Source organism: Janthinobacterium sp. GW821-FHT03C10, from assembly GCF_059420865.1.
In genome coordinates, this window is the sequence record NZ_JBWKUN010000001.1 from 965087 (window position 1) to 1079467 (window position 114381).

At 63.5% G+C, this 114381-nt stretch carries 100 protein-coding genes and 1 tRNA gene (2 of these 101 only partly in view); 50 read left to right on the forward strand and 51 right to left on the reverse strand.

The window, feature by feature from the left end; translation table 11 throughout:
* Window positions 1-797: the 3' portion of an amino acid permease gene (locus AC07VH_RS04130; RefSeq protein WP_475414907.1), read on the forward strand. Its footprint begins 568 nt before the window's first position; 797 of the gene's 1365 nt are visible here — the last part of the coding sequence; its start codon lies off the left edge, out of view; it ends in the stop codon at window positions 795-797.
* An 81-nt stretch (window positions 798-878) separates the two neighbouring features.
* Here AC07VH_RS04130 and AC07VH_RS04135 read toward each other — a convergent pair whose 3' ends face one another.
* Window positions 879-2501, reverse strand: a complete 1623-nt coding sequence (locus tag AC07VH_RS04135; RefSeq protein WP_494786880.1) for a hypothetical protein — start codon at window positions 2499-2501, stop codon at window positions 879-881.
* Window positions 2502-2756: 255 nt separating this feature from the next.
* Here AC07VH_RS04135 and AC07VH_RS04140 point away from each other — a divergent pair, with 255 nt between their 5' ends.
* The 3 genes from AC07VH_RS04140 (at window position 2757) to AC07VH_RS04150 (ending at window position 5045) form a co-directional block, all read left to right on the forward strand.
* A complete protein-coding gene (locus tag AC07VH_RS04140) occupies window positions 2757-4100 on the forward strand; it encodes a sensor domain-containing protein (RefSeq protein WP_494786881.1) in 1344 nt (447 codons plus the stop codon).
* A 49-nt stretch (window positions 4101-4149) separates the two neighbouring features.
* Window positions 4150-4533, forward strand: a complete 384-nt coding sequence (locus AC07VH_RS04145) for a hypothetical protein (RefSeq protein ID WP_494786882.1) — start codon at window positions 4150-4152, stop codon at window positions 4531-4533.
* A 68-nt stretch (window positions 4534-4601) separates the two neighbouring features.
* Window positions 4602-5045: a DUF411 domain-containing protein gene (locus tag AC07VH_RS04150; protein WP_494786883.1), complete on the forward strand. Its 444-nt coding sequence runs from the start codon at window positions 4602-4604 to the stop codon at window positions 5043-5045.
* A gap of 106 nt (window positions 5046-5151) precedes the next feature.
* Here the strand turns inward: AC07VH_RS04150 and AC07VH_RS04155 are convergent, their stop codons facing one another.
* A complete protein-coding gene (locus tag AC07VH_RS04155; RefSeq protein ID WP_494786884.1) occupies window positions 5152-7383 on the reverse strand; it encodes an NADP-dependent isocitrate dehydrogenase in 2232 nt (743 codons plus the stop codon).
* A gap of 308 nt (window positions 7384-7691) precedes the next feature.
* The gene (locus tag AC07VH_RS04160; RefSeq protein ID WP_494786885.1) at window positions 7692-7856 is read right to left on the reverse strand and encodes a hypothetical protein; all 165 of its coding nucleotides are present in this window, start codon (window positions 7854-7856) and stop codon (window positions 7692-7694) included.
* 421 nt (window positions 7857-8277) lie between these two features.
* Between AC07VH_RS04160 and vioA the strand changes: the two genes are divergently transcribed.
* The 6 genes from vioA (at window position 8278) to AC07VH_RS04190 (ending at window position 16866) form a co-directional block, all read left to right on the forward strand.
* Window positions 8278-9579: a flavin-dependent violacein biosynthesis tryptophan-2 monooxygenase VioA gene (vioA, locus tag AC07VH_RS04165; RefSeq protein ID WP_494786886.1), complete on the forward strand. Its 1302-nt coding sequence runs from the start codon at window positions 8278-8280 to the stop codon at window positions 9577-9579.
* Entirely contained in the window at window positions 9576-12590 is a 3015-nt protein-coding gene (gene vioB / locus AC07VH_RS04170; protein WP_494786887.1) for an iminophenyl-pyruvate dimer synthase VioB, read from the forward strand. The genes vioA and vioB overlap by 4 nt, the downstream gene beginning before the upstream one ends.
* 1 nt (window position 12591) lies before the next feature.
* Window positions 12592-13881, forward strand: coding sequence for an NADP-dependent violacein biosynthesis oxygenase VioC (gene vioC / locus AC07VH_RS04175; protein WP_475417853.1), 1290 nt, complete (start codon window positions 12592-12594; stop codon window positions 13879-13881).
* The gene (vioD, locus tag AC07VH_RS04180) at window positions 13881-14999 is read left to right on the forward strand and encodes a flavin-dependent violacein biosynthesis monooxygenase VioD (RefSeq protein ID WP_494786888.1); all 1119 of its coding nucleotides are present in this window, start codon (window positions 13881-13883) and stop codon (window positions 14997-14999) included. Before vioC ends, vioD begins: the two co-directional genes overlap by 1 nt.
* 9 nt (window positions 15000-15008) lie before the next feature.
* Complete coding sequence (vioE, locus tag AC07VH_RS04185; protein WP_475417855.1) at window positions 15009-15590, forward strand: violacein biosynthesis enzyme VioE; 582 nt, start codon at window positions 15009-15011, stop codon at window positions 15588-15590.
* A gap of 91 nt (window positions 15591-15681) precedes the next feature.
* Entirely contained in the window at window positions 15682-16866 is a 1185-nt protein-coding gene (locus AC07VH_RS04190) for an MFS transporter (RefSeq protein ID WP_494786889.1), read from the forward strand.
* A 71-nt stretch (window positions 16867-16937) separates the two neighbouring features.
* On the opposite strand, the gene AC07VH_RS04195 is transcribed toward AC07VH_RS04190, so the two are convergent.
* From AC07VH_RS04195 to AC07VH_RS04205, 3 genes are all read right to left on the reverse strand, one after another.
* Window positions 16938-18353 (reverse strand): bifunctional enoyl-CoA hydratase/phosphate acetyltransferase, encoded by a 1416-nt coding sequence (locus AC07VH_RS04195; RefSeq protein ID WP_494786890.1) that lies wholly within the window; start codon window positions 18351-18353, stop codon window positions 16938-16940.
* 75 nt (window positions 18354-18428) lie between these two features.
* Window positions 18429-19211, reverse strand: a complete 783-nt coding sequence (gene fabI / locus AC07VH_RS04200) for an enoyl-ACP reductase FabI (RefSeq protein ID WP_475418001.1) — start codon at window positions 19209-19211, stop codon at window positions 18429-18431.
* Window positions 19212-19706: 495 nt separating this feature from the next.
* Window positions 19707-22247 (reverse strand): cation-translocating P-type ATPase, encoded by a 2541-nt coding sequence (locus AC07VH_RS04205; protein ID WP_494786891.1) that lies wholly within the window; start codon window positions 22245-22247, stop codon window positions 19707-19709.
* Window positions 22248-22297: 50 nt separating this feature from the next.
* Here AC07VH_RS04205 and AC07VH_RS04210 point away from each other — a divergent pair, with 50 nt between their 5' ends.
* A complete protein-coding gene (locus AC07VH_RS04210; RefSeq protein ID WP_494786892.1) occupies window positions 22298-22651 on the forward strand; it encodes a hypothetical protein in 354 nt (117 codons plus the stop codon).
* Window positions 22652-23064: 413 nt separating this feature from the next.
* On the opposite strand, the gene AC07VH_RS04215 is transcribed toward AC07VH_RS04210, so the two are convergent.
* The 3 genes from AC07VH_RS04215 to AC07VH_RS04225 all read right to left on the reverse strand — a co-directional run bounded on the left by AC07VH_RS04215 (window position 23065) and on the right by AC07VH_RS04225 (window position 25064).
* Window positions 23065-23349, reverse strand: a complete 285-nt coding sequence (locus AC07VH_RS04215) for a hypothetical protein (protein ID WP_489627056.1) — start codon at window positions 23347-23349, stop codon at window positions 23065-23067.
* Window positions 23350-23512: 163 nt separating this feature from the next.
* On the reverse strand, window positions 23513-23698 hold the full coding sequence (locus AC07VH_RS04220; protein ID WP_489627055.1) for a hypothetical protein: 186 nt from the start codon (window positions 23696-23698) through the stop codon (window positions 23513-23515).
* A gap of 478 nt (window positions 23699-24176) precedes the next feature.
* Window positions 24177-25064, reverse strand: coding sequence for an AraC family transcriptional regulator (locus AC07VH_RS04225; protein WP_494786893.1), 888 nt, complete (start codon window positions 25062-25064; stop codon window positions 24177-24179).
* A 133-nt stretch (window positions 25065-25197) separates the two neighbouring features.
* Here AC07VH_RS04225 and AC07VH_RS04230 point away from each other — a divergent pair, with 133 nt between their 5' ends.
* The 5 genes from AC07VH_RS04230 to AC07VH_RS04250 are packed head-to-tail and all read left to right on the forward strand — an operon-like array spanning window position 25198 to window position 28150.
* Window positions 25198-25941, forward strand: coding sequence for an SDR family NAD(P)-dependent oxidoreductase (locus AC07VH_RS04230; protein WP_494786894.1), 744 nt, complete (start codon window positions 25198-25200; stop codon window positions 25939-25941).
* 17 nt (window positions 25942-25958) lie between these two features.
* Window positions 25959-26354: a VOC family protein gene (locus AC07VH_RS04235; RefSeq protein WP_489627052.1), complete on the forward strand. Its 396-nt coding sequence runs from the start codon at window positions 25959-25961 to the stop codon at window positions 26352-26354.
* A 1-nt stretch (window position 26355) separates the two neighbouring features.
* Window positions 26356-27339: a saccharopine dehydrogenase family protein gene (locus AC07VH_RS04240; RefSeq protein WP_489627051.1), complete on the forward strand. Its 984-nt coding sequence runs from the start codon at window positions 26356-26358 to the stop codon at window positions 27337-27339.
* A 10-nt stretch (window positions 27340-27349) separates the two neighbouring features.
* Window positions 27350-27676: a nuclear transport factor 2 family protein gene (locus AC07VH_RS04245; RefSeq protein WP_489627050.1), complete on the forward strand. Its 327-nt coding sequence runs from the start codon at window positions 27350-27352 to the stop codon at window positions 27674-27676.
* A gap of 15 nt (window positions 27677-27691) precedes the next feature.
* A complete protein-coding gene (locus AC07VH_RS04250; protein WP_494803969.1) occupies window positions 27692-28150 on the forward strand; it encodes a nuclear transport factor 2 family protein in 459 nt (152 codons plus the stop codon).
* Between the two features lie 399 nt (window positions 28151-28549).
* Here AC07VH_RS04250 and AC07VH_RS04255 read toward each other — a convergent pair whose 3' ends face one another.
* The 3 genes from AC07VH_RS04255 to AC07VH_RS04265 form a co-directional block, all read right to left on the reverse strand.
* Window positions 28550-30922: a membrane-bound PQQ-dependent dehydrogenase, glucose/quinate/shikimate family gene (locus AC07VH_RS04255; RefSeq protein ID WP_494786896.1), complete on the reverse strand. Its 2373-nt coding sequence runs from the start codon at window positions 30920-30922 to the stop codon at window positions 28550-28552.
* Window positions 30923-30988: 66 nt separating this feature from the next.
* The gene (locus AC07VH_RS04260; RefSeq protein ID WP_494786897.1) at window positions 30989-32227 is read right to left on the reverse strand and encodes a multidrug effflux MFS transporter; all 1239 of its coding nucleotides are present in this window, start codon (window positions 32225-32227) and stop codon (window positions 30989-30991) included.
* A gap of 126 nt (window positions 32228-32353) precedes the next feature.
* Window positions 32354-33259 (reverse strand): LysR family transcriptional regulator, encoded by a 906-nt coding sequence (locus AC07VH_RS04265; protein ID WP_494786899.1) that lies wholly within the window; start codon window positions 33257-33259, stop codon window positions 32354-32356.
* A 118-nt stretch (window positions 33260-33377) separates the two neighbouring features.
* On the opposite strand from AC07VH_RS04265, the gene AC07VH_RS04270 reads away from it, so the two are divergent.
* The 4 genes from AC07VH_RS04270 to AC07VH_RS04285 are packed head-to-tail and all read left to right on the forward strand — an operon-like array spanning window position 33378 to window position 36324.
* Window positions 33378-33806 carry a (R)-mandelonitrile lyase gene (locus tag AC07VH_RS04270; protein ID WP_489627045.1) on the forward strand — a complete coding sequence of 143 codons (429 nt, stop codon included), beginning with the start codon at window positions 33378-33380 and terminating at the stop codon, window positions 33804-33806.
* Window positions 33807-33810: 4 nt separating this feature from the next.
* A complete protein-coding gene (locus tag AC07VH_RS04275) occupies window positions 33811-34602 on the forward strand; it encodes a carboxymuconolactone decarboxylase family protein (protein ID WP_494786900.1) in 792 nt (263 codons plus the stop codon).
* 15 nt (window positions 34603-34617) lie between these two features.
* Window positions 34618-35124, forward strand: coding sequence for a (R)-mandelonitrile lyase (locus AC07VH_RS04280; protein WP_494786901.1), 507 nt, complete (start codon window positions 34618-34620; stop codon window positions 35122-35124).
* A 21-nt stretch (window positions 35125-35145) separates the two neighbouring features.
* Complete coding sequence (locus AC07VH_RS04285; RefSeq protein ID WP_494786902.1) at window positions 35146-36324, forward strand: MFS transporter; 1179 nt, start codon at window positions 35146-35148, stop codon at window positions 36322-36324.
* 216 nt (window positions 36325-36540) lie between these two features.
* Here the strand turns inward: AC07VH_RS04285 and AC07VH_RS04290 are convergent, their stop codons facing one another.
* Window positions 36541-36816: a hypothetical protein gene (locus AC07VH_RS04290; RefSeq protein ID WP_494786903.1), complete on the reverse strand. Its 276-nt coding sequence runs from the start codon at window positions 36814-36816 to the stop codon at window positions 36541-36543.
* A gap of 83 nt (window positions 36817-36899) precedes the next feature.
* On the opposite strand from AC07VH_RS04290, the gene AC07VH_RS04295 reads away from it, so the two are divergent.
* A complete protein-coding gene (locus AC07VH_RS04295; RefSeq protein WP_494786904.1) occupies window positions 36900-37787 on the forward strand; it encodes a site-specific integrase in 888 nt (295 codons plus the stop codon).
* Between the two features lie 53 nt (window positions 37788-37840).
* Here the strand turns inward: AC07VH_RS04295 and AC07VH_RS04300 are convergent, their stop codons facing one another.
* Window positions 37841-38293, reverse strand: coding sequence for a hypothetical protein (locus AC07VH_RS04300; protein WP_494786905.1), 453 nt, complete (start codon window positions 38291-38293; stop codon window positions 37841-37843).
* Window positions 38294-38537: 244 nt separating this feature from the next.
* Entirely contained in the window at window positions 38538-39257 is a 720-nt protein-coding gene (locus tag AC07VH_RS04305; protein WP_475417938.1) for a helix-turn-helix transcriptional regulator, read from the reverse strand.
* A 175-nt stretch (window positions 39258-39432) separates the two neighbouring features.
* Between AC07VH_RS04305 and AC07VH_RS04310 the strand changes: the two genes are divergently transcribed.
* Window positions 39433-40377 (forward strand): alpha/beta fold hydrolase, encoded by a 945-nt coding sequence (locus AC07VH_RS04310; protein ID WP_494786906.1) that lies wholly within the window; start codon window positions 39433-39435, stop codon window positions 40375-40377.
* A 312-nt stretch (window positions 40378-40689) separates the two neighbouring features.
* Here AC07VH_RS04310 and AC07VH_RS04315 read toward each other — a convergent pair whose 3' ends face one another.
* From AC07VH_RS04315 to AC07VH_RS04340, 6 genes are all read right to left on the reverse strand, one after another.
* Complete coding sequence (locus AC07VH_RS04315) at window positions 40690-41100, reverse strand: hypothetical protein (protein WP_494786907.1); 411 nt, start codon at window positions 41098-41100, stop codon at window positions 40690-40692.
* Between the two features lie 64 nt (window positions 41101-41164).
* Entirely contained in the window at window positions 41165-41680 is a 516-nt protein-coding gene (locus AC07VH_RS04320; protein WP_494786908.1) for a hypothetical protein, read from the reverse strand.
* Window positions 41681-42114: 434 nt separating this feature from the next.
* Window positions 42115-42189, reverse strand: a tRNA-Val gene (locus AC07VH_RS04325).
* Window positions 42190-42270: 81 nt separating this feature from the next.
* Window positions 42271-42987, reverse strand: a complete 717-nt coding sequence (dnaQ, locus tag AC07VH_RS04330) for a DNA polymerase III subunit epsilon (protein WP_494786909.1) — start codon at window positions 42985-42987, stop codon at window positions 42271-42273.
* A gap of 202 nt (window positions 42988-43189) precedes the next feature.
* Complete coding sequence (gene rnhA / locus AC07VH_RS04335) at window positions 43190-43639, reverse strand: ribonuclease HI (protein ID WP_494786910.1); 450 nt, start codon at window positions 43637-43639, stop codon at window positions 43190-43192.
* Window positions 43632-44408, reverse strand: a complete 777-nt coding sequence (locus AC07VH_RS04340; RefSeq protein WP_494786911.1) for a class I SAM-dependent methyltransferase — start codon at window positions 44406-44408, stop codon at window positions 43632-43634. The genes rnhA and AC07VH_RS04340 overlap by 8 nt, the downstream gene beginning before the upstream one ends.
* A 19-nt stretch (window positions 44409-44427) precedes the next feature.
* On the opposite strand from AC07VH_RS04340, the gene gloB reads away from it, so the two are divergent.
* Window positions 44428-45237, forward strand: coding sequence for a hydroxyacylglutathione hydrolase (gene gloB, locus AC07VH_RS04345; RefSeq protein ID WP_475416474.1), 810 nt, complete (start codon window positions 44428-44430; stop codon window positions 45235-45237).
* 79 nt (window positions 45238-45316) lie between these two features.
* On the opposite strand, the gene aceB is transcribed toward gloB, so the two are convergent.
* The gene (gene aceB / locus AC07VH_RS04350) at window positions 45317-46915 is read right to left on the reverse strand and encodes a malate synthase A (RefSeq protein ID WP_494786912.1); all 1599 of its coding nucleotides are present in this window, start codon (window positions 46913-46915) and stop codon (window positions 45317-45319) included.
* Window positions 46916-47131: 216 nt separating this feature from the next.
* On the opposite strand from aceB, the gene AC07VH_RS04355 reads away from it, so the two are divergent.
* Window positions 47132-48043, forward strand: a complete 912-nt coding sequence (locus AC07VH_RS04355) for a LysR family transcriptional regulator (RefSeq protein WP_475416472.1) — start codon at window positions 47132-47134, stop codon at window positions 48041-48043.
* 230 nt (window positions 48044-48273) lie between these two features.
* On the opposite strand, the gene AC07VH_RS04360 is transcribed toward AC07VH_RS04355, so the two are convergent.
* The 4 genes from AC07VH_RS04360 to AC07VH_RS04375 form a co-directional block, all read right to left on the reverse strand.
* Window positions 48274-48477 carry a cold-shock protein gene (locus AC07VH_RS04360; RefSeq protein ID WP_010398811.1) on the reverse strand — a complete coding sequence of 68 codons (204 nt, stop codon included), beginning with the start codon at window positions 48475-48477 and terminating at the stop codon, window positions 48274-48276.
* Between the two features lie 298 nt (window positions 48478-48775).
* Window positions 48776-49138 (reverse strand): Hpt domain-containing protein, encoded by a 363-nt coding sequence (locus AC07VH_RS04365; RefSeq protein ID WP_494786913.1) that lies wholly within the window; start codon window positions 49136-49138, stop codon window positions 48776-48778.
* A 22-nt stretch (window positions 49139-49160) separates the two neighbouring features.
* Entirely contained in the window at window positions 49161-49811 is a 651-nt protein-coding gene (gene upp, locus AC07VH_RS04370) for a uracil phosphoribosyltransferase (RefSeq protein WP_326458529.1), read from the reverse strand.
* Between the two features lie 146 nt (window positions 49812-49957).
* Window positions 49958-51637, reverse strand: a complete 1680-nt coding sequence (locus AC07VH_RS04375) for an isovaleryl-CoA dehydrogenase (RefSeq protein WP_494786914.1) — start codon at window positions 51635-51637, stop codon at window positions 49958-49960.
* Window positions 51638-52033: 396 nt separating this feature from the next.
* On the opposite strand from AC07VH_RS04375, the gene AC07VH_RS04380 reads away from it, so the two are divergent.
* Together AC07VH_RS04380 and AC07VH_RS04385 are read left to right on the forward strand one after the other, a co-directional pair.
* Window positions 52034-53773, forward strand: a complete 1740-nt coding sequence (locus AC07VH_RS04380) for a putative bifunctional diguanylate cyclase/phosphodiesterase (RefSeq protein ID WP_475416469.1) — start codon at window positions 52034-52036, stop codon at window positions 53771-53773.
* Window positions 53770-55266, forward strand: a complete 1497-nt coding sequence (locus AC07VH_RS04385) for an HDOD domain-containing protein (protein ID WP_494786915.1) — start codon at window positions 53770-53772, stop codon at window positions 55264-55266. Before AC07VH_RS04380 ends, AC07VH_RS04385 begins: the two co-directional genes overlap by 4 nt.
* 111 nt (window positions 55267-55377) lie before the next feature.
* On the opposite strand, the gene aroC is transcribed toward AC07VH_RS04385, so the two are convergent.
* Window positions 55378-56472 (reverse strand): chorismate synthase, encoded by a 1095-nt coding sequence (gene aroC, locus AC07VH_RS04390; protein ID WP_494786916.1) that lies wholly within the window; start codon window positions 56470-56472, stop codon window positions 55378-55380.
* Between the two features lie 410 nt (window positions 56473-56882).
* On the opposite strand from aroC, the gene AC07VH_RS04395 reads away from it, so the two are divergent.
* A complete protein-coding gene (locus AC07VH_RS04395; protein ID WP_494786917.1) occupies window positions 56883-59144 on the forward strand; it encodes a putative bifunctional diguanylate cyclase/phosphodiesterase in 2262 nt (753 codons plus the stop codon).
* 69 nt (window positions 59145-59213) lie between these two features.
* Here AC07VH_RS04395 and AC07VH_RS04400 read toward each other — a convergent pair whose 3' ends face one another.
* On the reverse strand, window positions 59214-59660 hold the full coding sequence (locus tag AC07VH_RS04400; RefSeq protein ID WP_010398828.1) for a CBS domain-containing protein: 447 nt from the start codon (window positions 59658-59660) through the stop codon (window positions 59214-59216).
* A 129-nt stretch (window positions 59661-59789) separates the two neighbouring features.
* Window positions 59790-60413 (reverse strand): 2OG-Fe(II) oxygenase, encoded by a 624-nt coding sequence (locus AC07VH_RS04405; protein ID WP_475416465.1) that lies wholly within the window; start codon window positions 60411-60413, stop codon window positions 59790-59792.
* A 294-nt stretch (window positions 60414-60707) separates the two neighbouring features.
* On the opposite strand from AC07VH_RS04405, the gene AC07VH_RS04410 reads away from it, so the two are divergent.
* From AC07VH_RS04410 to AC07VH_RS04425, 4 genes are read left to right on the forward strand one after another with little or no spacing between them, the layout of a single operon-like run.
* The gene (locus AC07VH_RS04410) at window positions 60708-62018 is read left to right on the forward strand and encodes an O-acetylhomoserine aminocarboxypropyltransferase (RefSeq protein ID WP_494786918.1); all 1311 of its coding nucleotides are present in this window, start codon (window positions 60708-60710) and stop codon (window positions 62016-62018) included.
* 1 nt (window position 62019) lies between these two features.
* Window positions 62020-62832 (forward strand): alpha/beta fold hydrolase, encoded by an 813-nt coding sequence (locus AC07VH_RS04415; RefSeq protein ID WP_494786919.1) that lies wholly within the window; start codon window positions 62020-62022, stop codon window positions 62830-62832.
* A gap of 24 nt (window positions 62833-62856) precedes the next feature.
* Window positions 62857-64248 carry a PoNe immunity protein domain-containing protein gene (locus AC07VH_RS04420; protein WP_494786920.1) on the forward strand — a complete coding sequence of 464 codons (1392 nt, stop codon included), beginning with the start codon at window positions 62857-62859 and terminating at the stop codon, window positions 64246-64248.
* Between the two features lie 31 nt (window positions 64249-64279).
* Window positions 64280-66292, forward strand: coding sequence for a DUF6630 family protein (locus tag AC07VH_RS04425; RefSeq protein WP_494786921.1), 2013 nt, complete (start codon window positions 64280-64282; stop codon window positions 66290-66292).
* Window positions 66293-66366: 74 nt separating this feature from the next.
* Here the strand turns inward: AC07VH_RS04425 and AC07VH_RS04430 are convergent, their stop codons facing one another.
* Window positions 66367-67764 carry an esterase-like activity of phytase family protein gene (locus AC07VH_RS04430; protein WP_494786922.1) on the reverse strand — a complete coding sequence of 466 codons (1398 nt, stop codon included), beginning with the start codon at window positions 67762-67764 and terminating at the stop codon, window positions 66367-66369.
* Window positions 67765-67884: 120 nt separating this feature from the next.
* Window positions 67885-69261 carry a YihY family inner membrane protein gene (locus AC07VH_RS04435; protein WP_494786923.1) on the reverse strand — a complete coding sequence of 459 codons (1377 nt, stop codon included), beginning with the start codon at window positions 69259-69261 and terminating at the stop codon, window positions 67885-67887.
* A 67-nt stretch (window positions 69262-69328) separates the two neighbouring features.
* Between AC07VH_RS04435 and wrbA the strand changes: the two genes are divergently transcribed.
* From wrbA to AC07VH_RS04480, 9 genes are read left to right on the forward strand one after another with little or no spacing between them, the layout of a single operon-like run.
* Window positions 69329-69937: an NAD(P)H:quinone oxidoreductase gene (wrbA, locus tag AC07VH_RS04440; RefSeq protein WP_475416482.1), complete on the forward strand. Its 609-nt coding sequence runs from the start codon at window positions 69329-69331 to the stop codon at window positions 69935-69937.
* A complete protein-coding gene (locus AC07VH_RS04445; RefSeq protein ID WP_494786924.1) occupies window positions 69934-70347 on the forward strand; it encodes a DUF2069 domain-containing protein in 414 nt (137 codons plus the stop codon). Before wrbA ends, AC07VH_RS04445 begins: the two co-directional genes overlap by 4 nt.
* Window positions 70344-71774, forward strand: a complete 1431-nt coding sequence (locus AC07VH_RS04450) for an FAD-binding oxidoreductase (protein ID WP_494786925.1) — start codon at window positions 70344-70346, stop codon at window positions 71772-71774. The genes AC07VH_RS04445 and AC07VH_RS04450 overlap by 4 nt, the downstream gene beginning before the upstream one ends.
* Window positions 71771-72193 carry a DUF4124 domain-containing protein gene (locus AC07VH_RS04455; RefSeq protein ID WP_475416456.1) on the forward strand — a complete coding sequence of 141 codons (423 nt, stop codon included), beginning with the start codon at window positions 71771-71773 and terminating at the stop codon, window positions 72191-72193. Before AC07VH_RS04450 ends, AC07VH_RS04455 begins: the two co-directional genes overlap by 4 nt.
* Window positions 72181-74769: an FtsX-like permease family protein gene (locus AC07VH_RS04460; protein ID WP_494786926.1), complete on the forward strand. Its 2589-nt coding sequence runs from the start codon at window positions 72181-72183 to the stop codon at window positions 74767-74769. The genes AC07VH_RS04455 and AC07VH_RS04460 overlap by 13 nt, the downstream gene beginning before the upstream one ends.
* Window positions 74769-75845, forward strand: a complete 1077-nt coding sequence (locus AC07VH_RS04465; RefSeq protein ID WP_494786927.1) for a lipocalin-like domain-containing protein — start codon at window positions 74769-74771, stop codon at window positions 75843-75845. The genes AC07VH_RS04460 and AC07VH_RS04465 overlap by 1 nt, the downstream gene beginning before the upstream one ends.
* A 46-nt stretch (window positions 75846-75891) precedes the next feature.
* Complete coding sequence (locus AC07VH_RS04470) at window positions 75892-77772, forward strand: ABC transporter transmembrane domain-containing protein (RefSeq protein WP_494786928.1); 1881 nt, start codon at window positions 75892-75894, stop codon at window positions 77770-77772.
* 2 nt (window positions 77773-77774) lie between these two features.
* A complete protein-coding gene (gene leuE, locus AC07VH_RS04475) occupies window positions 77775-78449 on the forward strand; it encodes a leucine efflux protein LeuE (protein ID WP_489627024.1) in 675 nt (224 codons plus the stop codon).
* A gap of 10 nt (window positions 78450-78459) precedes the next feature.
* The gene (locus tag AC07VH_RS04480) at window positions 78460-79545 is read left to right on the forward strand and encodes a threonine aldolase family protein (protein WP_494786929.1); all 1086 of its coding nucleotides are present in this window, start codon (window positions 78460-78462) and stop codon (window positions 79543-79545) included.
* Between the two features lie 25 nt (window positions 79546-79570).
* On the opposite strand, the gene AC07VH_RS04485 is transcribed toward AC07VH_RS04480, so the two are convergent.
* The 4 genes from AC07VH_RS04485 to AC07VH_RS04500 all read right to left on the reverse strand — a co-directional run bounded on the left by AC07VH_RS04485 (window position 79571) and on the right by AC07VH_RS04500 (window position 85242).
* Entirely contained in the window at window positions 79571-80188 is a 618-nt protein-coding gene (locus AC07VH_RS04485) for a glycoside hydrolase family 25 protein (RefSeq protein ID WP_494786930.1), read from the reverse strand.
* Window positions 80189-80237: 49 nt separating this feature from the next.
* Window positions 80238-80573 (reverse strand): phage tail protein, encoded by a 336-nt coding sequence (locus AC07VH_RS04490; protein WP_475416450.1) that lies wholly within the window; start codon window positions 80571-80573, stop codon window positions 80238-80240.
* Between the two features lie 274 nt (window positions 80574-80847).
* On the reverse strand, window positions 80848-82290 hold the full coding sequence (locus AC07VH_RS04495; protein WP_494786931.1) for an OmpP1/FadL family transporter: 1443 nt from the start codon (window positions 82288-82290) through the stop codon (window positions 80848-80850).
* Window positions 82291-82488: 198 nt separating this feature from the next.
* The gene (locus AC07VH_RS04500) at window positions 82489-85242 is read right to left on the reverse strand and encodes a bifunctional diguanylate cyclase/phosphodiesterase (RefSeq protein ID WP_494786932.1); all 2754 of its coding nucleotides are present in this window, start codon (window positions 85240-85242) and stop codon (window positions 82489-82491) included.
* A 157-nt stretch (window positions 85243-85399) separates the two neighbouring features.
* Here AC07VH_RS04500 and AC07VH_RS04505 point away from each other — a divergent pair, with 157 nt between their 5' ends.
* On the forward strand, window positions 85400-86374 hold the full coding sequence (locus AC07VH_RS04505) for a thymidylate synthase (protein ID WP_489627019.1): 975 nt from the start codon (window positions 85400-85402) through the stop codon (window positions 86372-86374).
* A complete protein-coding gene (locus AC07VH_RS04510) occupies window positions 86374-87414 on the forward strand; it encodes an SMI1/KNR4 family protein (RefSeq protein WP_494786933.1) in 1041 nt (346 codons plus the stop codon). The genes AC07VH_RS04505 and AC07VH_RS04510 overlap by 1 nt, the downstream gene beginning before the upstream one ends.
* Here the strand turns inward: AC07VH_RS04510 and AC07VH_RS04515 are convergent.
* The 4 genes from AC07VH_RS04515 to AC07VH_RS04530 all read right to left on the reverse strand — a co-directional run bounded on the left by AC07VH_RS04515 (window position 87411) and on the right by AC07VH_RS04530 (window position 93134).
* Window positions 87411-89681 carry a TonB-dependent receptor domain-containing protein gene (locus tag AC07VH_RS04515; RefSeq protein ID WP_494786934.1) on the reverse strand — a complete coding sequence of 757 codons (2271 nt, stop codon included), beginning with the start codon at window positions 89679-89681 and terminating at the stop codon, window positions 87411-87413. The two genes, AC07VH_RS04510 and AC07VH_RS04515, sit on opposite strands and share 4 nt — an antisense overlap.
* Window positions 89682-89878: 197 nt before the next feature.
* Window positions 89879-91216 (reverse strand): VWA domain-containing protein, encoded by a 1338-nt coding sequence (locus tag AC07VH_RS04520; protein ID WP_494786935.1) that lies wholly within the window; start codon window positions 91214-91216, stop codon window positions 89879-89881.
* Between the two features lie 9 nt (window positions 91217-91225).
* The gene (locus AC07VH_RS04525) at window positions 91226-92479 is read right to left on the reverse strand and encodes a TerD family protein (protein WP_494786936.1); all 1254 of its coding nucleotides are present in this window, start codon (window positions 92477-92479) and stop codon (window positions 91226-91228) included.
* A 79-nt stretch (window positions 92480-92558) separates the two neighbouring features.
* The gene (locus AC07VH_RS04530) at window positions 92559-93134 is read right to left on the reverse strand and encodes a TerD family protein (RefSeq protein WP_034784423.1); all 576 of its coding nucleotides are present in this window, start codon (window positions 93132-93134) and stop codon (window positions 92559-92561) included.
* 225 nt (window positions 93135-93359) lie between these two features.
* On the opposite strand from AC07VH_RS04530, the gene AC07VH_RS04535 reads away from it, so the two are divergent.
* The 4 genes from AC07VH_RS04535 to AC07VH_RS04550 all read left to right on the forward strand — a co-directional run bounded on the left by AC07VH_RS04535 (window position 93360) and on the right by AC07VH_RS04550 (window position 98763).
* Complete coding sequence (locus AC07VH_RS04535) at window positions 93360-94118, forward strand: alpha/beta fold hydrolase (protein WP_494786937.1); 759 nt, start codon at window positions 93360-93362, stop codon at window positions 94116-94118.
* Window positions 94119-94126: 8 nt separating this feature from the next.
* On the forward strand, window positions 94127-94612 hold the full coding sequence (locus AC07VH_RS04540) for a dihydrofolate reductase (RefSeq protein ID WP_494786938.1): 486 nt from the start codon (window positions 94127-94129) through the stop codon (window positions 94610-94612).
* 237 nt (window positions 94613-94849) lie between these two features.
* The gene (locus AC07VH_RS04545; RefSeq protein ID WP_494786939.1) at window positions 94850-97102 is read left to right on the forward strand and encodes an Orn/Lys/Arg family decarboxylase; all 2253 of its coding nucleotides are present in this window, start codon (window positions 94850-94852) and stop codon (window positions 97100-97102) included.
* A 272-nt stretch (window positions 97103-97374) separates the two neighbouring features.
* Window positions 97375-98763, forward strand: a complete 1389-nt coding sequence (locus tag AC07VH_RS04550) for a sigma-54-dependent transcriptional regulator (RefSeq protein WP_475416439.1) — start codon at window positions 97375-97377, stop codon at window positions 98761-98763.
* Between the two features lie 6 nt (window positions 98764-98769).
* On the opposite strand, the gene AC07VH_RS04555 is transcribed toward AC07VH_RS04550, so the two are convergent.
* The 9 genes from AC07VH_RS04555 to AC07VH_RS04595 form a co-directional block, all read right to left on the reverse strand.
* Window positions 98770-99498, reverse strand: coding sequence for an amidohydrolase family protein (locus AC07VH_RS04555; RefSeq protein ID WP_475416438.1), 729 nt, complete (start codon window positions 99496-99498; stop codon window positions 98770-98772).
* A 9-nt stretch (window positions 99499-99507) separates the two neighbouring features.
* Window positions 99508-100158 (reverse strand): hypothetical protein, encoded by a 651-nt coding sequence (locus tag AC07VH_RS04560; RefSeq protein WP_475416437.1) that lies wholly within the window; start codon window positions 100156-100158, stop codon window positions 99508-99510.
* Window positions 100159-100204: 46 nt separating this feature from the next.
* On the reverse strand, window positions 100205-101059 hold the full coding sequence (locus AC07VH_RS04565) for a hypothetical protein (protein ID WP_494786940.1): 855 nt from the start codon (window positions 101057-101059) through the stop codon (window positions 100205-100207).
* Complete coding sequence (locus AC07VH_RS04570; RefSeq protein WP_494786941.1) at window positions 101043-102089, reverse strand: PLP-dependent aminotransferase family protein; 1047 nt, start codon at window positions 102087-102089, stop codon at window positions 101043-101045. The genes AC07VH_RS04565 and AC07VH_RS04570 overlap by 17 nt, the downstream gene beginning before the upstream one ends.
* Window positions 102090-102109: 20 nt before the next feature.
* The gene (locus tag AC07VH_RS04575; protein WP_494786942.1) at window positions 102110-104260 is read right to left on the reverse strand and encodes a hypothetical protein; all 2151 of its coding nucleotides are present in this window, start codon (window positions 104258-104260) and stop codon (window positions 102110-102112) included.
* A gap of 10 nt (window positions 104261-104270) precedes the next feature.
* A complete protein-coding gene (locus AC07VH_RS04580; RefSeq protein ID WP_494786943.1) occupies window positions 104271-105626 on the reverse strand; it encodes a hypothetical protein in 1356 nt (451 codons plus the stop codon).
* A gap of 4 nt (window positions 105627-105630) precedes the next feature.
* Entirely contained in the window at window positions 105631-106362 is a 732-nt protein-coding gene (locus AC07VH_RS04585; RefSeq protein WP_475416432.1) for a hypothetical protein, read from the reverse strand.
* 63 nt (window positions 106363-106425) lie between these two features.
* Window positions 106426-106992 carry a hypothetical protein gene (locus AC07VH_RS04590; protein ID WP_475416431.1) on the reverse strand — a complete coding sequence of 189 codons (567 nt, stop codon included), beginning with the start codon at window positions 106990-106992 and terminating at the stop codon, window positions 106426-106428.
* A 266-nt stretch (window positions 106993-107258) separates the two neighbouring features.
* Window positions 107259-107303 carry a type I addiction module toxin, Fst family gene (locus AC07VH_RS04595; RefSeq protein WP_494787116.1) on the reverse strand — a complete coding sequence of 15 codons (45 nt, stop codon included), beginning with the start codon at window positions 107301-107303 and terminating at the stop codon, window positions 107259-107261.
* 102 nt (window positions 107304-107405) lie between these two features.
* On the opposite strand from AC07VH_RS04595, the gene AC07VH_RS04600 reads away from it, so the two are divergent.
* A complete protein-coding gene (locus AC07VH_RS04600; protein ID WP_494786944.1) occupies window positions 107406-109211 on the forward strand; it encodes a DUF1800 domain-containing protein in 1806 nt (601 codons plus the stop codon).
* Between the two features lie 10 nt (window positions 109212-109221).
* A complete protein-coding gene (locus AC07VH_RS04605) occupies window positions 109222-110661 on the forward strand; it encodes a DUF1501 domain-containing protein (RefSeq protein WP_494786945.1) in 1440 nt (479 codons plus the stop codon).
* On the opposite strand, the gene AC07VH_RS04610 is transcribed toward AC07VH_RS04605, so the two are convergent.
* From AC07VH_RS04610 to AC07VH_RS04620, 3 genes are read right to left on the reverse strand one after another with little or no spacing between them, the layout of a single operon-like run.
* A complete protein-coding gene (locus tag AC07VH_RS04610) occupies window positions 110658-111497 on the reverse strand; it encodes a dioxygenase family protein (protein ID WP_494786946.1) in 840 nt (279 codons plus the stop codon). The genes AC07VH_RS04605 and AC07VH_RS04610 overlap by 4 nt on opposite strands.
* On the reverse strand, window positions 111455-111625 hold the full coding sequence (locus AC07VH_RS04615; protein ID WP_191909705.1) for a hypothetical protein: 171 nt from the start codon (window positions 111623-111625) through the stop codon (window positions 111455-111457). The genes AC07VH_RS04610 and AC07VH_RS04615 overlap by 43 nt, the downstream gene beginning before the upstream one ends.
* Before the next feature lie 30 nt (window positions 111626-111655).
* A complete protein-coding gene (locus AC07VH_RS04620) occupies window positions 111656-112111 on the reverse strand; it encodes a Spy/CpxP family protein refolding chaperone (protein ID WP_494786947.1) in 456 nt (151 codons plus the stop codon).
* Window positions 112112-112303: 192 nt separating this feature from the next.
* On the opposite strand from AC07VH_RS04620, the gene AC07VH_RS04625 reads away from it, so the two are divergent.
* Both AC07VH_RS04625 and AC07VH_RS04630 read left to right on the forward strand, forming a co-directional pair.
* Window positions 112304-112993 carry a response regulator transcription factor gene (locus AC07VH_RS04625; protein ID WP_475416426.1) on the forward strand — a complete coding sequence of 230 codons (690 nt, stop codon included), beginning with the start codon at window positions 112304-112306 and terminating at the stop codon, window positions 112991-112993.
* Window positions 112994-112995: 2 nt separating this feature from the next.
* A protein-coding gene (locus AC07VH_RS04630; RefSeq protein ID WP_494786948.1) for a sensor histidine kinase crosses the window boundary here: on the forward strand, window positions 112996-114381 show its 5' portion. Its footprint extends 105 nt past the window's final position; only the first 1386 of its 1491 coding nucleotides appear in the window; it begins with the start codon at window positions 112996-112998; the stop codon falls past the right edge of the window.

The window sequence follows — 114381 nt, forward strand, 5'->3', positions numbered from 1 at the left end:
TGTGGCAGCACGGCGGCTTCTTCCCGAATGGCTGGCAGGGGCTGGTGATGGCCATGGCCGTCATCATGTTCTCGTTCGGCGGCCTGGAACTGGTGGGCATCACGGCGGCCGAGGCGGATGATCCGAGCACGACGATACCGCGCGCCACCAACCAGGCCATCTACCGCATCCTGATCTTTTACATCGGCGCGCTCGGCATCCTGCTGTCGCTGTACCCGTGGCAAAACGTCGTCACCGGCGGCAGCCCGTTCGTGCTGATCTTCCATGCGCTCGACAGCAACCTGGTGGCCACGGCCCTGAACGTGGTGGTGCTGACGGCCGCCCTGTCCGTCTACAACAGCGGCGTGTACTGCAACACGCGCATGCTGTTCGGCCTGGCCAAGCAGGGCAATGCGCCGCGCGCGCTGCTGCACCTGAACCGCCGCGGCGTGCCGCTGGTGGCGCTGGGCGTGTCCGCGCTGGCCACGGGCGCCTGCGTGGTGGTCAATTACTTCATGCCGGGCGAGGCGTTCGAAGTGCTGATGGGCCTGGTGGTCTCGGCGCTGATCATCAACTGGGCCATGATCAGCTGGATCCACCTGCGCTTCCGCGCGCAGAAGAAAGCCGAGGGCAAGACGACCTCGTTCCAGAGCCTGGGCTACCCGTTCACCAACTACCTGTGCCTGGTGTTCCTGGCAGGCATCCTGGTGATCATGTACCTGACGCCGGGCCTGCGCATCTCCGTCTACCTGATTCCCGTGTGGCTGGCCGCGCTGGGCGTCGGCTACTGGATCAAGCAAAACAAGGCCAAGGCATAGGCTGTTTGCGCCAGATCAAGCGACAAGCAAACAAAAAGCCCGTCTTCGCAGACGGGCTTTTTGCATTCGGCGCGGCCGTGTCTACGCGGTGGCGGCCCCGCCCTCTTCCGGCAGCACGTCGGCTTGCCACAGGCTGATGGTCTGGCCCGCATACGATTGCAGCAGCACGTCGTCGCTCAAGGCCTGCATCGCCTGCTGGCGCTGCTCCGCCTTTTTCTCGGGCGTCATGCCCAGCTCGTCGGTACGGTACGGTCCCAGCGCGGGCAGCAAGTCGCGCAGCACGGAAAAATTGCCCGGCGTGGTCTTGTCCGACTCCAACTTGCCCAGGAAATACTTCATGACATGCTCGGACTGATTGCCCTCCTGCCGCAAGCTCGCCTTCACCATCTTGCCATCCTTGTAAGCCACCTGCGCATCGCTGCTGGCCGTATCCTCGATCTGGTGATAAGTATAGTTCTGCGATTCCGTATTGTCCGTCAGGCGCAGCGGCACGCCGGCGACCAGCGACTGATGGAAGCTGGCGCTGAGCTTCGATTGCTGCCGCTGCCTGATTGAACGCTCGTCCTGGCTGGGGCCGGCCTGCTCCGTCTTTTGCGACACTTCGTAATGGAAGCCATCCTTTTCCGAACTGCGCATGGGATTGCTGAATTTCACGGCCTGCGACACGGAGGCGCTGAAATCGGCCAACCCCGTCAGGATGGACTTGTCCTCGGCCGCCAGGCGCCACTTGCCCGCCGCGGGCGTGTCCGTGGCCGCTTGCGGCGCGGCGGCATTGCTGTGCAAGGCCGTAAAGCTATCCTTGAGCATGGCCACCAGGCCCGCGTCGCCATGACCGCGCGACGCCGCCTGGTCGAACTGTTTCATGTAGCTGTCCAGCGCCTTGGCTTGCCGCTCCTTGCTGCCCAGGGTATTGAGTTGGCTGGCGTCGACCTTCAGGTCCAGGCTGCCGGCCTCGCCGCTGAAGCTGACCTGGCGCTGCGCGCCATCGGCCTGGAAATCCAGGGTCTGCACGCTTTCCATCTCGCCGCGCACCTTGACTTCCGCATGCAGCTTCACCGACGCCAGCACCTGCTGGTCGAACTGCATCAAGCCTTCCAGCTTGATTTTCGGCGTGCTCTGTCCCAGGCCGTCGATGGCCGCCTGAAAACCTTTCGCCAGGTCGCCCAGGGCGCTGGCTTCAGCGTCGCTGAGGTCGCCGCTGGCCGTCATGTTCACGGCCAGGCCGTCGCCCTGGCTGTCGAGCGACAGCTTGACTTCCACGCCGCTCCTGGTGGTGATGCTGAGGGCAACCCTGTCTTCGCCATTGCCATGCAGGCTGCCCGGAGCGATGCCGGCCGCCTCATAGACATTCGGCGTCGTGCTCGGCGGCGGCTGCCGCATCGCCTGCGAGAAATTGTAATTGCCCAGCTTGGCTTGTCCCAGCATGGCCGCGCCCAGCCCGCTGAAGCGGCCGCCAAACGCATACGACGAGAAACTCTTCGTCATCGCCTCGCTCACCTTGTCGCGCGTCGCGCTTTCCCACACCAGCGGCGATTTCACGAGCGCGCCCGCCGCACCGCTTCCGTTTACGCTCTCCGGGCTGAGAGCGACGATGGTGGACGGCGCGGATGCGGACGACGGCGCCGCATCCGCGCGGTTCGAGGTGGCGGCGGAGGCCCGCGGCGGGGCGCTATTCCAGCTTGAAAGTGGAGAAATGGAGGTCATGGCGCTGTAACCTTGCAAGTGGCGGGAATAGGCATCATAAAATATCGATATGGTTAGTTTTTTGCAATCACCTGGCGCCAGGCAAACCTTGCGTCACGTTATCTGGCGTGGTGGCAAGTACTGCATGGCAATACTGCATTAACGGCAAGAAACAGAAAAGCATGAGCGTCGGGTAAATGAAACATTTTCATGCCGCCCGCCTTGCCTGACTCAACAAGTTGAATCGCTGCCGGGAATGTCCATTAGAATGCCTTCATGGAACACAAGATTCTGCACGCCCCGCTGGCCAGCTTTACCGACTTGTTGCTCGACGCCGTGTGCATGGTCGATGTGGAGGGACGCTTCGTCTTCGTCAGCGCCGCCTGCGAACGCATCTTCGGCTACACGCAGCAGGAAATGATCGGCAAGCTCATGCTCGACATGGTCGCCCCCGCCGACCGCGCCCGTACCCTGGCCGCCGCGCGCGCCATCATGGACGGCCATGCGCAGACGCACTTTGAAAACCGCTACCTGCGCAAGGATGGCAGCCTGGCCCACATCATGTGGTCGGCCCGCTGGTCCGCCGCCGACCAGCTGCGCGTGGCGGTGGCGCGCGACGTCACCTTGCTGAAACAGGCGCAGGCAAAGCAGGCCGCGCTGTACGCCATTTCCGAAGCCATGCAGGCGACGCAGGACTTGCCCGCCTTGCTGCACCGTATCCAGGACATCATCGGCGAACACTTGCCGGCGCGTAGCCTGGCCCTGCTGCTGCAGGACGAACATGGCGCCCAGGCGCCCATCACCTGCCATGCCGACGACGGCGCGCCCCAGCCGACGTCGCCGCTGGCCAGCCTGCTGTGCGACGAAGTCCTGCGCAGCGGCCGCCCCCTGCTGCTGCAGGCGGGACAGCTGGCCGGTCTGCCGGCGGCGCTGCAGATGGCTGCCGGCGCCCTGTCGTCGTGCTGGCTGGCCGTCCCCTTGTACTCCTCCATGGGCAGTATCGGCGCGCTGGCCTTGCAAGGCGAGCAGGATGCCGTCATCGGCACGGCGCAAGACCAGGATTTGCTGCAATTTATTGCCAAACAACTCGCCACCGCCGTCGAGCGCCGGCAATTGCAGACGCAAATGCAGTTCATGGCCATGCATGATGAACTGACCCGTTTGCCGAACCGCCGCCTGTTCCACGACCGCCTGCACACGGCGTTCGCCCGCGCACACCGCCAGGAAGGCCGGCTATCGCTGCTGTTCCTGGACTTGAACAACTTCAAGCGCGTCAACGATGACCACGGCCATGCCTGCGGCGACCTGCTGCTGCAAACGGTGGCGAACCGCCTGCGCGATTGCATGCGCGAAACAGACACCTTGGCCAGGATGGGCGGCGATGAATTCGTCGTGCTCCTGGAAAGCAATGCCACGCCGGCGGACGTCAGCCAGATCGAGCAAAAGATCCACGCGGCCCTGGCCGCGCCGCTGCACCTGGGCAACGGGCAGCAATTGCGGATCACCGTCAGCATCGGCGTGGCCCGCTATCCGGAAGACGGCGATACCATGCAACTGCTGCTGCGCCATGCGGACCGGGCCATGTACGCGTCGAAAGTGCTTGCCGCCGCCTCACACTAAAGTGGCGCCGGCTCCTGGCGACACTCCCCCCATGCTATACTTTCCGGCGATGCTAAGACTCTTCAAAACATGGCTGATCCTGCTGCTGATCGCGGCGCTGCCGCTGCAGGCCGCCGCCGCGGGCGCCATGCGGGCGTGCACGCCGTTCGCCCCGCCTGCCGCCGCGATGGCGACGGCTTGCCAGCATCACGCCGCGCAGTCATCCGCCATCACGGGCAGCGCCGGCACGCAGGAAGAAAGCCAGGCTCCTGCCAAGCACCCCGCATGCGGCGCCTGTGCCAGCTTTTGCCTGGGCGCGCTGATGCCGCCCTGCCTCGCCCAGCCTGCCGCCGCCTGCGCCGGCGCGCAACGCGTCACCACCGCGACAGCCGCCTTGCTGACGGGATTCATTCCCGACGGCCCGCGCCGGCCCCCGCGGCCGCTTTCCGCATAAATTTCAAGCTCGTCCGAAGCAGGCCACCGAGGTGGCCACGATTGACTTTATTCGTCTGAAAGCAACACATGATCAAACATTACATGCTGCGCGGCGCCTTCGCCGCCATGCTGGGCTTGCCCACGTTCGCCATGGCGGCCCTGCCCGTCATTGAAGTCTACAAGAGCGCCTCGTGCGGCTGCTGTTCCGCATGGATCAAGCACCTGGAAGCGAACGGTTTCACGGTGCGCGCGAAAAACGTCGAGATGCCGGCGCAATACCGCAAGCTGGCCGGCATTCCCGACGCGCTCGGCTCCTGCCACACGGGCCTCGTCAACGGCTACGCCATCGAAGGCCATGTGCCGGCCAGCGATATCAAGCAGCTGCTGCGCGAAAAACCCAAGGCGAAGGGCCTGGCCGTGCCGGCAATGCCGATGGGCTCGCCAGGCATGGAAGGACCGCGCAAGGATGCGTATGACGTCTTGCTGGTCAAGAACAATGGCAGCACCAGTGTTTACAAGCACTACCAGTAAGATGCAGGGCCAGTAAGATGCAGGGAAAATGAAAAACGCCGCCGGAATCGCTTCCGGCGGCGTTTTTTTTCAGGCAGTAAAGAACCTACTGCCTGTCAGGACTGCATCAGATGGTGTCGAGCACGGCATTCAGGCTGGCGCTAGGACGCATGACCGCTTCCGTCTTCGCCGGATCGGGCAGGTAGTAGCCGCCGATATCCGTTTCCTTGCCTTGGACTGCTTTCAGCTCGGCAACGATCTTTTCTTCGTTGTCGGCCAGGGCTTTTGCCACTGGCGCGAAGTGCGCCGCCAGTTCCGCATCGTCCTTCTGCGCTGCCAGGGCTTGCGCCCAGTACATGGCCAGGTAGAAATGGCTGCCGCGGTTGTCCAGTTCGCCGGTGCGTGGCGATGGCGACTTGTTGTTGTCCAGCAGTTTGCCCGTGGCTTCGTCGAGGGTTTTCGCGAGAATCTTGGCCTTCGCGTTGCCCGTCTTGATGCCCATGTCTTCCAGCGACACGGCCAGGGCCAGGAACTCGCCCAGCGAATCCCAGCGCAGATGGTTTTCTTCCACCAGCTGCTTGACGTGTTTCGGTGCCGAACCGCCGGCGCCCGTTTCGTACATGCCGCCACCGGCCATCAGCGGCACGATCGACAGCATCTTGGCGGAGGTGCCCAGTTCCAGGATCGGGAACAGATCGGTCAGGTAGTCGCGCAGGATGTTGCCGGTCACGGAGATGGTGTCCAGGCCGCGGAAGGCGCGTTCCAGGGTGTAGCGCATGGCGCGGGTCTGCGACATGATCTGGATGTCCAGGCCCTTGGTGTCGTGCTCCTTCAGATACACCTGGACCTTCTTGATGACTTCGTTCTCGTGCGGACGATAGCTGTCCAGCCAGAACACGGCAGGCATGCCCGAGTTGCGCGCGCGCGTGACGGCCAGCTTGACCCAGTCGCGGATCGGCGCGTCCTTGACCTGGCACATGCGCCAGATGTCGCCCTCTTCCACCGTTTGCGTCAGCAGCACTTCGCCCGTTTCCAGGTCGGTGATGTTGGCGATGCCGCCTTCCGGCACTTCAAACGTCTTGTCGTGCGAACCGTATTCTTCCGCTTGCTGCGCCATCAGGCCCACGTTCGGCACGGTGCCCATGGTCTTCGGATCGAAGTTGCCATGCCATTTGCAGAAGCCGATCATTTCCTGGTAGATGCGCGCGAAAGTCGATTCCGGCATGACTGCCTTGACGTCTTTCGGACGGCCGTCGGCGCCCCACATCTTGCCGCCGATACGGATCATGGCGGGCATCGACGCGTCGACGATGATGTCGTTCGGCGAATGGAAGTTGGTGATGCCCTTGGCCGAATCGACCATGGCCAGTTCCGGACGATTCGCGTGGCAGGCGTGCAAGTCTTTCAGCACTTCATCTTTTTGCGACGCCGGCAGGGTTTCGATCTTGTCGTACAGGTTGCTCATGCCATTGTTGACATTCACGCCCAGCTTGTCGAACAGTTCCGCATGCTTGGCGAACGCGTCCTTGTAGAAAATGCGCACGCAGTGGCCGAAGACGATCGGGTGCGAGACCTTCATCATGGTGGCCTTGACGTGCAGCGAGAACATCACGCCCGTCTTGAAGGCGTCGTCGATTTCCTTCTCGTAGAACTCCAGCAGCGCTTTCTTGCTCATGAACATGCTGTCGATGATTTCGCCCGCTTGCAGCGAAACCTTCGGTTTCAGCACGATGGTCTTGCCCGAGGCCGTGACCAGTTCCATCTTGACGTCGCGCGCTTTTTCGAGGGTCAGCGATTTTTCGCCGTGGTAGAAGTCGCCATGGTGCATGTGCGAGACGTGGGTTTGCGACGACTGGCTCCACTCGCCCATCGAATGCGGGTGCTTGCGTGCGTACTCTTTGACGGCCTTCGGTGCGCGGCGGTCGGAATTGCCTTCACGCAGGACCGGATTGACCGAGCTGCCGATGCACTTGCCGTAGCGGGCCTTCAAGGCTTTTTCTTCTTCCGTCTTCGCATCTTCCGGATAATCCGGCAACTTGTAGCCACGGCCTTGCAGTTCGCGCACGCAGGCGATGAGCTGGCCTTGCGAGGCGCTGATGTTCGGCAGCTTGATGATGTTGGTGTCTGGACTCTGGGTCAATTTGCCCAGTTCAGCCAGGGTATTCGGGACTTTTTGCGCGTCCGTCAGGAATTCGGGAAATTCAGCCAGTACACGTGCCGCCACCGAAATATCGCTGGAGACGACGTCCACGCCGGCCGGCGCGGTGAATTTTTTGATAATCGGCAGCAGGGAATACGTCGCGAGCAGCGGCGCCTCGTCAGTCAGCGTGTAGATGATTTTGGATTTTTGTGTTGCCATGTTCATTCCCTTGTATGCGGTGATGCCTGGTGGTTAACTTTCTTCATTCCAAACACAGGACGGTTAGCCTTGCTTTGGACGGCTAGTGTGCCGGCGGTGACGCCGTGCTTGCCCACCACGTATTTTAGACTGTCCAGCCGCTGTTTGTGTATCCGATGGCGACGAATCTTATATAAGACAGCAAATATCTGGAACTGCCAGGCCCGGATGGCCATTTTCCGCCGTGAAATGGACGCAAGGCGGCGGCACGGCATGTATGCCGCCCTGCAGAAACGTTCAATATTGACAATATTCAAGTGGAAGCGACGTCACAGCCGCTCGTTCTTGACGATGCCGCGCACGTTCGTCAGGGCCAGGCAAAGGTTCAGCACGATCAAGGCCCAGGCCCCGTCATGCCAGCCCCGGCAGACCCGCAGCGCGTTGCTGAACAGGAAAACCCAGAAGCCCGCAAAGCGGCGCGCGCCTGGCGGCATGATATGCGGCAAATGCCATGGCAATGCTGCGCATTGAGAGCCTGGCGCGCGCAATTTGTCTTTTTGCAACATTAATTCCGCGTCATCACTGCCGCCCCGCTGGCGCAGCCCGTGCGCGGGCGTCGCCACGCCCCAAAACGGCGCCGCACAAACGACAACTACATTGATATTTATCAAACTGACAGCCCGATACCCGGGCTATTGTCGGTGCCATCTTTGATCTGAGACAGAAACTCTGCTGCCAAGAATCGACCATTCCAGACACAACGCCAGTTCTCGCCAGGCTCTTCATTCCCCAGCCGATAACGCTTGCCAAGTGCGGTAACACGCAGCGCCCCCTCCCTTGCCTACACGTGCTGGGGACACTTTTGCTAACGATTTTGCAGCTTTTCGATTAATGAACGTTAAAAAGGAATTTCGTATGAGCACGTATTCTGACATTTGCATCGTAGGCGCCGGCATAGGAGGCTTGACTTGCGCCAACCGCCTGATCGACGCCGCCGCCAAAAGGAAGCTGCGCATCCGGGTATTCGACCTGAACGCCACGGTGGGCGGCCGCATCCAGTCACGGAAAATAGACGGCGAGGAAATCGCCGAGCTCGGCGCCGCCCGCTACTCGCCGCAGCTGCATCCGCATTTCCAGCAACTCATGCAGGGCAGCGGATTGCCGCATGCGCTCTACCCGTTCACCGAAGTCATCTCCCACGATAGCGTGCTGGACGAGCTGAAGGCAACGCTCGATGGCCTGAGCCCGATGCTGAAAGAGCATCCGGACGACTCCTTCCTCGAGTTCGTCAGCCACTATCTGGGCACCGCCAAGGCCACCCACATCATCAAGGCGACCGGCTATGACGCCTTGCTGCTGCCGATGGTGTCGGCGGCCATGGCCTACGACATCATCAAGAAGCACCCGGAAACGCAGCACTTTACGGAAAACGCCGCCAACCAGTGGCGCTATGCCACCGACGGCTACCACGCGCTGCTGTGCCAGTTGCAGCACCAGGCCCAGGCCGCCGGGGTGGAATTCCGGCTCGAACACCGTTTGCTGTCCGTAGAAAAATCCGGCGCCGACCACGTGCTCGCCTTCAGCCACCAGGGCGACACGCAGATGCACCGCACGCGCCATCTGGTGATGGCCATCCCGCCGTCCGCCATGCCGCGCCTGAACCTGGATTTCCCGCACGCCTGGAGTCCGTTCCAGTACGACTCGCTGCCCCTGTTCAAGGGTTTCTTCACGTTCGACACGGCCTGGTGGGACGCGCTCGGGCTGACCGACAAGGTGCTGATGGCGGCAAATCCCCTGCGCAAGATCTACTTCAAGAGCGACAAGTATGTGCTGTTCTATACCGACAGCAAAAGCGCCACCTACTGGCGGGACAGCCTGGAGCTCGGTGAAGACGTGTACCTGGAGCGTGTCCGCAGCCATCTGGAAGAAGTTCTGCCGCTCGATGGCCAGCCGCTGCCGCAGATCAAGGCGCACTTCCACAAGTTCTGGCCGCATGGCGTCGAGTTTTGCGTGGAGCCGGAAGCCGAGCACCCGGCCGTCCTGCTGCACCGGGACGGCATCATTTCCTGCTCGGATGCCTATACCGCGCATTGCGGCTGGATGGAAGGCAGCCTGATCAGCGCCAAGCAAGCCAGCGGCCTGTTGCTGCAACGGCTGGAGCAACTGGAGGACGCCGCCAACGATACATTCATCACTTCCTCGACCGAGCGCGCATGAGCCTACTTGACTTCCCCCGCCTGCATTTTCGGGGTTTTGCCCGCGCCAATGTGCCGACGGGGAATCGCAATACGCACGGCAACATCGATATCGCCACGAATACGGTATCGATGGCGGGCGACGCTGTCGATCTGAGCCGGCCGCCGGCCGAATTCCATACGCACCTGAAACAGCTTGCCCCCCGCTTCAATGCTGCGGGCAAGCCCGATCCGGACGGCATCTTCAGCCAGGCGGCAGGCTACAATTTTTGCGGCAACAATCATTTTTCGTGGGAAAACGCGCGGATCACGGGCGTCCAGCTGCGCGATGGCGAGGTCGATACGCAAGATGCGCTGGTGGGCGCCAAGCTGGCCCTGTGGGGCCACTACAACGAGTACCTGCGCACCACGTTCAACCGCGCCAGGTGGGTCGACAACAACCCGGCCCAGCCGGACACGACGCTGATCTACGCCGGCCAGTTCACCTTGAGCGACAAGCTGGCCACGCCCAACACGCCCACCTTGTTCACTGCCGACATCGCGCAGGCGCACTCGGTGCGCTGGCTCGGCAGCGGCCATATCACGGAACGCAGCGGGCATTTCCTGGACGCGGAATTCGGCCGCTCCAGGCTGTTCCAGTTTTCCGTGTCCAAGCAAGACCCGCATTTCCTGTTCAACGCGGACCTCGCGCTGCCTGCCAGCATGCATGCCTTGCAGCAAGCATTGGCCGACGACGAGGTGCTGGGCCTGACGGTCCAGTATTGCCTGTTCAATATGTCGACGCCGCAAAAACCCGACTCGCCCGTGTTCTACGATCTGGCCGGCAGCATCGGCCTGTGGCGGCGCGACGAGCTGGCCACCTATCCGGCCGGCCGCCTGCTGCAGCCGCGCCAAGGCAGCCTGGGGCCGGTGCTGGTGAAAGTGCAGGCGGACCGCGTCGCGTTCAACATGCCGAGCGCCATTCCGTTCACCACGCGCGGCACGGATGCTGTTTCCGAACAGCATCCGACGCATGCCCTGGGCGGCAAGCAGGCGCTGGGCGACCTGCTGCTGCATGACGGCGCCGGCACCTTGCTGGCCCGGATTCCCGAGCAGCTGTACCGCGACCACTGGCGCCATCACGGCGTCTTCGACGTGCCGCTGCAACAGCCCCCCGCCTCCGGTTCGCTCAGCCTGGGCAGCGCGCAGGCGCAGTGGGAAGAAGCCGACTGGGTACTGCAATCGGACAGCAACCAGCTGTACCTGGAAGCGCCGAACGGGAAAAAGCATGAAACATTTCCGCATGGCATCACCGTGCAAAGCCGCTTCCGCGGCGAGCTGGCGGCGCCTGCGTCCCTGCCGGCGCGGGCCGAGGACGGCGCGCTGCTGGATGTGGAACGGCAGCCCTCGCCGCTTGGGACCGGCTACACGGCGCTGACCCTGACGGGCCGCCAGCCGGGCGCGACCAGGATCGTGCTGGGCACCGGCAAGGAGGCACAGTACCTCGGCGTGCGTGTGCTGCCCGACGACTGGGACCTCGACGAGGTACCCGCCGAACAGGTCGACTACGCCTTCCTCTACCGGCATGTGATGAGCTACTACGAGCTCGTGTATCCCTTCATGTCGGACAAGGTCTTCAGCCTGGCGGACCAGTGCAAGTGCGAAACGTATTCGCGCCTGATGTGGCAGATGTGCGATCCGCGGAACCGCGACAAGAGCTACTACATGCCCAGCACCCGCGAACTGTCGCTGCCAAAGTCGCGCCTGTTCCTGAAATACCTGACGCAGGTCGAGGCAAAGGCCAGGGCCGCGGTGCCGGAACCGGCGGCGCCGCCTGTCATCGGCTGCAAGGCGGAGCTGATCGAGGAACTGAAGAAGGCCATCGACCTGGAATTGTCGCTCATGCTGCAATACCTGTACGCCGCGTATTCGATTCCCAATTATGCGCAGGGGGCGGCGCTGGTGCGGGCCGGCCGCTGGCTGCCGGCCGAGCTGGAACTGGCCTGCGGCGGCGAGGACCGGCGCCGCAACAGCGGTACGCGCGGCATGTTGCTGGAGATCGCCCATGAAGAAATGATTCACTACTTATTAGTCAACAATGTGCTGATGGCGCTGGGCGAACCGTTTTATGGCGGCACCCCGGTGCTGGGCCAGCAGGCGCGCCAGCGCTTCGGTCTGGACACGGAATTCGCATTCGAGCCTTTTTCCGAACACGTGCTGGCCCGCTTCGTGCGTTTCGAATGGCCCGACTATATTCCCACGCCGGGCAAATCGATTGCCACCTTCTATATCGCGATCCGCCAGGCCCTGGCCGACCTGCCCGGCCTGTTCGAGAGCAGCGGCGGCAAGCGCGGCGGCGAACACCACCTGTTCCTCAAAGAACTGACCAACCGCGCCTATCCCGGCTACCAGCTGGAAGTGTCCGACCGCGACAGCGCGCTGTTCGCCATCGACTTCGTCACCGAGCAGGGGGAAGGCGTGGCCGTCGATTCGCCGCATTTCGCTTCCTCGCACTTCCAGCGCCTGCGTGCCGTCGCCGGCAGGTTTTCAGCCTGCGACAAGCCGTTCGAGCCGGCCCTGCCGGCGCTGAAGAATCCCGTGCTCGAAGCGCGCGCGGACTGCAGCGTGGTGACCGACCAGCAGGCGCGCGGACTGATGCGCCTGTATCAGGGCTGCTACGAACTGACCTTCCTGCTGATGGCGCACCATTTCGCGCAGCAGCCGCTGGGCAGCCTGCGCCGTTCGCGCCTGATGAACGCCTCGATCGACATCATGACCGGCCTGTTGCGCCCCCTGTCGGCCGCCCTGATGAACATGCCGTCCGGCGTGCCCGGCCGCCATGCGGGACCGCCCGTGCCCGAGCCCGTCGGCAGCCGGGTCAGCAGCGACTACAGCCAGGGCTGCGACATGCTGGCGCAGAAATGCCTGGCGCTGGCGCAGTACGCGCGCGGCCTTGAGAGCGATGTCATCGGCATGGCGCCGATCGAAATGTTGGAGTTTTTTAATCAGCAACTTACCGATTTATCTCGGGGAAAGATGTCAAGAGAGGCCTGAAATGCATAAAATCATTATCGTCGGCGGAGGCTTGGCAGGTAGCCTCAGCGCCATTTATCTGGCGCAACGGGGACACGATGTCCACGTCATCGAAAAACGCGGCGATCCGCTGCTGGAGAATGCAGCAAACGCCGACCCGGTCAACTCGCGCGCCATCGGCGTGAGCATGACGGTGCGCGGCATCAAGGCCGTCCTCGGTGCCGGCATCAGCAAACAGGAGCTCGACCAGTGCGGCGAACCCATCGTCGGCATGGCATTCAGCGTGGGCGGCCGGCACCGGATACGCGAACTGACCCCGCTCGAAGGGCTGTTTCCCCTGTCGCTGGACCGCACGGCCTTCCAGCGCCTGCTGAACCGGCATGCCGTCAAGCACGAGGTGAAGTATTACTTTGAGCATAAATGCCTGGATGTCGACCTGGAAAGAAAGATCGTGCAGATCCAGGGCCCGGACGGCGCCGTGCAGCAGTTGTATGGCGACCTGATCATTGGCGCCGACGGCGCCCACTCGGCCGTGCGGCGCGCCATGCAAAGCGGCGTGCGCCGCTTCGAGTTCAGGCAGAGTTACTTCCGCCATGGCTACAAGACGCTGGTGTTGCCGAACGCGGCGGACCTGGGTTTCAGGAAGGATCTGCTGTACTTCTTCGGCATGGATTCCAAGGGACTGTTTGCCGGCCGCGCGGCCACCATTCCGGACGGCAGCATCAGCTTCGCCCTGTGCCTGCCCTACACCGGCACGCCCAGCCTGGGCACGCTGAACCGCGAAGCCATGGCCGATTTCTTCAGCCGCTACTTCGGCACCCTGCCGCCGGACCGCCGCCAGGAGATGCTGGACCAGTTCATGGCGCTGCCCAGCAACGACCTCATCAATGTCCGCTCCAGCACCTTCCATTACAAGGCGAATATCCTGCTGATCGGCGATGCGGCGCATGCCACCGCCCCCTTCCTCGGACAAGGCATGAACATGGCGCTGGAAGACGTCCACGTCTTCGTTTCCCTGCTGGAAAAGCACGGCAATGCCCTGGGCCCCGCCCTGTCCGAATTCACGCAGCAGCGCAAGGTGCAGGCGGACGCCATGCAGGACATGGCGATCGCCAACTATGAAGCGCTGAGCAATCCGAATCTGATTTTCTTCCTGCAGACGCGCTACACGCGCTACATGCACAAGAAATTCCCCCGTGTTTATCCGCCCGACATGGCGGAGAAACTGTACTTCACATCGGTTCCCTACGATGAACTGCAGCAAATCCAGAAGAAACAAAACGTTTGGTACAAACTTGGAAGGGTAAACTAATGAACATTCTCGTCATCGGCGCAGGACCCGCAGGACTGATCTTTGCCAGTCAGATGAAACAGGCTCAACCCGGCTGGAAGATCAGCGTTACGGAAAAAAATACCCCGGAAGAAGTGCTGGGCTGGGGCGTGGTGCTGCCGGGACGGCCGCCGCGCCACCCCGCCAACCCGCTCTCCTATCTGGATCAGCCGGAACGGCTCAATCCGCAGTTCCTGGAAGAATTCAAGCTCGTGCATCACGACCAGCCCAACCTGATGAGCACCGGCGTCACCCTGTGCGGCGTCGGACGCCAGGCCCTGGTGCAGGCCCTGCGCGCCAAGTGCGTGGCGGCCGGCATCGCCATCCGCTATGAAACGCCGCCGGCGGACAAGGCGCAGCTGGAAGCCGAGTACGACCTGGTAGTGGTGTCGAATGGCGTCAATTACAAGGCGCTGGACTTGCCGCCCGCGCTCGCGCCGCACATCGACTTCGGGCGCAACAAATACATCTGGTACGGCACCACCCAGCTGTTCGACCAGATGAACCTGGTGTTCCGCAGCAATGACCAAGGGATTTTCATCGGCCATGCCTATAAATACTCCGACACGATGAGCACCTTCATCGTCGAATGCAGCGAGGAGACGTACGCCAAGGCGGGGCTGGAGGCGCTTTCCGAGCGCGACGCCGCCGCGTATATCGCCAGGACGTTCAAAGCCGAACTCGGTGAGCACGGCCTCCTCAGCCAACCGGGCCAGGGCTGGCGCAACTTCATGACCCTCAGCCACGACAGGGCCTGCGACGGCAAGTTCGTCCTGCTCGGCGATGCGCTGCAATCGGGGCATTTTTCCATCGGCCATGGCACCACCATGGCGGTGGTGGCAGCTCTGCTGCTGGTCAAGATCCTCAATACCGAAGCCGGCGCGGCCGCCGCCCTGGACAGCTTCAATGCCCGCGCCGTGCCCCTGATGCAATTGTTCAAGGATCACGCCAACAGCAGCCGCCTGTGGTTTGAAAGCGTGGGCGAGCGTATCGAACTGAGCAATGAAGAGCTGACCGCCAGCTTCGACGCGCGCCGCAAGGACTTGCCGTCGCTGCAGGAAGCGCTGATGGCCAGCCTTGGCTACGCGCTGGGCCGCTAGGGAGCCGCCATGCCAGCACACGTCGCCCCGCCGCTGCTGCCGATGCAATGGAGCAGCGCCTATATTTCCTACTGGACACCAATGCAGGAGGACGACCAGGTCACGTCCGGCTATTGCTGGTTCGACTATGCGCGCAACATCTGCCGCATCGATGGCCTGTTCAATCCCTGGCCGGAAAAGGAACATGGACACCTGCTGTGGATGTCGGAAATCGGCGATGCCAGGCGCGAACAAAGCCGCAAGCAGAAAGTGGCCTACGCGAGGCAGGCGCAGGCCACTGGCGAACAGCTGCAGGGCACGGCGCTGGCCGACGAGGTGACGCCGTTCCACGCCCTGTTCCTGCCGCAAGCGGTGCTGCTGGACGGCGGCGCGCGTCACGACGGCCGCCACTCCGTGCTGGGCCAGGAGGCGGACGCCTGGGTAGTCGAGCGGGCGGGCAAGCCGCCCTCGGTCTTTTACCTGGAGGCCGGCGGCAACCGCCTGTTGCGCATGGTCACCGGCAACGACGCGCAGCACCTTTCTGTACGCGACTTTCCCAACCTGTTTGTCGGCGACATTCCGGACAGCGTCTTTATGTCTTGCAACACCTGACCAGGATGTGGCGCGCGCCAGGGCCGCATGCGGCTCTGGCGCGCGCCACGCTTGGCCCGTGTTTTCGTTATTAATCTCGAAGGATATTGCTATGCCGCTGGTTGTTTACATTCTGGGGTTGACGATCTTTTCGTTAACCACATCCGAATTCATGGTGGCGGGCATGATGCCGTCGCTGGCCCAGGCCATGGACGAGCCGGTCACGCGGATCGGCTACCTGATCTCGCTCTACGCCATGGGCATGGTCATCGGCGGGCCGCTGAGCACCATCGCCCTGCTCAAGCTGCGCGTACCGAACAAGCAGGGACTGCTGTGGCTGCTGGGCTTTTATATCGTTGCCCAATCCGTCGCCGCGTCGGCCACCAGCTATGACATCCTGGCCATCGCGCGGGTGGTCACGGGCGTGGCGGCCGCCACCTGCTTTGGCCTGTCCCTGGCGATCTGCGCAGAAATCGTCGCTCCCGACGCGCGCGGACGGGCCGCCGCCGTCGTGATCGGCGGCCTCATGCTCGCTTCGGTGATCGGCGTGCCGGTCGCCACGCTCATCGACCAGCACCTGGGATGGCGCGCCAGCTTCTGGCTGGTGGTGCTGCTGGCGCTCTTGTGCCTGCTGCTGATCACCATGCTGGTGCCGCGCGCCAAGCCGTCCGAAGTCGTCAGCCTCGGCGAGGAACTGGGGGAATTCCGCAACCGCCACCTGTGGGCAGCGTATGCCAGCAGCGGCCTCATCATCGGTGCGATTTTCGCGGCGTTCAGCTATTTCGCGGCCATCCTGACCGAGGTGACGGGCTTTCCAACGTCCTCGATACCCTGGCTGCTGGGCGTCTACGGCGTCGCCAACGTGGTGGGCAATGGCGTGGTCGGCCGTTATGCGGACCGCTACACCACCCCCATCATGGCCTGGGGCATGGTCATCCTGAGCATCAGCCTGGCGCTGTTCGCCGTCTTTGCGCACGACAAAACCATCAGCGTCGCCTTGCTGGTCGTCACAGGCCTGGTGGGCATGTCGATGAATCCCGCCATCATCGCCCGCGTGATGAAAACCGCCCACCCCGGGCCGCTGGTCAACACCGTCCATACCTCCGTCATCAACATCGGCCTGGGTGCCGGCTCGTGGCTCGGCGGCCTCGGCATTGCTGCCGGCTACGGCCTGCGCTCCCCGCTGTGGGTCGGCGTCGCGCTGGCAGTGCTTGGATTCATCAGCTTGCTGCCATACATCGGGCACAGGTCGCGCGACCCGCTGCTGTCTTCAGCCTGCAAGGAAGCCGACACATGACATGACCGGGGACCGTGCGGCGCTGGAAGAGAAGGAAGGCGAATATTTTCGCCTTGAGGAAATCCAGGCGTCTAGGCCCGCACCTGCCGGCCGTGGTGTGCCATCAGCAGCGCCAGCGCGCACGAGGCCATACGGCTGGCAGCATCATCTGCCCGACTGCCCATGGCAATGGGCACCGTGGCGCCCAGGACCACGCCGCAGCTTGCGGCGCTGGCCAGGTACTCAAGTTGTCTGGCAAGCATGTTGCCTGCTTCAAGGTCCGGCACGATCAGGATATCCGCATGGCCAGCCACCGGCGAGACGATGCCCTGGATGCGCGCGGCAAGTGGAGAAATGGCAATATCGAAAGCAAGGGGGCCGTCCAGCACCGCGCCAGTGATCTGCCCGCGGGCAGCCATCTTGCACAACGCGGCCGCATCGACCGTGGCAGGCATCCTGGCGCTGACCGTTTCAACGGCCGCCAGGATAGCCACCTTCGGCTGCCCGATACCGAGGGCATGCGCCACGCCGATCGCGTTCTGCACGATATCGGCCTTGTCTGGCAACGATGGCGCGATATTCAGCGCAGCATCGGAAATCAGCAGCACTTTTTCATACAGCGGCACTTCCATCCGGTAGACGTGCGACAGGCGCCGCCCGGTGCGCAGCGCCGGCTGCGCCAGTATGGCCGCCATCATTTCATCCGCGTGCAGGCTGCCCATCATCAACATATCGACGCTGCCGGCACTCGCCATGGCGGCGCCGATGGCGGCGGCGTCGTGGCTGTGCGCGGCCTCGCGCAGCTCGGCTTGCCCAAGGTCAAGATCGAGGCTGGCAGCGAGGGCCCGCAACTTCGCCGTCGGCGCAATCAGCACCGGCAGCATCAATCCATGCGCGGCGGCATGCAGCGCGCCACGCAACGATTCCGCATCACACGGATGCACCACGGCGCAGCGCAGCGGCGCCAGCGGCGCCACGTGCGCCAGCAGGCTGGCGAAGCGGGCGCCGGGATCGACCAGCAGCAGCACCGGCCGCGGCGCACGCGGCCGGCGCACCTTCTCGCTGGGCGCGATCACGGTCGCCACGCCCGACAACACCAGAACCCCGTTCTGGTTCTTGATTTCGCAGTCCAGCGTCACGCGTTTTGTCGCCGCCTCCTTGCTTGACACCGTCGCCGTGATGCGCAAGGTGTCGCCGATGCGCACGGGTTTCAGAAAGTACAGTGTCTGCCCGATATAAATTGTGCCAGCGCCTGGCAGACACGTGCCTAGCAGCGTCGAAATGAGCGCCGCGCTCCACATGCCATGGGCGATCACGCCGTGGAACAACGTGTGTTCGGCGTAAGCCGGGTCGAGATGCGCCGGATTGACGTCGCCCGAGACGGCGGCGAAAGCGGCAATGTCGCCGGCACTCAGCGTACGGCTCTGGCGCGCGCTCTGCCCGATTTCCAACTCGTCGTAGGTGTAGTTTTCTATCTCGGGCAAGCTGTTGTCGATCGGCTTATCCATGACATTCCCCTGCGTGAGAGCCGGCGCCTGGCATTGGCCCGGGGCGCCGGCCCAGGTGCGCGGACCGATGGTGGTTCAGTTGACGACGTGGTAACCGCCATCGACATATAGAGTCTGCCCCGTCATGCCGCTGGCCGCATCGCTCGCAAGAAACGCGGCCAGTTGGCCGATTTCCTCCGGCGTGACCAGGCGCCGCAACGGGGCGCTCGCGCATGCGCGTGCCATCAGTGCATCGAACTCGGGCAGCCCGGAGGCCGCACGGGTTGGAACCGGCCCCGGCGAGACGGCATGCACGCGCACGCCCTGCGGACCAAGTTCGGCGGCAAGGTAGCGGACCAGGGATTCCAGCGCCGCCTTGACCGGCCCCATGATGCCGTAGTGTGCCACGGCTTCATCAGCCCCCAGGTAGCTCATCGTTATCAGGCTGCCATGCGGTCCCATATGCGGTACACAGAGCCGGGCGAGGCGCGCAAATGAATGGCAGGAAATATCCATCGCACGCAGAAAGCCGGCGCTGGTACTGTCCAGCACACGCCCTTGCAAATCAGTCAGAGGCGCCCAGGCAATGGAGTGAACGGCGAAATCGAGGCCGCCATGCGCGGCCGCCGCTGCCTGCACCAGGTGTTCAAGCGCACCGGGCTGTTCCACATCGCACATCAGCATAGGCACGCACAGCGCCTCGGCCACCGGTGCCGCGTAGGGCAAGGCCCTGTCGTCGAGGCAGCTGAGCACCAGACGCGCGCCCGACACCGCCATGACACGCGCACAGCCGGCGGCGATACTGCGCTCATTGGCGACCCCGACGATCAGGCCGCGCTTGCCGGCAAGAGAAAAAGGCAGGGAAATAGGTGTGGGCATGGGCATGGGAATAGGCTCGTCATGCAGGACGCCGGGTGATGCTGCCGGAACATGCCGCCGGTCACATGCCCGATGGCGTCGTGCCGCAACGGATGCGATCAAGTCTATACACTTCTGCACCGAGTGAGCTTGATACGCATCAAGTGCAGCTGGCACATGGACGGCAAGCGGGATCGGCATGCTGGGCAATCTGGTGGCGGCACCCGCAATCAGCGGACCAGCCCCCGCTGCCGCGCGGCGGCTGCCAGACCGCGCCGGGCCTGCTGCATCTGGACGAGGTGTTCCGGCTCGCCACGCTGGCGTTCCAGGTGCTGCTGTGCCGGCCCATACCTTCCTGTTCGCCGACGACATGCTGCTGGGCGATGCGGCCGGCAACCGGATTCCCGTCGCGCTGGAGCCGATTCCCGTGCCGATACCGCAAGTGGACGAGCCCGCAACGATAGCGCGCATCGCGCCTGGACTTGGCGGCGCTGGCCTGGCAGCGGCGCCGCGTCATCATGCGGCCGCACCGGAGGAAGGCGGCATATGGCGTTTGAGCAGCTGGCACCATGCCAGCGCCAGCAGGGGCACCAGGCAACAGAGCGCCAGCGCCGCCATGCCCGGCACGGCAAAGGCGAACAGCTGCCGCAGTGGCGGCACGCCCAGCACCAGCAGCAACAGCAGCACGCAGGCGCCGCTGATCCAGGCAAAATAAGGATTCGCGGCTGCGCCTGGCGCCCGGCACAGGGGCGCGGCGCCACGGTTGACGTGGATCAGCGCCAGATTCGACAGCGCCAGGGCAAGGAAGACGGCGGCGCGCCCCGCATCGTCGGACTGGCCCGATACCCGCATGTATGCGCCCAGGCACAGCAGCATGGCCAGCAGGCCGGCGCCCTGCAGCACACCGCGCAGCAGGATGTCGCGGCAAAACAGCGGCTGGCCCGGTTGCCGTGGCGGCCGGCGCATGGCGTCGTCGTCGATGGGTTCGGCCTCGAAGACGACGGAACAGGCAGGGTCGATGATCAATTGCAGAAATAGTATATGCACGGGCAACAGCAGCAACGGCCAGCCCAGCAGCACGGGCAGTATCGACAGCCCCGCGATGGGTACGTGGATGGCGACGATAAAGACGATGGCCTTGCGCAAATTTGCAAACAGGCGCCGGCCATGGCGCACGGCCGTCAGCAACGATGAAAAATCGTCCTGCAGCAAGACCAGCGCGGCGGCCTCGCGCGCCACGTCGGTGCCGCGCGCGCCCATCGCCACCCCGATATGCGCGGCCTTGAGCGCGGGCGCATCGTTGACCCCGTCGCCCGTCATGGCGACGATGTCGCCGCGCGCGCGCAAGGCTTGCACCAGGCGCAGCTTCTGCTGCGGCGCGATGCGGCAGCATACCCGCACCTGCGCCAGGCGCAACGCCAGCGCGGTGTCATCCAGGGCGTCGAGTTCAACACCCGTCAGCGCTTCCCCGTCCGTGGCAATGCCGGCCTGGCGCGCCACCGACAAGGCGGTGGCGGGATGGTCGCCCGTGATCATCACCACGCGCATGCCGGCGTCGCGGCATTGCGCCACCGCCGCCGGCACTTCGGGACGCACGGGATCTTCCAGCGCCAGCAGGCCAAGGAAAGCGAAATCAAAGTCGTGCTGGTCCGATGGCAGCGGCGGCGCGGCGAAGGCGGCACCCGCCACGCCGATCACGCGCAAGCCTTGACCGGCCATGACGGCTACCTGCGCCGCGATGACCGCACACTGCGCAGTGTCCAGGTGGCACAGGTCCATGATGGCTTCCGGGGCGCCCTTCGCGGCAATCACGTAATCTGGCCGCCCCGGCGAGCGCCACACGCGCGACATGGCCAGCATGCGCCGCGACAGGGGATAGTCGTCGACCAGGGTCCAGTCGCCATGCAGGTGTTCGGTGCCGGCCAGCAAGCGCGCGCCAGCCGCGCCGATGGCCGCTTCCATGGGATCGAAAGCTTGCCGGTGGCTGGCCAGCAGCGCATATTCGAGCAGCCGGTGCAACTCTTCGGGCAAGGCTGGTTCAGGCGCCGGGCCGCACGCATGGCGCGCCTGCGCCGACCACAGCTGGCACAGCTGCATGCGGTTGCAGGTCAGGGTTCCTGTCTTGTCGACGCACAACACCGTCGTGGCGCCCAGCAGTTCGATGGCCGGGATGCTGCGCGCCAGCACGTGCGCGCGCGCCAGCCGCCAGGCCCCCAGCCCTAGGAACAGGGTCAGGATCACCGGCAGTTCCTCCGGCAGCAGCGCCATGGCCAGGGTCAATCCGGCCAGCAGGCCGCGCAGGGCGTCGCCGCGCAGCCACCAGTAGGCCACGCCCAGCGCCGCCGCCAGGCCCAGCGCGCCGATGGCCACCGAACGCACGACGCGACGCGTTTCCTGCTGCACTGGCGTCAGTTCTCCCCCCAGCGTGGCCAGCGAGGCGCCGATGCGCCCCAGCGCGCTGTGCGTGCCGGTGGCGCTCACGGTGCCGCTGGCCGTGCCCTGCGTGATCAGCGTGCCCGCGTACACGCAGCCGTCGGGCCCCGGACCGGGGTGGTTGCGTGGCGCCGGCTGCTTCATGACCGGCGCCGCTTCGCCCGTCAGCATCGATTCGTCGACCATCAGGTTGGAAGCTGTGAGCAAGGTCACGTCGGCCGGCACCCTGTCGCCTTCGGCCAGCAGGACCAGATCGCCGCGCACCAGTTCGCGGCCGGCGATGCGCGCCTGGCGGCCGTCGCGGATGACCAGCGCGCGCGGACTGGACAAGTCCCGCAAGGCCGCCAGCGAGCGCTCCGTGCGCGCGCGCTGGACATAGCTGATGCCGATGACGAGCAGCACGAAGGCCAGCAGCATGAGCGCCTCCTGGCGGTCGCCCAGCAGCAGATACACCATGCCGCACGCGACCAGCAAGAGCAGCATCGGCTCGCCGACGATCTCGGCCAGCAAACGCCAGCGGCCCAGCGGCCGCACAGCGGGCAATTCGTTCGGGCCATCGGCGGCGAGGCGCGACGCCGCCTCGGCGCTGGTCCAACCGGTCGCTTCCTCTTGACGCAGTGGCATGGCACATCTCCGGCAGCCAACAGACTATGGCCGCAGGGTACAAGGCTACCATGGAACGCGCCCGGCGAACGGCACGCTGGCGCGGTACCGACGGCACGCACGGCCGCCCTTCCTTGACGCGCACCCCGGCGATGACGCCCGCCTGGCCCGGCATGATGCGGATCACGCCGCTGGTCGGCAACAGCACGCCTTGCGATTGCGCCTTGCGCGTGGTGCTGAAGAAGATGAAGAGGGCGACGATGGCCAGCGCGATACCCAGGAACAGCCAGGTCAGGAACCGGCGGCTGACGGGCCGCACCAGCAATACCGTACCGTACTGCTTGTTACCTAGATGCTCAATGGATTGCTGGCGGAACAGCGCGTGCATGGGCGGGCTGCGGCTTGATGCAGTAGCGTTGGATTGATCACGCAAAATAGTTTTTTCGGATAGTAAGCCCAGACACGGATTGACCTCGCTAGGGAAGCACTGATTAATCCAACTTCTCGGAATTTACCTCTTTAAAAATCAAATACTTACGCGTGGTTTCAGGAAGGAATCCGAATTAATCTGCGCTTACTTAACACTGGAAACTTCGCCTGATAAATGCCGTTCATTTTTAGGTGAACGGCATTCGTGTACGGGCTGTACTTTCACTAAACCTATTTCAAATTGGCATTTTTTCGTCGTGTTGAATTAAAAGAAGTTGCGAATGCAATAATATTAAAAAATATTAAAGTTGACAAAAAATTTAAGCCATTAAAGTTTGGCGGAGAGGTCATTGCCCATGCAACCATGCCGCCAGCAGTACCAAAGGAAAGTGACTTTAAGTAATTCATATTATTTTTGCATAACGGGTGGGCGAGGAGTTGCTATCGCACCGGCAATTGCACCGCCAATTGCACCAAATACTATGCCAAATGCTCCGCCGCGCGAACCTGCGATCCCGCCACCGATCATTCCGCCCATGATCGCGTCATGTCGCGGATCCGTTACAACTTTCGAACGGTCTGGAGCCCTGCCGCCCATGCCGCCGGATACAGCGTCAATTTCAAAATCACCAAGTTGAATCATAATTTCCTCAATAAGAAATTTAATAAAATCTACTGAATAGAAATATTTCATCCACGATCTAATCGTATGGCGGGACTCTCATCCGGCAAATAGGATTACTCCTAAACTAGGTGACTGTTCAGCAGTAGTGAGGATACTGGATAGGAGTGTTGGTGAGCGTCTGACTACTACACAAATCCCCTGTCAACGGTGATCCTCCTGTAATTCATCAGGTCTACGCTTTGGAAGCCGTTTCCACCGTCTTCCCTGCTTCTTCGCTGTTCTCCCGAATGATCTCGCGCACTTCCTTGATGTGCTCCCACGCCAGATTCGCCGCCCGCTTGGCGCCGTGCTTGCTCTTGTAAAGATGCTCCAGCGTCTTGAGCGTGCCGGTGGCCCCGGCTTGCTCCTGTCCCGCCATTTTCTTCTTCGCCGCCCCGTCCCCCCGACTAGATCGGGTCTGGCCTGTCTATTTCCCCTGCCCTGCAGAGACTTCAACCGCGCGCTAGCAAAAGCTGGCCTTCCCTAGCCATAACTGCCGGCGCAGGATGGTTTATCCGAACGAGGCAGCAGCAGAGCGCTTGCTTTTGCGCGCTATAGCAGCACGGTTGGCTACGATAAACTAGCCCGTCATCTGCTTCGTGCGCGCGGCCAGAGGGGGACTTTGGGCATTCGCGGTGGAGTTGCGCTCATGGCCGGCGCGACATGGCACCAGACGGTGTCACGCCAAAACAGAAGCTTGCCATGGCCGCTTAAGCAAAAGCGTAAGCCCAGCAGCGTATTGATCCGACCTTCAAATGGCTGGTGACCGACTAACCGCTTGGTGAGAGCAATTTTAAATCACCAGCTGATAGACCAAGACCAAACCTGCCAGACATCCAGGGTTGTCGGCGCGATGACTATTCCCCCCGCAGTTCTCGGGTGGCTTTCACAAGATCTCTAGAAGGTGGCAGGCCGAACAAGCGAGCATATTCCCGGCTGAACTGATTAGGGCTCTCGTAGCCAACACTGAACGCAATCGAAGTTGCGCTGCCTTGGCCGGAGATGAGTTGTGAGCGCGCATGTAACAAACGTAGACGTTTTTGATATTGTAATGGGCTCAATGCCGTCACCGCTTTAAAATGGCGATGGAATGCAGAAACGCTGAACGCCGCCATCTCAGCGAGTGCCTCCACCTTTATCTGTTCGGTAAAGTTACGACGTATCCAGTTGATTGCCACACTAATACGTGAAAGTGCCGTGTCAGGCGATGCAATGTCTCGTAGCATCCAACCAAGAGGCCCCTGAAGCACACGAAACAATATCTCACGCTCATAAGCAGGAGCGAGCACTGCTATCTCGTCCGGCCGTTCCATTAGTCGCAGCATACGGATCCACGCGTCGAGCAGCTCACCATTGACCGGCGCAACCGAGAATCCTGAACCAAACAGCGTACTACATACCCGCACCGGCAAGTCACGGATAAGCGCAGCGACGATAGCGGGATCAAGCGTCAAGCTAACAGCCAGATACGGTTCGCCTGTCGCGGCAGGATGTACAGCACCCAATGCAGGGAGATCCACTGACATCACAAAGTAGGTGGCCGGATCATAATGAAAAGTGCGGTCGCCAATCGTCATCGTTTTCGATCCCGTCAGTATCAAGTTGACCATTGGATCGTAGACGGCAGCAAGCAGATGCTCCGGAATCTCGCCCTGCACCATGGCGACACGTGGGATGCCGGTTTCGGTGCGGCGATTCTCGGCCCCTGCGGCCAGCGCTCTCAATTCTTGCATTTGCTGTTCCATGTTGAAACCCTAACAGGGGCCATCCCCGGATGCAATGGGAAAGCAGAAATAGGCAAGTATTGAGGAGGATCGGGTGAGTCCGTTGCTGGCGGCAGTCTTACCATGGATCTCACTAATCTACTGGAGGAATCGAATGAAGATTGTCATCGTGACAGGCAGCAGCCGTGGTATCGGCGCCAGCACTGCACTGGAATGCGCCAAGCGCGGCATGGGCGTGGTCGTCACTTACAACAGCAATCCGGAAAAAGCGGAAGCGGTCGTGCAAGCCATCACCGGGATGGGCGGAAAGGCGGTTGCGCTGAAGCTGGACGTTGGCAACAGCCAATCGTTCGCCGATTTCCGCCAGGCGTTGTCTGGCCAGCTGGCCGCCGTCTGGGGCCGAAACAGCTTCGACTTCCTTGTCAACAACGCCGGCCACGGGCTGTATGCGCCGATCACTGAGGTCTCCGAGGCGCAGTTCGACGGTCTGTTCAACATCCACCTCAAGGGGCCGTTTTTCCTGACTCAGGCGCTGCTGCCGCTCATCGAGGACGGCGGCCACCTGGTCAACATCACCAGCGCAACGAGCCGGGTAGCTACGGCTGGCGTGGCGCCGTATGCCGCTTTCAAGGGTGGTCTGGAGGTACTTACGCGCTACATGGCCAAGGAATTTGGCGCGCGCCGCATTCGGGCCAACTCGATCGCGCCGGGTGCGATCCGTACTGAGCTGGGCGGTGGACTGACACCGGAATTCGAGGCTATGCTGGCGGACCAAACGGCGCTCGGCCGGGTCGGTGAGCCGGAAGAAGTCGGCGGTGTTATCGCCAGCTTGCTGTCCCATGAGAACCTCTGGATCAATGCTCAGAACATCGAAGTCGCGGGTGGCTACATCATCTGAATCAAGGAGAACGCATCATGCTCGATCACGTTTTTATCTGCGTCAGCGATATCGCTTGCTCGATTGCCTTTTACGAAAAAGCACTGGCGCCGCTGGGCATTGCCCATGCACTTGACTACAACGGCCGCCAAGGCCCGGCAGGTCACCCGGACCTGAAGGGTTTCGGCGCCAACGGCCGCGTGTTCTTCTGGCTGCGCGAAGGTACGGTGGACGGCCGCGCCGCCCATGTGGGCTTCGTCGCCGATAGCCAGCGCATGGTCGACGCGGCCTTTTCCGCGGCGATGGCCGCCGGCGCCACCGAAATCCATCCGCCCGGACCGCAGTTGCACTATGACCCACGCTATTACGCCGCGCAGGTGCGCGACCCGGATGGCTATAGCCTGGAATTCGTCTACAAGGAATGGCAGCACTGATATGAAGAAATTAATGATTTATGGCGCGACCGGCTACACCGGCCGCATGGCGGCGCAGTACGCCGTAGCGGCAGAAACGCCGCTTATCCTTGCTGGACGTAATGAGGCGACGCTCGTTTCAATGTCCGCGATGCTCGGCCTGGAGTACCGCGTTTTCGCACTCGAAGACACCGCACTGGTTGAATCATCACTCGGCGATGTCGGTGTCCTCCTCAATTGCGCAGGTCCGTTCGCAAGGACTGCCAATGTTCTGATGCAAGCCTGTATTCGCCAAGGTGTGCACTATCTTGACGTCGCCGCAGAACTCGACAGCTATCGTCTGGCCGAAGTGCTCGACGGCGAGGCTAAAGCCGCAGGTGTGATGCTACTGCCGGGCAGTGGCGGCAGCGTGGCAATGCTGGGCTGCCTTGCCGGACACGCCGTCGCAAAGGCAAATAATCCATCGAGCATTCAAGTGGCCATGCATGTATCAGGTGGTTTGTCGCGAGGATCGGCCGTCAGCGCCATGGGCAGCGTCACCTCAGAGACGCTTGCGCGCCACGGCGGAGGACTGGTTGTGCGGCCGCACGGAGCGGTCCGAAAACTCGACTTTGGCAAGGGGGCAGTGGATTGCTTTCAGGTCACCCTTCCCGATCTGATTACGATCTGGAAGTCAACTGGCATTCCTGACATTGAAACGTTCGTCCTCGTTACCGGTGACGGATTCCCTCAAGGTGATCTCTCGGCACTGCCGGATGGGCCGAGTGAGCAGGAACGGTTGGCCCATCGTTATCAGGCCGTCGCCGAGGTCACCAGTTCAGATGGCAGTGTTGTCCGCTCGGTGCTCGACACAGTCAACGGCTACACGTTCACCGCTACTGCCGCCGCCGAGACAGGACGGCGCGTTCTCGGCGGCGAGTACCGTTCTGGTTTTCAGACCCCTGCAATGCTTTTCGGCAATGGTTTTGCCGAGACCATCGCCGACACCACGATCGTCGATGCTTGAGGAGCATTCCATGGAAAAGCTAATTAATCAATTTATACGACTCGCCAATGCCTTTGACGTCGAAGGAACGTTGGCTCTCTTCACGTCCGATGCGGTCATCGAAGACGTTTCGGTTGGCAATGTTTTCGCCGGCATCGAAGGTATTCGTCGCTACCTCGAACAATTCTTCGTCGGTTATAACACTGCGAGCAAGTTGTTGTCGCTAGAGCAACCACACAACCTGGTGGCGCTTGTTCGCGTTGACTTCACCGGCACCTTTGGCCACGAGATTGGGTCTCTCCGAATCCAGGCCAACGCCGCCGGTCTGATCGAACACATCGACGCCGATCTCGAGTAACCATTAGAGAAAACAATGATAGGTGCCTTCAAGGGTGCCGATGCCGGGACTGGCTGCATTTCGCAAGCCGCCGGTTCAGCAAAGGAATTACTTATGACCATGTCACCATCACTTGCCAACGAGGTCGCAGACCGGCTTGCGGTAGTCGATACTCTGTACCGCTTCGCCGCTGGCATCGACCTTCGAGACAAGAACCTTCTATCGTCCGCACTGGCAGAAAATGCCATGTCGGACTTTCGCCCAGCTGCCGCCAAGGCCGGGTTTGAATATCCGGTGATCGAGGGTAGAGACTATATCGTTGCTGCCCTCACCGCCTCTCTCGCGACGTTGGATACGACTCACTCCGTGACCAACCCACGTGTCACCATCGACGGCGACACAGCGCGACTGGATGGGCTCGTAGAGGCCCACTATGACGGCACAGTTGGTTACGATAAACCACTACAGGGAGTGGCACGCAAGCACACACATTGATTCCAGCAGGGGGGACAGATGCGCTCGTATCTGTTTCTAACGACGCCATCAATTCGGCACTTGAATGGCTTGGTGTTTGGCCTCTCGATGGCAAAGACCGGTTTGATACAGTTGGGCTTGGCAAGCATCGAGAAACCGATTCATGGGTGGTCGGCACCACCCCCTAACGTCCGCTTCGGGGCGGAAGCAGACAGTACCATTGAATCGCTGCCAGTAGCTTAGACTCTTCTGATCCGTGGTTCTCGGTATAGTGGTCAGCACATCATCTGCTCGAGCACTGGCTGATATCTGGGATGTATGACGCTGGCGGTGAACTGGAACTGGCGATCACGGGCGGCCCGACGTGGAACTTGGCAGCACTTGCCGCACTATCATGTCGATGCCAGGCGCCAAACGGAGCTAGCGTGGTAGCGCATAGGCGACGATATAGTCGCCCTTCTGCGTAGTCGCGGAGTTTCCACCTGCACTGATGGCGACGAACTGGCGACCGCTACGCGGTGACAGGTAGGTCATCGGCGTCGCCTCCGCGCCTACCGGTAATTGCACGCTCCAGCGCTCCGCCCCTGTGCGCACGTCGAAAGCACGCAGCCGGAAATCCTGGCTTGCACCGATGAATACCAGACCTGAGGAAGTCGTCAATGGTCCGCCGCGCGTGGGCATGCCGATCGGGATCGGCATGCGGGTGGCGATGCCCAAGGGGCCGGTTTCCTGCGTGGTGCCTAACGGGACCGACCAGACGATCTGGCGCGTTGTCAGGTCGATCGCTGTGAGCGTGCCGTATGGCGGCTGCTGACAGGGAATGCCCAGCGGCGACAGGAACCGTCGCTGCTCGACGCCCCACGGCGTACCCGCCTGGGGCGCACTGCCCTCGTGCCCGCCATCGGCCTGCACCTTGCGGTCATAGTCTTCACGCCGTACCAGCTTGTTGGTCACGGCAACGCGGGTATCGTTGACGATCAGGTAGCCCAGGTTTTCGGCAATGCTGACGGAACCCCAGTTCATGCCGCCCAGCCAGCTTGGATACTGGATGGTCTGGCGTTCGCCAGGCGGCGTGAAGATGCCTTCGTAGCGCGACTGGAGAAACGCCACGCGGCACGCCAGTTGGTCGACCAAGGTCAGTCCCCACATGCGCGCTTCGCTGAGCGGCTCGGTGCCGATGGACGGCATGCCCACCGAAAACGGCTGGGTGGGCGCAAGCCGGTCGTCGGCCATGCCGCCCTGCGGTACGGGGCGCTCCTCGACAGTTGCGACTGGCTTGCCGTTGCGGCGGTCGAGCATGAAAATTTCGCCGCGCTTGGTGGTCTGGATCAGGGCCGGGATGACGCCGCCGTGGCCGTCGGCGACATCGTACAGCGCCGGCTGTGATGGCACGTCATAGTCCCACAAGTCATGGTGTACGGTCTGAAATCTCCAGCGCTCCCGGCCCGTCGCAATGTCCAGCGCGACGACCGAGGACGAATAGCGGTCGCTGGCCGCGCTGCGATGACCGCCCCAGAAATCGGGCGTCGAATTGCCGGTCGGCAGATAGATCAGACCCAGCTTCTCGTCAAACGAGGGGATCGACCAGACATTCGGCGTGCCCGGTGTGTACGAGCCGCCTTCCGGCGGCAGTCGGGTGATGGCCGGATTGCCCAGGTCCCAGGCCCAGGCCAGGGCGCCGCTGCGTACGTCGAACGCGCGCACCACGCCAGACGGTTCGCCCACCTTCTGGTTGTCCCACACCAGCCCGCCAACGACGATCAGATCACGCACCACGGTTGGCGCGGCAGTGGGAAAATACAGCTCGGGATTCGGATTTTGCATGCCCGGGCGCAGGCTGACCACGCCATGCTCGCCGAAATCCTCGCAAGGTTTGCCGCTCGCGGCGTCGACCGCGACCATGCGCGCATCGACCGTGGTGGCAATGATGCGGCGCGTGCATGCCGGCGCCGACGCGGCCGCAGGTGCCCTGCCATCGGCGCCGGCATCGTGATACGCCACGCCGCGGCAGCGCGGATAGACCTTATTCGGCGCGGCATGGGAATCGAAGCGCCAGCGCTCTTTGCCCGTCTCGGCATCCAGGGCGAAGATTTTGCTCGACTGGGTGCAGCCATACAGGGTGCCGTCGATGTGCAGGGGCGTCACCACGTGCGCCGCGCTGCCGCTGGGAATCTCGCCCGTGCGGTAGGTCCAGGCGACTGTCAGGCTGGCAACGTTGGCGGGCGTGATCTGCTCAAGCGGCGCGTGCCGGGTGCCGGATGCGGTACGTCCGAAGTACGGCCAGCTTGCCGCCGTGACCGTGCCGACAGCCATGCCCGCCACCGGTGCCGGTGTCAACTGTACCGTGGCAAGAGGACGCGGCTGCAAGCTGGCATAAAAAGTCAGGCCCAGCGCAATTGCCAGGGCTGCGGCCAACAGCTGGGCCGGGCGGCGCCGGAACGCGTCACCGCCCCGATGGAAGGCCGGCATGAGCAGCAATAGCAGCAGAGCCAGCACCGCCATGGCGAACAGGCGCGAAAACAGGGGCCAGAAAGCGAACCCTGCTTCCCACAGCGACCAAGCGACCGTGATGGCGAACACGGCAAGGTACAGCGCAGCTCCCAGCGGGCTCCGCCGAACAATGAGCCAGCCGGCCAACGCCAGTGCCAGCCCCGCCGGGGCGAAGAACCAGGAACCGCCGAGCGCTATGAGATACACCCCGCCGGCCAGCATGGCGAACCCGTACAGCAGGATCAGCAGGCCCAGCAAAATCAACGCTGGCACGGCTGCTTTCATGGTTTTTTCAGTCGACATGTATATTCTCCGCTTCATTCATGGGATTGTTTTCCGGCCGCCCGCATGGGCCGCGCCACCTCACCGCTACTGCACTGGCGATGTAATCGCGTGCCGCTTCCCTGCCCGGCCAGACAGAAACAGCCACGCGCACAGCATGCTGGCGACGCACATCCAGGCGATGACGTTCAAGGTCGAGCGGGCGCCTGCGAACGTGCCCACCAGTACGGAGCCAACCATGCCGGTGCCGTACTGCACGCTGCCAAGCAGCGCCGAGACGGCACCAGCGCCCTCGTCGAAATGGTTCAAGGCGCCGGCAATGGCATTGGCGCTAATGAAACCGTTCGCCGCCACCACAAAAACCAGGGGAATGGCGACGCCGCCCAAGTCGCCCCAGCCTTCGAATGCGTCGAGCGCGGCAACGGCGCCTGCCAGGGCCGCCATGCCGGTCCCGAAACGTATCAGCGCGTCGGCGGAAAAGCGTTTCAGGAGCTGCACGTTGATCTGGTTGGCCAGCATGATCCCCGACACGCCTGCAGTGAAGAGCATGCCGTACCATTGTGGCGATACATGAAAATAGGCAATGTAGAGGAACGGCGAACCTGCCACGTAGGCGAAGCAGGCGCCGAAATAGCATCCGGCAACGCCGGCATAGCCAAGCAAGGCGCGATGGCGCAGTAATTGGCCATAGGCGCCCAACGCTGCCGATAGCGGTGCGCAAGTGCGCCGCGCCGGGGGCAACGTTTCCGGCAACCATGACAGTGCCGCCAGAGTGGCGCCGCCGAGCGCCGCCAGCGTCCAGAAAATCGCCCGCCACGACGCCACGTGCAGGATCAGGCCGCCTACGCTGGGGCCGAGCAGCGGCGCCACCGCCATCACCGTCATCAGGGTCGACATCAACCGCGCCGCGCGCGGGCCCCGGTACAAGTCGCGCACCATGGCCCGGGCGATGACCACGCTGGCGCTGGCACCGGCGGCCTGCACTGCGCGCCAGCAGACCAGCGCGCCCACCGAACCCGACATGGCACAACCCGCGCAGCCAAGGATAAACACCAGCAGGCCGCCAGCGACCGGCAGGCGCCGGCCATGGCGGTCGGACAGCGGCCCCCATGCCAGCTGACCCAGGGTGAAGCCGGCCAGGTAGGCGGCAATGCTCCACTCCATGTGCCCGGCATCGGTACCCAGCGCCTCGGCCATGGACGGCATCGCCGGCAGATACAGGTCCGTCGAGATCGACGCAAACGCCATCAGGACGCCGAGTATCGCCACCGTGCGCAGCGACTGCGGACCGCTCGCTACCCTCCAGTGTTGCGTTGCCCCCGCCATGTCATTTCCCCCTGACTGTCATCAGCGGACGATGTTAGTCAGGTCCTGAACATTGATCAATTCGGGTAAAGCGCATGCACTTATGAAAATGACTCATGAAACGAGCTGCCAGGCGGATCCAGGCCCTTACGTTTGCTCAGGACGGTAGCGCAAGGCCTCGACCACCAGTTGCATTGCCCGCGACGATTGCCGGCGGCTGGCGTAATACACGTGCAGGCCCGGCACGCGCGGATACCAGTCCTCCATGACGCGGCGCAGGCGGCCGGTCGCCACGTACGGCTCGGCGAGGTCCGTCGGCACGTAGGCAAGGCCCATGCCGGCCAGGGCCGCATCGAGGATCTCATAGGCGCCATTGAATGCGTACTGCCCCTCGACCCTGACCTGGATGGCGCGCTCGTCTTTTTCCAGTTCCCAGACATAAAACGCATCATGCGTCGGCAGGCGCAGATTGATGCAGTTGTGCATCATCAGGTCCTGTGGCGTCATCGGCGCTTGCCGTCCGTCCAGATAAGTGGGCGCGCCGACGATCGCCATCTGCAGGTCAGGACCGATGCGTGCTGCGATCATGTCCTTGGCCACCTGGTCGCCATGGCGCACGCCGATGTCATAGCGTTCGGCAACAATGTCAGCCAGGCCGTAGTCGTTAATGATCTCTACCCGGATTTGTGGATAGTCACGCAGGACGGGTGCCAGGCGCGGCAGCAGGATGGTGCGGGTGGCGTAATCGGTCGAGGTGATGCGGATGCTGCCGGCCGCCTTGTCGCGAAACTCGGCCACCGCAGCCAGTTCTGCCTCGATGTCGTCGAAGTGCGACGGCACGCTTTGCAGCAAGCGCTCGCCTGCCTCGGTGGCCGAAACGCTGCGCGTGGTTCGTGTCAGCAGGCGTACGCCGAGCCGCGCCTCAAGGGCACGCACGCTGTGGCTCAGGGCAGACTGCGAGACGCCCAGCTGCGCCGCAGCGCGCGTAAAGCTGTGCTCGCGCGCCACCGCAATAAAGAAAAGCAGATCGTTGAAATTGTTTGTGCGCGCCATTTATGATTCATTTTCATAAGTATTTGCCGATTATAGCCACTAGTCGCATCAGCGCCTTGTCCCTATAGTAAATAAGACATAGCGGCGGTTTCGCCGACTCATTTATAGAGGACACTCCATGGAACTGAAACGTGCAGCAACGCTTCTCACGGTCGCGGGTCCCGAGGCCTGTTTTACTGGCCAGGTACGTGTACAAATGCTGAGTAACCCGGCGGCGCCCGCCCGTACCTCGTGCGGCAATGTGACCTTCGAGCCTGGCGCCCGCTCTGCGTGGCATACCCATCCGCTGGGCCAGACGCTGATCGTTACGGCCGGTTGCGGCTGGACCCAGTGCGAAGGCGGGCCGATCGTGCAGATCCAGGCTGGCGACGTGGTCTGGTGTCCGCCTGGCCACAAGCACTGGCATGGCGCCACGCCGACCACGCCCATGACGCATATCGCGGTGCAGGAAGCACTCGACGGCGTAGCGGTGGTCTGGCTGGAGAAAGTCACGGACGCGGAATATGCCGTCGGCCTGCCTGTCGAGTGCGCCGACCATGCCCGCTAATCGCATGATGATATCCTACGCAACACCTGCCATCGCGGCCTGTCTGAGCCTGGGTGCCTGCGCCCCCATGCCGCAGCACACAACGGCGTTTGGCGCCCGGCACGCGACCACGCTGGAGGACATGCAGGCAGTGTCGCCGGGCCTGGCCCGCTACACCACGGACACCGTGCATGGTGGGCTATGGGCGCGCCCGCAGTTGTCGCCACGGGACCGCAGCGTCGTCACGCTGGCCGTGCTGATTGCCCGCAACCAGTCCATCGACTTGCCCTATCAGCTGGACCTGGCGCTCGACAATGGTGTCACGCCAGGCGAAGTCTCCGAAATCATCACCCATCTGGCCTTTTACTGCGGCTGGGGCAATGCCACAGCCGCCGTGACGGCGGCCAGCCAAGTGTTCGCACAGCGCGGCGTCGGGCCGGCGCAACTGCCGCCGGCTCGGCCTGAACTACTGCCGCTCGACCTGGAAAGCGAGGCGCAGCGCGAGGCCGCCGTGCTGCAGAGCGTCGGTGCCACGGCGCCGGGCGTGGTGGAATACACCACCGACGTGTTATTCCACGACCTGTGGCGGCGTCCAGGCCTGGCGCCGCGCGACCGCAGCCTGGTGACGGTCAGCGCGCTGGTCGCCAACGGTCAGGTGGCGCAATTGAGCTACCACCTGAACCGCGCGTTGGATAACGGCTTGACGCAAGAGCAGGCGTCAGAGGCGATGACCCAGATGGCGTTCTACGCTGGCTGGCCCAGCGTCTTTTCGGCACTGCCCGCCGTCAAGCAAGTGTTCGCGCAGTATCCCCATTAACAGAAAGGAAAGCGCATGCCATTTCACCTCCCCGCCAGTGTCGCCCTGCTTGTCTCCGCCTTGCTGTACGCGCCACTCGCCGCCAGCGCGCAAGCGCTGCAGCAGGAGATTTCACCAGCAGCAACGCGTCCGACCATCGACGCGCCGGCACGCTTTTTTACGGGCCGGGTGCGCATCACGCCCCTGTTTGAGCCGACCCGAGAGGCACCGCTCACCGGCGGTTTCGTCACATTCGAGCCGGGCGCGCGGTCGGCCTGGCATACCCACCCCACCGGCCAGCGCCTGGTGATCGTGGCCGGCACCGCCCGGACCCAAGCGTGGGGCGGACCGGTGATCGAGCTGCGGCCCGGTGACGTGCTGTGGTGCGCTCCCGGCGTCAAGCACTGGCACGGCGCCACGCCATCGGCGCCCATGACCCATCTGGCGCTGACCGGCACTGTCGATGGCAACAACGTCGTCTGGATGGAGCAGGTCAGCGACGCACAGTACGGTGCCAGCATGCCGCAGGTAGGCCGATATTAATTCTTACATGATATGTGAACTATGGAAAATCAAAACAAGGCGCTGGTCTGGAAACTCAGCTTTGGTATTTTTGGCATCCTTACCACGGAACTGGGCGTAGTCGGCATCCTGCCGCTGATCGCGGACACCTTTCACGTCAGCGTGACGCAGGCGGGATGGCTGGTGAGTATCTTCGCGCTGGGCGTGGCGCTGGCGGGACCGGTCATGCCGCTGCTGTTCTCCGGCGTCAACCGGAAAACAGCCATGTTAGGGGTGCAAGGTATTTTCGTACTCAGCAACCTGGTCTGCATGGTGACAGACAATTTCACCGTGCTGCTTCTGGCGCGCCTGATTCCCGCGCTATGCCACCCCGTCTATTGCACTCTGGCCTTCACCATCGCTGCAGAAACCGCAGGCCCGCGTGACGCTTCCAAGGCTGTGGCCAGGATCATGATGGGTGTCTCGGCTGGCATGGTATTCGGGGTGCCGATAAGCAGCTTGATCGCAGGCGCGACCTCGTTTTCCGCCGTCATGCTATTCTTCGCCGCCGTCAATGCGGTCGCTTTCATGCTCACCCTGCTGGCCATGCCGTCGATGCCGGTGGGCTCCAGGGTTGCCTACGGCACGCAGCTGAGCCTGCTGCGTAGCGGCCTGACGTGGATTTCCCTGGCTACCGTGGCCTTGATCGCTGCCTCGATGGCCAGCGTGTACAGCTACGTGGCCGACTATCTGAAAAACGTCGCGCAGCTGGCGCCACACACGCTGAGCCTCACCCTGCTGCTGTTCGGCCTGGCCAGCATCTGCGGCAATCCTGTGGCGGGCCGGCTACTGAGCACGAACCCGCTGCGGGCCGTGTTTCTCTTCCCGTTCGTGCTGGGCGTCATCTATATCTCCCTGTATTTCGTCGGAGCCTCCACCTTGACGATGCTCGTGTTGGCCTGCCTCTGGGGGCTGGTCTACGGCGCCGGGAACAATTTCCAGCAATACTGGATCGCCTCGGCTCTACCCGACAGCCCCGAACTGGCGACGGGCCTGTTTCTGTCCTTCGGCAATATCGGGATCACTCTGGGTACCACGATCGGCGGCATGTTCATTGCTGGCATGGGTATCCGGTCGATCATCTTGGGTGGCCTGGTCTTCCTGGCGCTGACCTTCGCGTCCATCCTTATCCGCAACTTGATGCTGAGGCAGATCCCAGCGCCGGTGCTTGCCGCGAAATAAGCCACAACGTGCTGGTCACCAAAGGCCGCGTGCCGAATAGCCCCGATTCAATGACTGCGACTGCGGCCTGCCGCGCTACCACTTGCAGCGAGCGCTCGACGCCTCGCGCTCTGCCGGCTAGGCCTCAGTTCGAGCTGTGCTGTATTTGGCGGCGCTGGTAGCGATGATCTTGCCGCGGCATAACCGGTACAGCCTATCGGCAATAATGTCTTTGCCTTAGTGTTGACCACCCGCTGCCACATTTTTAGCACGGGCCAAGTCAACAGAGCGTCCCAGGCAGACTCCACCAAACAGGCAATAGGTGAACGCCTCGGAATTTTCCCGTGCTTCCTTAGCACTGTCGAAGAAACGATTACCTAATTCTTTCCAAGCATCACTTTCAGTGGGAGCTGAAAGTGCATTCAGGGCATTAACAACTTCTTCGAGCACTCTTTGGGTGCGGGTATCGACGTGCCCGAATGGCGAACGCAGTACCCGCAAATACGCTTCCAAAGCTCCGCGCATTCCTCTTGAATCAACAGAATGGTGAGTACACCATGTTATGTAGCCCAGTGGGCATTTTCGAGGACATCACCATGAACTACCCAGCTCCCACCCATTTGATCGTCACGCGTGATTACGGCGAAACCAACAGGAAGTTGCTGGCCAAGGAGGCCGCCGCCGATCTGACACGCGTCGAATCAGCGAGCCGCAAGGTCAATATCACGCTCGCAAGTCCAGAAGGCAAGCGTTTGTACTTGCGCTGCTTCTACGTATCCCAAGCGAATTTCCATTTTATTTCCGTCTTTGCCAGGATGAAATTACCAGCCGAGGATGTCGATCAAGTGGAGCAGGAATTGCGCACCATGCTTGACGCGCGCATTGTCCTTGCCAACCAGCGGATCGTCGCCTTCGAGAAACTGTGCCATCAACATGGCATTGCCTTCTGCACCGGCATGCGCCCATCCGAATACATCGCGCTGCAATGGGCGGCCGTGGACGAGCCGCACCACCAGGTCAGCGTGGCCGGCGCATTCGTCGACGGAGAAATGAAGGATCGTGCCAAGACGCTAAGCGGCTTGCGCACGATCGACATGCGCTGCGGCGCACTTGACGCGCTGCAGGCACAGCGTGCCCTAACGGGCGCTGGCGCCGGGACGGTATTCCTGCACCCGCGCAGCAGAAAGCCGTGGCAGGGAGACAAGCCCATCTACAATTGCTGGAAACGCATCATAAAGGCCAGCGGTGTACGCTTCCGCAATCCCTACCAGACGCGCCACACTTTCGCCTCCAACCTGCTCATGCTCGGCGCGCTGCCGCTGTACGTCGCTACGCAAATGGGCCATGCAGACACGACCATGATCGTGCGTACCTATGGCAAATGGATAGCCGCGGGGCTAGACCATGGACGCAGGGAACGGCTGCTGAGCCTGTATGCACAGACGAATCCGCTGCGGGCAGATGAATTCCCGAAATACAATTAAAAATACCCAACAGCCCCTCCCTCCGTATGGCCGCTATCGCCCCGAAGCGGACGTTAGGGGGTGGTGCCGACCACCCATGAATCGGTTTCTCGATGCTTGCCAAGCCCAACTGTATCAAACCGGTCTTTGCCATCGAGAGGCCAAACACCAAGCCATTCAAGTGCCGAATTGATGGCGTCGTTAGAAACAGATACGAGCGCATCTGTCCCCCCTGCTGGAATCAATGTGTGTGCTTGCGTGCCACTCCCGCCGAAAATCTCTGCCTCCACATAAGCAACTGGTCCGTGAACACTAAGCGCTGAACATAGGCCACGTAGGGCTGGCGGTAGCTCCTCGATGCCTTCATCTGTCAGCGGTAAAAAAGGGAGACCCAGGAGCTTTCTTGCCGTACTCCCAAGGGCAATCATTTCTATGCCCCCATCGAGCTGGAGCACTTCCATTCCATTGGCCAGCTCCGCGGCAAAAGTCCCTTGTGCAGCAAGGATGGCTTGAATCGAATAACTCATACGTGTGGCGATTAGGTTTTAGATTGTTGACATTGATACGTCTGCTTTTGGCCGAACCCGGCCGTTCTGTCCAGCATAGCAGGTTGTCAGATGGAAAATATAGCGCCCCCTCAAGACAGGATGGATTCGCCGCCGAAAGCCGCTTGTCTGCGTGGCCAATGGCAGCGTGCAAATGGTCAATCGGAAGCTGGCAGGTGACGATGGTCGAGCGGCTACCGTGGCTCTAGCGGCTGTCAGAACTACGTCAACGAGGTAAATCACGGATCGGGGAGACGCTATCCCCGAATAGCACACGCCGCCGGCGAAACGGTGCGCCCTGGATGCATTCCGGTCTGCTGATCCGGTCCATTCGAAAATGACGGAAGTCCTCGCGCGCAGGATCCCAGGCCACTAAATACCAGAGCGGTGGCAAGATGAGCATGGCTTGCGGTTCAACAACTCGATTGGTTACGCCCCCTTTTGCGTCACTATATTGGAAACCCAGGTGCAGCCGCTGGAGAAAAGCTTGCTCGAATGCGGGCAGCAAGGTCGGCTCCATCGCTTTCATATCTGATATATCCACCAGTGGTGAAAGCTGCCCGACATACAGGCAGTCCAGAAACCGGCGCAGGTCGTGCACCTTGTCGGGCGGCAGGGCCTGCTCAATCTTGGCCAGCCCGGCATCTGCAAGACCTGAAAACGGTATATTCATGGCTGCCCGCATTGATGCAACGCTGACAAGCAGCGCAAAGACCTCGGCGACCGAGAGACGCGGCGTGGTCTGAACCGATTGCAAATTAAGTTGCAGGCCACCGCCGCGACCCGGTTCGGAATAAATGACAAAGCCCTCATCGCGCAGCGCGCTGATGTCACGCAACACCGTCCGCCTGGATACGCCAATCTCCTCCGCCAGTGCTCCGACTGTCGAAGTGCTGTTGCGGCGAAGGCTGCGTACGATGGCGTCATGTCGAAGGCGAAGATTCATGTCTCATCCTACCCTTAAATGGTGCCAGTATTTGGCACCATTGGATTTTAATATATCAGTGTTGCCGTCGAAACTGCCGTGCACACCCATTAAACCCGAGGACAGGAAAGAGCGGGCACTCCACAACGGAATGAGTCGCTTGATCACCCGGGACGACCAAATAAAGGAAATACTAATGTCAACCACAACCCATTTTCCCAAGCCTACGTTTGTTCCAATCAACGGCGTGGTACTGGAAGTCTTTGAAGCAGGCCGACAAAATGGCGGAAATCCAATCGTACTCTGTCACGGCTGGCCTGAGCACGCCTTTACCTGGCGCAATCAGATTCCCGCCCTTGTCGCGGCGGGCTACCATGTCATCATCCCCAACCAGCGGGGCTACGGCAATTCGTCCCATCCGGCCGAAGTGACGGACTATGACATTCGAAATCTGTCGGGCGATCTTGTCGCTCTTCTCGATCACTACGGATACCAGGATGCGACCTTCGTCGGTCATGACTGGGGTGCAATGGTCGTTTGGGGGCTGACCCTGCTCTATCCGGACCGCGTAAACAAAGTGATAAATCTAAGCCTGCCTTACCAGGAGCGTGGCGCAAGCCCCTGGATCGAAGTCCTTGAGCAAATCTTGGGCAGCGACTATTACTTTGTCCATTTCAATCGAAAGCCGGGTGTCGCGGACGCCATATTGGACGACAATACCTTCCGGTTCCTGCGCAACCTGTACCGGAAAAACGTGCCACTCAAGGAACCCGAGCCGGGCATGGCAATGATCAATCTGGCCAGAGCAGAAACTCCACTCGGCGAGCCTTTGATGAGCGACAGCGAATTAGCCGTTTTCGTCTCGGCCTTCGAAAAAACTGGGTTCACGGGCAGTATTAACTGGTACAGGAATCTCGACCGCAACTGGCACCTATTGGCGGATGTGGACCCTGTCATCCATCAACCTACGCTCATGATTTATGGGGACCGTGATGTGGTTCTCAAATCAGAAAGACTGGCAAAGTTCGTGCCCAATGTGGACGTGATCAGTTTGGATTGCGGTCACTGGATCCAGCAGGAAAAGCCGGAAGAAACCAACCAGGCGATATTGAATTGGCTGGCACGGCAGAGCTCAATCTGATCGTAGGGCCGGTTCAAGGGCATGTACGCTCTCCGGCCCGGCCGGAGGGCAGGATGGCACGCCGAAAGCTATCAGTGAGTGGTACGCCTTCAAGCGCATGAATTCTATTTCTGAGGAAATCTACGAACACAGCACGAGTCAAACTACCTGCGGCGTAAGCCTCTAGCGAGTTCTCCAGCCGCTCAAGAATCGAAAGATTCGACACGAAATGTCCTTCAATCGCCTGCTGGCGTAAATTACGTTTGACCGTCCGCTTCTGGCCGGTTGCTGTCGTTGGCAGGTTAGGCCCCGAAGCAGCCCTTCCCCGATAAATTATTCATCGACCCAGCAAACACCCGGAAATCGTTCGCCAGTCGCAAGCCAATGATTCAACGCTTCGATAGCCGAAGCGCGCGGAATCGTAGAGTTTTCGTCCACGTCGAACGTATCGCCGTCTTCAATAAACTGAACTGTTGTACCGGATACTGTCGCTTGTAGCCTAGCCGCGTGGAATCCTCGATGCTCACGTATACGTACGTATGCCAGCCCAATCGCATTCAGGAAAATGATGAAATTTCCGTAGTCCGCGTTATGCTTTAGATGGCTCACGATGAGTACGGAATTGGGCACAAGCGACTTCGCAACGAAGGTCCGAACCTCCGCAACTGATGGCACTACGATTTCAGTCTGACCTGAGGCGCCGCTATCAACGGTCAGTTCAACTCTATAGGTAAATGACTGCATCTTTTTGTGAGAAGAAGGTGCTATTGCGTTCAAAGTCGTAATGTCTGCTTCTGGCCGGCTGGAGTCACTCAGCTGATGTCATTGGGGCTTCGCGGAGTATGAACCTGCTCGCCATCTGGTTCCAGCTAGCAGCCCGCCCTTGAAGAAATAACAGCTGTCCATACTCATCCATATTTGAATCTCGGTGAGTTAAGCGTAGCCATTTCTCATAAAATACGTCAAAGTCTTCCTGAGTCATTTGAGGTAAAAACTTATCGGAATAATCAAAGAGGGCAAGGAACTCAGTGTTAGGCCGCAACGATATTGAGCGCAATGGTTCAATGCCGAGCAAACCCATCAGCAACTCCAATTCTTCGTCACCGGCGAGCGTAACCGAGAAAAGCTCGGCACAGGCCGCCGCCATTAAGGCTTCAATCGACAAAGACGCTATGGCACTTGGTTCGTTTGACGATGCGAATAGATAGCTTTGAATTCTCGCCTCCACTAAAGTTGAGATGATATTGACGTCCAGTAGTCCGTCTGCTTCTGGCCGGTTGCCGCCGTTGCCAGGTTCCGCTTGAGGAAATTCACCCCGCTGCAAGCACTATAAATCTTAGAGGCCCATAACAGCCTCGAAGAGATGACGAACCCAATTTCTAAACGCGAGGCGTTTGGACTCTCGTTGCCTCAGCCGATGCATCAACAACGACGTTGCATACAAGGCGATCATAACGGCGCACGCTGCACTGATGATGGCTGTTAAGATCTGTATAGCTGGAAGCATAACCATCTGTCCTCATTCTCACTACGTCCGCTTGTGACCGATAGCGGACGACCTGCATGGCTTAGTGTACGAACTTGTTGGGGGAGGTTGGATAGGCGCTTGAAACCAGCTAGATGCGAAAACGGCCGCAGGAAGCGGCCGTATCATTTTGGGCTGGACAATGGACGAAAATCCCATTGCCCCAGGTTTGCCCCAAGTTCCTATTCAGACAAGATATGAAATCCTAAGTCATTGAATACAAACGAAAAATTTGGTGGGAAGTGCAAGTTTCGAACTTGCGACCCCTGCAGTGTGAATGCAGTGCTCTACCCCTGAGCTAACCTCCCGAAGCGAGGCGAATTATCGCATAGGTGTTGCGGCATCTGCAAGGGCTGGCAAGAGGAAATTTGTCATGGCCCACTTTTTTCTCAGGCGGCCGCTGGTGGGGCCGTGACGGCGGTCCAGATGCACTGGCCCTTGGCGGCCTTGTCGAGGCCGGCGATGGTGGCGGCGTGGGCGGCGAGCTCGTCGGCTGTGGCGCTCTGGAGGATGACTTCAGCCAGGGGCACGATTTCCAGCACGGCGCCGTCGGCGGCCACTTCCACTTCCTCTTCCATGCTCAGGCTGTTTTGCCCGCGCGTCATGGCCAGATAGACGTCGGCCAGCAATTCGGAGTCAAGCAATGCGCCGTGCAGCTTGCGGTGGGCGTTCGAGACGCCGTAGCGGTCGCACAGGGCGTCGAGCGAGTTGCGCTTGCCGGGATGCATCTCCTTCGCCTGCACCAGGGTGTCGATCACGCCAACCACTTGTTCGTGCACGGGCGGCAGGTTCAGGCGCTTGAATTCCGCGTTGAGGAAGCCGATATCGAAGGGGGCATTGTGGATGATCAGTTCGGCGCCGGCGATGTAGGCGCGGAATTCGTCGGCGATTTCCGCGAATTTCGGCTTGTCGCTGAGGAATTCCGTCGTCAATCCGTGGACGGCCAGCGCGCCCTCTTCCGAGTCGCGTTCGGGATTGATGTAATGGTGGAAATTATTCCCCGTCAACATGCGGTTGTTCAGCTCGACCGCCCCGATCTCCAGGATGCGGTCGCCCGTGCGCGGATTCAGGCCGGTGGTTTCAGTATCGAGAACAATTTGACGCATGGCGGATTCATTCGTAAAAGCAAAAAGCGAAGGGCACAGTATAGCAAACCTGTGTGCTGCAATCGCACCCAGACATGTTCGAACGCCCAACAAAACCGTAGCGAGCGGCAGTGATTTGTGGCCGAGAAGCGCAACCGTACTCTAGTACGGTGAGCATCACAGGCCGCAAAGCGCGACGCGCAGTAGGTTTGGTTGGGCGTTCTTAGGCGCGCACGGTTTCCACGCCCAGGTTGGCCAGCTGATCGGCCCGCTCATTGCCCGGATGGCCGTTGTGGCCGCGCACCCAGCGCCACTCCACTTCGTGCACGGCCTGGGCAGCGTCGAGCGCCTGCCACAGGTCGACGTTTTTCACGGGCGCCTTGGCCGCCGTTTTCCAGCCGCGCGCCTTCCAGCCGTGGATCCATTCGCTGATGCCCTTCTGGACGTACTGGCTATCGGTATACAGCACCACCTGGCAGGGACGTTTGAGCGCCGTCAAGGCTTCGATCACGGCCTTCAATTCCATGCGGTTATTCGTCGTATTCAGTTCCCCGCCGTAAATTTCTTTCTTGGCGCCATCGGCCACCATCAGCGCGCCCCAGCCGCCTGTGCCGGGATTGCCCTTGCATGCGCCATCGGCGTAAATCTCAACCTTCGTTTCTACCTTATCCATCTTGCTGTTCCCGCCTTTTATTCGTGACCGGTGCGCCTGCGGGCGCCGTCGCCGGTTTCTTGGTCCACGCCGGACCGATCAAACGCATCCCTTTGACGCGCTTGATCGCCTGCACTATATACACTGCGCCCAGATATGGCCACCAGCGCGCGCCCGCCTTGTCCATGAAGGCGTTGCGGCGCAGCCATTTTTCTGTCCGGCAGGCAGGTGCGTAGCAGCCGAAGTGGCTTTGGCTGACACCCATGTTCAGCAATTTTAACCAGTCTTTCATGCGCGGCATAGAGATCAGCTCGCCCGCCTGCGGCAGATAGCGGCGTCCCGTGATGCGCCCCAGCCCCTGGCGCACGCCCCACAGGCTGGCCGGATTGAAGCCGCAGACGATCACGCGCCCTTCCGGGATCAGCACGCGTTCGACTTCGCGCAAGACCTGGTGCGGCTCGGCAGCAAATTCGAGCACGTGCGGCAAGATCACCAGGTCCAGGCTTTGCGAGTCGAACGGCAGCTCGTCGAAGGCCGACACGAGGGTCAGTCGGCTGCCCTGCGGCGATTGCGACGGCAGGCGCGCATCGAGCAGCCATTTGTTCGGCATGCGGTTGGCGGCCAGCGCATCGAGCTGCGGCAAGCCGATCTGCACGGCGTTAAAGCCGAAGATATCCACGGTCAGGCTGTCGAGGCATTGCTGTTCCCAGGCGCGCACGTAGAGACCGGCCGGCGTCTGCAACCAGCCGTCAAGCGCTATAATGGATTTTTCGGATGCCGCACTGTCCATTCAGTTTTCTCTTTTGCTCATGACACACTCCCCTGAACACGCTTTATCGGTACTTGCCGTGCCCGCCTTTGCCGACAATTACCTGTGGCTGATCCATGACGGCCGCCACGCCGCCGTGGTCGACCCCGGCGATGCGATGGCCATCCTCGATGCGCTGCAAGCCCATCAGTTGACCTTGTCCGCCATTTTACTCACGCATCACCACGCCGACCACACGGGTGGCGTACCTGAATTGTTGCAGCATTTCGCCGTGCCCGTCTTCGGCCCGCGCAATGAGGCTATCACAGCCATCACGGAACCGCTTGGCGAAGGCGATGTCGCCTACGTGGCCGAGCTGGGCTTGCAGCTGACGGTCATCGACGTGCCCGGCCATACCAAGGGGCATATCGCCTATGTGCGCCAGCGCGACGAGCGCAGCGGCGCGCCGTGGCTGTTTTCCGGCGACACCCTGTTTGCCGGCGGCTGCGGCCGCCTGTTCGAAGGCACGCCGGGCCAGATGGCCGATTCGCTGGGCAAGCTGGCCGCCCTGCCCGACGATACCGAGGTATTTTGCGCGCATGAGTACACCTTGTCCAATCTGCGCTTCGCCAACGCCGTCGAGCCGGGCAACGTGGCCTTGCAGGAACGCATCGCCATCGACACGGAAAAGCGCCAGCAAGGTCTATCGACCGTACCGTCGACCATTGCTCTTGAAAAAGCGACGAACCCCTTCCTGCGCTACCGCGAACCGGCGATCTTGACCAGCCTGAAGGTGGAAGGCAAGCTGGCCAGCGACGCTTCGCCCGTGGAAGCATTTGCGGCCTTGCGGATGTGGAAGAATAATTTTTAAGCTTATCCTTCCGCAATAAAAATCCCGGCAGATGCTGATGGCATCGCCGGGATTTTTTTATGCGGTTATTTGATCAGGATCAGATTTCTTCGTACAGCGGCAAGGTCAGGAATTCGGCGAACGATTCCGACGTCGACATTTCCTCGAAGATTTGGCCGGCGCGCACATAGGTCGGGCCGTTGCCGCCTGGCGCATCGCGCTGCACCTTGGCCAGCTCTTCCGGAATCATGGCGCGCACCATGTCTGCCGTCACCTTGCGGCCATCTTCCAGCACGCCCTTGCTGGAACGGATCCACTGCCACACTTGCGAGCGGCTGATCTCGGCCGTGGCCGCGTCTTCCATCAGGTTGTGGATGGGCACGCAACCATTGCCGGCCAGCCAGCTGCCCAGGTAGTGGATGCCCACGTTGATGTTGTAACGCAAGCCCGCTTCCGTGATCGGCGCTTCCGGCTGGAAGTTCAGCAGATCCGACGCCTTCACATCGATGTCGGGACGCTGCTTGTCGATCTGGTTCGGCTTGTCGCCCAACACTTTGGTGAACTCGCCCATGGCCAGTTCGACCAGGCCCGGGTGGGCGACCCAGCCGCCGTCGTAGCCGTCGGTGGCGTCGCGCGCCTTGTCGTTGCGCACGCCGCCCATGGCGATGTCATTCTTTTCCGGATCGTTCTTGATCGGGATCAAAGCTGCCATGCCGCCGATCGCTGGCGCACCGCGTTTGTGGCAGGTTTTCAGCAACAGCAAGGCGTAGGCGCGCATGAATGGCGCCGTCATCGTAACCTTGGCGCGATCGGCCAGGCAGAAATCCTTGTCCAGCTTGAATTTCTTGATGCACGAAAAGATGTAATCCCAGCGGCCCGCGTTCAGGCCCGAGCTGTGTTCCTTCAGTTCGTACAGGATTTCATCCATCTCGAAGGCGGCGAGGATGGTTTCGATCAGCACGGTCGCCTTGATCGTGCCTTGCGGTAAGCCCAGTTCGTTTTGCGTCATGACGAAGATGTCGTTCCACAGGCGCGCTTCCAGGTGCGATTCCATCTTCGGCAGGTAGAAATACGGGCCGGCGCCGCGCGCCAGCTGTTCCTTGGCGTTATGAAACATGAACAGGGCGAAATCGAAAATGCCGCCGGAAATGCGCTTGCCGTCGACCAGCACGTGCTTTTCATCGAGGTGCCAGCCGCGCGGACGCACGACCAGGGTGGCGATCTTGTCGTTCAGCTTGTACGACTTGCCATTTTGCTCGAGCGAAATTGTCTTGCGCACGGCGTCGAACATATTGATCTGGCCCGTGATCTGGTTATCCCAGTTCGGCGTGTTCGAATCCTCGAAGTCCGTCATGTAGCTGTCCGCGCCGGAATTGAAGGCGTTGATGACCATCTTGCGCTCGACGGGACCGGTGATTTCCACGCGGCGGCATTCCAGCGCCTTCGGGATCGGCGCGATCTTCCAGTCGCCGTCGCGGATGTGCGCGGTGTCTGGCAGGAAATCAGGACGCTCGCCCGCGTCCAGGCGCTTGGCCCGCTCCACGCGCACGGCCAGCAATTGCTGGCGGCGCGGTTCGAATGCACGCGTCAGCTTGGCCACCAGCGCCAGCGCTGCCGGCGTCAAAATCTGTTCGTAGCCGGGCTGGATATCACCCGTGATTTGCATGCCTTCTGGAAGTGCGATCGTGTTCTGCGTCATGAAGTTCTCCGGTTTTTAATAAATATAAGCAAAAGTAATCTGGTGATCCAAGTATAAGCGCAAGGACTGCATGGGCAAGCTGGACAGAGGTGCAAAAACACTCTGCCAGGCGGCGCGTTTGTTCTATAGTATTGCACTATAAGGCATGGAAACGAGATTAAAAATCACTTCATCTATGCGTTTTTATCACAAGTGACGAGATAGCGAGCACAGCATATGGGCCAGTTCAGACAAATATCGACCTTCGTGGAAGTGGTGGCCAAGGGCAGCCTGTCGGCCGCCGCACGCGCGGAAGGCATCGCCCCGGCCATGATAGGCCGGCGCCTCGATGCGCTGGAGCAGCGCCTCGGCGTGAAATTGCTGCAGCGGACGACGCGCAAGCTGGCCTTGACGAATGAAGGCGCCGCCTTCCTGGAGGATTGCCAGCGCATTCTGGGGGAACTGGAAGAGGCGGAAGCGGCCGTGGCCGAGCGCAGCGTGAAGGCCAGCGGCCATCTGCTCATTTCCGCGCCGGCCGGCTTCGGGCGCCAGCACGTGGCGCCCTTGATCCCCTCTTTCGTGGCCGAGCACCGCGACGTGACGGTGTCGCTGAACCTGAACGACCGCCTGGTCGACCTGATCGGCGAAGGCATCGACGTGGCCATCCGTATCGCCAGCCTGTCCGATTCCTCGCTGGTGAGCACCAAGCTGGCGGACAACCAGCGCGTGCTGGTCGGCTCGCCCGCCTACCTGAAACGGGCGGGCACCCCGCGCATCCCGGCCGACCTGGCCAAGCACAATTGCCTGGCGATCAGCAGTGAGGGCAGCCAACGGGGCTGGACCTTCCGTGAAAACGGTAAGAACGTGATTTTAAAAGTGGCGGGAAACATGGTGTGCAACGATGGCGAAGTGCTGCACGACTGGGCCCTGGCCGGCAAGGGCCTGGCGTGGCGCTCGATGTGGGAAGTCGGTGCGGAGATCGAATCGGGCCAATTGTTGACGGTGCTGGACCAGTTCGCCGCGCCGGGCAATGACATCTATGCCGTGTTCGCCCAGCGCCGCCATCTGCCGCTGCGCATACGGGCGTTTGTGGATTTTTTACGGCATAGCTATGCGCAACCAGATTACTGGCGCGAAAGAACAATCTAATCACTGCCGGACGGAATCGTAGAGCATCGCTTGCGCGTAAGCCGACCCTGGTGGTGTTGGCAAAATGTATGGGCTGGTGTCGGCTTACGCTGCGCCAAGCCGACCGACACGGCGACGCAAGCACGCCAAACAGAGCACGCAGCCCACGCAAAACACCTGCCTCACGGAAATTCAGGCGAAAAAAAATCCTCGGAGACCGAGGATTTCTTTATTTCGTTTGATCCAGCGTATTAGATTGGCTGAATGTTCGAAGCTTGCTTGCCTTTAGGGCCAGCGGTCACTTCAAAAGAAACGCGTTGGTTCTCTTGCAGGGACTTGAAGCCGTTCGACTGGATAGCCGAGAAGTGAGCGAACAGATCTTCGCCGCCTTCGTCAGGGGTAATAAAGCCGAAACCCTTCGAATCATTGAACCATTTTACGATGCCAGTTGCCATTACAATTTCCTATTTCAGTTAAGTTGGGCTTGCGCCCGTTATATCGTTTGAAGCAAGAAAGAAATGACAGACAAACTGCACTACTACCTCGAATCCAACGATGCCCAATTATACCAACAAAACTGAGAAAAACCATTCTTTCGCAAAATAAACTTGCGAACACTACTTTAATAGCCAAATCCCCGTCTTGCGGCGCCCTGTACCAGCGGCATGGACACACTATATCCTAATCTGCGACGCGGGTGCTTTGCGTTGCATCAAATGAATCATTGCAACCACATCTCTATAGCGTTGTCGCTTATGCGGTGAACTGGGTGGCGGCCGCATCGCGTCCCGCCCAATCCAGTAGCACCACCACCTGCGCCCGCACGGCGGGCCATTCCGTCACCGCTTGCGCGGGGGCATTGAGCATGGCGCGCACCAGTTGTTCGATGCGCCGGCATTCCTGCCCCAGCGCGGCAAAGCCGAAGGTGGCGGCCGAGCCGGCCACCGCGTGCAGCGCGCGGTGCAGCTCCGTCAACGGCTCCAGGCGGGGGCCTTCGCTGTCGCAGCGGCCGCTTGCCTGCGCGATCGCCTGCATCAGGGCCGGCACGCTGGCCGCATACTTTTCGTTCAACGCTCGCAAACGCGTGCGGAAATCCGGGTCGATCAAGGTTGCCATCGTCGCACTCGCCTGACGTAACTTACTTGGTGCCGAAGATGCGGTCGCCGGCGTCGCCCAGGCCCGGCACGATGTAAGCGTGGTCATCCAGGTGCGAATCAAGCGAGGCGCAGAACATCTTGACGTTCGGGTGCGCGTTCTGGAACACGGTCACGCCTTCCGGCGCCGCCACCAGGGCCAGGAAGATGATCTGCTCGTCCGTCACGCCGCGCTTCTTCAGCACGTCGACGGCGTACACGGCCGAATTGCCGGTCGCCACCATCGGATCGCACAGGATGAAGGTGCGCTCGTTCAAGTCCGGCAGGCGCACCAGGTATTCCACCGGCATGTGGGTGGCGGGATCGCGGTACACGCCGATATGGCCGACCCTGGCCGATGGCACCAGGTTCAGCAAGCCATCGCTCATGCCGATGCCGGCGCGCAAGATGGGCACGATGGCCAGTTTCTTGCCGGCGATGACGGGCGCATCGATGGTGACGAGCGGGGTCCTGATTTCGCGCGTCGTCAGCGGCAGGTCGCGCGTGATTTCATAGCCCATCAGCAAAGTAATTTCCTTGAGCAATTCGCGGAAGGTACGCGTCGACGTGTCGTGCTCGCGCATGTGGCTCAATTTGTGCTGGATCAAGGGATGATCGGTAATGAACAAATTCGGGAAGCGTGGATCTTGTTTCATATTGTTTTTCTTTCTCTACTCTCTGGCGCGGCGGCAGGTATGCACCGCAAGCGCGCCGTGCGTCGATAAAATCATGGATTGCAGCATTATCCCAGCCCACAGCCCGCCTGTGGCCGGAATTTTGAAATAATTGCGGATCGCATCCGTCAAGACTCGCGCAGCGCGCGCGCCAGGATGGCCGCGCAATCGGTGCCGGCCGGCAAGCGGCCATACGCCCCGCCCGGCGCCTGCAGCAGGCGCGACTGCAGGAAGGCTTGCGCGACGAACGGCGGCGCATGGCGCAGCAGCAAGGCCGCCTGCACGGCCAGCACGATGCGCTCGGAGAGTTGCCTCGCGCCAAATTCGTCCGTCTGCGGCCCGTCCAGGTCGGCCAGCAGGCGCGCGCGGTAATCTGCAAAGTCGGCGTGATCGCCGGCCAGCGCCAGCTCGGCCGCCAGGGCGTCGCGCGCGGCCGGCGACTTGCCGAAGGCGCGCAAGACGTCGAGGCACATGACGTTGCCCGAGCCTTCCCAGATCGAGTTGACGGGCAACTCGCGGTACAGGCGCGCCAGCGGCGCCTCTTCCACGTAGCCCGTGCCGCCCAGCACTTCCATGGCTTCCGCGCCGAAGCCTGGCCCCCGCTTGCAGATCCAGTACTTGCCGGCCGGCGTGAGCACGCGTGCCAGCATCGCCTGCTGCGCATCGTCCTTTTCATCGAAGCAGCGGGCCAGGCGCAGCGCAAACGCCATGGCGGCCTCGGATTCGAGCGCCAGGTCGGCCAGCACGTTTTGCATCAGCGGCTGCTCGGCCAGCGGCTTGCCGAACACGGCCCGCTGGCGCGCATGGTGCAGCGCCTGCGTCAAGGCGGCGCGCATGATGCCGGCGCTGCCCAGCACGCAATCGAGGCGCGTGTGGCTGGCCATTTCCAGGATGGTGGGAATGCCCCGCCCCGGCTGCCCCACGAGCCAGCCGTAGGCGTTGGTAAATTCCACTTCCGACGAGGCATTCGAGCGGTTGCCCAGTTTATCCTTCAGGCGCTGCACGCGGATGGCGTTGCGGCTGCCGTCGGGCAGGTAGCGGGGCAGGAAGAAGCACGACAAGCCGCCTTCGTCCGCCTGCGCCAGGATCAGATGGGCGTCGCACTGCGGCGCCGAAAAAAACCATTTGTGGCCGACGATGCGCCAGGCGGCGCCGGCCTCTTCGCCGAACATGGCCCGCGCCTCATCCTGCGGCACGGGGGTGGCGCGCGTGGTATTGCTGCGCACGTCGGAGCCGCCCTGCTTCTCCGTCATGCCCATGCCGACCAGGGCGCCCCGCTTCTGTTCCACGGGCAAGGAGCGGGGATCATAGTCGCGCGAGAGTATCTTCGGCAGCCAGCGCTCGGCGATTTGCGGCAGATCAAGGGCCTGGCGCAAGGCCGGCACCGAGGCATACGTCATCGTCACGGGACACTGCGTGCCGTTTTCCACCTGCCCCACCAATAGATAGGCGGCCGCGCGCGCCACCTGGGCGCCGGGGCCGGGCGACGCCCAGGGCGACGCGTGCGCGCCCGCGCCCACGAGGATGGCCATCAGTTCATGCCAGGCCGGATGGAACTGTACTTCGTCGATGCGCCGCCCGGCCCGGTCGAACTGCTGCAGCTCGGGCGTGTGGATATTGGCCAGGCGCGCCAGCGCATACGTCTCGGCGCGGCCCAGCCTGTCGCCCAGCGCGTCGAGTTCCTGCCGCGCCGCGCCGCCGCCCTCGCGCAACAGCGCCTCGATCAGCGCCGGGTCGCAGGCGAACAGGTTGACGTTTTCAAACGGCGTGGCCTGGTTGAAAACTTCATGCGTGTCAAAAGCATTCATGGGGATCTCCCGCGATTTGTTATCATGGCGCCCTTGCCCGCAGCGGACGCGCCGTCAACGCCGTCTGCCAGCCAGACTAGCGCAAAGCGCATGGCGGGGCAAGCGCGCCAGTGGAAGCAAGCGCAGATAAATGTTTCTACGTGGGATGAAAATACCTGTGTGTGTCGCGTAGCATGATTTTTTTCATGGAAGGCAGGAATATTTACAAAACCTGAAGCAATGTTGCTCTATTTCATGTAATCGAATGCTTTTCAATGATACATTTCGTGTGGATCGCGTTCCGATAGCCGCCCTTCCGGCCCCTATGGCGCGCGTCACGCACGACGCACTCTTTCCGTTGGCGCCCGCCCTGCAGCGAGCGCCGGCACTGATAACAAAAAGGTAAAAGCCAGCACGATGTTTTCCAGTACCCCATCCGCCGCCCACCGCGAGGCCCGCCACGAGTTGGACAACCTCATGGAAGAGGCAGGCGACGTCGTGTTCCGGCTCGATATGGACGGCCTGATCCTGTTCGCCAGCAAGCGCGCGGCCACGCTGTTTGGCGCGCCATCGGGCCTGTCCGGCCATTTGCTGCTGCCGCTGGCCACGGAAGCGTCGCGCGCGGCGCTGCAGGCGGCGCTGGAAGACGCCCTGGAAGAACCGGGCCGCCTGGAAGTGCGCCTGCAAACGCCGGACCAGGAAATCTGGTTCGAGCTGCGCCTGTCCTCTTATATGAACGCGGCCGGCGTGGCCGAATTGCTGGTGGTCGGGCGCGACACGTCGGCACAGCACAATACGGAAGAACGCCTGCGCCATATGGCCACGCACGATGCGCTGACGGGCTTGCCGAACCGCCTGCTGCTGTCGGACCGCATCCGCATGGTCATCGCCCAGGCAGCCCGTTCGGGCCAGGGCTTTTCCGTCGCGACCATCGGCCTCGATGGCTTTAAAAAGGTCAACGATGGCCTGGGCCACCCCGTCGGCGACGCCGTGCTGCGCCTGGCCGCGGCGCGCCTGCGCAAGACCCTGCGCGACAGCGACACCCTGGCGCGCGTGGGTGGCGACGAATTCGTCGCCGTGCTGCCCGGCAGCGCCACCGACGCCCAGATCAAGCTGGTGACGGGCCGCCTGCTGGCCACCCTGCAGGCGCCGTTCGAAGTCGATGGCCACACGATCTACGTGGGGGCCTCCGTCGGCGTATCGATCTATCCGCTGCATGCGGAAGACGAAGTGCGCCTGGTGGCGCTGGCCGATGCGGCCATGTCGCGCGCCAAGGAAACGGGCAAGGCCCGCTGCCTCGTCTACAGCCCCCGTCTGAACGGCCCGTCGGAACACGATATCTCGCTGGAAGCGGCCATGTTCCACGCCGTGCGCGAAGGCGAATTCCTGCTGTTTTACCAGCCCATCGTCGATGCGCACACGCGGCAAATCCAGGGTTTCGAAACCCTGATGCGCTGGAAGCATCCAACCCTGGGCCTGGTGCCGCCCGTGCGCTTCATCCCGATCGCCGAGGCGAATGGCCTGATCAACCTGCTGGGCGCCTGGGCGCTGAAGGCGGCCTGCGTGCAGCTCAAGCAGTTCCAGGAAGTGGCCAGGCGGCCGCTGTACATCTCCGTCAACATCAGCCCGCGCCAGTTCCGCAACGACAAATTCCTCGACGTACTCGATGACGCCATCGCCTTTTCCGGACTCTCCGGCGAACACCTGGTGCTGGAAATTACGGAAGGCACGCTGATGATCGACCCCGTGCATGCGGAAACCATCCTCGTCAAGATGACGGAGCGCCGCGCGCGCATCGCCATCGACGATTTCGGTACCGGCTACTCGTCGCTCGCGTATCTGAAGCGTTTCCCCATCTCCGTACTGAAGATCGACCGCACCTTCATCAAGGACTTGCCCGAATCGGGCAAGGATGCGGCCATCTGCAACACCATTCTCGACCTGGCCAAGCATTTGAATCTGTCCGTCGTGGCCGAGGGCGTGGAAACCGAGGAGCAGATGCACTTCATGGAGTCGCGCGGCTGCCAGTATGTGCAAGGCTACCTGACGGGAAAACCGATGCCGGCCCATGCCGCGCTGTCGGCCTTGAGCGACAAAACCTATGCGGCGCTGGTGCCCACGCCGTCTGCCAATGAGTTGCGCGGAGGTGTGCAATGAATCCAGGTCATTTCACGGTGCCGACACAGCTCGGCAAAAACACTCTGGAACTGCTGTGGGCCCGCACGCGACAGCAGGGCGACATGCCCGGCTTCGCGAAAGCCATCAGTGCCATCCTGGGCGCCATGCGCGGCGAGGATGACCACGAATTCGACATCACGCAAACGGTGCTGTCCGACCCTGTCCTCACGCACAAGGTGCTGCGGCTGGCCAACAGCGGCATGTACTCGGCCTTCGGCCAGCGCGTCAACACGGTCTCGAAGGCCGTGCTGGTGCTCGGCATCGACGCCATCGGCCATCTGGCGCTGGGCCTGAAACTGATCGAGGAACTGTCGCAGGCCTCGCCCGATTCCGTCAGCGCCCACGTGGAAATGGAAAAGGCCGTGCTGGCAGGGATGGTGGCGCAGCAGGTGGCCACCAGCGCCGGCAGCCTGCAGGCGGAGCAGGCCGTCGTCTGCTCGATGCTGCACACCCTGGGCCGCATGATGGTGACGTTCTACATGACGGACTTCTGGGCACGCATGCAGGCGCATGCGGGTCCCGGCAACGAGGCGGCCGCCGCGCGCGAAATCCTCGGCCTGTCGCTGCCGGAAGTGGGCTTTGCCACGGCTGCCCACTGGGGCTTGCCGCAGCACCTGATCAACGGCATGCGTCCGATGGACCCGTCGCCGGACGACTCGCCCGTCAGCGGCGCCGACTGGATGGCGGGATTGTCGACCATGGCGGCGCGCTGCGCCGATTCGCTGTGGCACGACGATGCGGCCGGCGCGGCGCAGGTGCACGCGCTGATCGACGACTATGCGGGCACCCTGGGCATCGCGGCGACGGACCTGGTGGTCGCGGTGGACAAGGCCAAGGCCATGGCGGCAGCCGACCTGTCGATCGCGCCGCTGTCGAAACCGGCCGAACGGCGCGCGCGCCAGCTGGCGTCGACGCGCATGCGCGCCGAGGGCAACCGCGTCCTGATCGGCGGCCTGGCCGACCTGCGCGGCGCCATCGGCAGCGCCAGCCCTGGCCAGATGGTCTCGATGGCGCTCGAAACGCTGCATCAGGGCTTCGATTTCTCACGCTCGGTGGCCTTCGTGCGCAACCACAAGGATCATTTGTATTCGGCGCGCATCAGCATGGGCGACGGCATGGCCGACCTGCAGGACCTGATGGTGTTCGGCGACGCGTATGAACCGAACGTATTCCACGCGGCCCTCAACAGCGACCGCGTGATCTTCATCGACAATGCGCGCGACCCGAAATTCGCCGCCAAACTGCCGCAATGGTGGAAAGCGACGCTGTCGGAAGCGCGCAGCTTCGTCGTGCTGCCACTGTCGGCCAACGGCCACCCCACGGGATTCTTGTACGGCGACTGGGACGACAGCTTCCCGCCGATCCAATTGAACCAGACGGAATTCAACCTGATCAACGATATCCGGGCGTTATTGGTGCAGTCGGTGGAGATGCGCCACCAGCTCGAGCTGGTAGCGAACAAGGTGGCGTGACAGGAAGCGCCGACAATGGTGTCGGATTACGCGCAAGCGCTAATCCGACCTACATGGCATGGGTCGTAGGTCGGATCAGGGCCGCAGGCCCGTCATCCGACAACATTCAATTTACTTCAACTTCGGCGTAGAAACGGACACATCGCCGCACTGCGCGCGGTGCATCAAGGCGTGGTCGATCAGGACCAGCGCCAGCATGGCTTCGGCGATCGGCGTGGCGCGGATGCCCACGCACGGGTCATGGCGGCCGAACGTTTCCACCATCACGGGATTGCCCTCTTTATCGATCGAGCGGCGCGGCGTGCGGATCGACGATGTCGGCTTGATGGCGATCGACACGCTGATATCCTGCCCCGTCGAAATGCCGCCAAGCACGCCGCCGGCGTTATTACCGACAAAACCTTCCGGCGTCAGTTCGTCGCCGTGCTCGGAACCCTTTTGCGCCACCGAATCGAAGCCGGCGCCGATTTCCACGCCCTTGACGGCATTGATGCCCATCATGGCGTAGGCGATGTCGGCGTCGAGCTTGTCGTAGATGGGCTGGCCCAGGCCGACGGGCACGTTTTGCGCGATCACGTCGATGCGCGCGCCGATGGAATCGCCGTCGCGGCGCAACTGGTCCATCGCCGCTTCCATGCGCGCGATCAGGTCGGCGTCGCCGCTGGCGGCAAAGAACGGGTTCGCATGCACGTGTTCCCACGACTGGAACGGCACGGGAATGTCGCCCAGCTGGCTCATGCAACCCTTGAACGTGGTGCCATACTGCTGCAGCAGCCATTTCTTGGCGATCGCCGCCGCGCCCACGACGGGCGCCGTCAGGCGCGCCGAGGAGCGCCCGCCGCCGCGCGGGTCGCGCACGCCGTATTTATGCCAGTAGGTGTAGTCGGCATGGCCGGGGCGGAAGCTTTCCGCGATATTGCCGTAATCCTTGCTGCGCTGGTCTTCATTGCGGATCAGCAGCGCGATGGGCGTGCCCGTCGTCACGCCCTGGTACACGCCGGAGAGAATCTCGACCGTATCGGATTCCTGGCGCTGCGTCACGTGGCGCGAGGTGCCGGGCTTGCGGCGGTCCAGCTCGGGCTGGATATCGGCTTCCGACAGGATCAGGCCCGGCGGACAGCCATCGATCACGCAGCCGATGGCCGGACCGTGCGATTCGCCGAAAGTGGTAACAGTAAACAGCTTGCCAAAAGAATTGCCGGACATAGTAGGAAGTGTGAGAACTGGAAAACTCAATTCTACCAGCCTGCGGGGCATGCCATGCCGCTAATGCCTCAGCGAGGCCCGATATTGCCCCACCCGTCTCGCCATTTTTAAATCCCGTGTATTTTTTCATATAAAAAACACCAAATATGAGTTGCAATCATGCAATCCAGGAAATATTGCTCCACAGAATAGACTTAAAAAAACATTTTGCTTATTAAATAGCTATATACTTGAATCAAAGCGCGCCACACAATGCAGGTTCAAGGCTGCGCCGAGAGCACGTCACAAATGCCCAGTGCTAGGCGTCGTTGCCGAAGACAGTACGCAAGTACGGCGAGGCAACGCAACAACGCCATGGGCTTTTGCGACGCGCTCGTAAAAAATATCGAGTCATCCTGGAGAAGCTATACATGCCCGCACCGATCATCCCCCTTGACGCCAACAAGGACGATCACGACGATCTGGTATTCCTCGATGAGCAACCAGCGGCGCCGCTGGCCGCCGCACAGCGCAGCGTCTGGCGGGTGATGATCATCGACGACGATGAAGACGTCCACTCCACCACCACTTTCGCCCTGGGCAACCTGGAAATGCAGCACCGCCCGCTGGAATTCGTGCATGCGTATTCGGCCGGCCAGGCGCGCGAACTGCTCAAGCATGAAGACGACATCGCCGTCATCCTGCTCGACGTGGTGATGGAACAGGACGACGCGGGCCTGCACCTGGTGCGCTACATCCGCGAAACCCTCAAGATGACGGACGTGCGCATCATCCTGCGCACGGGCCAGCCCGGTTATGCGCCGGAAATCGACGCCATCCGCGATTTCGACATCAACGACTACAAGACCAAGTCCGAACTGACGCGCATCAAGCTGTTTACCACGGTGACGGCCGCCATCCGCTCGTACGAGCAGATCCGTTCGATCAGCAACAGCCGGCGCGGCCTGGACCAGATCGTCCACGCCAGCACGCAGCTGATGGCGCTGCACGGCGTGCAGAACTTCTCGGCCGGCGTGCTGGCGCAGATCGCCGACCTGCTGGGCATCCGCGCCGACGGCGTGCTGTGCGTGCAGGACTTGCAGGACAATGGCGGCAAGGAACTGCTCGTCTCGGCCTGCACGGGCAGCTTTTCCGGCTTGCCGCACAGCGCCCTGTGCGGCCTGCAGAACCCGCGCGTGATGGCCGCCATCGAGCATACGCTGGCGCAGCGGCGCAATGTCTACGCGCACGATTACGCCACGCTGTACTTCGCGGGCAAGGCCGGCCGCGACGCGGCCGCCTACCTCGTGCTGCCGCGCCCCCTCTCCGCCATCGACGAAAGCTTGCTGGAAGTGTTCTGCAGCAACGTCGCCGTGGGCCTGGACAACGTCGAGCTGGTATCGCACCTGCACAACGCCGCCTTCTACGATCAATTGTCGAAGCTGCCCAACCGCACGCGCCTGGTGGAAATCCTCGACGCCACGCTGGCCGGCCCCGCGCGCGACGACGCCACCCTGTCGCTGGTCGACCTCGACCACTTTGCCGAGACCAACGACGCGCTGGGCCACCAGTTCGGCGACACCCTGCTGATCGCCGTGGCGGGCCGGCTGCAAACCCAGCTGGGACCGCATCTGACGGTGGCGCGCCTGGGCGGCGACATCTTTTGCGTGCTGGGCGACTCGTCGCAAGTCAACCCGAGCAAGATCCTGGCCCTGTTCCAGCCGCCGTTCTGCATCGATGGCCAGGACGTGCAGCTGTCGGCCACCCTGGGCCTGGTGCGCCTGGGCGAACATGCGGGCACGGGCGCCGATGCGCTGAAGGATGCCGACATCGCCCTGAAACGGGCCAAGAGCCAGCAGCGGGCCGGGCACTTCTATTTCTCGCGCAGCATGGGCATCGAAATCCGGGAAAGAGTCCGCATGATGCACGCGCTGCGCACGGCCTTCAGCCAGGACCAGCTGTTTGTCGTGTACCAGCCGCAGATCGACCTGACCACGCGCCGCCCCGTGGGCGCCGAAGCGCTGCTGCGCTGGCAGACGCCGGACGGCAAGTTCATCTCGCCCGACCGTTTCATCCCGATCGCCGAGTACTCGGGCATCATCATCGACCTGGGCGAATGGGTGCTGCGCACGGCGTGCCGCGAACTGGTGCTGCTGCGCGAACAGGGCCACCGCAACTTCGTCATGTCCGTCAATGTGTCGCAAGTGCAGTTCCGCCACCCGCTGTTCCTGGAAATGCTGCGCGCGGCGCTGGAAGAAACGCAGGCGCCGCCCGAGTTCATCGAACTGGAAATCACGGAATCGATGGCCATGGAAGAGCCAGACTTATTGATCAAGATGTTGTGGCAGATCAAGCAGACGGGCGTGAGCATCGCCATCGACGACTTCGGCACGGGCTTTTCCTCGCTGTCCTACCTGCAGCGCCTGCAGGTCGACCGCCTGAAGATCGACCGCGCCTTCGTCACCGAGATCACGGGTTCCGCGCGCGGCAGCAGCATCGCCGAAATGGTCATCCAGCTGGGCCGCAACCTGGGCCTGGCCGTGATCGCCGAAGGCGTGGAAGACGAGCGGCAAGCACAGATCTTGCAGGCGCTGGGCTGCCCCATGGCGCAGGGTTTCCTGTTCGCCCGCCCCATGACGGCCGCCGCGCTGGGCACCTGGCTGAACAACGAGGCGCTGCAGGGGGCGGCGTAGGCGCCGGCTTGCATTCACAATGCAAAACGCCGGCAGTTGCCGGCGTTGTTATTACTGCATGAGCTAAGCTTAATCGGTGGTTTCGGCCGGCCAGTCGCGGATATACGCTTTGAGCATCTGGTTTTCAAAGCTTTGCGCTTCGAGCACGGCGCGCGCCACGTCGTAGAAGGAAATGACGCCCAGCAGGGTCTTGGCGTTCATGACGGGCAGGTAGCGCGCATGCTTTTCCAGCATGATGCGGCGCACTTCATTGACTTCCGTATCCGGCGTCACGGTGATCGGATGGTCATCCATGTGCTTGCGCACGGTGCCGCCGCCGATCTGGCCCGCGTTTTCATGCAAGGCGTTGAGCACCTCGCGGAAGGTCAGCATGCCGACCAGGTCGCCAAATTCCATGACCACCAGCGAACCGATGTCTTTTTCAGCCATGGTATTGGCCGCGTCAAGCAGGGGCTGGTCAGGCGTGACCGTGTAGAGGATGTTGCCCTTGACTTGGAGAATTTCAGATACTTTCATATTGGCCGTCCTGTCCGCGTGATTGGTATTTTAGTTATTCTAAGCCCTTACTGCGACTGTAGCCTATGCCTGCGGAAAAATCCAGCCTTGCGCGCAATCAAATCAAGAGGGATTGCGCGCAACTTTTCATCAGCCCCGGCGGCGGAACCACCCGGCAATCGAGAGGCGTTCGCGCGCCGTCGGCAGCACCTCGTGCAGCATCTCGCCCGACAGGAACATGGCCATGCGGCCCGCCTGCGGCAAGATGTCCACCTGACCGCCATCCTGCGGGTGCAGGCGCAGCGCGCCGCCGTGCCCGGGCAGCCAGTCGTCGTTCAAGTACAGCACGACGGACACGGTGCGCTTGTCGTCGTCGCGGAAACGGTCCAGATGAGCCCGGTAAAAGGCGCCCGGCGCGTACAGGGCGAAATGGCTTTCGTACTCTTCCAGCCCCAGGAACAGCTCACGGTTGAGCACGCGGCGCAGCGCTTCCATGTGTGCCAGGTAGCGGTCGCACGCTTCTGAACGGCCCGTTTCCAGCCATTCGATATGGTCGCCGCGGATATCCGGCTGCAGCAGCGGCGCATGGCCGCTGCCCACGCCGGCGCCCTTCATCTTGCCGCTGAGCATGGATTGCACGCATTCGGCGGCCAGCTGGCGGCTGAGTTCAGGGGAAATAAAGTGTTCTTGCATGAGCCAGCCTGCCTGGCACAGGCCGTCGACGATAGAAGGTCCGGGAACGGCAAGGGAGCCGTCGAACGATATTGCGGGCATAAAATCTTTCCTGGTGGACATGCATGAGAGTGCGCCTGAAGCCCAGGATTTCGTTCGCTTGCCACTGCTTCCCTGCCGCGCGGCGCACGCGCACAGGTAAAACAGCCCGAATATCGCTGATACGATATCGTACCACCGCCGCACCGCGCCGGTCACTTTTTTTACACTTCAGGTTACACGCGAGCTGAGCCTGGCCGTCCGCCAGCACGGCCCCATGCGCCCTGCACAAGAGCCCTTTTGCTCAGATGCAAATCAGGTTACGATCTTGCCACTATAAAACTTGGCGGAGACACCATGAGCGGCCCGAAATACCCCGGTTTCGATACCTTATCCCTGCATGCGGGCGCGGCGCCCGACCCGGCCACGGGCGCGCGCGCCACGCCCATCCATTTCACGTCCTCGTTCGCCTTCAAGAGCTCGGAGCATGCGGCCTCGCTGTTCAATATGGAGCGGGCCGGCCACGTGTATTCGCGCATCTCGAATCCCACCAACGCCGTGCTGGAAGAGCGCATCGCCGCCCTCGAAGGGGGTGTGGCCGGCATCGCCACAGCCAGCGGCCAGGCCGCCATGCACCTGGGTTTGTCCACCATCGCCGGCGCCGGCTCGCACATCGTCGCTTCGCGCGCCCTGTACGGCGGCTCGCACAACCTGCTGGCGTATACATTAAAACGCTTCGGCATCGAGACGACCTTCGTCGACCCGCGCGACGTGGATGCCTGGCGCGCCGCCATCCGCCCGAATACCAAAGTGCTGTTCGCCGAAACCCTGGGCAATCCCGGCCTCGACGTGCTCGATATCCCGACGATTGCCGCCCTGGCGCACGAGCACCAGCTGCCGCTGATGCTCGACTCGACCTTCACCACGCCGTATCTGCTGCGCCCCTTCGAGCATGGGGCCGACCTGGTATTCCACTCGGCCACCAAGTTTTTATGCGGCCATGGCACGGCCATCGGCGGCTTGCTGGTCGACGGCGGCACCTTCGACTGGCAGGCGGCCTACGACAAGACGGGCCGCTTTGCCGAACTGTGCGAACCGTATGACGGCTTTCACGGCATGGTCTTCGCCGAGGAATCGACGGTGGCGCCGTTCGCCCTGCGCGCGCGGCGCGAAGGCTTGCGCGACTTCGGCGCCGTCATGAGCCCGCACAACGCCTTCGCCATCCTGCAGGGCATCGAAACCCTGGGCTTGCGCATGGACCGCCACGTGGCCAACACGCGCAAGGTCATCGACTTTTTGCTGGCCAATCCGGCCGTGGAATCCGTGTCCTACCCCGAACTGCCGTCGCATCCCGATTACGAACTGGCGAAAACCCTGCTGCCGAAGGGCGCGGGCGGCGTGTTCACCTTCCAGTTGCGCGGCGACCGCGCGGCGGGCCAGCGCTTTGTCGACAGCCTGAAGATCTTCTCGCACCTGGCCAATGTGGGCGACGCCAAGTCGCTCGTCATCCACCCCGCCTCCACCACGCACTTCCGCGTGCCCGACGATCAACTGGCGCAGGCGGGCATCACGCAGGGCACCATGCGCCTGTCGGTGGGCCTGGAAGACGCCGACGATTTGATCGAAGACCTGGCCCGCGGCCTGAAACTGTCGCAGAAAGGCGCCTGACATGCTGCTCACCATCGAGAACACCACGGCCTACTGCTACACGGGCGGCAAGACTATCAACCCACATCAGCCGACGGCCGTCTTCATCCACGGCGCGCAGAACGACCATAGCGTGTGGACCTTGCAGACGCGCTATTTCGCCCACCACGGCTGGAACGTACTGGCCGTCGACTTGCCGGGCCATGGCCGCAGCGGCGGCGCGGCGAAAACCAAGGTCGAGGAACTGGCGCGCTGGATTCTCGCCGTGCTGGACGGGGCCGGCGCATCCAGGGCCATGCTGGTCGGCCACAGCATGGGTTCATTGATCGCGCTGGAAGCGGCATTCCTGGCGCCGGATCGCGTCAGCCACCTGGCCATGCTCGGTTCCACCTACCCGATGAAAGTCTCGCCGGCCCTGCTGGAAACGGCGCTCAACGATGAACAGGCGGCCATCGACATGGTCAATATCTGGTCGCACTCGTCGATCGCGCAAAAGCCGTCGTTTCCTGGCCCGGGCTTTTACGCCATGGGCGGCGCGCGGCGCCTGAAGCAGCGCATCGCGGCCCTCAACCCCGGTCACGTGTTTCACACGGATTTTTATGCCTGCAATGCCTATGCGAACGGCGAAATCGCCGCAGCTTCGGTACACTGCCCCACTTTATTCATTTTCGGCGCGCGCGACATGATGACGCCGCCCAAATCGACCCGCTGGCTGACGTCCGCCATCGCGCATGGCAAGGTGGTGCAGGTCGACAGCGGGCACGAATTGATGGCCGAGCAGCCGGACGCCGTGCTCGACGCGCTGTTTGCGTTCGCCCAAACGGCAGCGGCATGAACGCTTTTTTTAGGATAGATGCACATGTTGTTGAATACCCTGTTCGATGAATTGACCGGCCGCGGCAGCGGCACGGAGGCGGAGCGGCACGAACGCTACAACTGGTTGGAACAGCTACGCTGCGCCAACCCGCAAGCGGACGAAAACGGTCCCATGGCCGGCATCCCTGGCCACCACTGGTACCGGCTGCCGCAGGCGCTGACGGTGGCGGGCCAGGCGAGCGACCTGCTGGTCGGCACCCTGAACGCCCAGTACCTGGTCTTCGCGGGCCGCCACGCGGCCGCGTTTGCGGCCGAACTGGGCCTGCAATACGACGCCAACAACCGCATCGACCGCCCCGGCGGCATCGACGAACTGCTCGACGCCTATGAAGAAGAGGCCGATGGCAGCTGGACCACCTTGCCAGCGGGGCAGCCGGAAGCGCCGCTGGCGGGCTGGGACGACGTGTATTTCCGCGTGCGCGACCTGAGCGACGGCAAGGCCATCCAGAGCGTGACCACCATCGCCTACGAGAGCAGCCGCTTCCCCGGCTACACCCTGCTGGGCACGACCCTGGTGGGCGCGGGCGCCATCGCCCACGACGAAGAGACGGCGGCATATCTGCAGCAGATCTTCGCCGACTGGGCCATCCAGCGCGACTGCGCCGCCACCTGTCTGCCTTCGTCCGCGCCCTGGCCATGGACGCCGCGCCAGACGCCGTCCGCACCCTTCGACTTTGCCCGCAACCTCGCCTATCTCGACGCCCTGCTGGCCGCCTACGGACGCGCGCAGGCGCAGGCCGAAGTCGATGGCGGCGATAGCGCCTACTGGGCGTGCGCGGCCGCCAGCACGGCTTACCAGGTCTTCTCGCTGCGCTACACGGCCGGCCTGCCCTTGCCTGATGTGGAGACGGCGCTGGAAGCGGCCATCGCCGCCTGCGAAGCGGCGCGCGCGGCCCTGGCCGCCGCCTACGATGACGACGCCCTGCCCGCCTTCGATTTCGAACAGTTGACGGACTATGCGCGCACCCTGCAGCTGCTGGGCGCGGCCCTGCTGTTCGGCCGCCACGACCTGGCCAGGCGCCTGGCCGCCCTGCAGACGGCCTTCGATGGCGAAGACGGCGTGTACGAAGCGCTGCTGGCGGCCATCGATCCGCGGCGCCCCGCCGTCGACGAATGGTATTTCGCCGAGCCCTATACCGCCCTGTTCGACTGCCTGGACGCGGACGATCGCGCACAGCAGCTCGAGCACCTGCGGCACTACCTGGCCAGCTGGCACACGGCGCTGGTGCGCGAAGACTGGTTCAACGGCCATTTGCGCGCGCAGGGCCTGGGCGGCTACTACGGCCTGTGGGCCTTCGAGGCCGCCGCCGCGGCAAAGCAGCTGGGACTCGATCGCGGCGCGCTGGCGCATTGGCTCATGCCGCCCACACCCTGAGCCCCCCCCCTTATTCTTTCAGATAGCATTCATGATCCATACCGCAGCCCTGTTCAGCACCGCCTTTTTACCCGGCCAGGCCGGCTTCGACACCGACGCCATCACCGGCCTGGCCGAATGGCGGCGCGATATTCCCATGCTGTTCAAGCTGCTCATCGGCGCCGGCACGCAAGCCGTCGCCTGGCCCATCTACGGCGATGGCGAAGACTGCCCCTGCGTGCTGGCCGCGCCGATGGCGCAGGCGCAAGCCAGCTGGCAAGCCTTGTCCGCGCTGATGGACCGGCCGCGCGACGCGGCCGCCATCGTCGCGCGCGGTGCCATCAGCGCCCTGCTGGCGGGCGGCCAGCCGTGGCTGATCCTCGATTGCGTGCAGCTGATCGCGCACGACATCGGCACGCCGGAATACGCGGCCGGGCTCGAAGCCCTGCGCGCCGAGGCGCAAGCCCTGCACCTTGCCCTGCAGCGCGGCGAGCGCGATGCCCTGGCGCCTCTGCTGGCCGCCGGCGCCGCATCGCCCGCCACCGGCTACTGGTCGGCCACGGCCGAGGCGCAGCTGGCCGACGTCGAGGAACGCGGCGCGGACGAACTGCCTTTCCTGCAGGACATGGAAGTGGCGGGATGGGAAGAAGACGCGCTATGCTATGCAGTGAGCACCGCCGGCGCACCGGACGTCACCGGCCTGGTTACGCCCTATGGCCGCTGGATCGTGCCCCTGTCGCAGCGCTATGTCGACCTGGGCGTCTACTACGCGGACGATGGCTGGATCACCTTTGCCACGGCGGACGCCCCCGATGCGCACGGCGTGCTGGACCTCAACGGCACGGTGGTGCTGCCGCCGTCCCCCGGCGCCCTGTACGTCATCAGCCCCCATCTGGTACAGAGAATCGCACCGGACGGCGCCAGCCGTCTGCTGCGCCTGCCCGATGGCGCGCTGCTGATCGATGGCGTCGACAACATCTGCCAGCGCGACGACGGCTTGATCGACATCGAGCGCCAGACAGGCGAGACAAACGATGACGACAGGCGCAATGTGCACGGCGTGGTCGACAAGACGGGCAAGGTCGTGGTGCCGCCCGCCTACAGCTGCGTGCAGGATTTCGGCACGAAGAAGAAAATCGCCATCGTCAGCCAGCGCATCGCCGGGCGCTTCCTGTTTGGCCTGGTCAATAGCCAGGGCGAGCTGCTGGCGCCCTGCCGGTATGAAGCCATCGATTGCGCCACCACCTCGTCGCCACCGAAGCTGCGCAAGAACCTGATCTTCGCCATCGATGCGCAGGGCCTCGCGTGCATGCTGACCCTGGACGGAAAACCAGCCTTCACGCCGCGGTATCCGCCCGCCCACCATCTGCGCGGCGTGGCCGTGCAAGGCGATTTTTTATATGTCGTCAAGGATGGCATGGCCTGGAGCATGGATTTCACGGGCCAGCTGCTGGAACAGTTCGACACCGTGGACAACTTCAAGGCGGCCATCACGGCGCAATTGAGCGAGTCCATCGGCCTGGGCAAGAACAAGCCCGAGAAAAAGCCCGCCAAGCGCCGCAGTTTTACGCCCGCGCAGATCCTGGCCAAGGCCGACCGCGAGCAGTTGCGCGCCCTGGCCGCCCTGCTCCTGCCGGGCGATGCGGCACTGGCCGCGCGCTGCGTGGACATCACGCTGGAAGAACTGGCCGAGGACGACCCGGAAGAGGAATACGAAGGCGATACGCCCGAAGCGGCGTGCTTCTTCCTGCTCTGGTCCACGGCCGCCGATGCGCTGGGCCACGGCACCACCTTGGACTGGAAGTCCGTCGATGAAGTGCCGCGCATAGCCCAGCATATCGGCCTGCCCGCGCTGCGCGATTTTTCCTGGGCGGAGCGCGAAGACGGCGATGCGATGGCCGAAGGCCTGGCCGCCATCGCCGCCCACCTGGCGCCGCATCAGCTGCGCCTGGTGAACCTGCACGGCGGCGAGGATACGTATTATCTGGGCGTGGTGCGGGCGCAGGATGCGGACGCGTTCAGCAAGGCGGCGCTGCAGGCGGCCCTGCGGCCCGTGCTGCTGTGACGGCTTGCCGGCCCGTCTGCTGATATCGCACCCGGCCGGCAACATGGAACGCCGTTGCTTGCCGGGTGCGTCATTTACTTGACGGAACGGTCGAACAGCGCCTTGTCAAAACGCAGGGTAATGACTTCGGTATCGTCCGGCTTGCCTGGCTTGCGGCCGTCTTCACCGGGGTAGTTCGTGTCAATTGCCACGACTAGCGTGTGGGCATCGAGGACTTCAACGCTCTCCACCGAGTCGAACGGCATGCTGAACTTACCCACGGGCATATTGCTGGCCTGCCCGCCGATGCCTTTGGGGTCCGAGATGTTCAGCAAGTCCACCAGCAGCGTTTTCTTGAGGGCGCCATCAGCATCTTTTTCCTTCAGGTCGACCAGGTACAGGCGCTTGATCACGGCCTTGGCGCCCCAGAAGCCGTCGCGCTCGATCAGCACGAACTTGCTGCCGCCGACATTGGTCATGTCGCCGATCACGACGCCATTATCCTTGGCCGCGCCATCCTTGCGGTACACGAGGTTCTTGCCCGTGTAGCGCATGGCGGCGGGGTCGAACTCGAAGATATTCAGGTAGCGCTCATCCGCGGCAACGGGCCGCAGCGACGGGTCGCTTGGAGCCGCTTCCGGCACCGCGTAGAGCAGGCTGCGGTCGGCGTTATAGGCCAGGCTTTCGAAGCCGCGGCTGCCCGACACGGTGATGCTGGCGCCCTTGCCCAGCACTTCCGGATTGGCCGGGCTGCGCAGGAAGGGATGGGGAACGGGATCGGCCATGAGCGTGCCGTTTTTGTCGAAGTGCAGGATGTACGGGCCGAACTCCTCGCCCACGAACCAGGTGCCATCGGCGGCGCGCGCGAGCGATTCAATGTCGAAGTCAAAACCGGTCAGCAGGCGGCCCGCGCGAATGCGCGCATCGACGGCGATACCGCTGTCGGAAAAGACCAGCCCGCCGGAGGTGTTGCTTGGGTAGTTGACATGGTCGGCCGTGATTTTCAGGTCGATGCCCTTGCCGTCGTTTAAGAAACCCCTGGCGTCGTTGAAAGCGAGGAAGCTGTTGATCTTGATGCTGCCCGGCGTCTTGCTGGCGTCTGCGGCCGTGCGGAAGTTGATGCTGGCGTTATACAGGCCGAGCACGAAATCGGCCGAATTGCCCTTGGCGCCGTAGCCATTGTCGGCCATGGCGGTCCAGCTGCCGTCGTCATTCCTGAGCAGCGCGGAGAAGCCGGGAATCGGCACGCCGTTGACAAACGGCGGGGTGACGCCCAGCACCGCGGCCGTAAACTGTCCGGAAACCGGCCCCGGCCAGCGCGCCGTGTCAGGCAACGCTGCCCAGCCGACCAGCTGGTGCGGCAGTCCCTCTCCCTCCTTGGGCACCGCGTCGGGAGCTGCAGAGGAACTGCCGCCGCAGGCAGCCAGCACGCCGCTGACCATCACGATGGCCAGGCCGCGGCACAAATTCAAACCGCTCAAATGACAACGCATATTTGCTTCCTCTACAAGATGAATGAAGAGGAAAGCTTACCGGCCTTCGGTGACCAGTTTATGACATGCGTCCCTAGCGCGCGAGGCAAATGCCGGCAGGAAGCGCACGGCCCCGGTCCGTCAATTGCAGCGCACTTCCCCGAAATGCTGCGCCAGGCTCAGGCCCAGTCCCTGCTCCACGGCGTTTTCCACCTGGGCGGCCAGCGCGGCCGCTTCTTCCGCCGCCCTGATGTCGCGTTCATTGGTGGAGCCGGCGGGGTAGCCGGAGTTCACGCGCATGCCGCCGAAGACGAACAGCCGGTACACGTCGGCCAGGCTGATGCGGTTGACGTTGCCCAGCAAGACCCAGTGATCGGAACTGTCGGCCACGCGCTTGCCCCACTGCACCCGCACGGCGCCTTCCACGTTGACCCGTCCCACCCAGCCCTGCTGCACCATCTTGTCGAGCAGGGTTTCCATCTCTTCGAAGCCCAGGCGCGTGCTGCGGCGGATCTCGGCCGCGCCTACCAGGGCCGAATCGGCGCAGTGGCAAGCCTGGTGCAGCACTTTCAGGATGGCGACGGCATCGACGAATTCGCTGCCCGGCGCCGCCTCGTACCACCAGCGCTCGTATTTCACGACGGGCAAGGCGGCCACCAGCAAGGCGCCCACCAGGGTGATCATCCAGCTCAGGTAAATCCACACGAGGAACAGCGGCAAGGCGGCCAGCGCGCCGTAGATGCGCGAATAGGTGGGGAACTCCTGGATGAATTCACCGAAACCGCGCTTGGCCACCTCGAACGCCAGCGCCGCCAGCAAGCCGCCCCAGGCCGCGTCGCGCCAGTCCACGTCGCGGTTCGGTACGGCGATATACAGCAAGGTAAACGCCAGCATGGTCAGGCCGATCGACACCAGCGTGTAAAACACGGCACCGATGAAAGGCACGGCGCCCACCACGCCGCTGGTGGCCATGAAGAGGCGCGAGGTCACCGTCAGCGACACGCCCACCAGCAGCGGTCCCAGGGTGACGATGGCCCAGTAGACGAGCAGGCGCTTGGTCCAGCGGCGCTCCTGGCGCACGCGCCAGATGCGGTTGAAGACGCGCTCGATCAAGCCCATCATGCCCACCGAGGTGACGATCAGGGCGCCCGCGCCGATGGCGGACAGGCGCGTCGCCTTCGAGGCGAACGTCGTCAGGTAGCCGAGGATGGTGTTCGAAATCCCCTTCGGCATCACGCTTTGCACGAAATAGTCTTCCAGCGCGTGGCGGAAGGTATTAAACAGGGGGAAGGTGGTGAAGATGGCCAGGGCCAGCGTGAGCAGGGGCACCAGCGCAAACACGGTGGCGAAGGTCAGGCTGCCGGCCACTTGCGGCAGGCTTTCCTCGCGCACGCGGCGGCGCGCGAACTGCAGCAGGTCGCGCGTTTCGGACCACGTCAGGCCGCGCACGACGTCCAGCCCCATGCTCAGGGTGCGCCACAGGTATTGGAAGAACGGGAATATATATTTTGAAAACATGTGCAAAATCAGAACGGCGCCATGACAGCAGTCGTATCAGGCTGTAAAGCGCCCTATAATACCAATGATGAAGCCAACCAATCTGATTATTCTCGTATTGTTTTATTCACGCCATGGCGCCACGCGCCAGTTGGCCGAGCTGATAGCCCAGGGAGTGGAAAGCGTGCCCGGTTGCGATGCGCGCCTGCGCACCGTGCCCGCCGTCTCCACCGTGACGGAAGCGACGGCGCCCGAGGTGCCGCTGGACGGCGCGCCCTACGTGGAACTGGACGACCTGCAGGAATGCGCGGGCCTGGCCCTGGGCTCGCCCACGCGCTTCGGCAACATGGCCGCCGCCATGAAGTACTTCTGGGATGGCACGGCCAGCGACTGGCTGGCCGGCAGCCTGTCCGGCAAGCCCGCTTGCGTGTTCACCTCCACGGGCAGCCTGCACGGCGGCCAGGAGTCGACTTTGCTGTCGATGATGATCCCCCTCTTCCACCACGGCATGCTGGTCATGGGCCTGCCCTACACGCATCCGGAACTGATGACGACGTCCACGGGCGGCTCGCCGTATGGCGCCACGCACTGGTCGGGCATCGCCGGCGACAAGGCCTTGAGCGACGATGAAAAACGCCTGGCCATCGCCCTGGGCCGGCGCCTGGCGGAAAACGCCGCGAAACTGGCAGGCGCATGATGCACGGCACACTGCACAGGTATTTTCACTGGGGCGCCATCGCCAGCCTCGTCACCCTGATCGTCTGGTGCCTGCTGTGGGAAACCGTCGTCGCGCCGCTGCAGCCGGGCGGTTCCTGGGTCGTGCTGAAGGCGGCGCCCCTGCTCATTCCCCTGTACGGCGTCATCAAGCGCGACGTCTACACCCTGCAATGGTCGTCAATGGTGATCCTGCTGTACTTTACGGAAGGCGTGGTGCGCGGCTACAGCGACACGAACCCCACCTCGGCCCTGATGGCCTGGGGCGAGGCGGCCATCGTCTGCATCTATTTCGTCTGCGCCGTGCTGTATCTGCGCCCGTATAAAAAGGCCGCCAAGCGCATGGCCAAAGAGCTGCTTGAAAAAGTGAATAAAGTGAGCATCAAGAAATGAGTGTACAGCCCGTGCATGACCAAGCCGACTTCCTCGCCGCCTGCCGCGACCTGCTGGGCGACACCTACGTCCTCACCCAGGATGCCGACACGGCGCCCTTCCTCACCGACTGGCGCGACAGGTTTACCGGCAAGGCCCTGGCCGTGCTGCGCCCCTCCACCGTGGAACAGGTGGCGGGCGTGCTGCGCGCCTGCGCGCAATGGCGCATTCCCGTCGTGCCGCAGGGCGGCAATACGGGCCTGGTACTGGGCAGCATCCCCGATGCCGCCGGCACGGCCGTCGTGCTGTCGCTGGCGCGCCTGAACGCCATCCGCGCGCTCGATCCCGTCAACCGTACCATCACGGTCGATGCGGGCTGCATTTTGCAAACCATCCAGGAAGCGGCCAGCGCCGCCGGCTGTCTGTTCCCCCTGTCGCTGGCGGCCGAAGGCAGCTGCACCATCGGGGGGAATCTGGCGACGAATGCGGGCGGCACGGCCGTGCTGCGCTACGGGAACACGCGCGAACTGTGCCTGGGCCTGGAAGTGGTCACGCCGCAGGGCGAGATCTGGAGCGGCTTGCGCGGCTTGCGCAAGGACAATACGGGCTACGATTTGCGCGACCTGTACATCGGCGCCGAAGGCACCCTGGGGGTGATCACGGGCGCGGTGATGAAACTGTACCCGCAGCCGAAAGCCTGCATCACGGCGCTGGCCGCCATGCCCTCGCCCGTCCACGCCCTGCGCTTGCTAAGCCTGATGCAGGACCATTGCGGCGCCAGCCTGACGGGCTTTGAATTGATGTCGCAGTATTGTCTGCAACTGGTGGCGGAACAGTTCCCGCAACTGCCGCGTCCGTTCGCCGACGCGCACGGGCAGTACGTGTTGCTGGAACTGTCCAGCAGCCAGTCCGAGGCGCATGCCGTGGAATTGCTCGAAGCGAGCATCGGCGCGGCCCTGGAAGACGAGTTGATCGAAGACGCCGTCGTCGCCAGTTCCGTGGCGCAGTCCGAGGGACTATGGCAGCTGCGCGAGCACATTCCGCTGGCGCAGGCGCAGGCGGGCAAGAACATCAAGCACGATATCTCGCTGCCCATTTCCCGCATCGCCGATTTCATCGCCGTCACGGATGCGGCCCTTGAGTCAGCCTTCCCCGGCTGCCAGCTCGTGTGCTTCGGCCACCTGGGCGACGGCAACCTGCATTACAACGTGGCGCCGCCAGCCGGCATGACGGACCGGGATTTCCTGGCCAACCAGGATGCCATCAACCGCATCGTGCACGACCAGGTCCACGGTTTCGGCGGTTCGATATCGGCCGAACACGGCATCGGCGCGCTGAAGAAGGATGACCTGGCGCGCTACAAGTCGCCGCTGGAACTGCAGCTGATGCGCGCCGTCAAACAGGCGCTGGACCCGCAGAACATCATGAATCCGGGGAAGATATTGTGAAGCTGCCGCCCCTCCTGCTCATGGCCTTGCTGACCGCTTCCGCCAGCGCGCAGGACGTCTACAAATGCGTGCAGGATGGCCGGACCAGCTATAGCGCCACACCCTGCGCGGGCGGCCAGTTGCAGATCCTGGAAGTGCCCTCGCCGCCGCCTGCCGTCGACAAGGGCGCTGCCACGCGCCAGGAACGGGTGGCCAGCCAGATGGAAGCGGCGCGCAAGCAGCGCGAGAAGCTGGAAGACCAGGCGCGCGAACGGGCCGCCAAACAGAAGGAAATGCACGAGAAGCATTGCGCCCAGCTGCGGCTGGAGCAGAAATGGGCGGCGCAGGACGCCGTCGGCGCGGGCGATAAAAACCGCGATGCGGCGCAACTGAAAGCGCGGCGCGCCGGCGAACGCCTGGCCGTCGAATGTCTGAATTGAGTGCGCCGGCAGCCAATCCCGCGGGTACGCGCCTGCTGTCGCGCTGGCTGCTGCTGGGCGAATGGCGCTTTCACCCCGTGCGCGCCTTCGTCGCCATCCTCGCCATCGCCATTGGCGTGTCGCTGGGCTTTGCCATCCACCTGATCAATGCGGCCGCCTTCAATGAATTTTCCACGGCCGTGAAAAGCCTGTCCGGCCAGGCCGACGTGCAGGTGGCCGGGCGCGAAGCGCTGTTCGACGAAGCCATCTACCCGTGGCTGGCGCAGCGCGACGGCGTGGCCGTGGCCTCGCCCGTGCTGGAACTGCAAGCCGGCGTAAGCGGCAAGAAGGATGGCGGCCCGCTGCAGATCCTGGCACTCGACGTCTTCCGCGCCGGCTTCATCTCGCCCGACCTGATCGGCGCGCCGGCCGAAGGCCAGCCTTTCGACACCCTGGCCGACGACGCCCTCTTTTTATCGCCGGCCGCCTTGCGCTGGCTCGATGTCACCGAAGGCGGCCAGGTCGCCCTGCAATCGGGCACCGGTGCGGTCAGCCTGCGCGTGGCCGGTTCGCTGCAGCGGGCGCGCGCCGGCCAGCGCATCGCCGTGATGGATATCGGCGCGGCGCAGTGGCGCTTCAACAAGCTGGGCAAGCTGTCGCGCATCGACCTGAAACTGCGCCAGGGCGTCAACCGCGACGCCTTCCAGGCCGCGCTGAGCAGCGCGCTGGAAGCGCAGTACCCGGGGCGCTTCCATGTGGGCCAGCCCAATGACGAGAACCAGAATAGCCGCAACAATAACCTCAGCCGCGCCTACCGCGTCAACCTGACGGTGCTGGCCCTGGTCGCCCTGTTTACGGGGGCGTTCCTCGTGTTTTCCACGCAGGCCCTGTCCGTCATCCGCCGCCGCGGCCAGTTCGCGCTGCTGCGCGTGCTGGGCATGGAGCGGGGACAATTGCTGCGCCAGGTGCTGTTAGAGGGCGCCAGCCTCGGTATCGTCGGCGCTGGGCTGGGTATCGCCGGCGGCTACGCCATGGCGGCCGTCGCCCTGCACTTCTTCGGCGGCGACCTGGGCGCCGGCTATTTCGCGGGCGTGCAGCCGCAGGTGCAGTTCACGCCCGTCGCCGCCTGCGTGTATTTCGCGCTGGGCCTCGGCGTGGCCTTGCTGGGCTGCGCCGCGCCCGCGCTGGAAGCGGCGCGCGCCGCCCCCGCCATCGCCCTGAAATCGGGCAGCGAGGAAATCGTGACGACGCGCCTGGCCAAGACGTGGCCCGCGCTGGCTTGTCTGCTGCTGGCCGGCGCCCTGACGTTCCTGCCGCCCGTGTTCGAGCTGCCCCTGTTCGGCTATCTGTCCATCGCGCTGCTGCTGATCGGCGCCATCGCCCTGATGCCGCAGCTGGCGGCCGTCGTCTTTCGCGCCCTGCAAGCCGCCTGGCTGCGCACGCAAACGAGCCAGCACGCGCCCGTGCGCAGCCTGACCGTGGCGCGCCTGGCGAACGCCTCGGGCCAGGCCGGTATCGCGCTCGGCGGCGTGCTGTCGAGCTTTAGCCTGATGGTGGCCATGGCCATCATGGTGTCGAGCTTTCGCGTCTCCGTCGACGACTGGCTGCTGCAGATCTTGCCGGCCAACGTGTATGCGCGCACCTCGGCCAGCGGCACGACGGCCCTGAACCCGCGCGAGCAGGCCGCCATCCTCGCCCTGCCCGGCGTGGCCAGGGTGGATTTCCAGCGCGTGCGCAGCCTGTCGCTGGCCGCAGAACGCCCGAACGTGATCTTGCTGGCGCGCCCCATCAACTTGCAGGACCCGGGCAAGAGCATGGTGCTGGTGGGCGAGACATTAGCCGTGCCGGCAGGTAGCCGGCCCGTGTGGCTGTCCGAGGCGGCGGCCGACCTGTACAACGTCAAGCCTGGCCAGCAGATAACCCTGCCGCTGGCGGGTGGCCTGCACCAGTTCTTTGTCGCCGGCATCTGGCGCGACTATGCGCGCTCGTCCGGCGCCATCCAGATGCCGCTGGACGACTACCGCGCCCTGACCGGTGACATGGACGTCAGCGACGCCGCCCTGTGGCTGGCCAAGGATGCCACGGGCGAGCAGCTGCAGCAGCGCCTGAAAGCCCTGCCCTTCGGCGCCAGCCTCGAAGTGTCGAACCCGTCGGCCATCCGCACCCTGAGCCTGCAGATCTTCGACCGCAGCTTCGCCGTCACGTACCTGCTGGAAGCCATCGCCATCGTCATCGGCCTGTTCGGCGTGGCCGCCACGTTCTCGGCCCAGACCCTGGCGCGCGCGCGCGAATTCGGCATGCTGCGCCACGTGGGCGTGACGCGCGGCCAGATCCTGTCCATCCTGGCGCTCGAGGGCGGCGCGCTGACGGCGCTGGGCATCGCCACCGGCTTTGTCCTGGGCCTGTTGATCAGCTTTGTGCTGGTCTTCATCGTCAACCCGCAATCGTTCCACTGGACCATGCAGCTGCACCTGCCCTGGCCCTTGATCGCCACCGTGGCCGGCGCCCTGCTGACGGCCGCTGCCCTCACTGCCCTCATCGCGGGGCGCCAGGCGCTGTCCGCTGGCCCCATCCGCGCCGTCAGGGAGGACTGGTAATGCGCCGTTTGACTTGTTTATTGTTGTTCTGCAGCGCAGCCGCCATCGCCGCGCCGCCCACCTTTGCCCCCGTCACGCCGCTGGCGGCCGGCCAGACCCTGCGCATGCCGCACGATTTCGGCGCCCATCCCGCCTATAAAACGGAATGGTGGTACGCCACCGGCTGGGTCAAGACCAGCGGCGGCGAGCAGCTGGGCTACCAGGTGACCTTCTTTCGCAGCGCCACGGCCGCCGATACGGACAACCCCAGCGCCTTCGCGCCGAAACAGCTGATCATCGGCCATGCTGCCCTGTCCGACCCGAAAGTGGGCAAGCTGCTGCACGACGAGAAAAGCGCGCGCGAGGGTTTCGGCCTGGCCTACGCCAAGGTGGGCGACACGGACGTCAAACTCGACGACTGGCGCATGCAGCGCCAGACCGACGGCAGCTACAAGGTCAGCCTGGCCGCGCGCGACTTCAGCCTGCAGCTGACCCTGGCGCCCACGCAGGCCGTGCTGCTGCAGGGCGTCGGCGGCTACTCGCGCAAGGGCGCGCGGCCCGCGCAATCGAGTTACTACTACAGCGAGCCGCAGCTGCGTACCACGGGCACCATCGCCCGCGCGGGCGGCAAGGCAGAAGCCGTGACGGGCACCACCTGGCTCGATCACGAGTGGTCGAGCCAGGTGCTCGATGCGGACGCCAGCGGCTGGAACTGGATAGGCGCCAACCTCGACGACGGCGGCGCCCTGATGGCCTTCCAGATCCGCAGCAAGACAGGTGCTAAACTATGGGCGCACGCGACATGGCGCGACGCGTCCGGTAAGATGACGCAGTACGCGCCCGGCGACGTCGATTTCACGCCCACGCAGCTGTGGCGCTCGCCCCGCACGCAGGCCGAATACCCGGTCGCCACCGAGATCCGCACTGGCCCCACGCGCTGGCAGATCAAGCCCCTGCAGGCGGACCAGGAGCTCGATTCGCGCCGCTCGACGGGGGCAGTGTACTGGGAAGGCGCCGTGACGGTGGAGCGCGACGGCCAGCCGGTCGGCCGCGCCTACCTGGAGATGACGGGCTATGTCCAGCCGATGAAGTTATAAGCAATGCATAAAATGCCGAAATACAGTAAATCCTAAGCGAAAAACAATGACAACCAGCACAGAAACAGGCAGTACCAGCAAAGCAACCGCCGCAAGCACCGCAAGCACCGCACCAACGCCCGATACCGGCAGCAGCCGCGAACTGAAAAAAGGCAGTCTGGCCGCCTTCAAGGGCTTGATGCCTTTCCTGACGCCGTACCGCAAGCAGTTCTTCCTGGCCGGTATCGCGCTGGTGGTGGCCGCCGCCTCGACCCTGGCCATTCCCGCCGCCTTCAAGCAGATGATCGACCTCGGTTTCGGCGGCGCGGCCGGCTCGAAAAGCATCGAGCACGTCGACCTGGTGTTCCTCGCCCTGTTCGGCGTGGCGTCCGTTCTGGCCTTGGCTACGGCGGCGCGCTTTTATACCGTGTCGTGGCTGGGCGAACGGGTCACGGCCGACATCCGCAGCGCCGTGTACCGCCACGTCGTCACGCAAAGCCCGGAATTCTTTGAAACGACGCAGACGGGCGAAGTCCTGTCGCGCATCACCACCGACACGACATTGATACAAGCCGTGGTCGGCACCAGCATCTCGATGGCGCTGCGCAACGTGCTGCTGTTCCTCGGCGGCCTGGTGATGCTGTTCGTCACCAGCGCCAAGCTGGCCGGCATCATCATCGGCTTGCTCATCCTCGTCGTCGTGCCCATCATCGTGTTTGGCCGCAAGGTGCGCAAGCTGTCGCGCGATTCGCAGGACCGCATCGCCGACGCGTCGGCCATGGCCGGCGAAATCCTCAACGCCATGCCCACCGTGCAGGCGTTTACGCACGAGAAAATTGAATCGAAACGCTTTGGCGACTCCGTCGAAAATGCCTTCATGACGGCCATGCGCCGTATCCGCGCCCGCGCCCTCTTGACCATGATCGCGATTTTGCTGGTCTTCGGCACCATCGTGTTTGTCTTGTGGCTGGGCGCGCGCGCCGTGCTGGAAGGCGCGATGACGGGCGGCGATCTGGGCCAGTTCATCCTGTACGCCTCCATCGTGGCCGGCGCCATCGGCGCCCTGTCCGAAGTCATGGGTGAAGCGCAGCGCGCCGCCGGCGCCACCGAGCGCCTGCTGGAACTGATGGCCGTCAAATCGGAAATCGAATCGCCCGTCACGCCGCTGCCGCTGCCCGCGCGCGCCGCGAATGGCGCCGCGCTGTCGCTGGACGACGTCATGTTCTCGTATCCGTCGCGCCCCGATACGCACGCGCTGGACCACGTCAGCCTCGACATCCGCGCCGGCGAAACGGTGGCCGTCGTCGGCCCTTCCGGCGCCGGCAAGACCACGCTGTTCCAGCTGTTTTTACGCTTCTATGACCCGCAAAGCGGCACGATCCGCCTCGACGGCGTCGACATCAAGCAGCTGGACCTGCACACCCTGCGCGACGCCATCGGCATCGTGCCGCAGGATACCGTGATCTTCTCGGCCGACGCCATGGAAAACATCCGCTACGGCCGCGCCGGCGCCAGCGACGGGGAAGTCATCGCTGCCGCGAAGATGGCGGCCGCCCACGAATTCATCGAACGCCTGCCGAACGGCTACAAATCCTTCCTCGGCGAACGGGGCGTGCGCCTGTCCGGCGGCCAGCGCCAGCGCATCGCCATCGCCCGCGCCCTGCTGAAAAACCCGCCCCTGCTGTTGCTCGACGAAGCGACCAGCGCGCTGGATGCGGAATCGGAACGCCTGGTGCAAAAGGCGCTGGAGGCGGCCATGGTGGGCCGCACCACCGTCATCATCGCGCACCGCCTGGCGACAGTCCAGCGGGCCGACCGCATCATCGTCATGGAAGACGGCAAGATCGTCGAGACGGGCACACATGCGTCGCTGGTGGCGCTCGGGGGCATCTATGCGAATCTTGCCGCACTGCAATTCCATCACGTACAGCTCAATCCAGCGGAATAATCATGAACGCACTTTTCCACGCCAACCTGGGCATCACCGATTTCTGGACCTTCTTACTGGGGACCATCTTCATCGTCATCCTGCCCGGCCCCAATTCCATGTACGTGCTGTCCGTGGCCGCCCAGCGCGGCGTGCGGCCCGCCTACCAGGGCGCCTTCGGCATCTTCGCCGGCGACCTGATTCTGATGGTGCTGTCTGCCTGCGGCGTCGCTTCGCTGCTGAAAGCCAGCCCGGCCCTGTTCTATGTCGTGAAATACATCGGCGCGGCCTACCTGGGCTGGATCGGCCTGCAGATGCTGATAGGCTGCTGGCGCAAGCTGCGCGCGCCCGCGCCCGCCGAAGGCGAAGCGGCAGCCGTGCCTGCCTCCGTCAAGGAAAGCGACCCATTCCGCAAGGCCCTGATCATCAGCCTGATGAACCCGAAAGCGATTTTGTTTTTCATTTCCTTCTTCATCCAGTTCGTCGACCCGGCCTTCCCGAACCCCGTGCTGTCCTTCATCGGCCTGGGCCTGATCTGCCAGGTGATCAGCTTTACCTACCTGACGGCCATCATCTTTGTCGGCGTCCGCCTGGCCGAGACCTTCCGCCGCCGTCGCCGCCTGTCGGCAGGCATGGGCGGCGGCGTGGGCGCCATGTTCATCGGCTTCGGCGCGAAACTGGCCACGGCCACACTGTAAGGAAAACACCGTGAACGAGCTTGAACTGCGCCAGCGCTGCCATACCGTCCTGCCGGGCCACCGCCAGCCGACACCGGCGGCCACCTTCGCCGCCATGGCCGCCTGGTGCGAGGCCAACGACATTGCGCACGATACCTATGGCGAGGGCGCGCTGATCGAACAGTTCGAAAACAAGATCGCCGGCCTGCTCGGCTTCGAGGCGGCCGTGTTCTGCATCACAGGCACCATGACGCAAGTCACCGCCCTGCGCCTGGCGTGCCAGGACCGGGGCTCGCGCCTGGTGGCGCTGCATCCGACCTCGCACATCCTGCGCCACGAGCGGGGCAACCATGAACTGCTCGATCACTTCAAGGGCTTGATGCTGGGCGACCCGCACCGCCCGTGGACGGCGGACGACCTGCGCGCCGTGCCCGATGCGCTGGGCGCCGCGCAGGTCGAACTGCCGATGCGCGAGATCGGCGGCCAGCGCCCGTCATGGGATGCCTTGAACGACATCAAGCGGCATTGCCGCGAGCACAACATCCACCTGCACATGGATGGCGCGCGCCTGTGGGAAGCGCAGGCCGGCTTCAAGCAGCCCCTGCCCGCCATCTGCGACGGTTTTGATTCCGTATACGTGTCGCTGTACAAGGGCATCGGCGGCCTCGGCGGCGCCATGCTGGCCGGCAGCCGCAGCTTTGTCGAACGGGCGCGCGAATGGTTCCGCCGCCAGGGCGGCAACATCGTGCACCGCACGCCCTACGTGGTGGCCGCCGCCATGCAGTTCGACGCGCGCCTCGCCGCCATGCCGCAGTATTTCGAACGCACGCAGTGGCTGTACGCGCTGCTGCGCGACTTTCCGAGCATCGCCGTCAACCCCGCCCAGCCGCAGGCCAACATGCTGCACCTGCACCTGCCCGTGTCGCGCGAGCGGGCCATCGCCATCCGCAACCAGGTGGCCGAGGACCACGGCATCTGGCTGTTCGGCCGCGCCAGCCACGCGGCCCTGCCCGGGCACAGCGTGGTGGAGTGGTATGTGGGAGACAACTTGCTGGAACTGCCGGACGACAGCGTGCGGCTGGCATTGACCTTGCTGGACCAGGCCATGCGCATCTAGACCCCGGCTTCCCGCCAGGCCGGCGTCAGCAGCGCAGCGCCCGCAGCTGCGCCAGCGAGCCGGCAAAGCGGCTCACGTCCACGGGTCCGGCGACACCCTGCACGCTGCCCGTATCCGCAAACTGCCAGAACGTGTAGCTGGAGGCACCAGGCGGCAGCGCGGGACCGGGCCCGGACGTGTAATGCGCGATCCATAGCGGATGGGCAAGGAACGGCGCAAACGCCCCCACGCAACTGCTCCAGAAGTTGGCATTGGTATAAATGCCTGGCATGCAGCCGAGCCTGTCGCCGACCTGCTGCAGCCAGTCCGCCACAGCCGCCGCATAGGCAGGCTGGGCCAGTCCGGGCTGTTCGACATCGAGCATGGGCGGCAAGTCGCCCTTGACGCTGCCCACCGTGCCGCAAAAGTTGGCCACCTGCTGCGCCACCGGCGTGGAGGGCGAGAAGAAGTGATAGGCGCCGCACAACTGGCCCTGCGCGTTGGCGCCAGCGCGGTTGCTGGCGTACTGCCTGTCGACCCGGCTGCCGCCTTCGGTGGCTTTCAGATAGACGAATGCCGGCGCCGCCGCGCCCCTGGCGACCTGGTCCCATCCGATGACGCCGTTATTGTCCGATACATCCATGCCTTGAAGATAATCTGCCATGCCGCGCTCCTGGTCTCCTGGTAAAGGGTCGTGATTGACGCCGGAATGGCTACCGTGTCCGCAAACCGTAGGTAAATTTGATCAGATAGTTGACGCCGATATCTGTCGGCGCGGAAGCACCGGCAGCGTGGCCGCACAAAAAGCTGCCCCGGTAGTCGGGCAGGCAGAATTGTTCGTCCGAACCGCCATGCAGATAGCCGAGCACGACGAACAGCTCGGGGTAGCTGGCGGCGGCCAGCGTGCGGCCGTCGCACGGCATCCAGCCGCTCGCCTCGATATGCGCACCGGCGCTGTCCCCGGCAAAGGCGACCACCGCACCGACGGGCACGTCGCCGAAGCCAGGCCGGACGAAAGTCGGCGGCAAAGCAGGAAACGTGGCGCTCATGGCCAGGCCTTTCCGCCGCGGGTGGCGCCGCATGGCGGCCACGGGCTGGCGCCTGCCGGCGCCTTCAGCAATGCGGCATCGCCGCTTTGATCAATGTCAATTCGCATGTCATGCCCTTGTCGGTTTTCATGTCCATCCAGACCTGCATCCGGTTTCATTCCAATAATGAATCAACATTTTTCGAAAAGCAAGTTTCGTGCGGCGCGGCATAAAAAAAAGCGCCCGAAGGCGCTTTTTTCCTTTCATGGCGGCCGGGTCGGTCGCCACTACCTGCTTAGAACTTGTAGTTGTAAGCAAGACCGATCAACTGCATGCGGGTCTTGAACAGGCCCTTGGTGGTTTCACCGTTGCCGGTGCAGCCAGTCATGACGGGCGAGCAGTCATTCTTGTAGTTGACTTCAGCATCCTTGAAGTCGATATAGCTGTAAGCCAGGTCGATCGAGGAATTGGCGTTCAGCTTCCAGTTCGCGCCGATCGAATACTGCATACGGTCGCTGTCCGGCAAGGCCGGGTGGCGCAGTTCGGCGCTGCGGACCGGCGCCTGGTCGTGGGCGATACCGGCGCGCAGCATCAGGCTTTCGCTGTACTTGTAGTTGGTACCCAGCGACACGCGGTAGGTGTCTTTCCAGTTCTGGCGGATGCGCTCGGCGCCTTCGGCCGTCGGCGGGAACTGGATGTCCAGGTTCTGCAGGCGCGAAGTGCGGGTCCAGGTGACGTCGCCCATCAAGGCCCATTTGTCATCCATCTGATGGAAGGCATTGACCGACAGGGTTTCCGGCGTGCGCAATTCCACCAGCGCTTCCGAATTGACCTTGTTCGACGCCTTGGCGATGAAGGCGTTCACGGCCGGGTTGCCCGTCACCTGCGAGAAGTCCCAGATGGTGCTGCCCTTGAGCTTGTGCGAAATCGACGAGCGGTAAGCGATGCCGAAACGCGTGCCTTCGTTCAGCTGGTACAGGTAGCCCAGGTTGAAGCCGAAGCCCCAGTCATGGCCGTCCATCGATGCGTGGCCATCCTTGATGGGGCCCTGCAACGCGGCGCCCGCAGCTTGCGCCGCGGCCAGGCCTTGCGTCTTGGCGATATTGGCCAGGAAGGCCTGCGATGCGCCAGGGGCATACTTGCCCAGGTAGGCGACCGAACCCGGCACGTCCACGCCCTGGCCCAGTTCCGCCTTCATGTATTCGGCCGTCACGCCGAAACCGAACGAGTGGTGCTGGTCCAGCTTGAACGAGACGGAAGGATTCAGGGCGATGGCTTCGAGCTTGATATTGGTGATCGCATAGCGGCCAAACCAGTCGTTGCCGTAGTCGAGCTTGGCGCCATACGGCACGAACAGGCCAGCGCCGACGGTCCACTGCTCATTGATTTTCTTGCTGGCATACAGCGCCGGCGCAAACACGGCATCCGGCGCGTAGTCCTTGGTTGCCGCGTAAGGCGTGCGGTTGCCCGGGAAGAAAGGCTTCGAACCCGAATCCTGGTAGGTCGAATGCGGTACCACGAGGGTGCCGCCGCCCACGAATTGCGTGCCTTCCAGGCGCGACATGCCGGCCGGATTATAGAAAATGGTCGAGGCGTCGGCCGCTTCGGCGCCGCTGGCATCGGCCGTGCCTTGGGCGGAAACGCTTTGCGAGCCGAAACGGTAGCCCGATGCCTGGGCGGTGGATGCGAAGCCGGCGCATGCGACGGCGATGAGGAGGGGCAGATATTTATGTTTCAAGTTAGTCTCTCTTTATTATATGAAGTGTCTTCGTCACATTGTCCCGGGTAGCTCAACCTCACCCGTCCTGCACTGTTCTTGCCGCCGTGAACTCCAATTCACTGACGGCATGAGCGAAGCATATAATATTTCTTAGAAAAAAGCGAACGTTCGCTCTTTTTATGAAACGGCGTTGTTTTCCACGCCAGTCACGACGTTTTACAGTGCCAGCGCCGGGGCTGGCAGCGGTATCAGGAAGCGCTGCTGCATCAGCGCCAGCATCTGTTCGGCCGGCACGGGACGCGAGATGAAATAGCCCTGCACTTCATTGCACTGCAGCGTACGCAGGATGTCGAGCTGCTCGCGCGTCTCCACCCCTTCGGCCACCACGCTCATGCCCAGCGCATGCGCCATCGACAGGATGGCGCGCACGAACACTTCGCCCTGCTCCGAGCGGCCCAGTTCCATGGTGAAGGCGCGGTCGATCTTCAAGCCATCCATGGCGAATTTCTGCAGCTGCGACAGCGAGGAATATCCCGTGCCGAAATCGTCGACCAGCAGACGCACGCCCAGCGCGCGGATGGCCGACAGCTGCTCCACGGCACGGTTCTGTTCATCCATCATGGCCGATTCCGTGATTTCCACCTCGATCAGCCGCGCATCGATGCGGTGGCGCGTCAGCGCCGACGCCAGCACCTGGTGCACGTCGCCGCGGCCGAACTGGCGCGCCGAGACGTTGATGGACACGGGCACCAGTTCCAGCCCGCTGGCCTGCCAGCGCGCCATCTGCAGGCATACCTTCTCGATGACGACTTCGCCCAGCTGCGAAATGAGGCCGCTGCTCTCGGCCACGGGAATGAATTCCAGCGGCGGCACCATGCCGTGCTGCGGGTGGTGCCAGCGCACCAGCGCCTCCATGCTGCACAGCTGCCCGCTCATGGCGTCGACGCGCGGCTGGTAGACGACGAGGAACTGGTCCTGCTCCAGCGCCGCCACCAGGCTTTGCTCGAGTTCGCGGCGGTTGCGGATGGTTTCGAACAATTCGGGCTGGAAGAAGCGGTGATGGCCCTTGCCCGCCACTTTCACGGCGTACATGGCGATATCGGCGTTCTTCAGCAGCACTTCCGTCTCGGCGCCATCGCGCGGATACAGGCTGATGCCGATCGAGGCGCCCATCTTGTGGCGCTCGCTGCCCAGGTAAAACGGTTCGTCGAAGGCGATGGCGATGCGCTGCGCCACCTGTTCGGCGCGGCTGTCGTCCTCCACCGGATCGAGCACGACGACGAATTCATCGCCGCCCAGGCGCACCACGTGGTCGCCCGGGCGCAGAACGGCCTTCAGGCGCAGCGAGGCGGCGCGCAGCACCTTGTCGCCCTCGGCGTGGCCCTGCGTATCGTTGATATCCTTGAAGCCGTCGAGGTCGATGAACAGCAGCGCCAGCATCTGTCGCGCGATGGCGGCGCGGCCCAGGGCGCCGGGCAGGAATTGCTGCAGCCAGTAGCGGTTGGGCAGCCCCGTCAAGCCGTCCTCGTTGGCCAGGCGGCGCAAGTCGCGCTCGTGCTCCTTGGCCGTGCTGATGTCTTGCAGGGTGACGGCCAGGCGGTCGCCGCTGCGCACCAGGCGCCGGCGTATCCAGCGCAGCTTGAACGGGTTACCTTCCGGCAGCTCGATCTCTTCCTCGGAAAAGCCGGACTCCATGGCGGCCCGGTAATTGTGGATCAGGTCGCGGAAATACGGCTCGTGGGCGCGCGACTGCAGGCGCATGCCCAGCAATTGTTCGCGCCGCACGCCAAAATAACCGGCGCCCGGCTCGTTGCAGTCGACGATCTCGAAGTCGAGGATGCTGCCATCGGTGCCGCGCAGGGCGGCGATGATATAAAAGCCGTCGCTCGTGCCTTCGGTGGCCATGCGGTAGGCATTGCGCACGCCTTCGGACTGGTGGTGGCGCCACGCCAGGCGCAGCGACAGCATGGTGGCGACGGCGGCAAAAGCCAGCAGCAGCACGGTGACGGCCAGCGCAATGCCGATATAAATGGTGCGCGTTTCTTCGTAGGGGTGCAGCATCTCGCCATCCGACAGGCCGACCACGGCCGTAAACGGATAGGCTTTCAGCGCCTGCCAGCCCACATAGCGGCTTTGCTTGTCGGAAAAAGCGATCCTGCCGCCCGAATGCAGGGCGCCGCTCTCCGTTTCCAGAAAGCTCGTGTCGAGAAACGGCGTACCCTCGCCGCTCTGGCTCGGCAGCACGCGCGACCCGAGGCGCGTGCTGAACAGCTCGCCCTCCTCGCCCACCATGGCGGACATGCCGAACTTGCCGAAATTGACGCTGTTATAGAATTCGGAAAAATAGCTGGAATGGATGGAGATGAGCAGCACACCGTCGAAATTGCCATCCTCGTCTTCCAGCCGGCGCGTGAAATGCACGAGGCTTTCGCCGGCGCCCGGGGTTGCCGCCTCGCTGGCCGCATTGGCCTTGCCCAGCGCGATGCGCAGGGCGCTGGAATTGCTGCGCCAGTGGCGCAGCAAAAAATCGCTGCGCTCGTTGACGCGCAAGCGCTGCAGCGGCGCCGTGACCGTCACGGCATGGCCCCTGCGGTCGAGGATGGCGACGATGGCAAATTGCGGCAAGGCATACATGCCCTGCGTCTTCAACTGGTCGAGGCGCAAGCGGCCGCGCGAGTTTTCCCACTCATATTTGAGCTGCAAGGTCAGCTGGTCCATCTGCTCCAGGGTGCGCAGCAGATACTGGCTGTAAGCCTTGGCCTGCGAAGACACACTGTCGAGCGCCTGCTGCTGCGCCACCTTCTTTTCCGCCTCCAGCTGCAGCAGGGTGGCCGTCCACAGCACCGCGCACAGGACCAGGCCAAGCAAGGGCCAGGCCAGGATCAGGCGCAGGTTGGCCTTGAGAAAATCGGCCCTGCTCATCTCCACCACGGCGGCGTTATTATTATTTACAAATTGTCGCAAGAACATGGTGCAGCATCTGCCGTTTCTGTGTATTTCTTCAAGGACACACAAATTACCACAGAGTCATGTTTGCAGGTAAGCCGGCCGCGTAATTAAGTGTGCGGCCCGCAGCCCGCCTGTCGCGCCTGCGTTACAATCACCATCCTTACCGTTGGAGAAATACATGCAGCAATACCAAGATTTGATCAAGACCGTGCTCGAAACGGGCAGCTGGCAAGACAACCGCACGGGCATCCGCACCCTGAGCGTGCCAGGCGCCATGATGCGTTTCGACTTGGCCAACGGCAATTTCCCTGCCGTGACAACCAAGAAACTGGCTTTCAAATCCGTGATCGGCGAATTGTGCGCCTTCCTGCGCGCCTCGCGCAACGCGGCCGAGTTCCGCGCGCTGGGCTGCAAGGTGTGGGACCAGAACGCCAATGAAAATGCACAATGGCTGGCCAACCCCTACCGCGAAGGTGAGGATGACCTCGGTCCCGTGTACGGCGTGCAATGGCGCCAGTGGCCCGCGTACAAGCTGCTGGACGCTGACCAGCCCGCGCAAATCGCCGACGCGCAAGCGAACGGTTTTGCCCTGGTCGCCCCCATCGTCGAGGACGGCGTGCAAAAAGTGCTGCTATACAAGGCCGTCGACCAGCTGCGCGAGTGCCTGGACACCATCATGACGAACCCGGGCAGCCGGCGCATCCTGTTCCACGGCTGGAACCCGGCCGTGCTGGACGCCGTCGCCCTGCCCGCCTGCCATTTGCTGTACCAGTTCATCCCGAACGCCAGCACGCGCGAAATCTCGCTGTGTCTATATGTGCGCAGCAACGATATCGGCCTGGGCACGCCGTTCAACATCGCCGAAGGCGCGGCCCTGCTGCACCTGGTGGCGCGCCTGACGGGCTACACGCCGCGCTGGTTCACCTACTTCATCGGCGACGCGCACATCTATGAAAACCACCTCGACATGGTGGAAGAACAATTGAAGCGCACGCCGTTCCCGGCGCCCAAGTTTGTCATTTCCGACCGCGTGCCCGACTACGCCAAGACGGGCAAGTACGAGCCGGAATGGCTGGAAAAGATCGAGCCGTCGGATTTCTCGCTGGAAGGCTATGAACACCATGCGCCGATCAAGGCGGCGATGGCCGTCTGATGGCGGTCGCCCCGCTGGCGGCGTTGCACCGCAAGCTGTTTGACGAAACGGACGGCGTGAAGTTTTCCAGCCTGAAAGACCGGCTGCTGAAAAAGCATGCTGCCGACGAGCGGCAAGCCGTGCTCGCCATCCTGACCGCCTACGCCAGGGAAGGCCAGCTGCTGCATTGGCGCGCCTTCCTGATGAGCGATATCGTGCAATTGGCGGAAGCCAATGAACAGACGGCATTTTTTGCATGGGCATTGACGCAGCCCGAACTGGCCTACCGGGCCGTCGATGGCATGCTGAAAAGCACAGGCAAGGACGCTTATGCGCCACTGGTGGCACTGGCAGCGTCCGGCGCCGCGCGCCTGGAAGTGCGCGCCAGGGCGATCAAGAGCCTGGCCGTCTTCAGCCGCCAGCCTTTCGATACGGGTTTGCCGCATGACCCCGGCCACTGGAAGCCCGACAGCCTGCCGCTCGACGCCGTGCTGGCCTGGCAAGCGGACGGCTACCCGGATGGCGCAGGCCATGCGGCGCCCGCCACCCACGCGACGCTCGATGAGCCGCGCACGCCGCTGGAAAAGGCTGCCGCCAGGCTGGAGAAAAAACTGGCGGCCCGGCGCAAAAAGGAGCAGGACCTGGCGCAGCCATCGAACTGGCTGACCATCGCCAGCGCCGCCGACATGGCCGGCATCGCGCAGCGCTGGGCCTTGCCGGAGCAGTACCGGCGCTTCCTCGCTTGCCATTCGCCGCTGCGGGTGTTGATCGACAGCCCACAGTATTTCCAGGGCTTGAGCCTGTACGGCGCGGCCGAGCTGGTCAAGGCCCAGCACGGTTACGCCTGGGATACCGTCAGCGGCGCCGCCATCGCCGGCTGGCCGGAACAGTACCTGGTGATCGCCGACGCGGGCGCCGATCCGTATTGCCTGGACCTGGGCGCCATTGCCGACGGCGATGCGCCCGTGTACACGGCCGAACACGGCATGGGTGCATGGCGCTTCGAGCGCCATGCGGACAGTTTCATCGACTTCCTGAACCAGATCGCGGCAGCGGCCTAGCCTGCTTCGCCTCCCGGCCCGCCCGGGCCGGGACCGCCTGGACCACCGGGTCCGCCCGGCCCCCGTCCGCCCGGCGGACCGAAGCGCGGTTCCCGCTCGCCCTCTTTCGCCGCCGAGCTGGCGCCGCCCAGGCGGTACGACAGCCCCACATAAATCATGCGTCCATCGAAGCGCCGCGTGCTCGTCTCGCGCAGGGACGCGCTGTTGATGACGGTTTCCATCTTGTTGCTGCTGAACACGTCGGCCACATTCATGACCAGGCTCAATTGCGGCGTCACCGTGTGGCGCCAGCTCACGTTCAAGGTATTGTTCGGCGAGCGGTAGCCCTGTCCCGACAGCATCTTGCCCTGCATTTGCAGGGCCAGCTGCAGTTGGTTCGCCGGATTGATCTGGTAATTGAGGCGCGCGCGGCCGCTCAGGGCATTCGCCGTGCGCGTGCTGCGGTTGCCCAGGTCGTCGGAACTGGTCTGCTGGCTGCGCGCCAGATTGCCGCTCGTGTTCAGGGTCAACGATGGCGTCAGTTTGCCGCTGACGCTGAACTCCAGACCGCTCGAATGGCTGCCCTCTCCGTTTTCGCGCGTTGTCAGCAGCACATTGTCACTGATGAAATAGCGGTAATCGACGATGGCGTCCGTGTCGCGGCGGTGGTAGGCGCGCAAGCTGCTTTCCAGGCCAAACAATTTCGTTTCATAGCCGATCTCGAACGAGTCCGTCTGCGTGGGTTTCAGCTTCGGGTTGCCGGCCGACACATTGAACTCGTCGCGGTAGATCACGTACGGGTTCAGGTCGCCCGCGCTGGGGCGACGGAGGCGGTGCGCATAGCTGAAGCGCAAGTTGCTCTCGTCGCTGACCTTATACGTGGCGAACAGGCTGGGAATGTAGTTGATGTAGTTGTTGCCGGCCTCGACGCCGCTGGTGATCTGGCGCACGTTCAAGTCCGTGTATTCGGCGCGCAAGCCGGCCAGCGCCCCCCAGCGCTCGCTCAGACGCATCTGGTAGGAGCCGTACAGCGCGATGGTGCGCTCGTCGAGCTCGAAACGATTGCTGCGCATGGGGTTGACGGTGGCAAGCAGGCTGGCCGGGTTGATGTCCGTATATAAAGTGTCGAAACTGCTCTGGTTGTCGGCCACCTTGTAGCCGAGCTTGGCCGTGCCGCCCGCCAGCGGACGCTCGTAGTCGCCGCTGAAGTCGACGATGCGGTTGCCCGTCTCGCTGTGCTGGCGCGCGCGGCTGTCGAAGGCATTCACGGGCGCGACCGCGTAGGTATTGGCGTAATCGCTGTCGCTCTCGTTGGTCGACGAGGACACGCGCAAGTCAATCTTGAGGGTTTCGCCCGGCAATTCTCCCTTGTGGTCGTAGCGCGCGCCCCAGCTGTAGTTGCGGCTGTCGCCGTTGCGCACGGTACTGCGCACATAGTCGCCGATGGTGCTGCCCGTGCTGTCGCCATTGATGTAGCGGTCGAGCGAGCGCTGGTCGTTGCTGCGCCCGTTATACGACACGCTGGCGGCCAGGGTATCGTTGGCGTTCAGGTTGTAATTGACGGTGCCGTGCAAGCCCAGCGAGTCGTTCAAGCCATTGCTGGTGGACTGCTGGCTGCTGGGGGCGAACGCGCCCGTGCCACGCTCCAGGCGCTCGCGGCTGACCTCGGCCACGGAATTACGGCCGTCATGGCGCACATTGATGCCGCCCTGGTAGCCCCACGGCCCCTCGTTATAGGTGCCGGAGACGGAGCTGTTGTAGCGTCCGGCGATGCCCGCATTCGCGTTGACGGTGGCAAAACCGCCCGGCTTGCGGTTGCGCCGCATCACCAGATTCAGGATCGGGCCGCCACCGGCCTCGTTGCCGAACTGGGCGCCGGGATTGTTGATCACTTCCACGGATTCGATATCGTCGGCCGCCATGGCGTTCAGGGTGGCGCCGCGCGAATCGCCCTGCAGCATGGCCGATGGCTTGCCATCGATCAATATCTGCACATTGCTGCTGCCGCGCAGGGACACGGACCCATCGGGATCGACGGCCACCGACGGCACATTGTTCAAGGCATCGGCCGCCGTGCCATTGCTGCTGCCCACGTCGGATTTGACGTCGTAGACTTGCCGGTCGATGCGGCCCGTGGGACGTTCGGCCGTCACGCTGACGGAAGGCGGAGACCCGGCGGCCGGCGCCGGCTTGACGGCATTGTCGCCGGTGACGGTTTGCGCCTGGACAGCGGCGCCGGAGACGAGCAGGCTGCCGCCCGCCAGGCAATGGAAAAGAAGTTTATGCATTTGGCTAAAAGATCATCGAGACGCTACGGATGAGGCACTACGCCGCAGCGTGAGAGCACATGTGTGGGCACAGTTCAAGCATGCCACGATTGCAAGGAGCAAAGCAAATGCGAACCATTGTTATTTACTTCAATTTACAAATCTCTTGCACTTGTGGCCGTACAGCCTCATCCGATGACCTTTGCGCTATCTTTACGTTACCTCAGCAAGCCCTTGCCGCGCGCCAGTTTCAGCCAGCCCGGATACTCCGTCATCAATAAATCATACAGTTCCGCATCGCTGTGCTCGTCGGGCGAGCTGACGGAAAAGTAGTTGGCATTGTCGACCAGGCGCCCCTGCAATTCATCGAGCTTTTCCAGGAAAGGGAAGTCCGAATCGGCAAAGGCGGCGAGAAACTTGCTTTTCGACTTGCGCCCCTTGCCGATGCCCATGAATTGCCAGAAGATGGGCTCGTTACTCGCCCAGCGCAATTGCTTTTCCGTCGTCGCCTGGTCGCTGGTGCCGCCATCGGTCACGAACATCACGTACACGGGCAGCTCGGCTGCGACGGGCCGCGTGCGCTCGCCGCCACGGGCATCAGGAAAATAAAACGCGCGGATCGCCTGCATGGCGGCGCCGTAGCGCGTGTCGCCTTCCAGCGGATGGCGCTGTATGGCCTGGCCCACATAGGTATTGCAATTACTCAAGGCCATCGGTGCCGGATGGTGGACGTTCTTGCCGAACAGGAAAACATCGATCTCGCCATCGTCGTCGAACTTGCAGCCCAGGGCCAGGATGCGCTCGGCAAAGCGCTGCACCAGCCCCTCTTTATATAGCCGTCCCATGGAGCCGGAAATATCGAGGCACAGACAGACCTTGGCGCGGTGCTCGGACAGACCCACTTTTTGCAGGGACACGCCCGCCTGCTTGACCAGGCTGACCAGTTGCGGCGCCTCGCGTTCGACGCGCTTTTCCAGGTTGATCTTCGCCTGCATGACGGCCGAAGCCGCCGCGGCAGGAGCGGCAGGGGTTGTCTGGTCGACTTCACCGCCGAAATGCTGCACCAGCGCATCGAGTCCCCCATTGAAACCCTGGCCCACGGCCATGCAGCGCCAGCCGCCATCCTTGCGGTAAATTTCTGCCAGCATGACGGCTTTTTCTTGCGCAAAATCAGACCCGGCAAAGGCAAAGCGTGCCAGCTCGCGCCCGCCCGCCTGCAGGCGCACGTGGCCGGCTTGCAACTGCGACATCACGCCGCCGCCATCGATGGAGGCCGTCACGACAAGGCGATCGATTCCGGCCGGCAAGCGCGCCAGTTGCAAGGCAAACTCGGCCATGTCGCCGCCGCTGCCCGCGCGCGCTTCCACGCCGCCGCACGGCGTGCGCGGCTGGTTGAAAAAGGTCATGTAGCGCTCGTCGGACAATTTGCCGCCGGCATCGAGGCCGAAGCAGGCCACGTCCAGCGCCAGGCCCTGCGCGGCGACGCCGATGTCCAGCACGCCGTCGGGAACGAGATTGGCCAGCGGCAAGCGCTGACCCTTGCTCAAGGTTTCCATCAGTATCTCCTAGACAATGTAACGGCGCGGATTGTCCGCGTTGCAATCTTCTTCGTCTTCCTTGTCCTCGCCCTTGAAGACGACGGGACCGTTGAAGGCCAGTTGCAGGTTCTCGCCCTGCCAGCTCAGCCACGGCGTCGCTTCGCTGCCGGGCTCCGACGTCTTGCCGGACGGCTCGAGGATGATGCTGTCGGGCGTGACGCGCGCCATGCCAATCACATAGGTGTAGACGGAATCGTCGTCGGCAGCCTTGGACAGGCGGAAATCGAAGTCGCACTCGACGATCTGCTGGCCATACTGCATGACCATCTTCGGCCGCATGGAGGCGACGGAAACGGCGCCATTGGCCACCGCCGAGTACACGCTGAAGACGAGGCCCACCGTGCCGCCGTAATGCTGCGCCAGCGCAGGATTGACTTCCACCGTTTCCGTGGCCGGTTCCTTGCCCGCCGCACCGGCCACGTCGCCCAGGTGGCGCACGAAAGGCATGCGGTCGAAGTTCCCGGCCGTGTCCGGCGCCTGGATGAAGCGCATCTGGCCGTTCGGCAAGAGGATGCCGACCCGCAAATCGAGATCGTCGTTATCGTCGTCGCCATCGCCGTTGTCGACCCAGGTGGCCTTGACGGTCAGTTTGTTCGGTGCGCCCGCGCCCTTTTCCAGCGACACCTTGTGCGTCTGCCCCGCCTTGGTCAGCGAGATCTTCGACAGGGAAATCTTGGGCGCCGGCACCGGTGCCGCGTCCGCCTGCGCCACTTCGCCGCCGAAATGCGCGACCAGGGTGTCGAGTCCTCCATTGAAACCCTGGCCCACGGCCATGAAGCGCCAGCCGCCGTCCTTGCGGTAGAACTCGCCCAGCATGACGGCTTTTTCTTGCGCGAAATCAGATCCCGCATACGCAAAGCGGGCCAGCTCGCGCCCGCCGTCGAGCAGGCGCAGGTAGCCGCTGCCCAGCTGCGCCATGGTGGCCGCCCCATCGATGGCGGCCGTGACGACGAGGCGCTCGATGGCGGCAGGCAAGCGCTCCAGTTGATAGCTGAAGCCGGCAGCATCGCCGGACGGCGCGGCCGTTTCCACGCCGCCGCATGGCGTGCGCGGCTGGTTAAAGAAAGTCATGTAGCGGTCGTCAGACAATTTACCGGCGGCATCGAGGCCGAAACAGGCAAAATCCAGCGGCACGCCCGTGCTGGCGAGTCCCAGTTGCACGACGTTGCCCGTGACGAGGCCGGACAGCGCCAGGCGCTGCCCCTTGATCAGGTTTTCCATGGAATCAGGGTAGATAAGAAGGGGGGATACAGAACCGGGCAGCGATGCCACCCGGCACATTTACGCAAAAAATTGCTGATTACGCATTAATTCCAAAGGAGCGTGCCAGTGGGCCCAGGCCGCCTTTGAAGCCTTGGCCGATGGCCTTGAATTTCCATTCGCTGCCGGCGCGGTAGATTTCGCCGAAGATCATGGCCGCTTCCGTCGAGCCGTCTTCCGACAGGTCGTAGCGGGCGATTTCCGCGCCGTTGTCGCCGTTCAGGCAGCGGATGTAAGCCTTGCCCACCATGCCGAAGTTCTGCTTGCGGTTTTCCGCATCGTGAATGGTGACGGCCACGGCGATCTTGTCGATGTCGGCGGGTACGTTGGCCAGGTCGACGGCGACTTTCTCGTCGTCGCCGTCGCCGCCGCCCGTGGTATTGTCGCCCGCGTGGACGATGGAGCCGTCAGCCGATTTCAGGTTGTTATAAAAAATGAAATCAGCATCGGAGCGGGCCTTGCCATCCGTTTTCAGCAGGAAGGCGCTGCCGTCCAGGTCGAAAGCGGCACCATCGGTGGCGCGCGGGTCCCAGCCCAGGCCAATCACGATTTTCTTCAAGCCAGGAGCTTCCTTGCTCAGGTTGACATTGCCGCCTTTTTGCAAACTGATCGCCATGGTAATTCCTCTTTAATGTGTGGGTTGTATTCGGTGTTTCAGCTCACGTCGCCGGCACGCCGGCTTGATGAGCCATGAGCCTACCATAAAGTTCCTGCTTGTCAGCCGCGCACTATTGAAAATAATGCCATGCGGAAAATACCGTACGGCCGCCCCGATGCGCAAAATGACGGATAATGCCGCTCGACAAGAAATTTTCACCCTCATGAGCGACCTGAACCCGGGATGTCCTTGAATAAGATACAACTCGACTGCATCCCCGGCACCCTGTGCGACGAACGCCTGTGGTCGCGCCTGGCGCCCGCCCTGGACGGCGTCTTTGATCTACGGCACGTGCCCCTGCACGAGGCGCGCACGCGCGCGCAGATGCAATCGATCATCGCCAGCCACAGTGCGCCGCAAGCCCACCTGGTGGGCTTTTCGCTGGGCGCCTACCTGGCGCTCGAACACGCGCTGGCGCAGCCGCAACGCGTGCAGTCCTTGACTTTGATCGCCAATTCGGCCAAAGGTTTGCTGCCGGCGGAAATCGCAGCACGCCAGCGCATCGTCGCCATGCTCGAACGCAATGCCTATGGGGGCATCACGCGCCAGCGCCTGCGCGAATTGCTGCACCCGTCGCACCTGGACGATCCCGCCATCACCGGCCTGATCCAGCAAATGGGCCTGGACCTGGGCAAGGACGTGCTGCTGGCGCAATTTCTCACCACGATCGATCGCCCCGACCTGATGGCGCGCCTGCCGGAACTCAGCTGTCCCGTGCTGATCGTGGGTGCCGAAGACGACAAGCTCGTCCATCCCGACCATTTGCGCGCCATGGCCGCCCGCCTGCCGCAAGCCGCCTTGCACTTACTAAAAGACAACACCGGCCACATGATTCCGCTGGAAGCGCCGGGTCCGCTGGCCGACGCCATGCGTGCGCATCTGGAGGCTGCCGGCAATTTCAACGATAATGACGGGCATCGGGCCATGCCCCAACTACTTTGACAGAAGCAATGAGCCATTTGACCATCATCGTCGCCACCGACCAGCAAGGCGGCATCGGCATCAACAACACCTTGCCGTGGAAACTGCCGGAAGACCTGGCGCATTTCAAGCGCCTGACGACGGGCCACCCCATCCTCATGGGCCGCAAGACCTTCGATTCCATCGGCCGGCCGCTGCCGAACCGCCGCAACATCGTCATCACGCGCAATGCCGACTGGCGCCATGAAGGCGTGGAAGCGGTGCCGTCGGTGGAAGCGGCCATCGCCCTGCTGGACGGCGCCGAAGGCTACGTCATCGGCGGCGCCGAGATTTACCGGCAGTCGCTGGCCCTGGCGCAGCGCTTGATCATCACGGAAATCGGCCAGACCTTTGATTGCGACGCGTTTTTCCCTGCCGTTGACCATGCCGTGTGGCAAGAAACCGCGCGCGAGGCCCATGTTTCGGAGAAATCCGGCCTGCCTTACGCCTTTGTCACGCTGCAACGCAAAGCCTGATAAGGTTATATTGATAGCCAGAATGTTGCTGTAATACCCCTGTCACACCGTTGCGTCACGCTAGCGTACGCTTGTGACGCTTTCGGGTGATATTTTTTTCCCGCAGACGCCGCATTTCTGCGAGAATCCCGTTCTTATTTTTTTCTGCGGCTGCCGGGTTGTACCACCGCCTGACCGTCGCGCCCTAGTCCGCCCCTTCACATCTGTCAGGGGCGGCTTGCTTTTTTGGAGACATGCATGAAATTTCGTTTCCCCATCGTCATCATTGACGAGGATTTCCGTTCTGAAAATACGTCCGGCCTGGGCATTCGCGCCCTTGCCGCCGCAATGGAAAAAGAAGGCATGGAAGTGCTGGGCGTGACCAGCTACGGCGATTTGTCGCAATTTGCCCAACAACAATCGCGTGCATCGGCCTTCGTGCTGTCGATCGATGATGAGGAATTCGGTGGCGGTTCCATCGAGGAAACGGACCACGCGCTCAAGTCCCTGCGCGCCTTCGTCGAGGAAATCCGCTACAAGAACGCCGACATCCCCATTTATCTGTATGGCGAAACGCGCACCTCGCGCCACATCCCCAACGACATCCTGCGCGAACTGCATGGTTTCATCCACATGTTCGAAGATACGCCGGAATTCGTCGCGCGCCACATCATCCGCGAAGCGAAATCCTACCTGGACGGCCTGTCGCCGCCGTTCTTCCGCGCGCTGGTGCACTACGCCAACGACGGCTCCTACTCGTGGCACTGCCCCGGCCACTCGGGCGGCGTGGCTTTCCTGAAGTCGCCGATCGGCCAGATGTTCCACCAGTTCTTCGGTGAAAACATGCTGCGCGCCGACGTCTGCAACGCCGTCGAGGAACTGGGCCAGCTGCTCGACCATACGGGTCCTGTCGCCGCGTCCGAGCGCAATGCGGCGCGCATCTTCAATGCCGATCATTGCTATTTTGTCACCAATGGTACCTCGACCTCGAACAAGATGGTGTGGCACTCGACCGTGGCACCGGGCGACATCGTCGTCGTCGACCGCAATTGCCACAAGTCAATCTTGCACTCGATCATCATGTGCGGCGCCATTCCCGTGTTCCTGATGCCGACCCGCAATCACCTGGGCATCATCGGTCCCATTCCGCTGCATGAATTCACGCCGGAAAGCATTGCCCGCAAGATCGAAGCGAACCCGTTCGCGCGCGAAGCGAAGAACAAGAAGCCGCGCATCCTCACCATCACGCAGTCGACCTACGATGGCGTGATCTACAACGTGGAAACCCTGCGCGAAATGCTGGACGGCAAGATCGACACCCTGCACTTCGACGAAGCATGGCTGCCGCACGCCACCTTCCACGATTTCTACAAGAATATGCACGCCATCGGCAAGGACCGTCCGCGCGCCAAGGAATCGATGATCTTCTCGACCCAGTCCACGCACAAATTGCTGGCCGGCCTGTCGCAAGCCTCGCAAATCCTCGTGCGCGAATCGGACACGGTCAAGCTGGACCAGGACGCCTTCAACGAAGCTTACCTGATGCACACCTCGACTTCGCCCCAGTATTCCATCATCGCCTCGTGCGACGTGGCCGCGGCCATGATGGAAGCGCCGGGCGGCACGGCCCTGGTGGAAGAATCGATCATGGAAGCGCTCGATTTCCGCCGCGCCATGAAGAAGATCGACCAGGAATGGGGCCAGGACTGGTGGTTCCAGGTGTGGGGCCCGGCCAGCTTCAATGACGAAGGCATGGGCCGCCAGGAAGACTGGATGATACGCGCCGAGGATGACTGGCACGGCTTCGGCGACCTGGCCGCCGGCTTCAACATGCTCGACCCGATCAAGGCGACCATCGTCAACCCGGGCCTGTCGCTGGACGGCCAGTTCGGCGACACGGGCATCCCCGCCTCCATCGTCACCAAATACCTGGCCGAGCATGGCGTCATCATTGAAAAATGCGGCCTGTACTCGTTCTTCATCATGTTTACCATCGGCATCACCAAAGGCCGCTGGAATACCTTGCTGACGGCCTTGCAGCAGTTCAAGGACGACTACGACAAGAACCAGCCGATGTGGCGCATCCTGCCGGAATTCGCGGCGGCCAACCCGCGCTACGAAAAAATGGGCTTGCGCGACCTGTGCCAGCAAATCCACGATTTCTACAAGGCCTATGACGTGGCGCGTCTGACGACGGAAATGTATCTGTCGGACATGATCCCCGCCATGAAGCCGTCGGACGCGTTCGCCAAGATGGCGCACCGCGAAATCGAGCGCGTGGCCATCGACGAACTGGAAGGCCGCATCACGTCCATCCTGCTGACGCCGTATCCACCGGGCATCCCGCTCTTGATCCCGGGCGAGCGCTTCAACAAGACCATCGTCGACTACCTGCGCTTCGCGCGCGACTTCAACGAGCGCTTCCCCGGCTTCGAGACGGATGTGCATGGTCTGGTGAAACGCGAAGTCGATGGCAAGCGTGGTTACTTCGTCGATTGCGTCCGTCAGTAACGGTTCATCCAATCTACTGCGCGTCGCGACTTGCGGCCTGCGATGCTCACCGTACTAGAGTACGGTTGCGCTTCTCGGCCACAATTCGCTTCCGCTCGCTACGATTGGATGAACCGTCGTGACGTTCGTTGAACTTCATTAAAATAGCGCTGCCTGATGCGAGTCAGGCGGCGTTTTTCATTGTGCGCCTCCCGCGCACGCTTGCGCCAGATCAAACGGCTGGGGTATCGGACTCCTAAGATGGGCCACTCGCGTACTGGGATGGCCCGTCTATGACGCTCAAGGTGTGGCTGGAAATCGTGCAGCAGGCGGCGGCTGGCAGTGGCGCCTTGCTGATGGCGGCCTTGAAGCAGGCTCAGGTAACTATAGCCCGGCGGCACGATGGCGAGGAGGACGGCGCGGGCATCGTGCTGTTTGCCGAGGCCGATGCCGCGCTGCTGCAAGCACTGCCGGCGCTGTGCGGCCATGCCCGCGTGCTGGCCATTGCCGCCTGCGGCCAGTCCCCCAGTTGCGCGCAAAAGCGCGCGCTGATGGCGGCAGGCGCGCTCGATGTCCTGCTGTGGCCGGCGGGCAGCGTCGATGCGGGCCAGGTGCTGGCGCGCCTGCAGCGCTGGCAAGCCGTGGCGCAGCTGCTGGCGTCCAGCGCCGTGCGCCAGCAGCTGGTGGGCGACAGCGCGGCCTGGACCGCCTTGCTGCACCAGGTGGTGGAAATGGCCGCCTTCAGCCAGGCGTCGATGCTGATCACGGGTGAAACGGGCACGGGCAAGGATTTACTGGCGCAACTGGTCCACCGCCTCGGCAACTGCAGCGGCGGCTTCATCGTCCTCGACTGCACCACCCTGTCGCCGGAACTGGCTGGCAGCGAACTGTTCGGCCATGAACGGGGCGCCTTTACGGGCGCGGCGGCCGCGCGCGACGGCGCTTTTGCCCTGGCGGACGGCGGCGTGCTCTTCCTCGACGAAGTGGGCGAACTGCCGCTGCCGCTGCAGGCACAGCTGCTGCGCGCCATCCAGGAGCGCAAGTACAAGCGCGTGGGCGGCAATACCTGGCAGCCAACCCAGTTTCGCCTCGTCTGCGCCACCAACCGCGAACTGGAAGACGAAGTGGCGCGCGGCGCCTTCCGCGCCGACCTGTATTACCGCATCGCCGGCTGGCGTTGCCGGACGCCGCCCCTGCGCGAGCGCCAGGACGATATCCTGCCGCTGGCCCGGTATTTTCTCGCCGAACTGGCCCAACAACAGCCGCCCGCGCTCGACGCGGCCGTGCGCGAATACCTGCTGCTGCGCGACTATCCGGGCAATGTGCGCGAACTGCGCCAGACCGTCACGCGCATCTGGCACCGCCATTGCGGCCCCGGCCCCATCACCATCGGCGCCCTGCCCCCCGACGAACGGCTGCTGGCGCCGCGCTGGCCCGACCAGCATTTCGAAGCGGCCGTGCGGCGCGCCCTGGCCCAGGGTTGCAAGCTGTCGCACATCACGCGCTGCGCCACCGACGTGGCCATCCGCCTGGTGCTGGCCGAGGAACACGGCAACAACCAGCGCGCCGCCGCCCGCCTGGGCGTGACGGACCGCGCCCTGCAGATACGCCGCAAGGCGGCCGCCTGCGCGGCGCAAGCCGCTACTGCCGTAGCACCGCCGGCCACGCCTGCCGCCCTGTGATCTGCCTCAAGCCAGACCGGCCAGCCGCAAAAAATTGCCGCCCGTGACCAGCGCCGCATCCAGCGGCGGCAGTCCCAGCAGCTGTATCTTGTGCAATTCCAGCCCCGGATGCAGCCAGGGGCCATCCGAGCCGAACAAGACCTTGTGCGGTCCGGCGCGGCGCACGGCCTGTTCCAGCAAATCAAAGCGGCGCACGCCGGAGCTGTCCGTATGGATGTTGCGGTGGCGTACCAGATGGTCGATCAGCGCCAGCTGGGCCGCCCAGTCGTCGCCGAAGCTGCCCAGGTGGGGCAGGATGAAGTTGACGTCAGGATACTGCTGCGCCAGCAGTTCGGCCACGGCCACTTCGCCGGCCGGGTCGTACAGCACGGGCAAGCCGAAGAAACGCGCCGCGTCGCACACTTCGCCGCTGATGCGCGCGTCAAACCGGTGCGCCTTGATGCCGACAAAGCCGTAGCGCTCGACAGCCGTGCGCACCAGGTCCATGATGCGGCCCCGGTCGCGCCGCGCATGCACGAAGGCAAAGCCATAAAAACGCTGCGGATCGGAGGCGACCAGGCGCGCCACGCCGTGGTTGGCGATGGCGTAATCGGAGTGGAAGGTCGCGAACAGCGCGCTGCGGGCGATGCCGGCCGCCTGGGCCCGGCGCAGATAGGCGTGCAGCGGCGCATCGCTGTCCCACGGCCCGCTCAAGCCGTCGCCGGGTCCCGCATGGCAATGACAATCGATGATCATCTAGTCGCGCTATTGCCAGTCGCCCATGACGACGATGCGGTTGCCGCGCCGGCGCCAGCGCCCGCTCTCCTCTTCCTGCTGCGGCGCAGGCGAGCGGAAATGCGGCAATTGCTGGTGCAGGGCCCGCGTCAGCGCGCTTTCCACGGCGCGTGCGCTGCCATCGCCGTCGGCCGCCAGGCGCGCCGCCTGCCCCGCGATGCGTACGAAGCGGCGCGCCAGCTCCAGTTCGCGGTCGGCCGGCGCCTCGGCTTCCATTTCCAGCTCCAGCGCATTGCTGGCCGCGCGCCCCAGGGCCGAGCCGAGCGCCGTGCCCACGCCCGGTATCGGGATCATCGAACCGAGGGCGCCGCCGACAAAGGGCAAGGCCGTCTTGGCCACGGCCTTCAAGGCGCCGCCCAGGGGCTTGGCCACCTTGGCGATAGTCGAGCCGACCTTCTTGACGCCCTTCCACACGCTCTTGAAGATATTGCCGAGAAACTGCTCCAGCTCCTCCTCGCTGGCCACTTCCAGCAATTCCATGGCCAGCTGCAATTCTTCCTCTTCGCTGAAAACGGCCGGCGCCGCGCCCTTGCCGGGCCAGTCCGGGCCGAATTCCAGCACTTCAAACGCGGCGCCGGCCCGTTGCCGGCATTGCGCGCATGCGCATTCGAGTTGGTGCATGATGCTCTCCTTCGCAATGGTCAAGGCGTGGCCGTCAGGCCCACATTCAGCTCCACATTTCACCGAGTACGGCCAGTTCCAGTTCGCGCCGCTGGTTGGTCAGCACGCCGCGCTGGTTGGCAAACATGTCGTCGTGGATGCGCTGCTCGATGCGACGCCGCTGCGCCGCCGAGGACAGGGGCGCGACGTACACCTGATGCCCGCTCACGTCCACGCCCATCATCTGGCCGCACAGCCGGTGCTGCAGCAGGCGCCGGTGCAGATCGTCCGTCTGGCCGCTGTAGGCGCGGCGCCGCCCGCCCGCATCGAACTCGATCACATACAGGCCCGGCCCCCGTCCATTCGGGTCGCGCAGGGCATTGGCCAGCGTCCCCAGCGCCAGGTAATTCAGGGCGGCCGCTTCCGGCACCCGGCCCATGGTGCCGGCCAGGGTTGGCGGGATCTCGCCCTGCTGCTGGCCGTCGTCCTGCCCTTGGTCCTGCCCTTGGTCCTGGTCAGGTTCCGGCTCCTGCTGGTCTCCAAACGCGGGTTCCGCCACGGGATAGGGTGCCGGATAAAGCGTGGGATAGATGGGCGCATAGCCGCCCCAGCCCCGGTAGCGCGGCGGCAGATAGGGCAAGGGCTGGGCCGCATAGCGGGGCGGCCGACGGCCCAGCGCCTGGTAACGCGGCGGCGCGGGACGGCGCTGTCCGCGCAAGGGCGGCCGTGCGCGCAGCCCTCCGCCGCGCATGGCGCCGCGAGCGCCACCGGGGCGCGGGCGTTCGCCCTCCCATTCGGCCTCGGCTTCGTCCTCCCCTTGCCACTCCTGCGACCATTCCTGCGACCACTCCCCCAGCCACTCCTGCTCGCCGGCCGCTGCTGGCTGCCCCGCAAAGGGCAGCATTTCAAACGCTTCGTTCATATCGCCTCCTCGTGTGATGTTCAAGCAAATCCATCGCCTGCTCCAGTTGCCGGGGCGTCTGGTCGGCCCGCAGCAGAAAAGTCAGCGCGCCGCAACCGTCCCCCGCTTGCGTCAGCGCCAGCACGCCCGCTGCGCGCAAGGCTGGCTGCAAATGGGCGCGCCCGGGCAGGCGCTGCACGGGAAAGCTGCCGCCCCGGCAGACGATGCCGGCCGCAGCCATCCCCCTCCTCCATTGCGCCACCCTGTCCCCCAGCCTGGCGCGCAGCGCGTCGCCATGGCGCGCATTGAGCGCCATGGCCCGCCGCGCGGCCGCCAGCACGGCGGCCGACGGCGGACTGGCGTGCACGCGCGTCTGGCTGTGCGCCGCGAAGCGCCGCAACAGGCCGCCGCTGCCCGCCAGCACGGCCAGCGGCACGCCAAAGCCCTTGGCCAGCGAGGCGCCGACGATCAGGTGGCCACCCGCCTTGTCGTAAGCGCCCCGCAAGCCGTGCAGCCGCGCCGAACCGCCGCCGTGCGCGCCCGCCACGCCCAGCACCTGCGTGTCGTCCAGCAGCAGGTAACCGTCCCCCTGGCGCGCCAGGGCCGCATAGCCGGCCAGCGGCAAGGCCTGTTCGCGGCCCGGCACATAGCCATCGGCCAGGATCAGGGGCCGCCACCCCTGCCTGCCCCAGGCCGCCACCAGGCACCTCAGCGCGTCCATCTCGCCACTGGGAAACATGCGCAGCGGCAAACCCAGCGCCTGCGCCCGCTCCGCGCCCCAGCGCGCGATGGCGTAGCTGCCGCCATCGACGAGGATCACCAGCCGCTCGGCCGCCAGCATGCCGAACAGGTCCCAGAACAGGTGCAAGGTCGACGGCAGCACGCAGGCGGCCTCGCAGCCTTGCAGCGCAGCCAGGGCCGCGGCCAGCGCTTGCGCGCCCGGCGGCTCCCGCAGCGCGGCCGGCTGGCCCAGGGTCAGGCTGCTCCACGGCGCCAGCGAGGCCGCCGGATGACGCATGCCCAGGTACAGGGCACTGGTAAAGTCGAGCATGCACGCGCCCCGCCCCCGCCCTAGACGCTGCGCAGCTGCTGGCTCAGGCGCTGGCGCAGCAACACCGAAGGCATCGTCGATTCGACCACCGGGTCGCTGCTGTCGACGGACAAATCGACCCCGGTGGCGGCGCGGTAGCCGTGGATATAGCCCTGCACTTGCGGCCGCCAGAAGCGCGCCCAGTTGAATGCCTGCGTGGGTTCATAGATATCGCTCCAGTTGCCGTAGCGCACAGACAGCAGCAATTGCTCGCCGAAGATGGCCAGGTTACGGAAATGCATGACGCTCGTGTCCGTCCAGCCCTGCAGTTTCTTCATGGCGTCGACCCGGTCCATCCACGGTTCCGGATACGCGACCATCACGCGCGTAGGCAAGAATTCACGGAACTCGGGGCGCGCCAGCATCCATTGCTGCATCAGCATCTCGATGCGCGCCGTCGACGGCAAATCGCCGAACTGGTTGTGCGCGCCCTGCGACAGGATCAGGTGGATTTCCTTCAATGCATTGAGCACGGGGAAGGCGTCCGCCTTCACGGTGGTGTCGTCATCCTGCTTGTAGAACGAGGTCAGCAGGCGCAGCAAGTGGTGGAAAGCCTCCAGGAATTTGGAGCGGCTGTCGGCTGGCCGGAAGTGCTGCACTGCCTTGCCGTCCAGGCGCACACCGTAGTGATGGTCATACTCATAGTTCCGGCGCATCACGGTCAGCCGATGCTGTTCATCCTGCGTGTATCCCCACAGTAAATTATTCAACGGACGCAGCATGTCGATTTCCGTGTTCGACAAAGGATCGAGATGGTTGCCGGGCGAGCGCAGGTTCTGGAAGCGCTGCGCGATGGCGTTCATGGTCTGCACCAGCATGCCCTCTTCGTGCCAGTACGACCAGATCAGTTCCAGCAGGCAAGGATTGGCCAGCTTTTCCTGGATGATGCCAAAGCACAGGTCGACTTCGCCTTCCTGGCCCCGCGGGATGCTGATGGGGATATCGGGCAGCTTGCGGCGGATCACGGCCAGGTAGGGCAAGGTCTGGAAGCCGTCGATGTTTTCCAGGTAATCGTTGCGCAGCACGGTTTCCAGGTCGCGTCCTTGCGGTATGTCGCGCCGGTCCAGGTAGGCGTTGTCCTCGGCCGGATTGAAGGCCAGCGGCTGGTTCAGCACGCCGCAATTGACCATCACGAACGCTTCCGTCGCCACTTTCAGCACGCGGTAGGAATCGGCATCGGAAAACGGCAGCGCGCGGCGCTGCTTGAGCTGCTGGAACATGTCGGCCTTTTTCACGAAGCGCTCCTGCTCGAAGCCCCGTACGCTGGTCAGGTCGCCGCAAAACAGACTGTCCATGAAATGCAGATAATTGGTAAACGACATCGCCTCGGTACTGTTGCGTATCAAGGTCCACAGCGGCAAGTCTTCCGTCGGCTCCGTTTCCGTGCGCGTCAGCGATACGCCCACGTTGCCGGTGATGGGCTGCGGCTGGCGCTCTTCCGTCTCGTATTCCGCGTCCACGGCCAGCATGGCGTTCGGGCTCAGCCCTTCCGGCACGGGCAAGGCGCTGCGCAGTTCGGGGCGCTGCGCCAGCATCATCTGTCCCATGAAGCGGTGCATGCCGACGCGCCGCACGGGCGTGGAAAACGCGTTCGCCGTACCGCGCATGGGCACCCACGGCGCGGCGGCCAGCACTTGCACCTGGTCGCGCCCGTCGGCGCTCTGATCGCCGTCAAACGAGACGGTGGCGATGGCGCGGTCGCCCACCCTGCCGAACTGACAGTCGCTGGGATGGCAGTCGGCCGTTTCAAACGCCAGCGCCACCTGCGGATTGAGCTGGGGCTTGAAGCACAGCACGGCGCTGCAGCCGGCCTGCACCGTCACGCACTGGGGCGCCGTGGCGGGGAAATTGCCATACACCCCCACGTAACTGCCCGTCATCAAGTCGGCAAACACGGTGCTGCCACGCCCATCCGTCCAGCGCACGCCCACCAGCATGGCGGGATCGGGCACCCAGGTTCCGGCATTGAACAGATGGCAATCCGCCTCGGCACCCCGGTACAGGCTGATGGCGGCATTGACGACCATGGCTCCGCTTTCCTGCTCGTGTACGGTGACAGCGATGCTGCCGCCCTGGTGTTTCGGGCCCGCCTGGCCCACCCCTCTGCTTTTGCTGCTCATCTTGCTGCTCATGTCATTCTCCTCAATGGATAATCAAACGGGATGCCAGGGGCGGCAGCAACCTGCCGGACTGGCGGCCATGCCGCACGACGTCGGCGCACAGCTCCGACGTGTCCAGGGTGCTGCGCAGGGCCCAATGGGTCAGCAAACGCCCCAGCAGCTCGCTTTCGTCTTCCGGACTCAGGGTGCCGCTGGCGCGCGCCTGGCCCAGCACGGCGAACACCAGGGTCGGCGCGGCCTGGTACATCTGCGCCGGCGCCAGGGTCCAGCTGCGAAACAGCTGCGCCAGCATGGCCGGCTGGCGTGTGTGCACGGCCATGGCTTCGACCAGCGAGCCGCCGCGCAAGGCGGGCGGCCGATGCTGCACCAGCAAGCCCACCAGGGCCGCCATGCTGGCCTGCAGCTGTTCCAGCAGCCGCTGCCGGGCTGGCGGCAGGCCCGTCAGCGGGTAGTACGACAGCCACAGCTGCTCCAGCCGGTCCCATTGCGGATGCGGATACAAGGCCCGCCCCATGGCGCAGCTCAGGCGCACCCGCAGCCATGGCACCGGATGGGGATCGTCGATATTGAGGCGGAAGACAAACACGCGTGGCAGGCTGACCACGCCGATCAGGCCCAGGGTGGCGGCCACGCCGACCCGTGCCAGGGACCAGAAATCGGCCACGATCTCGGAAATCCACCGTTCCCACAGCTGCCACACGTGCACCAGACCGCTGCCGCCATGCTGCATGGCTTGCAGCACGGGCCGCAAGGACGCCACCAGGTCCAGCAGCGCCGCGCCCTGGTGGCCCACCTCGTGCACCAGCGACGAGGCGATGCTGCTGCCGATCATGCGTTCGCGCGGCAGGCGGATGATGGCGACGGGATTGTCGCCGCCGCCCGGCAGGCGCGTGCGCGCGCGGCGGATGGCGGCGCCCGGCCCCCGGTCCAGGTAGCAGATCACGGGCGGCGCCTGGTACACATTGCCGGGCAGCGCCAGCGCGTCAGCGGCAACGATGTCGAGCCCGGCCAGCCAGACGCCCGTCTTGTGCTCGCTGCGCTGCGTGATGACCTCGTTGAACAGGTCGAACTGGGTCAGCGCGGCATTGAATTTCAGGCGCAGGAAGGTGAAGCGGCGCTGCGCCTCAGCGGCGGTGGCCATGCTGGCCCCATCGGCGTGCTCGCGCCGCAGCCAGCGCTGGAACTGGGCCACCATGCGCCGCAATGCGCGCCGTCCCTGCACCAGCTGGCTTTCGATGGCCGACTGGGCGCTGGGCATCAGGGCGGCCGCCAGCACCGTCGGCTCGATCAGCGCGAACGGTTCCAGCCGCGCCAGCCGCGTCAGCAGCGAGCGCGCCTCCTGCGCCAGCATCCAGGCAGCATAAGCGCCGATGGCCATGATGTCAGACGCCGTACAGGACGATTTTGTGGCCCTGGCGCGCCCAGCGCCCGCTGGACGGGCGCATGCCCGCCGAGCCCCTTGCCGCGCCACCCTGCGCCATGGCGCCGCCCGCAGCGGCGCCGCTGCCGTTCTGCGTGGCGACCTGGCTGCCGGGGCGTCCCAGCAAGCCGGGCGCGAACTGGCGCGCCGCCGCGCTGGCGGCCGCCTGGGCGATGGCGCGCGGGTCGCCCGAGCCGCGTGCCTGCGCGGCACGGTTGACCGTGTCGGCGGCCAGGCGCACGAACTGCTTGGCGCCCTCGAATTCGCGGTCTTCGTTCGATGAGGCTTCCGCTTCCAGCCCCAGCGCATTGCCAGCCGCCGAGGCCAGACCGCTGCCGATCTTGGCCCCCAGCGGGCCGCCGAAATAGCCGCCGATGGCGCCGCCGGCCAGGGGAATCGCTTTTTTCGCCACGCCCTTGAGCACGCCGCCGACGGCCTGGCCCACGGGCGACTTGATGATGCCGCCCGCCACCGAGGCGGCCTTGCGCAGGAAATTGCCAAGAAACTGTTCCAGTTCGGCTTCATTGCTGACCGACAGCAGTTCATTGGCAAGTTCCATCTCCTCGGCTTCGGAAAACATGGCGTTCGCGCCGCCCTCGCCGCTCCACTCGCCCTGGCCAAACTCGAACTGTTCCGCTTCAAAGCCGGACATCTCCTGGCCGTATTCCAGGGTCGTACGATCTAAGTCATGCATGATGAGCTCCTAAAAGTTAGCACCTCGGTTGACACTACAGTGCCGGACGAACTGGCCGTCCGGCTAACAATCGAGCACGACGATGTGCCCGCCCTCGCGGCGCCAGCGGCCACCGGCCCGTCCTGGCGTTTGTGCCGCCTGCCTGAGCAAGCCTGGCGCCACGGTACGTGCCACTTGCAACAGGGCCGTTTCCACCTGCGCCCTGGGCGCGCGCGCGCCCGTGCCGGCATCCTGCGCCAGCGCCGTATTGACGGCGTCGATCAGATGCACGACCTGGCGCGCCAGTTCGAATTCCTTGTCTTCCGGGCTCAATCCTTCCAGTTCCATGCCGAAGATGCCTGCGGCGCGGCGCTTGAGCGCCTGCGGCGAACCGCCATGCAAGGGCAGCAGGGGCGCCACCACCTTGCCCAGCAACTGGCGCAACGGCCCTTCCAGCGGCGTGCCGCGCACCTGCTGGCCCGCCGCGGTGGCGTCCAGCTGGTGCCCCAGGAAAGCATCGAACTGGGATGGCGCCTGCAACTCCAGCAATTGCGCCGCCAAGGCCAGCTCATCTTCCTGCTGCAGCGGCAGCATGCCGGGCGCCTCAGGCAATTCCATTTCGGGACGATAGGCGAGCAGACGGCTGGTCATGGCAAGCTCCGGTGAAAGACGGGCGGGGTGGCCCATGCCTCCCTGACGCAAGGGCCATGCCAGCCGGGCGCGGGAGAAGAACGGGACGCGATGGCGAACGCCGTTTCGCCGATGCGATAAAAACCATGGTTTCCGGCGAAGCGAGTTTCGTTGTCAAGATGAGCTTTCAAACAAGCTTAATTGGCAGGAATGATTACGTCGCCTATCCGCCACAATGCCCGCGAACGGCAAAAAATATTTTCTATTTTTAAAAAATAAAGTTCGCGCTACCACTTCGAAAACAATCTCAACACCACGCCAACGGCCGGCAAAAATAAACGTGGCCAACACGTAAATACTTAATTGAAAACAGGATTTTGGTAGTTAAGCCCTACAATTAAGCGGCTAGAATTTGATTGCTTGAAAGAAACTAAATGACTGACTCTACTTTGCGCCGTTTGCTGGCCGTCACTTTGTTCAGCCTGCTTTCCGCCTGCGGCGGTGGCGGCGACAGCAAGACCGGCTCCACCCAGAGCCCGGACATCTCGGTCGTGCCGCCAGCGACCACCGCCCCCGGCGATCCGGCAGCTCCCGGCAGCACGCCCGGCGACACCATCGCGCCGCCGCCCCTGACCACGCCCCCGGCCGGCCAGGCGGCCACCACCTTCACGCGCCAGCAGGCATCGCGCTTCCTGGGCCGCGCCACGTTCGGACCGGACATGGCCGCCATCGAGGCGCTCGCCGCCAGCGACAGCGACGCCTGGTTCCGCGCACAGTTTTCCAAGCCACAAACCTTGCATCGGAAATATATCGACGCGATGCTGGCGGCGCAGGCTGCCGGCGGGGAACGCACCAGTTTAAGGACGTTCTATGAAACGTTCTGGCAACAAGGCATCCGCGGCGAGGACCAATTGCGCCAGCGGATGGCCTTTGCCCTGTCCGAAATCTTCGTCATTTCCATGCAAAACGAGTCCGTGCAGCCGCAGCTGCGTGGCGTGGCCAGCTACTACGACATGCTGGGCCAGCATGCTTTTGGCAACTTCCGCGACCTGCTGGAAGGCGTGGCCCTGCATCCGATGATGGGACTGTACCTGTCCCACCTGCGCAACCAGAAGGAATCGGCCACGCGCACACCCGATGAAAACTTCGCCCGCGAAGTGATGCAGCTGTTTAGCATCGGCCTGTACCAGCTGAATGCGGATGGCAGCCTGAAACTGTCCGGTGGCAAGCCCATCGACACCTACACGCGCGACGACGTGGCGGGCCTGGCGCGCGTCTTTACGGGTTGGAGCTGGGCCGGTCCGGACCAGAGCGCCACACGCTTCTATGGCGGTACGGCCGATCCCGACCGCGACTGGAAGCCGATGCAGAACTACGCGGCCTTCCATTCCAGCGGCGACAAGCGTTTCCTGGGCCAGAGCATCTCCGGCGCCAGCAGCGGGCAGGCCGACCTGAAACTGGCGCTCGACACGCTGTTCAACCATCCCAATGCGGGACCGTTCTTTGGCCGCCAGCTGATCCAGCGCCTGGTCAGCAGCAATCCCAGCCCAGCCTACGTGGGCCGTGTGGCCGCCGCGTTTGCCAACAATGGCAGCGGGGTGCGCGGCGACATGCAAGCCGTCATCCGCGCCGTGCTGCTCGATCCGGAGGCGCTGGCCGCAAGCGGCACCACTTTGCGCACCGGCAAGCTGCGTGAGCCACTGCTGCGCCTGGCCGGCTGGATGCGCGCCTTCGATGCAAAAGCGACCAGCGGGCGCTACCGCATCTATTATCTGGACGACCCACTGAGCGGTCTGGGCCAGAACCCCTTGAATTCGCCGTCCGTGTTCAATTTTTTCCGCCCCGCCTATACGCCGCCCAATTCCGCCCTGGCCAGCGCTGGCCTGGTGGCGCCGGAACTGCAAATCACGGCGGAACCATCGGTGACCGGCTATCTGAACTTCATGCAGGAAGCCATCAATAGCGGTGTCGGCGATGGCCGTGAAGTCAAGCCCGACTACACGCGCGAACTGGCACTGGCCGCCGACACGGGCGCCCTGCTCGACCGCATCGATCTGCTCCTGATGCATGGCAGCATGCCCGCCAGGCTGCGCGGGCAAATCCTGACGGCCGTCAATGGCATCAGCATCCCCGCAGCCACGGCCAGCAATGCCGCGCAGGTCGCCACGGCCCAGGCCAACCGCGTCAAGCTGGCCATTTTCCTGACCATGGCCTCGCCGGCCTACCTGGTACAAAAATAAGAGCGATCACATGCAAAACTTCCCCTTTTCCCGCCGCCGCTTCCTCGGTTCCATGCTGAGCCTGGCCGGCACCACGGCCGCGCCGTTCGCCATGAATCTGGCCGCCATGGGCAATGCCGCCGCGCAATCGGCAGGCGACTACAAGGCCATGGTTTGCCTGTTCATGGCAGGCGGCAACGACGCCTTCAACACGGTGCTGGCCACCGATCCCACGTCATGGAGTGAATACACGCGCCTGCGCAACACGGGCGCCGCCGACTCCATCCATCTGCCCGGCGTGGGCGAGACGGGCGGCGTCTTGCCCATCGTGCCCGCCACTGCGCAAACGGGCCGCGCCTTCGCCCTGCATCCCCAGCTGGCGCCCCTGAAAGACCTGTTCGACAATGGCCGCGCCGCCGTCGTGGCCAATGTCGGCACCCTGATCCAGCCCGCCACCCTGGCGCAGTACAAGGCCGGCAGCGTGGCCTTGCCGCCCAAGCTGTTTTCGCACAACGACCAGCAATCGACGTGGCAATCGGGTTCGCCGGAAGGGGCCAGCACGGGCTGGGGCGGGCGCATCGGCGACGTGGCCGGCGCGGGCAATACGAATGCCATGTTCACGGCCATTTCCGCCGCGGGCAATACCGTCTTCCTCAGCGGGCGCCAGGTGCGCCAGTTCCAGGTGGGCCAGTCGGGCGCCGTGCCGATCCGCGGCCTGAGCGGCAGCCTGTATGGCAGCACGGGCGGCGCGGGCGCGCTGCAAGCCATCATCAACGATGCGGGCAGCGATCTGATCGAACAGGAACACGTGGCCATGGTCCAGCGCGCCATTTCCAGCCAGAGCATCCTCAGCGGCGCCATGCTGGCGGCCGGCGCGGGCGGCGTGCCCAATCCCCCGCCCTATGTCAATCCGAACACGGGCGTATCCGGCGTCAATCCGCTGGCCGTGCAATTGCAGACGGTGGCGCGCATCATCGGCGGACGCGGCCCCCTGGGGGCGAAACGGCAAGTGTTTTATGTGACCCTGGGCAGCTTCGACACGCATGACAGGCAAAAAGTGCTGCACGCCGACCTGATGGCGCGCCTGGCCCATGCGCTCGCCTACTTCGACACGACCCTGGCGGCCCTGCAGGGCGCCGACCTGCGGCGCCAAGTGACGACGTTTACGGCGTCGGACTTCGGCCGCACCTTCAGCAGCAACGGCGACGGCACGGATCACGGCTGGGGCGCCCACCACTTTGTCGTGGGCGGCGCCGTGAAGGGCCGCGACATCTATGGCGCCTTCCCCGTCACGGGCGTGGGCCATGAGCTGGACGTCGGTTCCGGCGCCCTGCTGCCGACCACCTCCGTCGACCAGTATGGCGCCACCCTGGCCAAGTGGTTCGGCGTGGCCGACAGCCAACTGGCCGAGGTCTTCCCGAACATCGGCAACTTCAGCCGGCGCGACCTGGGTTTCATGACGGCAGCTTAACCGTTCACGGCGATCGTCAGGGTGACGACGTAGCCATCCGTGGCGTTGCCCGTCACGGTGGCCATCTGCAGGCTGGTGCCGTCGCTGAAGACATTGTCGGCGGCATAGCTGATCTGCGCCAGGTTGCGCACGCTGGCCGTGTAGCCGCTGGCCGTATAGGCCTCGTTCAACGTTGCCATCGGGAAGGTAAACTGCGAGGTCTTGATGCGGTTCGCGGCGCTGGCCGCCTTGGCCAGGCTGGGATAGACCTCGACATGCACGTGCGGCATGCGCCCCGCGTAACAGCCGGGAAAGATGGTCGTAAAGGAAAGGTTGCCGGCGCTATCCGTTTCCTGCACGCCGCGCAGGTAATTTTGCGCCGTCACGCCGCTCGAATACAGCGAATACAGGCCTTCGCGGTCGCAATGCCACAGGTAGACGGCATAGCCAGCCAGGCTGGCGCAGCCGCCGCTGGCATTGAGCAGCTGCAATTTGATGGTGAGCGGCACGCCCGCCGCCACGCCCGTGGCGCCGTTGAAACTGGCGCGGATATCGCTGCGCACCACGCCCGACTGGTTCAGCACGTTGATGATGCTGCCGCCATGCGTGTTCGTGCCGTCGGCCGGATACGGCCCGCCCGTTTCCTCGGGAATCACCGTGCAGGCGCCCGTGCTGGGTGTCGCGCCCGCAGCGGCACCGCTGCCTGCGACCGCGCCGCTGGGGTCCGACCCGCCGCCGCAGCTCATCAAAGGCAAGGTGGCGGCGCCGGCCAGCAGCCAGCGCAGGACTTGCCGCCGCTCGGCCGCCTGCCGCATCATTTCGAGGTCGGATGCCAGACCGTGATCATGTAATTCCATACATACTCCATCAAGTGGGGCAAGCCCGCCAAGGCGGGGCTCAGGCTGGCGCACAGGAACAGCGCCTGTGTCGCATGGCGCGAGAGCGCCTGCAAGCTGCTGCCCGGACGCAAGGCATGGATGCGCATGCTGACTCTCCCTGTGTTCGCGCCTGCCGCTTACTCGGAGCGCTGGAGGTCGCGCGGACCCTGGCGGCTGTCGCGCCGCTGCCGCGCCTGCTTGCGCTGTTCCGGCGTCAGCACGGCCAGCAATTGCTGCTCCAGCCGCGCCTGCTGCAAGCTGATCGACGCCATGGCTTGCGCCGCCGTGCTGGCCAGCGCGCTGGCCTTCGCATCGTCGTAGGCATCGGATGCGGCCAGCGCGCGCAGCTGCGCATGGGCCTGGAAGGCGATCTTTTCCTGTTCCCGCAGCAAGGGTGCCTGGGCGTAGGTGGCGGCGAAGACCTTGTCCTGCTGCGCTTCGCTCAGCGCGATGCCGTGCAGGAACGGCGGCGGCCCCGGCATGGCGCGCGGCGGCGGGCCGTCCGGTGCGAATTCCTGCTGGGCCAGGGCGACCAGCGGCATGCTGCAGGCGGACAGCAGCAACAGGGACAGGACAATACTCAGGTGTTTCATCGGGCTTTCCTTTCGTGGCGACCAGCCCTGATTGTCGGCGTCTGGCGTGTAAAGCAACGTTAGGGCCGCGTAAAAGCGTGTAAAGGAAGCTGCGCAAATGTAAGCGGACGTATGTAAAAGCGGGTAAAAGGGCCCTGAAGCGCCCCTGTTGACTGCTATCATCGGGCGATATTCACCCGAAAAAGCACAGGCATGAGCAAGGTTTTGTTAATCGATGACGACGTGGAACTGGTCGGCATGTTCCAGGAATACCTGACGCAGGAAGGTTTTGACGCCCGCGCCGTGCATGACGGCGAAAGCGGCGCGGCCGAAGCGCTGACGGGCCTGTACGCCATCGCCATCCTCGACGTCATGATGCCGCGCATGAATGGCCTGGAAACCCTGCGCCGCATCCGCGCCGGCAGCAACCTGCCCATCCTGATGCTGACGGCGCGCGGCGACGACACGGACCGCATCGTGGGGCTGGAGCTGGGCGCCGACGATTACGTCACGAAACCGTGCACGCCGCGCGAGCTGACGGCGCGCATCCGCGCCATCCTGCGCCGTTCGCAGGCGGCGCCGCACGACAACTCGGGCATGGCGCCGCTGACCGTGGGGCAATTGACGATGTGGCCGGAACAGCGCCGCGTTTCCTGGGCCGGCACGCACCTGGAGCTGACGAGCACGGAATTCAACCTGCTGGAAGTGCTGGTGCGCCATGCCGGCAAGCCCGTGAGCAAGAATCAACTGTCCGAACTGGGCCTGGGCCGGCCCATGGCCCGCTTCGACCGCAATATCGACGTGCACTTGAGCAGCCTGCGCCGCAAACTGGGCACCCTGGCCGACGGCCGCTCCTGCCTGCAGACCGTGTACCGTCTCGGCTACCAGCTGATCAAGGAGTAAGCGTGGGGCGCCTGTTCTGGAAGTTCTTTCTGTGCATCATGCTGGCGCAGGTGACGGCCACCATCGGCATCGGCGGCACGTTCTGGCTGAAAAACCGGGCGGCGCAGCAGGAGCGGGCGCTCGACATCGACACCAGTCCACCCGCGCAAATGATCATCGAGGCCGCCAGCGCCACCCTGGAAGCGGGCGGCAGCGAGGCCTTGCGGCAATTTCTGGGCAAGCTCGAGCGCATGCGCGTGTTTGCCGTCGATGCGCGCGGACACGAACTGATGGGCCGCGCGGTGCATCCCGCCATGCTGAGCAAGGCGCGCGCCATGCTGGAGCAGAGCCAGCCCCATCCCGTCGTGCGCACGGTCACCGGCAGCGACGGCCAGCGCTATCTGCTGTTCCTGCCCTCGTCCGAACGCTTCCGCAATGCCGAGGCAGGCGCCGCGCGCGACACCCTCAATGCCGTCACCCTGAGCGGCCCGCGCGCCATGGGACCCGGTCCACGGCCCAGCGAAGCGGGCACTGCGCCGCCACGCGGCGAATTCGGCCGCGGCATGCCGCCCGGCCCGCGCATGGACAGTCCCTACCGCACCTTCATTCCCCTCGGCGCCGCCATCGCCGCCAGCCTGCTGTTCGCCTTCTTGCTGGCCTGGTATTTTGCGCGCCCCATCCGCGACCTGCGGCAGGCGTTCGAGGCCGCCTCGCACGGCAACCTGGCGCCCCGTTTTCACGCCAGCGGCAAGCGCGGCGACGAGTTGACGGACCTGGGCCGCGATTTCGACCGCATGACGGGCCGTTTGCGCCATCTCATGGAGAGCCAGACGCGCTTGCTGCATGACGTCTCGCACGAACTGCGCTCGCCGCTGGCGCGCCTGCAGGCCGCCATCGGTCTGGCGCACCAGCAGCCGGACAAGATGGACGCCTCGATGCAGCGCATCGAACGCGAAAGCGAACGCATGGACAAGCTGATCGGCGAGCTGCTGACCCTGTCGCGGCTGGAAGCCGGTGCCGGCTCCCCGCTCAGCGAAGACGTCGACATTGCCGAGCTGCTGCACGACATTCTGGAAGACGCCCGCTACGAAGCGAAGGCGCGCCAGGTGGACATCGGCCTGGAGGGCGACGCAGCCAGCGCCGACGCCGCTGTCACGGGCCGGCCCGAACTGCTGGCGCGCGCCGTGGAGAACGTGGTGCGCAATGCCGTCAAGCATAGTCCCGATGGCGGCACGGTGGAAGTAAAGCTGTCGCGCCTGCATGACGGCAGGCAGGATCTGCTGCGCATCGCCGTGCTGGACCGGGGCCCCGGCGTGGCCAGCGCCGACCTGGCCAGCATTTTTGAACCCTTCTTCCGCGCCAGCAACACCCAGCACAGCACGGACGGCCACGGCCTGGGCCTGGCCATC

Excerpts from the sequence above, each read along its gene's own strand:
- AC07VH_RS04245 (WP_489627050.1), top strand. The coding sequence starts at position 27,350 with ATGGAAAAGCTAATTAATCAATTTATACGACTCGCCAATGCCTTTGAC.
- AC07VH_RS04600 (WP_494786944.1), top strand. The coding sequence starts at position 107,406 with ATGACTGACTCTACTTTGCGCCGTTTGCTGGCCGTCACTTTGTTCAGC.
- AC07VH_RS04575 (WP_494786942.1), bottom strand. The coding sequence starts at position 104,260 with ATGAGCAGCAAGATGAGCAGCAAAAGCAGAGGGGTGGGCCAGGCGGGC.
- AC07VH_RS04420 (WP_494786920.1), top strand. The coding sequence starts at position 62,857 with ATGTTGTTGAATACCCTGTTCGATGAATTGACCGGCCGCGGCAGCGGC.
- AC07VH_RS04150 (WP_494786883.1), top strand. The coding sequence starts at position 4,602 with ATGATCAAACATTACATGCTGCGCGGCGCCTTCGCCGCCATGCTGGGC.
- AC07VH_RS04270 (WP_489627045.1), top strand. The coding sequence starts at position 33,378 with ATGGAACTGAAACGTGCAGCAACGCTTCTCACGGTCGCGGGTCCCGAG.
- AC07VH_RS04310 (WP_494786906.1), top strand. The coding sequence starts at position 39,433 with ATGTCAACCACAACCCATTTTCCCAAGCCTACGTTTGTTCCAATCAAC.
- upp (WP_326458529.1), bottom strand. The coding sequence starts at position 49,811 with ATGAAACAAGATCCACGCTTCCCGAATTTGTTCATTACCGATCATCCC.
- AC07VH_RS04215 (WP_489627056.1), bottom strand. The coding sequence starts at position 23,349 with ATGAAATATTTCTATTCAGTAGATTTTATTAAATTTCTTATTGAGGAA.
- AC07VH_RS04450 (WP_494786925.1), top strand. The coding sequence starts at position 70,344 with ATGAGTGTACAGCCCGTGCATGACCAAGCCGACTTCCTCGCCGCCTGC.
- AC07VH_RS04580 (WP_494786943.1), bottom strand. The coding sequence starts at position 105,626 with ATGGCCATCGGCGCTTATGCTGCCTGGATGCTGGCGCAGGAGGCGCGC.
- vioD (WP_494786888.1), top strand. The coding sequence starts at position 13,881 with ATGAACATTCTCGTCATCGGCGCAGGACCCGCAGGACTGATCTTTGCC.
- AC07VH_RS04300 (WP_494786905.1), bottom strand. The coding sequence starts at position 38,293 with ATGAGTTATTCGATTCAAGCCATCCTTGCTGCACAAGGGACTTTTGCC.
- AC07VH_RS04510 (WP_494786933.1), top strand. The coding sequence starts at position 86,374 with ATGGCGGTCGCCCCGCTGGCGGCGTTGCACCGCAAGCTGTTTGACGAA.
- AC07VH_RS04400 (WP_010398828.1), bottom strand. The coding sequence starts at position 59,660 with ATGAAAGTATCTGAAATTCTCCAAGTCAAGGGCAACATCCTCTACACG.
- AC07VH_RS04195 (WP_494786890.1), bottom strand. The coding sequence starts at position 18,353 with ATGGATAAGCCGATCGACAACAGCTTGCCCGAGATAGAAAACTACACC.
- AC07VH_RS04560 (WP_475416437.1), bottom strand. The coding sequence starts at position 100,158 with ATGCACCAACTCGAATGCGCATGCGCGCAATGCCGGCAACGGGCCGGC.
- AC07VH_RS04585 (WP_475416432.1), bottom strand. The coding sequence starts at position 106,362 with ATGCATGACTTAGATCGTACGACCCTGGAATACGGCCAGGAGATGTCC.
- dnaQ (WP_494786909.1), bottom strand. The coding sequence starts at position 42,987 with ATGCGTCAAATTGTTCTCGATACTGAAACCACCGGCCTGAATCCGCGC.
- AC07VH_RS04365 (WP_494786913.1), bottom strand. The coding sequence starts at position 49,138 with ATGGCAACCTTGATCGACCCGGATTTCCGCACGCGTTTGCGAGCGTTG.
- AC07VH_RS04470 (WP_494786928.1), top strand. The coding sequence starts at position 75,892 with ATGACAACCAGCACAGAAACAGGCAGTACCAGCAAAGCAACCGCCGCA.
- AC07VH_RS04520 (WP_494786935.1), bottom strand. The coding sequence starts at position 91,216 with ATGGAAACCTTGAGCAAGGGTCAGCGCTTGCCGCTGGCCAATCTCGTT.
- fabI (WP_475418001.1), bottom strand. The coding sequence starts at position 19,211 with ATGCCCACACCTATTTCCCTGCCTTTTTCTCTTGCCGGCAAGCGCGGC.
- AC07VH_RS04210 (WP_494786892.1), top strand. The coding sequence starts at position 22,298 with ATGGAACGCGCCCGGCGAACGGCACGCTGGCGCGGTACCGACGGCACG.
- AC07VH_RS04415 (WP_494786919.1), top strand. The coding sequence starts at position 62,020 with ATGCTGCTCACCATCGAGAACACCACGGCCTACTGCTACACGGGCGGC.
- AC07VH_RS04610 (WP_494786946.1), bottom strand. The coding sequence starts at position 111,497 with ATGGAATTACATGATCACGGTCTGGCATCCGACCTCGAAATGATGCGG.
- AC07VH_RS04265 (WP_494786899.1), bottom strand. The coding sequence starts at position 33,259 with ATGGCGCGCACAAACAATTTCAACGATCTGCTTTTCTTTATTGCGGTG.
- AC07VH_RS04605 (WP_494786945.1), top strand. The coding sequence starts at position 109,222 with ATGCAAAACTTCCCCTTTTCCCGCCGCCGCTTCCTCGGTTCCATGCTG.
- AC07VH_RS04225 (WP_494786893.1), bottom strand. The coding sequence starts at position 25,064 with ATGGAACAGCAAATGCAAGAATTGAGAGCGCTGGCCGCAGGGGCCGAG.
- AC07VH_RS04620 (WP_494786947.1), bottom strand. The coding sequence starts at position 112,111 with ATGAAACACCTGAGTATTGTCCTGTCCCTGTTGCTGCTGTCCGCCTGC.
- AC07VH_RS04135 (WP_494786880.1), bottom strand. The coding sequence starts at position 2,501 with ATGACCTCCATTTCTCCACTTTCAAGCTGGAATAGCGCCCCGCCGCGG.
- AC07VH_RS04220 (WP_489627055.1), bottom strand. The coding sequence starts at position 23,698 with ATGGCGGGACAGGAGCAAGCCGGGGCCACCGGCACGCTCAAGACGCTG.
- aroC (WP_494786916.1), bottom strand. The coding sequence starts at position 56,472 with ATGTCCGGCAATTCTTTTGGCAAGCTGTTTACTGTTACCACTTTCGGC.
- vioE (WP_475417855.1), top strand. The coding sequence starts at position 15,009 with ATGCCAGCACACGTCGCCCCGCCGCTGCTGCCGATGCAATGGAGCAGC.
- AC07VH_RS04230 (WP_494786894.1), top strand. The coding sequence starts at position 25,198 with ATGAAGATTGTCATCGTGACAGGCAGCAGCCGTGGTATCGGCGCCAGC.
- AC07VH_RS04430 (WP_494786922.1), bottom strand. The coding sequence starts at position 67,764 with ATGCGTTGTCATTTGAGCGGTTTGAATTTGTGCCGCGGCCTGGCCATC.
- AC07VH_RS04285 (WP_494786902.1), top strand. The coding sequence starts at position 35,146 with ATGGAAAATCAAAACAAGGCGCTGGTCTGGAAACTCAGCTTTGGTATT.
- wrbA (WP_475416482.1), top strand. The coding sequence starts at position 69,329 with ATGAAGCCAACCAATCTGATTATTCTCGTATTGTTTTATTCACGCCAT.
- AC07VH_RS04555 (WP_475416438.1), bottom strand. The coding sequence starts at position 99,498 with ATGATCATCGATTGTCATTGCCATGCGGGACCCGGCGACGGCTTGAGC.
- AC07VH_RS04375 (WP_494786914.1), bottom strand. The coding sequence starts at position 51,637 with ATGAATGCTTTTGACACGCATGAAGTTTTCAACCAGGCCACGCCGTTT.
- AC07VH_RS04410 (WP_494786918.1), top strand. The coding sequence starts at position 60,708 with ATGAGCGGCCCGAAATACCCCGGTTTCGATACCTTATCCCTGCATGCG.
- AC07VH_RS04425 (WP_494786921.1), top strand. The coding sequence starts at position 64,280 with ATGATCCATACCGCAGCCCTGTTCAGCACCGCCTTTTTACCCGGCCAG.
- AC07VH_RS04395 (WP_494786917.1), top strand. The coding sequence starts at position 56,883 with ATGCCCGCACCGATCATCCCCCTTGACGCCAACAAGGACGATCACGAC.
- vioC (WP_475417853.1), top strand. The coding sequence starts at position 12,592 with ATGCATAAAATCATTATCGTCGGCGGAGGCTTGGCAGGTAGCCTCAGC.
- AC07VH_RS04235 (WP_489627052.1), top strand. The coding sequence starts at position 25,959 with ATGCTCGATCACGTTTTTATCTGCGTCAGCGATATCGCTTGCTCGATT.
- AC07VH_RS04340 (WP_494786911.1), bottom strand. The coding sequence starts at position 44,408 with ATGGACAGTGCGGCATCCGAAAAATCCATTATAGCGCTTGACGGCTGG.
- AC07VH_RS04545 (WP_494786939.1), top strand. The coding sequence starts at position 94,850 with ATGAAATTTCGTTTCCCCATCGTCATCATTGACGAGGATTTCCGTTCT.
- AC07VH_RS04140 (WP_494786881.1), top strand. The coding sequence starts at position 2,757 with ATGGAACACAAGATTCTGCACGCCCCGCTGGCCAGCTTTACCGACTTG.
- AC07VH_RS04500 (WP_494786932.1), bottom strand. The coding sequence starts at position 85,242 with ATGTTCTTGCGACAATTTGTAAATAATAATAACGCCGCCGTGGTGGAG.
- AC07VH_RS04305 (WP_475417938.1), bottom strand. The coding sequence starts at position 39,257 with ATGAATCTTCGCCTTCGACATGACGCCATCGTACGCAGCCTTCGCCGC.
- AC07VH_RS04205 (WP_494786891.1), bottom strand. The coding sequence starts at position 22,247 with ATGCCACTGCGTCAAGAGGAAGCGACCGGTTGGACCAGCGCCGAGGCG.
- AC07VH_RS04615 (WP_191909705.1), bottom strand. The coding sequence starts at position 111,625 with ATGCGCATCCATGCCTTGCGTCCGGGCAGCAGCTTGCAGGCGCTCTCG.
- AC07VH_RS04280 (WP_494786901.1), top strand. The coding sequence starts at position 34,618 with ATGCCATTTCACCTCCCCGCCAGTGTCGCCCTGCTTGTCTCCGCCTTG.
- vioB (WP_494786887.1), top strand. The coding sequence starts at position 9,576 with ATGAGCCTACTTGACTTCCCCCGCCTGCATTTTCGGGGTTTTGCCCGC.
- AC07VH_RS04530 (WP_034784423.1), bottom strand. The coding sequence starts at position 93,134 with ATGGCGATCAGTTTGCAAAAAGGCGGCAATGTCAACCTGAGCAAGGAA.
- AC07VH_RS04380 (WP_475416469.1), top strand. The coding sequence starts at position 52,034 with ATGTTTTCCAGTACCCCATCCGCCGCCCACCGCGAGGCCCGCCACGAG.
- AC07VH_RS04460 (WP_494786926.1), top strand. The coding sequence starts at position 72,181 with ATGTCTGAATTGAGTGCGCCGGCAGCCAATCCCGCGGGTACGCGCCTG.
- AC07VH_RS04515 (WP_494786934.1), bottom strand. The coding sequence starts at position 89,681 with ATGCATAAACTTCTTTTCCATTGCCTGGCGGGCGGCAGCCTGCTCGTC.
- AC07VH_RS04625 (WP_475416426.1), top strand. The coding sequence starts at position 112,304 with ATGAGCAAGGTTTTGTTAATCGATGACGACGTGGAACTGGTCGGCATG.
- AC07VH_RS04295 (WP_494786904.1), top strand. The coding sequence starts at position 36,900 with ATGAACTACCCAGCTCCCACCCATTTGATCGTCACGCGTGATTACGGC.
- AC07VH_RS04435 (WP_494786923.1), bottom strand. The coding sequence starts at position 69,261 with ATGTTTTCAAAATATATATTCCCGTTCTTCCAATACCTGTGGCGCACC.
- AC07VH_RS04405 (WP_475416465.1), bottom strand. The coding sequence starts at position 60,413 with ATGCCCGCAATATCGTTCGACGGCTCCCTTGCCGTTCCCGGACCTTCT.
- AC07VH_RS04255 (WP_494786896.1), bottom strand. The coding sequence starts at position 30,922 with ATGTCGACTGAAAAAACCATGAAAGCAGCCGTGCCAGCGTTGATTTTG.
- AC07VH_RS04190 (WP_494786889.1), top strand. The coding sequence starts at position 15,682 with ATGCCGCTGGTTGTTTACATTCTGGGGTTGACGATCTTTTCGTTAACC.
- AC07VH_RS04250 (WP_494803969.1), top strand. The coding sequence starts at position 27,692 with ATGATAGGTGCCTTCAAGGGTGCCGATGCCGGGACTGGCTGCATTTCG.
- AC07VH_RS04260 (WP_494786897.1), bottom strand. The coding sequence starts at position 32,227 with ATGGCGGGGGCAACGCAACACTGGAGGGTAGCGAGCGGTCCGCAGTCG.
- AC07VH_RS04540 (WP_494786938.1), top strand. The coding sequence starts at position 94,127 with ATGAGCCATTTGACCATCATCGTCGCCACCGACCAGCAAGGCGGCATC.
- AC07VH_RS04275 (WP_494786900.1), top strand. The coding sequence starts at position 33,811 with ATGATGATATCCTACGCAACACCTGCCATCGCGGCCTGTCTGAGCCTG.
- AC07VH_RS04550 (WP_475416439.1), top strand. The coding sequence starts at position 97,375 with ATGACGCTCAAGGTGTGGCTGGAAATCGTGCAGCAGGCGGCGGCTGGC.
- AC07VH_RS04505 (WP_489627019.1), top strand. The coding sequence starts at position 85,400 with ATGCAGCAATACCAAGATTTGATCAAGACCGTGCTCGAAACGGGCAGC.
- gloB (WP_475416474.1), top strand. The coding sequence starts at position 44,428 with ATGACACACTCCCCTGAACACGCTTTATCGGTACTTGCCGTGCCCGCC.
- AC07VH_RS04355 (WP_475416472.1), top strand. The coding sequence starts at position 47,132 with ATGGGCCAGTTCAGACAAATATCGACCTTCGTGGAAGTGGTGGCCAAG.
- AC07VH_RS04570 (WP_494786941.1), bottom strand. The coding sequence starts at position 102,089 with ATGCTCGACTTTACCAGTGCCCTGTACCTGGGCATGCGTCATCCGGCG.
- AC07VH_RS04590 (WP_475416431.1), bottom strand. The coding sequence starts at position 106,992 with ATGACCAGCCGTCTGCTCGCCTATCGTCCCGAAATGGAATTGCCTGAG.
- AC07VH_RS04525 (WP_494786936.1), bottom strand. The coding sequence starts at position 92,479 with ATGGAAAACCTGATCAAGGGGCAGCGCCTGGCGCTGTCCGGCCTCGTC.
- AC07VH_RS04160 (WP_494786885.1), bottom strand. The coding sequence starts at position 7,856 with ATGCCGCCAGGCGCGCGCCGCTTTGCGGGCTTCTGGGTTTTCCTGTTC.
- AC07VH_RS04315 (WP_494786907.1), bottom strand. The coding sequence starts at position 41,100 with ATGCAGTCATTTACCTATAGAGTTGAACTGACCGTTGATAGCGGCGCC.
- AC07VH_RS04535 (WP_494786937.1), top strand. The coding sequence starts at position 93,360 with ATGTCCTTGAATAAGATACAACTCGACTGCATCCCCGGCACCCTGTGC.
- AC07VH_RS04385 (WP_494786915.1), top strand. The coding sequence starts at position 53,770 with ATGAATCCAGGTCATTTCACGGTGCCGACACAGCTCGGCAAAAACACT.
- vioA (WP_494786886.1), top strand. The coding sequence starts at position 8,278 with ATGAGCACGTATTCTGACATTTGCATCGTAGGCGCCGGCATAGGAGGC.
- aceB (WP_494786912.1), bottom strand. The coding sequence starts at position 46,915 with ATGACGCAGAACACGATCGCACTTCCAGAAGGCATGCAAATCACGGGT.
- AC07VH_RS04145 (WP_494786882.1), top strand. The coding sequence starts at position 4,150 with ATGCTAAGACTCTTCAAAACATGGCTGATCCTGCTGCTGATCGCGGCG.
- leuE (WP_489627024.1), top strand. The coding sequence starts at position 77,775 with ATGAACGCACTTTTCCACGCCAACCTGGGCATCACCGATTTCTGGACC.
- AC07VH_RS04155 (WP_494786884.1), bottom strand. The coding sequence starts at position 7,383 with ATGGCAACACAAAAATCCAAAATCATCTACACGCTGACTGACGAGGCG.
- AC07VH_RS04465 (WP_494786927.1), top strand. The coding sequence starts at position 74,769 with ATGCGCCGTTTGACTTGTTTATTGTTGTTCTGCAGCGCAGCCGCCATC.
- AC07VH_RS04445 (WP_494786924.1), top strand. The coding sequence starts at position 69,934 with ATGATGCACGGCACACTGCACAGGTATTTTCACTGGGGCGCCATCGCC.
- AC07VH_RS04565 (WP_494786940.1), bottom strand. The coding sequence starts at position 101,059 with ATGAACGAAGCGTTTGAAATGCTGCCCTTTGCGGGGCAGCCAGCAGCG.
- AC07VH_RS04490 (WP_475416450.1), bottom strand. The coding sequence starts at position 80,573 with ATGAGCGCCACGTTTCCTGCTTTGCCGCCGACTTTCGTCCGGCCTGGC.
- AC07VH_RS04240 (WP_489627051.1), top strand. The coding sequence starts at position 26,356 with ATGAAGAAATTAATGATTTATGGCGCGACCGGCTACACCGGCCGCATG.
- AC07VH_RS04485 (WP_494786930.1), bottom strand. The coding sequence starts at position 80,188 with ATGGCAGATTATCTTCAAGGCATGGATGTATCGGACAATAACGGCGTC.
- AC07VH_RS04360 (WP_010398811.1), bottom strand. The coding sequence starts at position 48,477 with ATGGCAACTGGCATCGTAAAATGGTTCAATGATTCGAAGGGTTTCGGC.
- rnhA (WP_494786910.1), bottom strand. The coding sequence starts at position 43,639 with ATGGATAAGGTAGAAACGAAGGTTGAGATTTACGCCGATGGCGCATGC.